Genomic DNA, 115343 nt, shown 5'->3' on the forward strand with positions numbered 1-115343 from the left:
GCGAAGCAATTTTCCCAGCAAAAAAAGCAACATCAGGCAGAATTTTTCTTTTCTGATGAATATGTACCAGACATCGACACTCATGGCACCGTAAGTTATGTCAAACCAGGTCACGATAGCTTTTTAGCAAAGCAACTTCGCCGTGGAGATTACCCACCTGATTTAACCCTTGATTTACATGGCCTAAATAAAGAATTAGCCAAAGATGAGTTGGCGGGTTTAATTCATGAGTGTAAAAAGCAGCATTACTATTGCGCTTGTGTTGTACATGGTATTGGTGAGCGCATACTTAAACACAAGGTACCGCAATATTTAGTTCAACACCCTGATGTGATTGCTATGCACCAAGCACCTCTTGAATTTGGAGGTAAAGGTGCGGTACTTATTTTAATTAATCTTCCACAAAGTGATGAGTTCAGACGCTAACGTCTTTTTATCATAAGGCCTAAAGTGCATATTTTTTCGATTATCTTTCCACTGATTTTTATCGTTTTAAGTGGTTACATCAGCTCGCGAAGCAAGTTTTTATCGAAAGAGCATATAGCAGGTTTAAGTAAGTTTACTTTTTATATCAGTGTGCCTGCTTTTCTATTTTTAAATATGGCCCAAGCCGATTTACAAAATAGTGTGTCTATTGCAGGCTTTTTGAGCTTTTACATTCCAGTATTGGCCATTTACGCCCTCGGCTATGTTCTTGACCGCTATCTCATTAGCAAGCAATCTGCGCCGTCACGTCATGCTGTATTTGCCCTTGGCAGTAGTTACTCAAATACAGTACTGGTAGGTTTACCTATTATTATTGCTGCACTTGGGCAACAGATGGTCGGCATTGTGTTTATGATCATCACTTTTCATAGTGCACTCTTGTTTACCCTCACCTTTTTGCTCAGCGCTAAGTCGCAGCAAACATTCTCTTGGCGATCATTTGCTAAAAACATGCTGCTGAATCCAGTCGTGTTAAGCATCAGTAGCGGCTTGGCTGTTAACCTACTTGGCTTTACACTTTTTGATAATTTAGCAAATGGCCTGAGTCTACTTGCCAAACCTGCCATTGCCTGTGCGTTATTTGTATTAGGGGCGAACCTTGCGTTTTATAAAGTGGCCGACAACTTACAAGCCTCACTCATTGCAACCATCATCAAGCTAGTTGTATTACCGTGCGGGGTCTACTTTTTTGCAGGCAGCGTATTCAACCTAGAGCAATCATTACTGAACGTGTTAGTACTTTTAAGCGCCTCTCCTTTAGGGGTCAACGCTTATCTAATCGCCAATCAAATTAAGCAACACCAAGCGACACTGGCAAGTAGCGTCGTGCTTTCAACTGTATTGAGTGTAGCGAGCTTTAGCATCTGGTTAAGTATTTTACTTTAGTTTTATAAGCCACCGGATACATCGATAAAACTGCCCGTTGTGAATGAGGCTTGCTCACTTGCCAAAAAGTAAATTGCTGAGGCAACCTCATCAGCTTCACCACCGCGCCCTAGCGGCAACTTAGATTTTAACCTATGAACTCGGTTTGCTTCACCGCCATCGCGGTGCATATCGGTATAAATAAGGCCTGGCCTTACCCCATTAACTCGAATACCTTTACTCGCCACTTCTTTAGCAAGGCCAATCGTGAAGGTATCAAGTGCTCCTTTGGATGCGGCATAATCTAAATATTCATTTGGCGAGCCTGTTCGCGACGCACCCGATGAAACATTCACAATACTACCTTTGCCCATACGCTTTATTGCTTCTCGCGCGCACATAAAGGCGCCAGTAACATTACAACTTAAAATAGCGTTGATACGCTTAGCATCCATCTCTAATAACGGCATTTGCGGCATCATCATCGCTGCGTTATTAACTAATACATCTAACCGCGAAACCTGAGCATCTAATTTAGCGAACATAGCGAGCACTTGCTTCTCATCGGCAATATCAGCTTGTAACAAATACGCATTCACGCCAAGCGCTTTTATCTCATCAGCGACCTGCTCTGCACTTGCGTGATCAGACTTATAATTAATACACACATCATAGCCATGTTTAGCAAATAGTTTTGCTGTTGCTGCACCTATACCGCGGCCGCCTCCGGTAATAAGAACCACAGGATTCGTGCTCATTCTGACTCCTTGTAAACTAACCTAAACTGCTCACACACCAACGGCATCTCAGGGTGACATTGATAGCCTGTATCTGCGAGCTCTCGCTGATAATAATCCCAATGCACACGCTGCCAGTACTCAAGGCTTTTGTCGCCCTCGCCTTCTAATGCGGCGTAATCGGCGCTTATTTGATTATATGGGGTAATAGTTACAGAGACGGTTTCAATTATACCGAGTGGCTGTCCCTGCCAATTGGTAAAAATGGCTAAGTCACCAACTTCAGGAAGGGCTTCATTATTGGCTTTAAACCAATAAAGTGAAGGGGTTGTTGCTTGTTTTACGCCATTTAAAACCAGCAATGCGCAGTCATTGGCATCTTGCTCATTGTCGCAAAAATGCCAATGTGGCAGTTCAATCACTTCGCGCCCTGATTGCTCATTAAAGCGAGCAATCATCTGCGCGATACGCTGCTCGTTACTTAACGGCTGCAACGACAGAAATCTCAACTAATAATGCATCGCGCGCCATTTTTGCCTCAACACAAGCGCGAGCTGGTGCATGACCCTGTGGCACCCATGCATCCCAAACAGCGTTCATCTGTGCAAAGTATTCCATGCTCTTCAGGTAAATTGTGGCACTTAGCATGTGCTCTTTGCTACTACCTGCTTCAATAAGTAGCGCTTCGACCTTATCAAGCATGGTTTGAGTTTGTTCGGTGATATCTTTTTCGGCATCAGCACAAACTTGGCCGCATAGGTATACTGTGCCGTTATGCTTAACGATACGGCTCATACGTGCACCGGTTTGTAAACGTTCGATTGTCATAGTAAGAACTTAAAAAATTAACAGTGGCGCTAATTTAGCAAATCCACTGTTAGATTTCGACGTTATTTGGCGAGTGAATACTGAGGTAGTGACTGCGCTGTTTGTGTTCATCATATTCGATAACAGCAACCGCACCTGTATTGAAGATTGGCATGTGACCAGGGCTCAACTGATCAACTAAGTAGCTAACAATTGGCATATGGGCAACGACCAACCAAGTATTGCAGTCTGGATGCATAGCAATCAAGGTTTCGAGGTAATCAGCAGCAATTTGCGGTACACCATCGGGGGTAATATCACTGCAGGTTTCGTTAAATTGTAACGAAATATGTTGCGTCGCATCCAAAGCAGTTTGTTGTGCGCGAATGTAAGGACTTACCAACAGAGCATCAGGTTTATGGTGTGTCGCTAACCACTGCCCCATTCGACTGGCTTCTTGGTGACCGGTCTCGGTCAGTTGTCTTGCTGCATCATCTGCTTGCATTGGCGTAGCTTCGCCATGGCGCATGATTAAGATTGTTTTCATAAAAAATCAACCGATTAAAGAATATAAAACAGTAGCCAGTTTGCTTGATTGTTCGCTATATTAGAATATCATCACTAGATACATTAAACATCCGCTTATGATATTCAGGTAGATTTTCGTAGCTCTGTCTTTTTTAGCTTTCCTGAAAATATCATCTGTTGTTAGGACATTAACGCACTCTTTCAGGAGCATCTTTTGAATATCAGCCGCAATGATAACAGAACATATCAACCCCTAACACTGGACAATGGTCTAAAAGTACTTTTAGTGCAAGACTTAGAGTCAACAAAATCAGCGGCTTCAATGGCTATTAACGCAGGCCATTTCGATGACCCCCTTGATAGGCAAGGTCTCGCGCACTTTTTAGAGCATATGCTTTTTTTAGGCACTGACCTGTACCCAGAATCGGGCGGATTTTCTAATTTTGTATCGCAATCTGGTGGCAACACGAATGCCTGGACTGGCACTGAGCACACTTGCTACTTCTTTGATATTAATAACCAACAGTTTGCTGAGGCACTGGCACAATTCAGTCGTTTTTTTATTGCCCCACTCTTAAATCCTAAAGAGACAACTAAAGAACGTAATGCTATAGACGCAGAATTTAAACTAAAAATAAAAGATGACGGCCGCCGTATTTATCAGGCTCATAAAGAAACGGTTAACCCAGCGCACCCTTTTGCAAAGTTTTCGGTCGGTAACCAGCAAACCCTCGCGGATCGTGAGGGCTGTATCAGTGATGAGCTACGTGCTTTTTTCGATAGCCACTATCAGGCTCAGTGGATGACACTGGTGATATGTAGCAATGAAGATATTGCGACCATGACCACCTGGGTAAAACAGTTATTTAGCGAAATTAAAGGTCAGCCAAAAAGTAAAGAGATCATAGAGCAGCCACTTTATCGTAAACAAGACTTGGGTAAGGTGCTGCATATTGAGCCACATAAACATATGCAAAAGCTCATTATTAGCTTTGCGATGCCAAATATTGATGACTTTTACCGTCACAAAACCGTTAGTTTTATCGCTCACTTACTTGGCTACGAAGGCAAAGGATCGCTGTACTCTATTTTAAAAGAGCAAGGCTGGATCAATGCCCTCTCAGCAGGTGGCGGCATTAATGGCAGTAACTTCAAAGATTTTAACGTAAGCATGGCGTTGACTGATGAAGGTATTGAATACTATGAAGATATCGTCGAAATGGTGTTTGAATATATCTGCTTAATTAACCAAAACTGCGATAAATTACCGCGTCTTTATCAAGACAAAAAGAACCTCTTGCAAATTGCCTTTGATAACCAAGAAAAAGCGCGCTTAATTGATTGGGTGAGTAACTTAAGCATTAATATGCAGCATTACGATGAAGCCAACTATGTGCAAGGCGATTATTTAATGGAAGGCTTTAACCGCTGCGCTCATGAAATTGCCATGCAATGGCTAACACCTGATAACATGCGCTTGGTACTCATTCATCCAGGTGTTGAGCCTGAGCACACTACAGCGTGGTACAACACCCCATATAAAGTAGAAGACATCTCAGCAAGTTGGTTAGAAGCGCTTAGTGAAATAAACACGCCATTACCACAGATGTGCTTACCAAGTGCTAACCCATACCTCACAAAAGATGTTGAACTATTACCATTAGACGAGCCAAATAAATCACCTGAGCTTTTAGTCACACGAGACGGCTTTGATTTTTGGTTTAAGCAAGACGCGACTTTCAGAGTAGCTAAAGGGCATTTTTACTTAGCAATGGATTCAACCTTTGCGATTAAAGATGTTAAACACATGGCCCTTACGCGCTTATTTGCAGACCTGTTTATGGACAGTGTTGCTGAGCAATTTTATCCAGCAGAATTGGCTGGTCTTAGTTATCACTTAACCTCGCACCAAGGTGGCTTAACCCTACATACTGCGGGTCTTTCATCGAGTCAGTTAGAGCTGGTTAATGAGTTACTTGAAGCACTCTTTAATGTTGAGATCTGCGCAAAACGCTTTGCTGAATATAAAAAGCAGCTCGTTAGACACTGGCGAAACAGCAATCAAAACAAACCTGTTAGTGAGCTATTTAGTATTTTGGGTGCGCAAATCATGCCTTGGAACCCAGAGCCTAATGCCTTAGCACAAGCTTTAAAAGATACGAGTTTCCACCAATTTAATTGCTTTAGAAATGAGTTTTTTAAAGCCTTGCACGTTGAGTCTTTTTTACATGGTAACTGGCAACGCTCTGATGCGCTTAAGTTCCAAAAGCAAGTGACTGAGCACCTAGCTGACAGCACAACAATTATTGATTTAACGCGACCGCTAAACGATATAACCGAAGTAGATCAACAGCGCTTCACGTTAAATTGCAGCGATCATGCGATGGTGCTTTACTATCAAGCACAAACGGATGACACCACCGAAAAGGTGCAAATGATGGTACTTAATCATTTAATAAACCAAGATTATTTTAATGAGTTAAGAACCAAGCAACAGCTCGGCTATTTAGTTGGTGCAGGCTATGCGCCTTTCAATACCCGTGCAGGTATTGCTTTTTACGTGCAGTCACCTATGCATAGTGCTGATGAGATACTTCAGCGTCACCAGCAATTTATTAATAATTATGTGGCACAAGTAAACAACATTTCTGAGCAGCAATGGCTCGATACCAAAGCCGGTCTTGTTACGCACATTGCTGAAAAAGACAAAAATTTACGCCTTCGCTCGCAGCGCCTATGGTTAGCTATTGGCAATCGCGATACTGAATTTAATATGCAGCAGCAGCTTTTAGAGGCGCTTGATAAGTTAACTCTTGAGCAGATGCAGCAATATATAACCGAAACGTTTAGTGATAACAGACCAAGAATAGAACTTTTAAGTGATCCAAAGGCCAAAAAACAGCCAAAAGCAACACTTTCTTCGCATTCTCTTTGACTCGAACGCGAGCTTAGATTAGATTAATTGGTGCGAATTACGGTAATGCATTAATGATAAAAATAATAAAAATGATTTCTGCTTTTTTAACAATAAGTATGGCTGGGATTTTTTCAGCATCTGCCAGCCCCATAGAGCTTGAACAGAGCACATTGCTGCTTATTCCAAGTGCTATTATGATGCTGTTGTTGCCGTACCTATTATTTATAATTTTCAAATTAAAGCGCTCTCGAAAGCAGCTACGTATTTCAGAACATCGCTTAAAAAGTACCGTGGAAGGCAGTGGCGACACTCTCTGGGATTGGAATATAAAAACCGGAGAAGTGCTACGAATAAATGATAAATACACCTCAGATACGGATAATAATACTGGCTTTCCCCCTAACCGCGAATTAATTCACCCTCACGACTTACAACACGTCGAAACAGCCCTAAAAAAACACTTTGCCGAACACACCGCCTTTTTTGAAGCAAGTTACCGGATTAAAGATAGCCTCGGTCGTTGGCATTGGGTGCTGGATCGCGGCAAGATCATCGAAAAAGACGCAAACCTAAGCCCTTTGCGTATGACAGGCACTGTAAGAGATATTTCTCAGCTTAAATCAACAGAAGCCCGTTTAAACCTATTCGCTAAATGCGTTGAGTCGCTAACTGACGCCATCGCCATTTTCGATAAAAACTTTAAGCTGGTTGACTTAAATCCAAGCTTCTTAACGCTATTTGGTGGTACCCGAGAGCAATATTTAAAGAAAGATTTTACCTTAAATGGCTATGACCAAAGCTATGTGGATGAAATTAAAGCCACTGTAAAAGCCACGGAGCATTGGCAGCAAGAGGTTAAACTTCGCAATGCGAAAAGGCAGCTGCTACCAATTGAAATTTCAATTGATGAAATCAAAAATGAGCACAACCAAATATGTAACTATGTCGTTGTGTTTTCAGATCAAACTGAGCGTAAAAAAGCCGAATCGCAATTACATAATTTATCGAATCGCGACCGCACAACAGGCTTACCTAACCGAAACTTATTTTTCACCAATCTAAAAAAGCTCGCTAAGCAAGATAACCATCACGCTTTATTAGTGTTTGACCTAGATAACTTTAAAAAGATTAATGACTCTCTGGGTCACCAACTTGGTGATAGCTTGCTATCTAAGCTTGCGATGCGCCTGAATAAGTTAACCCGTGAAAAAGATGTGTTTTATCGCCTAGGCGGCGATGAGTTTGCACTGGTAATGTCGGGTACCAACGATATACATACCATCACTCGCATGGCAAAACTCTTTTTAGCTGCAATTGCCACCCCTTTTAATATGGCAGGTCATGAACTGGTGATCACCTCAAGTGTCGGTATCGTGCTGTTCCCTGAAGATGGCAATACCCCTGAGCTATTACTTAAAAATGCGGATACTGCCATGTATCACGCCAAGAAAAAAGGCAATAGCTATCTGTTTTTCAACGACACTATGAACCGTGAAGCGGTTAAACGCTTACAAATCGAAAACTTAATGCGTTACGGCTTAAAAGAAGATCACTTTGAAGTGTATTACCAACCGAAGATGAATATTCGTACAGGTAAACTCGATGGTATGGAAGCTCTTGTGCGCTTTATTACCCCGAAAAAAGGTGTGATCAGCCCAGGAGTGTTTATTCCTATCGCTGAAGAAACTGGGCAAATTATCGAAATTGGTGAAGTTGTTTTAAACAAAGCATGCCGCGATGTAAAAGCATGGATAGATCAAGGCTTATTCAACGGTCGTGTTGCTGTGAACTTATCGGCTAAGCAGTTTAGCTTACCTGATTTAACCACTCGTATTGATGTGATTTTGCAAAAGAATGAACTGCCCTCTTACTTCCTTGAACTTGAGATCACCGAAGGTACGGTTATGGACGATCCTAACGAAGCAATTGCAGTAATGCGTTCACTCAGTGCTCGGGGTATTCACCTTGCGATGGATGACTTTGGCACGGGTTACTCATCTTTAGCCTATCTTAAACAGTTCCCGCTTAATACCTTGAAAGTTGATAAAGCCTTTATTGACGACATGCAATCAGAGCGTGGCCGTAATATGGTTGACTCAATTGTGACCATTGCCCATAACCTTGATTTGCATGTGGTTGCAGAAGGGGTTGAACAAGCCGAACAGGTTGTGATGTTAGAGCAGTTAAAATGTCAGACGGTTCAAGGCTACTATTACTCTAAGCCACTGTCTCAGCCAGAGTTTACCGCCTTCCTACAAAAACAACTCGATAAATCTGCACCGAGCCTGTTAAAAACAGCAAAAGTTTAAGGTCGCCAGCCACACGATTGGTGGCCAACATGGCGCACAAATGCGCGGCGGTAATGCACGTTAAACAAACACCAAGCGACAGGCCCAAGCACTCCACCTAACAGCATCCAACGCTTTACTGGCATCCCTTTAGACAGAGACTCTAAATACATCACCAAAATAAATACACAGCTCAAAAATACAAATAGCACACAGCACCTCATTAAAATCAGCGGCAGTGTACATAATTTCAGCAGGCTTTAAAACTTCACTCATGCTATACCCTCTATAAGGCTTAGTTATACTGACCTTTATGCTACTTAGCCTTACTTGCTAGGCTGTTGAAATGATGTACAAAAACCAATCTTTTTTGCTATTATCGGAACGTGCTATCAGCACAAAGGAATATACAAAAATAATTATGAGGAATCGTTATGTCTGAAGAATCAGCTAACATCTATGAAGCGCCAGAAGCTGAGCTTACTCAGCAAAATAATGGTGGTAATAAACCTATTTTAAACTTTGACCGCTTCTCTGCTTGGGGTGTGTTCTTTTTGAGTCTTATCACATTAGGTATTTACTCAATTTACTGGCTAGTAAGCCGCACAAACAAAGCAAACGCGCTTGCTAAACATCAAGTTAACCAAAACCTAGTTTATGGTTACATTGCCCTTTACGTAATCAACTTTGCGGTAGCGTTTACATCAATACCTGAAGTATTTTCTACTATTATTTCAATGATTACTCTTATTGTTGGTCTGGTATTCATTTTCTCGTTACGTACTTCATTAAAAGAGTTAATCAATGAAGGTAGCAATGAGCCTGTACATTTAAGTGGTATACTGACATTTTTCTTTTATGCTATTTATTTCCAATACAAAATTAACGAAGCTATTGATAATCAAAAATAATCGTTTCGTTATTTACCTAATAAAAAAGGCATTGAATTCAATGCCTTTTTTATTGCGGGTTGCTATCAGGGGGTATTACAATGCCCCGGAGTGCTTCACATTTAAATAGGTGTTAAGCACATGCGGTAGTAGCTGCTCAGGGTTACAATCTATGGCTATTACACCTTGTTTTTTCAGCTTAGCCATATTGGCTTTATGTGAATTTAATAACGCTAATGCTGCACAATAGCTGGTTGCATCTTCGTACTTTTCAATAGGCTCATCGAGCACCTCATTTACAGCACGGTTATTAATATTAATAAGTGCCACTAAGTGGTGTTTTTGTAATAGCTTAATTGCAGGCATTAACTCATCAATGCTTTGCTCATCAAGGGTGGTGACTAATAACACTAAAGAGCGCTTACTGCGCTTGGCGATTAACTGGTTTACAGCCACTAAATAGTCACTGCTGCTCTTATCTGGGTATAGATCATAAAAGTGATTCATTACCCGTGATACATTCTGCGCGCCTTTTACATCGGGTAACCAGCGCAGGTTTTGATTAAAGCTTTGCATGCTAAACCAATCACCTTGCTTTAAAACTGTGTGCGACAGTAGTAGCAATGCATTTAAAGCATGATCAAAGTGGCTGCCTTCATTGGCTTCTATGGCCATTTTTTTAGAAGCGTCTAGCATCACTATGACATGTTGATTTTGCTCTTCTTGATACTCACGAGAAATGAGTTTTCGACGCTTACTGGTCGCCTGCCAGTCTATCTGCCTAACACTATCACCTTGGCGATATTCGCGTAGTTGCTGAAATTCGATACCATCACCGCGCTTTTTAGTGAGCTTTAAGCCTGAAATAGGCTTATTCACTACGCCATTTAAATGCTGCTTTGAGGTAACACGGCTAAAGTCGGGATACACTTTTAATTGAATTGCTTGCTCAGCTAACCAGTTTGTTTGCCAAAGGCCAAATGGCGACCCTACCCTAAGTTCAATGGCACTGATCTGCGCATCACCTCGTTTGTGAGCGCGTAAGCTAAAGCTCTGCTTTGCTTGTTGCATTGCATCTATAAACACTGTTTGCTGTGGCTTTTGCAGCTCAATTGCATTACTTAAATGAATACTGACATCTAATATATTCGCATGCTTCGCTTTATTTTTAATCACTACCTGTAATTCTTGGCGGCGATACAAAGCCATGTTGAGATTCGTTTGTGCACTTACTTCAAGTAAAGGCTCTGACTTCGCTGCCATATAATCTATAAATGCGACCAATAAAGGCACTAAGAGCAAGGCCGTTAGTACTAAGCTGTCAACTGATGCAATGGCACAGACAAGCAACAATAACAGCAACAAAGCTGTTAATTGTACTAAGCGTTTTGCAGGTCTATGCTTAATGCGATTCATGAGCGTGGCGCTTCAACACTGGCTAAAATGGCATTGATCACTTCATCAAATGACACCCCTTCCAGCTCCAAATCAGCCGATAAAATTAATCGGTGTCTTAAAATATTCACAGACACTGACTTCACATCATCAGGAGTTACAAAGTCACGGCCATTCATTAATGCCATTACTTTTGCCGCTTTAATGATATTAATTGAGGCACGTAACCCTGCGCCGTGCAATACGCCTTGCCAAGTTCGTGAACTACGCACGATATCGACGGCATAATTCAGTATTTGTTCGTCTACTAAGATATCTGCACAAAGCTGTTTAATTTCCGCAATACGCTTAGCATCCAATACTGCCGGTAGCTGCTCTACTTTGGTTTCATTAGAGACAATTTGTGTATTTAGCTTCAACAGCTCAACTTCCGATTCATGAGAAGGAAAACCAAGTTCAACTTTCATCATAAAGCGGTCTAATTCAGCCTCAGGCAGTGGGTACGTCCCTTCTTGATCTAATGGGTTTTGAGTCGCTAATACCATAAACGGTGAATCAATAGATAATGACTCGCCATCAATGGTGATTTGTTGCTCTTGCATCACTTCAAGGAGGGCTGATTGCGTTTTAGCTGGTGCACGGTTGATTTCATCAGCCAGCAAAATATTAGTAAATGCTGGGCCTTTTTTGATATTAAATTCACCTGATTTCATATCATACAAACTATGGCCAACAACATCTGAAGGCATTAAATCCGGTGTAAACTGCACTCGCGAAAAGTCTACATTTAAGCTTTTTGCTAAGGCTCTAACCAGTAGCGTTTTACCAAGCCCTGGAACCCCTTCAAGTAACACATGACCACCCGCAAAGAGCACTGTAAGCACATCTTCAACAATGGCATCTTGACCAACTAACACTCGCGAAATGTTATGCTTTACTTGTTTTACTGCATCAGCTGCCTCAACTAAGCTCATGCGGTTAGTGTCTAATTCCGTGCTCATAAGGCATTCCTTAATTGTTTAAATCGTTTTATATATTCTGTTCGTTGTTCTTTGGACTCAGGCAACTTACTAGCAAGCAACTCAGCCACCTGTTGTTTTTCAAAATGAGTTAAATTAGCGATGATCTGCGCCTGCTTTTCAGCACTAAGCATCTTAAAGTTAGGCACTCGCGACTCTACTTTGGCGTAAAAATCTTTCTTGAGTGCAGTAAATAACACGGCTTCGTGACCATGCTCTGAATAAAAGTTTGCTACTGCTCGAATATGCTGATTAAAGCTGGTTTTTATATCGAAGTCAGGAGCATAAGAGCGGCCGATACGACTACTGATATGCCACACTGCAAGCACAATTAATAACAGCAGCGTCACCACAAATTGCCAGCTCCAGTGCCATAATTTAGCAAACCAGTTTGGGTAAGTCAGATAAGGTACATACGTTACTTTTTCAGCCCCTTTACTTAACCAAAGTAATAAACTGCCATGATCCAGATGGCGAAGTCGGTAATTGGTAAAAGGTAACAGCGATGGCATCACAATGACCCGACCTTGACCAAATGCAAAGTCACACATCAAGGTATCGCCGTTTTCATTATTGGTACTCACACCGGGGCAGTTTTCAATAAAAAAGGCACGGCTTAGCTCAAGGTCAAGCTGAGTGTTTTCATCAATTGATAAAGTACTATTTTTATTCCCTTCTTTGAGCATCGCAAAATCATATTCAAAAACATCTTCTTGGCTTTCTACATTGATGCCAAGCTGACTAAAAAATACTGTGCTATCAATCGCCAGCTCATCACGTTGCCTGTTTAATACATAAATTAAACGTCCGCCATCAGCGACCCAATCAGCAAGCTGTACATCTAACTGGTAAGAGTCAGCAAGCACCGCCTCATCCAAAATTAAGATACTTTGTGGGTCTATGTTTAACTCATCACTTTGTGCTTGCTCTGCCAAGCGTTTGTTTTTATTCCAATCGATACCATTGGCTTTAAGTAGCCGCTTAGCCATCGTAAAGTTATCTTTGGCCACATCACTATGAAAGCCAATTTCTATTTCTTTTTTCTGCCAATCTAAAGAAGCAATACCAGCAATAACAAATAAGCTAAAAACCACTAGCACCGCTATGAGCACAACCTTAAGCTTCATGGGCTTGCTCCTTAGTCTCTGTTGTCATTGCCGTAATTTGCTCTGTCAGCTCGATAAAGTCGATATCAGGGGTTTTATGGCCCCAAGCAACCGTAACCCACGCAGAAAATAAGCGGTCAAAAATTGCTTGCCCTTGATTTGGCACCCTAGCATCGATTGCACGTTTACATTCGCGCTCAGTCATCGAGCGGTGCAAACGAACTTCATGTTGTTGCTGCGCCCAACTCAGCGCATGATGAAGCAAATACGCCAGCGCCAAGCGGTGCTCACCTTGCTCAAAACACCGCTTTGCAGCGGCAATTAAATCTGCTGGTAAATCCTTACTTTTAATTTCTGCAAATAAGGTTGGTATAACTGGCTCCTCATTTACTTTACTGCGCTCAGGCAAGCTTAAGTTGGCAAAAAAGCCACGCTTTTGCATCAGGTAATAAACTAGCCAAATAACTAATAAACCGACCAATACCCAAACTAACACGCCAAACATTTCGCCAATGGCAGTAAACACATCGATAAGCCATGACCAGTCACTATCTGATGAACTCGCTTTTGCTTCGATATTTGGCACCCATGTGGTCTCAGTTTCAATGACATTAGGCTCATTATAAAGAGCAGTAACTTGCTCTTTTACCGCTTGCTTATCGATTTGCTCGGCATAGCTTGTTGATGGTTGCAGCGTAAACGTTGTCAGCATAAGTAGTGCTACAGCACTGACGACGCCTGCAAGACGGGTGCGAATATTTTTAAATGCCAGCTCGATATCCCAGCCCTCTAGTTCAACACGGCGGTGTAAATAAGCGAGGAAACCACCTGTTACAAATAACGGTGCGACTAACGAGATACTGATGATATAAATAAAGTTAAACGCTATCTCAACCCAGATTGGCGCTTCGAATATTTGGTACATGGCTTCTTGTGCTGAGAATGAATGAGGCACAAGTGCAATTGTCAGTGCCGATATTCCCATCAATAAGATAAACTCAAAATGTACACAGAACAGCATCCACAATGTCTGCTTAGGCTTAGTTGAAGCAAACAACACCTGCTTACGCTTAGTTTTGCGCTCACCTGATAGTCGTTCAAGTTGCTCTACGGGGGCTAAAAATGCTCTATTTGGGCTGAGCCTAAAAACCGTTAAATGCGCTAACATATCAGCGATTTTTAACTGCTTGAGTGACTTTAAGCTACTCATTATGTTGACTGGCTGATTGAAAACCGCTTTTGACATGTAATCGAGTAAAGGTCGCTCAAATACAGGTTTAAGCCACCAAACAACAAAGCCACCTATGCCCCAACTTAATAAAAAGCCGACAATCAAAAATACGGGTACTGCCATCATCAAATACAAAGAGACCAATGCCACAGCATGCTGCTTAACTAGCAACACTGTTAAATCAAAGGTTTCGTAAGCACTGCGCTTGCGAGGATTGAAGCTAAGACGATTAAGCTCCATAGCGCATTCCTCTGTATAAGCGAAAAATGACATAAGCCCAACAACCGCTGCCAACTAAATATTTAACTTCGTTAGCAATATCACGGGGTGACCAAAATGCTTCGATAAAAGCGGCAATGACTAACATCAAAAATGCGCCAACAATCAGTGGAAGCGCTTTTTGTGCAGCCTGTTTCATCGCATATGCACGGGTATACTGACCAGGGTTTAACAAGCCGTAACCTATTTGACACCCGGCCGCTGAGGCAATAATGATAGCGGTTAACTCAAACGAACCATGGGTTATTACAAACGAGAAGAATGGCCCTTCAAATCCAACATTCACAATGTGAGCTGCAACAGCACCAAAATAAAAACTATTGAACAATAGGAAAAAAGCAGCGCCAACACAGAACAGTACACCACCTGCAAACATCTGAAATGCGATACCAATGTTATTGTAGATATAGACCCCGAACATCATCAGATCTTGCGATGCGCCGCGCTCCGCCGATTGAACGCTACCACTAGGGTTATACATTTGTTCGATATTAAGTACTGTGCCTTGCCCTAAAAATGTATACGCAGCATCAGGGTCTATTGTCACCCAAATAAAAGCAATTAAGGCCAATCCCCAAAATGCCAATAAGTTAATACCAAGCATTAAACGATTTTCATACAGTGCACGCGGAAATGCCGTGCGGGCCACATGCCATATTTCAGAAAATTGATTGCTTCGAGATAAATAAAGGCGCTTTTGTCCTAACTGTACCAGCCTATTTATTTGCTCAATCAACACCGGGCTGTATTGACGACTTTGGGCAATGGCTAAATCATTACAGACTTTGCGATACAAGTTAGGGAAATTAACAGGTAAAGACTCTGCACTATTTTGTTCACAAAGCGCTTCAAACTCATCCCAACTGACGCTATTTGATTTTACAAATTGAGTTTGCTTCATTGCTTACCCTCCTGCTGCGGGTAATCGTTATCGTGTTGAACTTGACCTGCAAAGTGGCGTGCGTAACTAACAAGCTGCGCCTCAATTTCATGCTCTTCAGCAGAAAACGGTGCAGCTAAAATAGCTGCCAACTCACGGCGCCTTGCATCCGATAATTCATCATGACGCTCAGCAAAAGCAAGCACAGCTAATTGCTCTTCGGTGGTTAAGCTAATGGTAGGAATATGCACTTCACCTTGAGATAATTCAGGGCGCGTAGCTAACTCATCGTCGTAAATGACCATGGTGCCTGCAGCCCAATCACCAATGCGTTTAAAACGGTTGTTAAACAACATAACCACAAGGCCTAAGAAATAGCCTATAGGTAGCATATCGGCTGGGCGTAGTAAGTTGCGCACTACAATTTGCGAAAAGCTTGCCGGTAAACCATTGTCTTGCACAACACGGATTTTAAGGCGTTTTTTACCCGGCGTTTGGCCACTTTCCATTTCAAACAGGATGTTATAGCCCCATGAAATTAAAAAGTAAGCAATTAATATAAGTCCTTGCCCAGCATCGCCAAAAAAGGCAAATACAGTGCCTACAGCAAGTAAAACCAAACTACGGATAATAAAATCGATGATGTAGGCATAGCTTCGGGCAACAACGCCACCTGGAGTGATGGCGATATCAACGCCTTCGGGGAGTTTGATGTATTCTCTGTTTTCCAATCCGTGGTTCAACATTAATCTACTACTGGTATTTATTATTGTTTTCGTAAGCCAATAATAATGCGCGTTTTTCGTTCCTTTTTCAATGAATTTTGTTATAAGCGCGCTACAAACAAAACAAAAAAACCGGCTATAAGCCGGTTTTCAAAGGGGTTACAAAATTACTTTTCTGCGCGACCCATAAATTTATGCTCAACAGTGTTAATACGAATACGGTCGCCTGTTGAAATATGCTCAGGAACTTGAATCGTTAAACCCGTTGTTAAACGTGCAGGCTTTGAACGTGCACTTGCTGAAGCGCCCTTGATTGAAGGGTCAGTTTCTTCAACTACAAGCTCAACACTCGATGGTAAATCTAAGCCAACTGGCGAGCCATCAATCACAATAACGTGAAGACCTTGAGTTTCTTCATTAACGAATAAAATCTCTTCGCTGATTGCTTCTTTATTTAGGTTATATGGCGTGTAGTCTTCGTTATCCATGAAAACATACTCTTCACCGTCAATGTAAGAGAACATAGCTTCACGACGAATGAGATCAGCAAGCTTTAGCATGTCGCTGTCTTTAAATGTTTCATCAACTTTACCGCCTGTTACCACATCGTATAAACGCATACGGTATAAACTGCCACCAGCACGACCTTGTGGTACAGAACGTTGAATATCTTTAACTACTAAAACACGGCCGTTATGCTCGATAGCGGCGCCTTTTTTAACTTCACTTGCCTTAGGCATGGGTGTATTCCTATCGTTTTTTGATGACAGAAATTTACCACGTAATGGCTTTTGTTCAATAAAAATTTACAGTTTTGACTCGCAGCCGTTATTTATTCGATTTTTCAGCAAATTATGACAATAGTTGTCTCAAAACTACGAAAAAGCTGCTATCTTTATAACTACGAAAAATGACTTCAAGGATTGGATCATGAATCAACACACAGTACACGAGTATTTAATGAAAAAGCCATTGGTGATGATCACCCAACCATTTGGCCAAGATGTCGACGTTTACAAGGTGAATCATAAAATGTTTGCCACCCTTGCCGAGGGCAAAGAAGGCCAAACAGACGATGATGGAAACCTTGTATGGTGGCTAAATCTGAAATGCGATCCAGATGAAGCCCAAGCACTGCGTGATATTTTCCCGTCGGTGATCCCGGGTTATCACATGAACAAACGTTTATGGAATACGGTTATTTTAGACGGCACCGTACCACAAGGAGAGATTGAACGAATGATTGATAATTCGTTTGATTTAGTGGTTGCGAATATGCCAGAAAAAGACAGAAAAGCGATTGAGCTTCATCTGTAAAATTGCGCACTGATCACGCTCTGTGATCAGTGCAACTTAAATGAAAATGATGATCGGTATACAAAACACCGCCAATAGCATACGCATCTAGCTGCTTATCGACTAACTGAAAACCACATTTCTCAAGTACTTTTTCTGATCCGATATTACCCTCGGTGACAACCGCTTTAAATTCACGTATAGCATGTTCTGATTTGGCGTAATCAAGCACTGCTTGCAAAGACTCAGTGGCATAGCCACGACCATAAAAATTAGGCAGCAACAAATAACCGACTTCTTGACTATCTGGCACTGTTGATGAGGTAAACCCAGTTACCCCCACCTCTTTACCTGTACTGGTTTCAACAATAACTAAACAAAGTGGTGAATTCGAATTTGGCTGCCAAGGCTTTAAGCGTTCATTAAACTTAGCTCGCAGCTGCGACTCTGAGGGCTTATCGAAGCATTTAGCTATCACTTCAGCATCATTATGCAAAGTATAAAACAATGGCCAATCATCGGCATTTAACAGCCGTAATGTTAATCGCGCAGTGGTGAGAGTCATGGTGATTAATCGCTTTGTAAATAAACCTAGTTATAACAAACTGATTTCGTGAGTTAAATACCACTTATGGCCAATATAGAAGAAAAAAGCCCCGCTCAATGAGCAGGGCTTGTATATTAACTTGTTACCAACTAATAATGACTTTCCCTATTAGGTTGTCTTCAGGTAAAAACCCCCAATAGCGACTATCTAAGCTATTATCTCTTGAATCCCCCATAACAAAATAATGGCCTTGGGGTATTTCCCACTCACCATGTCTGCTACCGACTTGACTGAAATAATGACTTATTAGATCCATATGATTGTCATTCACTAAAATCTGATAGCTACTATCCTCATTCACTTCATGTAGAATTTTTAGCCCATTTCCATCTTGTGAAACTAGCGATTGTTCAATAAGACTATAATCGGGGCAGTTGTCTGTAGGCTGCTTACACGCCTTTTTGATGTAGAGTGTTTTATTTCGATATACAACTCTATCGCCAGCTAAACCGATGACTCGCTTCATCCAAATAGATTGAGGGTTTTGCGGATATTGAAATACAACAATATCTCCTCTGCTTACTTCAGCTGTCATCTCAGACTTTAAAACTTGTTGACCTAAATATTGATAATTACCATAACCTAGCTTGCTGACAATAACTTGACTGCCTTTTTCTAGCGTGGGTGCCATTGATGAAGCAGGTATAGTGAAAAATTCAAAAAAGAAAATCCTAACTAAAGTAAGGCAAGTATAAATAGTAGTAAAAAGTAACAAAGTAACCCACCAACGCGCGAACCAAGCCCTCTTTTGAGAGGCGTTATAATGTTGAGTTACCCAAAAAGCATGAATAGGACAAATAAGAATAAATAAACTTGTGAAGTAGATGCCTTGATACCAATCTGACTCTCCTGCATTTGCTTGTATCCTAATATCAAACAAATAACATATAACCATCAACACAAAGTATGTAATGAACAATCTGGCTTTATTAACGTACAAAAATACAAATGGTTGTAATAACACACCAAGAATTATTGCGATGAAACCTTTGGGTTTCCATGTAGTAGTCACTCTCATTTCCTTGTTTAACTTAAGCCATTGCACTTAATTGTCCAATGTTAAATATAAAATCACAGTGATGCCATAAAGCTTCTTACATTTTTTAAAAAGAAAAAAGCCCCGCTCAATGAGCAGGGCTTTTAAAATTAACTAATTTACAGAATTAGCTTTTAGTCGTTTCTGTATCGGCATCTTCTGACGCTTGCTCGTCTTCAACCACTTCTTTGGTTACTTCAACCGGATCGACAGGCTTAGCTTCAACTACTGCCGGCTCTTCGCTTTCTGCTTGGTAAAAACGACCCCCTTTTTCAGCCATTGCTTTTAACGTATCGCAAGGTGTGAAAATTGGGTTGTAGTTAGCAAAAGTCGCCATTTCTGAGCTCACTTGTGCTGCACCCAGTTTATCCATATAGCTAAATGGACCGCCTAAGAATGGTGGGAAACCGATACCAAAAATAGCACCAATATCACCGTCACGTGGGCTTGCAATAATACCATCATCTAAACAGCGCACCGCTTCGTTTAACATTTGCGCAACACAACGTTTAGCAATTTCGCTCTTGTTTAAACGAGGTGATGGCGTAACACCAAGTAGCTCGTAAACTGACTCATCCACTTTTTTATCTTTCTTTTCGTAAAGATAAAAACCACGGCCAGTCTTACGACCTAAACGCTTAGAATCGATTAAGCGATTAAAGGCGTCAGGTGCTTTAAAGCGCTCGCCCAATTCTTTTTCAAGGATTGGCGCAATTTTAGAACCGATATCAATCCCTACTTCATCAAGAAGCGCTAAAGGTCCTACCGGGAAACCAAACTCAACCAATGCTTGGTCAATCTTTTCAATTGGCTCACCTGCTAGCAGTAAATTAGCCGCTTCATTTACATAAGGCGCTAAGATACGGTTTACATAGAAACCAGCCATATCTTTAACCACAATTGGTGTTTTACCTTGCTTACGGGCAAAGTTAACAACTCGCGCGATAGTCTCTTCAGACGTACCTTCATGTGGAATGATCTCAACAAGTGGCATTTTCTCAACAGGTGAGAAGTAATGCAGACCAATTACATTTTCTGGGCGTGCTGCATCAGCAGCAATTTGTGCAATTGGTAATGATGAGGTATTACTTGCAAAAATCGTGTTGTCTTGGCACTCACGTTCTACATCAGCCACCATACCTTGCTTTAAAGCAAGATCTTCAAACACGGCTTCGATCACGATATCAATGTGTTTAAAGCCGCTGTAATCGGTGGTACCGGTAATGCGGTTCATGGTTTGTTGTAGATCAGCTTTAGATAAAATACGACGCTTTTGCTTTTTATCTAAAATCTTGTAACTGTAGTTCATTGCATTGCTGATGCCCTTTTCAGCCACATCTTTAATGCGCACTGGAACACCCGCTTTTACAGCACTAACATGGGCAATACCCGCGCCCATGAGGCCGCCACCTAATACAGCCGCTTTAGCGATTGCTGGGGCATCATCATTACGCCACTCTTTTTTCATTTCAGTGGTTGCAAAGAAAATACCGCGTAATGCTTTTGACTCATCACTCATTACCAGCGTGGCAAAGCCTTCAGCTTCAGTTTTGTATGCTTTTAACTGATCAAGTTCAACACTTGCACGAACGGCTTTAATAATGGCTAAAGGTGCCGGGTAGTGACCGCCTGTTTTCTTCAGCACGTTTTCTTGTGCTTTTTTGAAAATAATATTGCGACCAAATGGGTTTGACTCAAGTAATTGACTTAAACGGTCTAGCTTAGGTTTAGTAGCCTTCGCCTTACCTTTCAGAGCAAACTCTTTAGCAACGTCAAGTAATACACTGTGTGGTACACAGTCATTTACTAAGCCTGTTTTCTTCGCTTGCTTAGCACGCACTTGCTTACCTGTAAGCATCCACTCAAGTGCTTTTTGCAAGCCAACTAATTTAGGTAAACGCTGAGTACCGCCGCCACCAGGTAATAAGCCTAACTGTACTTCTGGCAAACCAAGCTTAGTGATATCGCTGTCTGAACACACGCGATAATCACAAGCTAAAGCAAACTCTAAACCGCCACCCAATGCAGCACCATGAATAGCACTTACTGTTGGGAAAGGCAGCTTTTTCATATCGAAAAAAGCTTGCTGACACATTTCGCTTAACGCTAATGCATCTTCACGGCTATTGGCGCTATCAAGCATTTTAATATCAGCGCCGGCGATAAAGTTATCGCTTTTACCACTAATAAATACCATGCCTTTTACTGCTTGCGCTTGTGCGTCTTTGAGTAAGGTTTTTAAATCTTCTGCAAAACTGCTGCGCAGGGTGTTCATTTTCTCACCCGGCACATCAATGGTTACAACGGCTACGCCGTCATCAGCCACTGATAAACTAAATACTGAATCTGTCATTACGCACTCTCCAATACAAAGGCTGCGCCTAAGCCACCCGCTGCACACGCAGTCGTAAGCGCTAAGCCGCCACCGCGACGATTAAGTTCATGTAAGCTTTGCGTGATCAGGCGCGCACCTGTTGCCGCAAATGGGTGACCGTATGCAAGTGAGCCACCTAATACATTGAACTTGTCCATGTTTATTTCGCCGATCGCCTTGCTGCGACCTAGCTTTTCTTGTGCAAATTTATCTGACGCAAACATCTTCATATTAGCCAGTGTTTGCGCTGCAAATGCTTCATGCATTTCGATTAAATCTAAATCAGCTAATGTGATACCTGCTCTATCTAGGGCAATTGGCGTTGAGTGCGCCGGACCCATTAGCATATCTTCATGTACACCAATTGCTGAGAAAGCAAAACTGCGTACATAACCTAGAATGTCGTAACCCAATGCTTTTGCTTTACTCTCGCTCATCATTAATACCGCAGCGGCACCATCAGTTAATGGCGTTGCGTTAGCTGCGGTAACAGAGCCGTGCTGACGGTCAAATACTGGTTTTAATTTCGCGTAGCCTTCAACCGTTGAGTTATGACGAATGTTATTGTCTTGCTCAATAAAGCTCTTATAAGGTGCAACATGGGCAGTCATTACTTCATCTTTAAGTTTACCATCAGCCCACGCCTTACTTGCAAGGGTGTGAGAACGATGAGCTAAGGCATCTTGATCTTCACGGCTAATGCTATGTGTTTTCGCCATTTGCTCTGCTGTTTGGCCCATAGATAAACCAGTAGAGTACTCAGCGACCGCTGGCGGTACAGGAAGTAAATCTTTTAAACGTAGTTTAGAGAAAATCTTTAATCGCTGACCAAGCGTACGTGCTTTGTTTAAATCAACAAGGCTACCCGCTAATTTTTTACTAACACCAATAGGTAATACAGACGATGAGTCAGCACCACCAGCGATACCTACTTGCACTGAGCCTGCCATAATTGACTCGGCTACGTTAGCAATGGCTTGGAAACTTGTCGCACACGCACGCGAAACAGAATAAGCATCAACAGACACAGGCATACCCGTACCTAATACGATTTCACGGGCAATGTTTGGCGCTTCTGGCATTTGCACTACTTGTCCAAATACAAGTTGGTCAATTTCAGATTTATCAAAGTTAAGTCGTTCAAGCATTTCGTTGACAACTAACTTACCCATATCAAGGGCTGGTACATGATGGAATGCTGTGGCTTGCTTTGCGAATGGCGTTCGCAGGCCGCTAACGATAGCGATACGATCGCCTTTTGCTGTTTTAAGTATATTTTGCTCAGACATTTATGCTCTCCCGCTGACAGGTCTGACCTGTTTGTTTTTCCTGATTCTAAAACAACCCGTGTACGAATGCCAATAGTAAGTTTTCAACCATAGGCTTTTTTCGGCCTATTTACAAAAAAACACCGTATTTATATGGTAGGCTAAAAATCCTTAAAAAATAACGAACTATTTGAGGATTTTGTGTCTAACACTTGTGTTATAACTTTTGAATCCTTATAACTTGTTAATAGCGCCCCACCACGGTACCGCGCAAAGAATTTATCGGTACTGAATATAACGCATTGGCGCATAACAAAAACAATTTTTGACTCACGCTTTTAGGACAGTCTTTTTATTATGGCAGTTAACGCATTTTCACAATTAAAATCATACCTAGACACGCAAATTATCGGCCAACCACAATTAACTCAAGCACTGTTAATCGCAATTTTGGCAGATGGCCACTTATTAGTTGAAGGCCCTCCGGGTCTTGCGAAAACGCGTGCAGTCAATGCCTTAGCGAAAGGCGTTGAAGGCAGTTTCCAACGTGTGCAATTTACCCCAGACTTATTACCTGCAGATGTAACTGGTACCGATATTTATCGCCAGCAAACCAGTGAGTTCGTATTTGAAAAGGGCCCATTATTTCATAACCTAATTTTGGCAGATGAAATAAACCGTGCTCCTGCTAAAGTGCAATCAGCCCTACTAGAAGCCATGGCTGAACGCCAAGTAACGGTTGGTAAAAACACCTATCCACTGTCTGATCTATTTATGGTTATGGCAACCCAAAACCCGCTAGAACAAGAAGGCACTTACCCACTACCAGAAGCTCAGCTTGACCGCTTCTTATTGCATTTGAGCATTGATTACCCGGGTGCTGAACACGAATTAGATATCCTACGCCTAACCCGTGGCGAGGCTATTTCTGATATGCAGGCAACGACACAACAAATTAGTCAAAGTGAGCTATTTGCTGCCCGTAAAGCGATATTAGGTTTGTATTTAGCTGAGCCGCTTGAGAAATACCTAGTACAGTTAATTGTTGCCACTCGTGAAGCAGCTGAGCTTGATGAGCAACTTGGCCGCTGGATTGAATATGGCGCAAGCCCGCGTGCAACCATTGCCCTTGATAAGTGTGCCCGCGCGCATGCTTGGCTTGAAGGTCGTGACTTTGTTGCCCCAGATGATATTCAAGCAGTGCTGCATAATGTATTGCGCCACCGTATTATCTTAAGTTACGAAGCACAGGCCGATGGCATTAGTAAAGACGATGTGATCAGCCGTATTTTAGAATTGGTGGCAGTGCCATAAGCTATGTCGAGCCAATTTGATACAGCGGCGTGGTTAGCAGCGAGTCATAGTCAAGGCGTCAATTTATCAATCAAAGAATTGATGTATTACAAAGCCAAAGCTCGCTTGCTAGAACTTGCGCCCAAAGTAAAAATCAAAAACAGCTTATCTGGACAATACCTTGCACCTCACAAAGGGCGTGGTATGGAGTTTGCCGAGGTGCGTCATTATCAAGCCGGTGATGACATACGCTCTATCGATTGGCGTGTTACTGCACGGACTGGCGAAACCCACACTAAGTTGTTTCAAGAAGAAAAAGAACGCCCTGTTTTCGTCTTTACCGACTTTTCTAACTCGATGCTGTTTGGCTCAAAGTTACTGTTAAAGTCAGTGCAAGCAGCGCACATTAGCGCATTGGTTGCTTGGTCGGCGTGTCAACGAGGTGATCGTATTGGTGGTTTGGTGTTTAATCAGCAAGGTCATCACGAATTAAAACCGACCTCTCGAGAAAAAGCAGTGTTAAAGCTTTGTCACAACTTATGTGATATTCACAGCCAAGCCCTGACTAATATCGATAAAACAGCCACCAGCTTATTTAGCGAAAACCTTAAACGTCTTAATCATTTAGCAAAACCAGGAAGCTTGGTTTATATCGTTTCTGATTTTAGTGCCCTTGATGAAGCCAGCTTCAAACAACTTGAAATGCTGAGCAGGCACTGTGAATTGATTGGCTGCCATATTAGTGATCCGTTCGAGCATCAATTACCAGCTTTCAAACAAACGGTGACTGTGTCGGCAAATGGCCAAGAGCTTGCTTTACCACTAATGGATAAGCAATTTCGCGAGCGCTTTGCCAAGTCAGCCGAAGAGTCGTTTTCTAACAGATTAAAACGCTTACAAAAATCTGGGCTTAGTTTAATTTCATTCAGTGCAGCCACTCCTCTTGAGCTGCAATTAGTGAGAAAGTAACAATGCAAAAAAATCCGCTAGATGGCTTACATGATGTCATTGCACCGACCGAGGTTGCATGGTGGCCACTTGCTCCAATTTGGTGGCTGATCATTGCCTTAGTTGGTTCGTTATTAATTATCGGCTTAGTGCTTTTATATAAAAACCAGCAATTTAAAAAAGCCAAAAAACAAGCGATTAAGTTAAGTAAAACCCTTAGTGATGATGACGCGCAAGAGCTACACATTATTTTAAAACGCTTAACTCGCCATTATTACAGCAGCCAGCTTGCTTCTCAGCCTTTAGCAAAATGGTCTGAAAGTTTATCGAAACTGAGTGGCGATAACTTTAGTTACGACGAGTTGATGCCGCTTTATCAACAACAAAGTAATAATGCTGAACTTGCAGCTAAATTACGCAATGCTATTAGCAACTTTAAACTCAAGGAGCCAATTAATGTTTGAGTTTAGTTGGCCATGGTGTTTTGTGCTTTTACCTCTGCCTTGGTTATTAAGCCGCTTTATGCCGTTAAAGCAGCAAGGGCAGTTACGTTTACGTATTCCTGGCTTTGCTAAGCTGGGCTTAAATAATCAAGCAGTGCAGCAACATAGCCGAAAAGTCTCATTGCTCGAGTGGCTAGTATGGGTTCTATTGGTTGTCGCTATTGCAAACCCAACTTGGCTTGATGAACCTATCACGCTGCCTAATGAAGGCCGCGATATTATGCTGGCGGTGGATTTATCTGGCTCGATGACAGAGCAAGATATGGCCTACCAGAATCAATATGTTGATAGGCTTACCATGGTAAAAGCTGTACTAAGTGACTTTATTGAACAGCGTCAAGGTGACCGCCTTGGTCTTATCTTATTTGGTGATACCGCATTTTTACAAACGCCTCTTACTCGTGATGTTAAAACCGTAAGCCAAATGCTCAGCGAAGCGCAAATCGGCCTAGTAGGTAGAGCAACAGCCATTGGTGATGCATTAGGTTTATCTGTAAAGCGTTTTGCTAATAAAGATGAAAGTAACCGTATCGTTGTACTATTAACCGATGGTCAAAACACCGCCGGTAACCTTGATCCAGAAGATGCCCTACTGTTAGCCCGCGAAGAAGGCATTAAGGTATATACCATAGGTGTTGGCTCTGATAACCCTCGTGGTTTCAGCATATTTAATGTGGGTGGGATGAGTGGCGGTAACTTAGATGAAAGCCTTCTCAAGCGTATTGCCGAGCAAACCGGCGGCTTATACTTTAGAGCAAAAGATGTGGCTGGTTTACAGCAAATTTATCAAGAGCTCGATAAGCTTGAGCCAATTAGTAGCGATGAACAAACGTTCCGCCCACAAATTTCATTGTTTTATATTCCACTGCTTGTGGCGCTGGGCTTAATAAGCTTAACAATGCTCGTCAGTTTTATTCGCCAATTTAAGCAGGAGAGCTAGTATGGATTTTGAATTTATTCGCCCTGCCCTACTTTGGTTATTAATTCCCGCGCTGATTATTTTTAGTGTGCTGTTGGTACGCAACAAAAAAAGCGCCCCTGCTGATTTAATTGCGCCCCATTTGGCGCAGTTTGTAATGAGCGACAATCATAAAAAACAAAGCCAACCGCTTTGGCTAGTTGCTGTATTTACTCTGTTAGCCATCGTTTTTGCAGCAGGCCCAAGCTTTGAAAAGAAACAAGTTCCGGTGTTTCAAGCAAAGAATGCGCGGGTCATTGTGATGGATATGTCGTACTCCATGTTCAGTACCGACATCGCACCAAGCCGATTAGTGCAGGCTCGATTTAAAGCACTTGATATGATTGAGCTTTTCAAAGAAGGTGATACGGCACTAGTGGCTTATGCAGGCTCTGCATTTACTATTTCGCCGCTAACCAATGACGCTAGCACTTTGGCTAACCTTATCCCAAGCCTAAGCCCTGATATCATGCCGAGCAAAGGTTCAAATGTTATTGAAGGCCTAGAAAAAGCCGACGATTTACTTAAACAAGCTGGCTATTTAGATGGTGATATTATTTTAGTCACCGATGGAGTTGATAGCCTAGATCAAGAAGATATTAGCCGCTTTACCGCTCAGTCTAATTATCGTTTAAATGTCTACGGCGTTGGCACAGAGCAAGGTGCGCCGATTAAGCTACCTGAAGGAGGCTTTTTAAAAGACATACAAGGGCAGATTGTGATTCCAACGCTTAATGTCAGCCGCTTAAGTTCGCTTGCGCGCAACAGCGGTGGCAAATTTGCACTGTATCAAACCAGTAATCAAGATATTCAAACATTTGCCCCCACTGCCAATGCTGAAGTACTCAAAGATGAGAAACAAAGCCAAGCGTTATGGCGAGTTGATGCAGGTATTTACGGCCTGATTATTTTATTGCCGCTAGCGCTCTTTTTAATTCGCCGTAGTAGCCTAGTAGTTGGCTTTTTGTTTGTTATGCTATTACCTCAGCAACAGGTATACGCCGCTGAATTACCTGAGGTGTTTAAGAACCAAGACCAACGGGCTCTTGATGCCTATCAGCAGAATCAATTTGAACAAGCCGCCCAAGCACAAAACACGCAATTAAAAGGCGCAGCTCTTTATCAGCAAGGTAATTACCAAGCGGCCATGGATGCGTTTAGTGAAGATAAATCTGCAACGGGTTTGTACAACTACGGTAATGCCCTTGCTAAGGCCGGTGAGCTAGAACAAGCCATAGAAGCGTATAAGCAAGCCCAACAGCTTAAAAATGACTTCACTGAGGCAAAAGAAAACCAAGCCCTCGTAGAACAGTTATTGCAGCAGCAAGAGCAACAACAGCAGCAACAAGATCAACAGCAAAACAATGATCAACAAAACTCTGATGGCCAGCAAGATAACCAGCAAAAGCAACAGGGTGAAAATTCACAGCAAGGCGAAAACTCTGAGCAGAGTGAGCAGCAAGATGGCCAACAACCTTCAGAGCAAGGTGAGCAATCAGATCAAAAAGGTGAGCAAAGCGAGTCTAATAGTAACCAGCAAAACAAACCTGAAATGGAATCACAAGCAGACACGTCGTCACAATCTGGAGAACAACAGCCAGAGCAAGCTCCTGAGCAACAACAGGCCCAGCCACAGCCATCGCAAAGCGACGAACAAGCTAAACAGCAAGCAGAGCAACAGGCTATGCAGGCGCAAGCTGCTGAACTGACTAATGAAGAGAAAGAAAAAGCCCAGCAACTTAACCAGTTGCTGCGTAAAGTTCCCGATGATCCAGCGATCTTATTAAGAAATAAAATGCAATTAGAAGCACAAAAACGAAACTACCAACGTCGTCCACGAGGAGCCGAAAAATCATGGTAATGCGATTATTATGTTGTTTATTGCTAATCGCGGCTGCGCCGCTTTGGGCTGCCACCCAGTTACAGGCAAGTGTTGATAAAAACCCTGTCCTTGCCGGTGAGTTCTTTGTTTTAACCATCTCAGCAGACGACTCTATTAACAGCGAACAACCAGACACTTCGGTGCTATTAAAAGACTTTGTTGTTGGGCCAACCAGTGTCAGCTCGCGCACCAATATTATTAATGGTGAAATAAGTAAGCAGACTAACTGGTCTGTAAAGCTGATGACCCGCAAAGAAGGCACTTATACCATCCCTGCATTTACTGTAGCTGGTGTCAGTTCAAAACCGATTGAGCTAACAGTGGCTAAACGCAGCCAAACCTCAGAGCAAAATAAAGAAGCCTTTATTAAAACAAGCATCAAGCCAAGTAGCTTATACGTGCAAGAAGCCGGTGTTTATACGGTTAAATTGTATTTAGACAACAACAAAGAATTGCTTGATGGCAACTTAACTACGCCAGAAATGGAAAACGCTGAGCTAACCCCAATTAACAAGCAATCTGAAGACTATGAGTTAATTGATGGCAAACGCTATTTAGTGATCACCCGTGAGTACTTAGTGCAGCCACAAAAAAGTGGCGTAAATACTATTACGGCACCTGTGTTCAATGGCCGTATTCGTCAAAACTATCGCCAAATGGCTGTGTCAGCAATGGGCGAAGATGTTGATGTTGAAATCAAGCCAATTCCAGATAACTACACAGGTGCATGGCTACCAAGTGAACTGGTTAACCTTGATGAGCAATGGCAACCAAAAGACGACACCGTTGAAGTTGGCACGCCAATCACTCGAACTATCACCTTAACTGCATTAGGGGTTACTAAAGAGCAACTTCCTGATATCGATATGCCGCAGGTGCAAGGTTTTAGAAGTTACCCTGATGAAAAAGAGAGTAACCACCTGGTACGTGATGGCCGCGTTATTTCACAGCAAACTGCTTCTTATGCTTTATTACCGCAAACACCGGGCACTTACACATTGCCTGAAATAAAGCTGCCTTGGTTTAATACGAAAATCAATCGTATTAGCTATGCGACCATACCTGCACGCACACTAACGGTAGTACCAAGTACAAATCCACTCACACCAACAGCCCCTGCTATCGCAGAGCCGCAAACCGCAAGCTCTAATGAGCCCAGTGATACGCCAACTAATGTACAAACCGTTACGCAAGTTACGACCCCTGTGTGGCTTATTATCGTGGCAATTGTCGGCTATGGACTTTGGTTAATCACCTTAGTGCTTTACATTAAAAAGCGCCCTCAACAGTCGATAGCGGAGCCATTACCTACCAGTGGTTCATCAGTATCGTTAAATGAGCTTAAGCAGTTTGCAAAGCAAAACAATGGCTCAGGGTTTTATAACGCATTGAACCTTTATGCAAAACAGCAGACAGGTAAAAATGCTGCAGCAATCGAGTGTTTACTAGCATCACTGAAAAATACACAACTTAATGATGAAATTGCTAAATTACGCACTAAACTTTATAGTTCAGCAGATGAACAGGTTGATTTAAGTTTAATCGTCAGTTTGCTAAGCCAAGCGGCAAAGCAAACGAAATCGACAAGTAATGCTACTGAATTAAAAAACCTTTACGATTAACTATTAACCTAATAGGTTGAATATAAACGGCTAATCTTGAATTAGCCGTTTTTTTAAGAAAAAAATAATAATCTCAGAAAGTTTTTTTCTGATAGGCAGGTCTTAGTTACTATGACAGAAAAACAAAAGCGATATGAAGCGCTGGTTCATGTCTACCACAGTGAGCTTTTTCGCTTTGCGTATTGGTTGTGTCGTGATCAGAACATTGCTGAAGACTTAGTGCAGGAAACCTTCCTGAGGGCTTGGCGTGCCTTGGATTCACTGCAAGATCAACAAGCAGTCAAACCTTGGCTGTTAACTATTTTGCGCCGTGAGAACGCACGCCGCTTTGAACGTAAACAATTTGATTACGCCGATGTTGAAAACGACACTCTTGTAGATGAACAAAGTACAACCCTTGATGCTGAAATGGAACAAACAGTGATTCAACGACAAATAGGAAAGTTATCACAAGAGTATCGAGAGCCATTGCTATTACAAGTAGTAATGGGTTGCTCTGGCGATGAAATTGCCCAGATCCTCGATTTAAATAAAAATACTGTCATGACACGACTTTTCCGTGCCAGAAATCAGCTTAAAGAGGCTTTAAGCAGTGATGATGATCAACTTAGAGGAGCATCAAATTAATGGATGAACTCGAGTTTCGCCGCCGCATCCTCGCCGAGCCAAGCACTATTGATAAGGAACTTGAAGCGTTTGCCGAGCAGGACACAGACAAACAGGCGTTTATTGATGATGTGCGCGCTTTAGATGATGAACTAAGTAATGCGCTCAACATCCCCGTGCCTGAAAATTTAGCAAAGCGAATTATTGATAATACCTATGCCGCAGAAGAAGCGCCTTCAGAGCAGCCGCTAGACACCATTATTGAGGCTAAATCGCGCTTTGCCTTTAATCGCTTGTATTTAGCCGCTGCAGCGTCGTTTTTAGTAGCAATTAGTGTGTTCTTTGTAACTAACAAACAACATACGTTATACAGCGTGGGTGAGCATGCCTTTGCGCACCTATACCATGAGATAGGCTCGCTAGATAAACATGAAGCGATAGACCTTGCCTATGTGAACGAAAAGTTTGCCACCATTGGCGGACACTTAGATGAGCTACCAGGTAAAGTAACCTATTTAATGTTTTGTGATTTTCAAGGCAAAAAAGGTCTGCACTTGGTATTTGAGTCTGATTTTGGCCCGATGACGGTATTCATTGTGCCTTCTGACGAGCAACCATTTGGCACCGGCTCTGATGATTTCAATGATGAGCGTTTCGCTGGTCACATCAACCGTGGTGAGCGAGCGGATACTATCTTAATAGCGAGTATTGGCGCTCCACTTGATAGCTACAACAGTATGATCAATGACGCTATTCGCTGGCTGCATTAATACCTACTCTCAGTAACACATATTACAGGCATAAAAAAACCGCAGCTACTGCGGTTTTTTTATCGCTATAAAGCAGGTTACTTACAAACGTCTGCTACTGCATTTGCAAAGTAATCAATGTTTGCATCACTGATACCAGCAACGTTTACACGGCTAGAACCAACAATGTAGATTGAGTACTCTTTTTGTAAGCGCTCGATTTGCTCTTTATTAATACCTAGGAATGAGAACATACCATTTTGACGGTCAATAAATGAGAAGTCTTGCTCAATGCCTTTCGCTGCTAAGCTTTCTTTAATTAGAGTACGTAAACCATTAATACGATTACGCATTTCATCAAGCTCGTCATGCCACATTTGCGTCAGCTCAGTGCTACCTAAAATCGTGCTAACAATATCAGCACCATGGGCAGGCGGCATTGAATAGATGCTACGTACAACGCTTAATAATACAGAGTTTGAGATATCAGCAGTCGCTGCATCTTTAGCAATGATTGAACATGCACCGATACGCTCGCGGTATAGACCGAAGTTTTTCGAACATGAAGAACAGATGATTAGCTCATCTACCGCTGCTGCTAATTTACGAAGACCCGCTGCGTCTTCTTCAAGGCTTGAACCAAAACCTTGGTAAGCAATATCAACCAGTGGCGTGAAACCAACTTCAACAGCAAGATCTGCAACTGTGCTCCATTGCTCAGCATTTAAATCCATACCGCTTGGGTTGTGACAACATGCGTGGAATAACACAACATCACCTTTAGGCACTTGCTTAAGGGTATTAATCATGTCATCAAATAAAAGGTCTTTATTTTCGTAATCGTAGTAAGGGTATTCTTTTACTGTTAAGCCCGCCGCTTCAAATAAGCTGATGTGGTTTGCCCACGTTGGCGTAGTTACCCATACCGTCGCATCTTTGTTGCAACGCTTGATGAATTCAGCTGCAACACGTAATGCACCTGTACCACCTGGTGCTTGTGCAGTGCGAACACGGTTAGCTAAAAGTGCTGGATGCTCACCCAGTAATAAGTTTTCCATTTTTTGACAGTAATCTAGGTTACCTGCCAAGCCAATGTACGATTTACTGGTTTCGTTTTCTAAACGAAACGCTTCCGCTTTTTTAACCGCTTTTAATACAGGCGTATTGCCTTGCTCATCCTTATAAACACCTACACCCAAATCGATTTTCTTTGGGTTTGTATCTTGTTTAAAGGCCGCCATTAGGCCAAGAATAGGATCTGTTGGTAATGGTTTTAATTCTGAGAACATTGACTATCTCTTTTTATAGGGGTTAGCGTTGCCACTAGCTTAACATAAAAACCCAGCCTGATTACTAGTTAAATTAGACCAAGAGTTGAGGAATTTTAATACAACAAGCCACAAGTAATGCAAGGGTTTGCTGATCAAAGAAATCATTATTAAATGCTTCTGCATCTATAATACCTAAGCATTCATTTTTGTCTGATAATAATGGTAAACAAGTCTCAGCTTTCACCTTCGGGTCGCAAGTATAATACTCACCACCTTGTGCGAGGTAATCGGCTACGTTATTGATCACACGCCCTTGCTTAGAAAGTGCAACTTGAACATTGTTACTACCTTTAGCAAATGCTTCAGTTAGCGGGAATAATGGACGGCTCGGTGCACCATGATAAACCAGCTTTAATAACTGAGAACCTTCATTAGTCTCTGTCGCTTGATAAATACCAAACCAATCAACTTGAGTTTGGGCAACAACAAAATCGATAATTTGTTGAAGCTTAGCCAGTTTTTCAGTATTGGTAGCATCATCGGCAACATAATCATTTAATTTGAATGGTTCATCTTGTAAGTAGCCAAACAAGCTACACGCACCCCCCTCGCCTAGCTCAGGAATTTGATACTCCCAACGCACTGCTGGTAAAGCTGACTCTGCAAGATAATGTTCAAGGTTTGATAATTGCTCAGCAACCAAATTTTCTGGTAATTCAAGCTGAGCTGTCGATAAGTAGTTAGAAATCATTTAGCCATCCAAACATCTATAATGCCAGAATGATAACATGCGATTTTAGTGTGAGCTAGTACTGCTTGCTGTTAATTGATAATAAATTTCGACTTGGTTGCCTGCACTATTGAAGGTCACTTTTGAAGCTACTTCCCCAAGCAAGCACAAGCCTCTACCATGCTCTCTTGCAAGGCTTTGTTGACTTGCCTGTTCTTTACTAAAACCATTTCCTGAGTCGCAAACAGTAAAATATAAAGCAAGTTCTTCTGGACAATAACGAATATCAATAATGATTAAGGCATCGGTTAAATTTGCGAGGGCCTCTTCACGTTGTTGATAATAAATTAAAAAGCCATCTTCCTGATTTTTGACCTCTGAGTCGAGGCCTAACACCCCGTGGTCTAAGGCATTATTGTAGGCCTCTGAGAGTATCAAAAAGATATTAGCGCGATGTGCATTTAACCCTGCTACTTTGCTTATTACATCAACGACTTCCAGCACCGGATCGGTGCTTTTGATTTGCTTTGAATTTAGGCTCAATGAAAAGTTAAAAGGTAATGCGGATAGCGGCTCTGATTTTTGCTCAGGCTCGCGCATTGGTAAGCAATTTAATAATACGAGGCTCAAGTCGTCTTGTTGTTTATTACCACGGGCAAATTTATTGACTCGTTCAAGTACTTGCTCAGTAGAAATAGCAGGTTTTGAGGCTAGCACTTTTTTAAAGCGATGCTCACCAAAGTACTCGTCATGTGGACTAGTCGTTTCAATGATACCATCGGTTGCCATGACAATACGGCATGTGTCTTCTACTTCAATATGAATAAGTGCACGTTCGAATTCATCTTCTTCTAAAATACCCAGTGCCATGTGTTGAGATTCAAGGGTACGAATAACTTCACCGCTTTGGTTGATGATATAGGTATCGGGTAAGCCCCCCAGCCATGCCGAGATACTTTTTCCGGTACTGCTAAGCTCTATGATGGTTGCAGCACAAAACATGTGGCCTGGTAATAACTTACCTAATACTGAATTGATTTCTGCGGCAATATCACTCACCGACATGCCCTTACTCACCATGGTATAAAATACTCTTGAAGCAGGGAGAGCTCCGACTGCAGCGGCTAAACCATGACCAGTAAAATCACCAAGCATGCAATATAAGCTACCTAATGGGCTTTGTGCGACCAAAAACATATCGCCATTAAACATAGCCGCAGGCGATAAATGAAAATCTAAATGCTTAGGAAAAGATTGTTGGTTCTCAAGAGCATTATTAAAAATATGTTCGACAATTTCATGTTCGCGTTCGACTTGATTTTGATGATATTCAAGTTGTAGATTTTGCTCTCTTGCCTTTTGGCTTAAATTACGGATCCGGCTATGCGCTTTAATTTTCGCGTTAAGAATCACTTCTTGAAACGGCTTATGCAAAAAGTCATCACCACCAACCGATAAGCAACGCTCAAAGCTCGCTTCGTCTTCTAATGAGGTAATAAAAATAATCGGTAAGTAAACTTGGCTAAAGCGCTCTTTGATAATCGCTGCGGTTTCAAAGCCGTCCATCACAGGCATAATGACATCGAGTAACACAATATCAATGGTGTGTTCTTCGAGCAGATTTAAAGCAACAAGACCGTTCTCAGCAGTATAAACACGGTAGCCCTGCTGCTCTAACATCACGGTTAATAAGCGACGATTTAAGGCAAGATCGTCTACAACCAGAATATTAAGCATCAATCAATATCGAACTTTTTATCAAAACGTGAGATTTGCAGGATTTTTTTCAGTTGCGGTTGGCAGTTACTAATTTGAATTGTTTCAACTTTGCCTGTTAGGTTTTTTTTCATGTTCAGCAACATGCCTAACGCTGAGCTGTCCATGTAATCTGTTTCTCTAAGGTCTATAACCACTTTATCGATATTGTCGTTGAGATCGGCATACGCCTGACGAAAAGATTGCACCAAATTAAAATCAAATTTTCCTTTGATTTGTACAGTTAATATAGCGCCATCAGCAGAAGTGCTGCGCGTTAAACTCATAATAAACTCCTAATAAACAAATCTTTCCTGATACTTAACTAAATATAACCGCTTAAAACAAATAAGCCAAAAATTAAAACACTTAGGATGAAATTTGTTATCATTTAGCCAAGCTTCTATAACGAGATCTACCATGAGCGATAACAATCTAGTTTATTCAACTGCAACGGGTCGCATTGAGCAACCTAAAGAAAGTAAACCAAGCCAAGGTAAAGTTTTTAAAGACGGCTTTTTACGCATTGAACGTCAAACCAAAGGACGCAAAGGTAAGGGCGTGATGTTAGTTGTTGGTATCGACAGCGAGCAGCACGACTTAAAAAAATTAGCCAAAACCATTAAAAGTAAAATGGGCCAAGGTGGTGCAGTAAAAGACGGTATCATCGAAGTTCAAGGTGATGACAGAGATAAGCTAAAAGCGATTCTTGAAGGACTAAAGTTTAAAGTTAAAATTGCAGGGGGCTAATCACCCCCTTTTTTGCGTTCTGTATTTTATGAATTCAACGAGTTGAGCTGTTCATAAAGTGCAGGCAACTCATCTTCAGGGATAGGCTTACTATAGTAGTAACCTTGCACAATATAACAGTTGTTGTTTTGTAAAAACTCAATCTGCTCGATGGTTTCTACCCCTTCGGCAACAACATTAAGCTTCAGCTTTTGTGCCATAGCAATGATTGCAGCGGTAATTTCCATATCATTACTGTCTTGTGGAATATCTTTCACAAACGAGCGATCAACTTTCAAGATATCCACAGGGAAACGTTTTAGGTAACTCAGTGAAGAGTACCCAGTACCAAAGTCGTCGATTGAAATTGATACACCCAAAGCTTTTAGCTGATGTAGTTGTAAGATGGCTGCTTCAACATGCCCCATCAGCATACTTTCTGTTAGCTCAAGGTGTAAGCGTTTAGGCTCAACACCTGTTTGTTTGATGATCTTATCCAGTGTCGACACCAAGTTCGCATCTTTAAATTGACGTGCCGACAGGTTGATTGAAATATTATTCTTTAAATCTTGACTAGCTAAACGTGCCGCAAACTCACACGCTTCTTGCAAGATCCACGCACCTAGCTCAACTATTAAGCCGGTTGCTTCAGCAATAGGAATAAACTTAGTTGGTGGGATCATCCCTTCATTTGGGTGGAACCAACGAATAAGCGCTTCATAACCAACCACTTGGTTATTTCTACAATCAACTTGTGGCTGATAATAAACCCTAAACTGCCCTTCGCGAATACCTGTACGAAGCTCATTTTCAATGAATAAGCGCTCGTTTGCTGCAGCATTTAGCTCTTGGCTATAGAAGTGGAAAGTATTACGCCCTTTCGCTTTTGCTTCATACATCGCAAGATCAGCATGTTTAAGTAACTGATCTTCCTCTTGGCTATCAAACGGTGCCATTGTGATACCAATACTGGCACTGATGATCACTTCATTGTTACCTAATTTGATTGGCTCATTAAGTGTGCGCTGAATCGTATTCGCCACTTCCATGGCATGTGTTTGATGCTCAATACCGCTTAATAATACTGCGAATTCATCACCGCCTAAACGCGCTATTGTATCTTCGGTACGCAAACGCTTTTTCAAACGGTTAGCCACTTCAACTAATAACTGATCCCCTGCATCATGCCCTAGTGTATCGTTGATACGTTTAAATTCATCTAAGTCAAAATAGAATAAGGCAAATGCATAATGACCACGTTCAGCCAGTGCCATTGATTTACGCAGCTGCATTCTGAAGAAAGTACGGTTAGCAAGCCCCGTTAAGGTATCAAAGTAAGCCAATTGCTCCATCTTACGCTGGCTTTCTTTTACAAACGAAATATCTTGAGCTGATGCCACGTAACTGGTGATCTCACCACCATCTTCACGAATTGGTGAAATACTTAACGAAACCCAAACTGATTGGCGCTCATTCCCTTGTAATAAGGTATCCCCGCGCCAATAATTACGGCTTCGCAAATCGATATCAATATCATCGACTAAAATCGCCATTTCTTGTGAAATGATATTCAGCAGCGGCGAGCCAATAAAGTGACGCTCCTCAAAACCGGTCATTTCAACCATTTTCGGATTCACGTATTTGATCTCAAAGTCTTGATTGGTGATCACCACACCGGTACCAGAGAAAGCCACAGCTTTAGATAAACGATTCGCCGCTTTTTCCGCTATTTCTTTTTCACTAATGCGCTGGTTTAAGCCATCGATCAACTTACGAATTTCAATAGCCATGTCTCTAAACGAGCCATTTAGCGTGCCAATTTCATCTTTATTAGCCTTTGGAAACTCAGTTTGTAATTGCCCTTTGCCAAAACTAACTACCGCATTAACCAACGAATGAATGCGACGCAGTACTAGTTGATAAAGTGCTTGATGCAATAACAAGGCAACTAAAATAGCGTACAAGATAAACAAGCCAAAGAATTTTACTTTTAACTCTTCAAGCGCAGAAAGTGCCGACGAACGTTTTTTATAAATTCCAATATACCAATTTAGATTCTCGACTTTACGAATATTGATAATGTGAGTTTCGCCATCTTGTACGAATGAATTTGCCGACTCAGGTAGCTTTAAACGAATGGTTTCAGACACTAGTTTTTGCAGATCAGGGTTTACAAAATCTTCGGTGAGTAATTTTTTACCTTCACGACCATATTGCTCAAGCGTGGTTTTATCTAAATCAGGGTGAGCTAATAGCTGACCTTTAGCATCAAACACCAATAAATGTTGTTCACGGTCGCCAATAGGTAGTTGTGCCAATAAGGTTTCAAGCGCGATATCACTGCCCGTGACACCAAAAAAATCGTTATCAAGGTAGATTGGCACAAGCACACTCACCACCCACTTATGCCAAATAGTATCGTAATACACTTTTGACCACACCGCTTCTCGGCTTGGGTTAGTTGCAGCCTGAGCGTAATTGAAGGTTTCGCCTTTAGTAAAATCAAAGTCACCAGGTACATTGAGTGCCCAGTTTGGTGGCGCGATTCGAATAAAGTTATCTTTGGTGACAAGGTAAAAATTAAAGAAATCTTGAATTAAGGTCGGTGAAACGATTTTCCATAGCGATTCAGAATCGTTTATAAGCTGTTTATAAAATTCAGAATATTTATCTTGAGGGAGAAACGCAGCCGATAAGCCATCTTCTGAGGTACTACGGATACTGCCATCGAGGGCAAATTTGACTTCTGCGCTGCGTTTACTTTGTAAATGCGATTCGTTGTGAAGGAGTTGGCTGCTTACGACGTTATTCGCCTGCTCAGCAATATTGATTTTGGTTTTGATCAAGCGGTTAAATTGACGACTCAAGCGTTCACTAGAGTGCTTTAAAAGTTCGTGCTCTTCAAACACAAGCTGTTTTTCTTCAGATTTAAGCATTAAAGCCGCAGCACATATACCTGCAATCAAACAAATCGCAGAGATCAGCAGCGACAATTTCATACTTAATGAATTCACACCAAAACGTGATGGCGGTCGTCGATACACCACAGGACTACCTTATTAATAATTGTTATTATTTATTGTGCAAAAACAAATATACCAGATTCATTTTTATATTTATAAATTTTTTATAAATATAAATGAATTTTCTGAGTAAACACCGATGTTTTCTAAATTAGCTGCGATAGGCGGTTGACTTTACATACAAGTGTTTTTACATTAGTTCAATGAAACAAATTATCTCTCGCACTTATTTTTCGTTTTTTAGCTTCTTTAGATAGAGGAGGCTTAACTGTTTGCGAGATAAATTCACCGAATAGCTAAAGCCTCCCACTTGGGAGGCTTTTTTGTTTGTGCACTGTTTTGGAATGAGGAAACCAACATGAGCATTGATACATTAAATGCGTTACGACACGATATTAATGAAATAGATTCCGACTTATTGGTGTTACTGGCTAAAAGACGCCGTATTAGCCACAGCGTAGTTGAATATAAAATTGCCAATAACAAACCAATTCGCGATGAAGCCCGCGAACAAGCATTACTCGAAAAGCTTATTAATTATGGTAAGTCGCTAGGTCTAGATGCGTACTACATCAATAATGTGTTCCAAACTATTCTTGAAGATTCTGTTTTGAATCAACAAGCAATGCTACAAAAGAATCTAAACCCTGAAGCAATGAGCGAAAGTCATCGTGTTGCATATTTAGGTGGTCAAGGCTCTTATAGCCAATTAGCCTGTCATAAATATTTTAGCCGTCGCCCAGGTAAGCTGATTGAGATGGGCTGTTCGAGCTTTGATCAAATCACTGGTAAAGTTGAAAGTGGCCAAGCTGATTTCGGCTTACTGCCAATTGAAAACACCAGCTCAGGTAGTATCAATGAAGTGTTCGATTTATTACAACATGCACAAGTATCAATTGTCGGTGAGGTCACTCACAGCGTTGAGCACTGTTTATTAGCAACGCCAGGTACTGAGCTTTCTCACATTAATAAAATCTTTGCTCACCCACAGCCTTTTGCTCAATGTAGCCGCTTCATTCAGGGTTTAGGTGATATTCAACATGAAACCTGTGACTCAACCTTCCATGCATTACAATCAGCGGTTGAAACTACAAACAGCGCCGCTATCGGCTCAGCACAAGCAGGTAAAAATGTAGGTTTAGAAGTCGTTAAATCAGGCCTAGCAAACCAAAGCGAAAACCATAGCCGCTTCATTGTCGTCGCGCGTAACCCGTTGCAAGTATCTAAGCAAATTCCAACAAAAACCAGTTTGATTATGGCGACCAAACAACAAGCGGGTTCATTGGCTGATGCCTTGATGATTTTTAAACAACATCAAATTAACCTAGTAAAATTGGAATCTCGTCCAGTACCAGGAAACCCATGGGAAGAGGTGTTTTATGTTGACCTTGAAGCAAACCTTGATGACTTACATGTTAAGCAAGCGCTTGAAGAGCTAAAAGAACACACCCAATACACCCGTGTATTAGGCTGCTATCAAAGTGAGTCTTTGCAAGCTGTTAGTGTGTAACAGCCAGCCTAGATATGATTAATAAAGAGGAGCCAGTCGGCTCCTTTTTCGTATAATTTCATCTTAGATACTTGCACCCACAGCCCTGTCTAAGCATAATCTTGAAAACAATTTGAAATTGGAACTTTCATGAATTGGTTAGCAGAATTAGCAACTAAAAGAACACCTTGGTTATTATTAGCCGTTATTTCCCTCGCATTTGAAATCACTGCGTTATTTTTTCAATACAACATGGGCCTTGAGCCATGCATCATGTGTATATATCAACGTACCGCTGTTTTAGGCTTACTTGCAGCGGGTGTGATTGGTGCAATTAACCCACAAAATATGGTTGTTCGCTTAGTCGCATTTGCCACTTGGGGTGTCTCTGCAATTTGGGGTTACTTTATTGCCAAAGAACACATTGCAATGCAAAACAATACTGACCCTTTTGCATTTAGCTGTGCATTTGAACCTAACTTCCCAAGTTTTATGCCTTTGCATGAATGGATCCCTAGCTTCTTTGCCGCTACTGGCGATTGCGGAAATATCGATTGGCAGTTTGCTTCTATGAGTATGCCAGCATGGATGGAAGTGATTTTTGCAGCATTTTCAGTGGTATTTGTGGCTGTTTTAGTTAGCCGATTAGTGAGCAAAAAGTCGCTATAATGATTTATTTTTTTACTAGCCAAATCCCTGCTTTAAAAAGCTTTAAAGTAAGGCAACGCCAGCAAATTATAGCCCTTGCTTTGGCTCATTTAAGCCCGAGCAAAAAGATCATTTTATCAGTGTGTAAGCTTGCCTTTTTAGCGCCATTATTTTTAGGCTTGGCCTACTTTGAAGGCTGGATGCTTATTCCTTGGTTGTTGTTAGCGGGCTTAAGTTACCCACTCATCACAACACCTATCGAAAACATGTTCGCATTAGCGCATTTAGACAAAGCTATCGATGAATTTAAACAGGGCGAATAACGCCCTGTTTAGGTGTATAGCCCGCTATTTATAATGTAATTTTTCCCTCAAGTTTAGCAAATAGCTTATCGCCAATTCCTTTTACTTCTTTTAATTGCTCTACCGACTTAAACAGACCTTGCTTTTTACGGTGCTCAACAATCGCTTTAGCTTTTGACTCTCCAATACCCGGTAATTGAGTAAGTTGATCTATGCTGGCTTTGTTTATACTGAGCTTTTGCATTTTAACTTGTGTTGCTTCGGTTGGTTTAACGGCGAATGCCGATGTAGCAGGTAGTAACGCAATGCTTGTGGCAAGTAAAATACTTGATAATAATTTCATAATTTCCTCCATGATGTCCATCTTGGACAGGTAGTTAGCTATTACCCAACACTCACTCCATCGCTTGTGTTTAACTTTGGGTAACAATTTAAATAAAGCTAATGTCCCTATTATTGTCAAATTTGCTGAATAAAATTTTTCTCAAGTTACTTGCAAAGTAAGCCCCGAAGCATTACTGTATATAAAAACAGTAATCAAGGTGGCGATATTACGCTGCAAATGCCACGCTTAAATGCAGGAGAAATCATGGCTGTTGTTGTTAAATATGTTGTAGAAAGAAACGGAGTCGAGCGCATGACGTTTACTACTAAGAAAGAAGCTGATGCGTATGACAAAATGCTCGACATTGCTGAGTCATTAGAACTAATGCTTGAAAAAGTTGATGTACCATTAAGCGAGCAACAAATTGAGTCACTGGCGCTTGAAATGGCAAAAGAAAAAGACCAATTTATGGCGGTACTTAAAGGTGCAAAAGACGCCCCAGCTAAGCCTAAAAAAGCAAAGTCAGGCGACAACGTTGCTGATATAAAAGAAAAAGCGGCAAGCTAAACGCAAATTTAGATCATAAAAAAGGGCAACAGATGTTGCCCTTTTTTGTGTTTAATCAAAAACTACAGTGACGACTCAACTTCATCAAATAAGTCTGTAATTTCTTTTTTCGGCTCAGCAGTTGTAAGGCTAACAACAACAATAGCAATTGTTGATAAAATAAAGCCTGGGACAATCTCATAAATAATTGCACTTAATGCTTGGCCATCAATTGTAATTGGCGCGTAAATCCAAAACAGCACTGTTGCAGCACCAACAACCATACCACTAATAGCACCTTGTAAGTTCATACGCTTCCAGTAAAGGCTCAGTAATACGAGTGGACCAAATGCAGCACCAAAACCTGCCCATGCATTACTCACTAAATCTAAGATAGAGCTATCGCGGTCATAGGCTAAGTAAATAGCAAATAGAGCCACCAAAATAACACTAATACGACCAACTAAAACCAGCTCTTTTTGAGATGCACTACGGTTTAAGTAAATCTTATAAAAATCTTCGGTTAGTGAGCTTGAACAAACTAATAACTGTGATGAAATAGTACTCATAATCGCCGCTAAAATAGCTGCCAATAAGAAGCCGGCAATTAAAGGGTGGAAGATAAGCTCAGACAAAACTAGGAAAACCGTTTCTTTATCATCAATTGGCATTTGGTTTTCAAGCATATATGCAGCACCAAATAGGCCTGTTAGCACAGCACCAATAGCTGAAAGCGTCATCCACGACATACCCACACGGCGCATAGTCGGCATATCTTTCACAGAGCGCACAGACATAAAACGCACAATAATATGTGGTTGACCAAAATAACCAAGGCCCCATGCCATTGCAGAAATAATCGCTATCGTTGAACCACCTGCAAACCAATCCATCATATTAAGTGCATGAATTTCTGATTCTTTTGGTGAGCTTAATAATAAGTCATAGCGTGCATTTGCAAGTGTTTCCATAACTGGCTGATCAAGCATGGTAAACGTTGCAATTGGCACAGCCAGCAACGAGATAAACATGATACAGCCTTGTACAAAGTCAGTCAGGCTCACTGCTAAGAAGCCACCAAACAAGGTATATAACACGACGACACCGGTTGTGATGTACAGACCCATTTCGTAGCTCATATTAAATGAGTTTTCGAACAACTTGCCGCCTGCAACAACACCTGATGAGGTATACAAGGTGAAGAAAACAATGATTACAATCGCAGATATAACACGCAGAATATTTTTATTATCATCAAAGCGGTTCGCGAAGTAATCTGGAATGGTGATTGAGTCATTCGCCTTTTCTGTGTAAACACGTAAACGAGGCGCGACTAGGAAGTAGTTAGCCCAAGCACCGAGCACTAGACCTATGGCAATCCAAACCTTGCTTAAACCAAACAAATACATTGCACCCGGTAGACCCATTAGCAGCCAACCACTCATGTCTGATGCGCCAGCTGAAAGCGCAGCAACACTTGGTGATAAATTACGACCACCTAGCATATAGCCTGATACATCGTCGGTAGATTGCTTATAAGCATACAGCCCAATCCCCAGCATGACGATGAAGTACATTGCTAACGAAATTATCATTCCTGTTTCCAAATTAGCCTCCAAAAGTTGTTTAATGTTGGCTTTTAATCCGAATAATGACTCGCAAGTTATTTAATTTTAAGACATTATTGGGGTAAAAACCGATATCACTCATGACTATAACATGCTTCCCCCCTTCAACTCCAATCAAGCAGCTCAATGACAGGGTTTACAATTTCAACCTTTTCATAACAAAAATATGATATTTAATCGCAAGTTATAGAATTCAATTGCAATTTATCCTAGTCTTAAGATCAGAATAAAATCAGTATTTATCCTCAAATACTCGCATTTAATTAATGCTATTTCAGGCACAATGACATATATTGCTGATGGATAAATGAATTAACCGAAGTGGACATGCCAGGACTATGTATTTTTACGCTGCACGCCAACCTATTTTAGATAAGGAAAAGAAACTTGTCGGCTACGAACTCCTGTTTAGGGATGGCGTAGATAACGTGTTTCCAGATATTGATGGCGATGAAGCAACATCACGACTCATTGAAGGTAGTCAGTTCAATTTTGGTTTAGAAGATTTAACGGATAACAAACCAGCTTACATTAATTTCACTTTAGAGACACTCCAAAAAGGCTACCCTTTATTACTGGGTAAAGAACAAGTCGTTGTCGAAATTCTTGAAACTATTCAACCAGGTAAACGTTTACTTGCTCTGGTTAAAGATTTAAAAGAGCGTGGTTACACACTGGCCCTTGATGATTACATTCATCAACCTGTGTGGCGTCATTTTTATCCGTATATCGATATGATCAAAATTGACTTTTTAACCACAGACAAAGAGTCGATTGAAGCGGTTATTGAAGCGATAAAACCTCACCCGCACATCAAGTTGCTTGCCGAAAAAGTCGAAACTTACGAGAAGTACCAACTTGCTCTAGAAATGGGCTTTAGTTACTTTCAAGGCTTCTTCTTTTCAAAACCTGAGATGGTTCAAAGCAAAACCTTACCGCCCTCAGAGATGGCCCTTGCCGAGCTATTGTATGAAACGTCAAGCATGGATTTAAACCTCAAAAAAATCACTGAGGTATTCGAGCGTGATGTTAACTTATCTTACAAACTGCTTCGCTACTCTAATTCAGCTGCTTTTAAACGTCGCGCCGAAATCAGCACGATTAAACAAGCACTTATTGTTTTAGGTAGTGAAGAAATCAAACGTTTCTTGTCGCTGTTATTTGCAGCTCAAGTATCTGCAGATAAACCTGCTGAACTGATCCGCCTGTCGCTAACCCGAGCTCGTTTTGCTGAATTACTGGCAATTAGTCATGGTAAATTACGCGATACAGGTATGGCTTTCTTAACAGGCATGATGTCATTAATGGATGCTATCTTAGATGAAGATATGCCAAGCGTTATGAATAAGTTACCGCTGACCAACGAAATTAAAGACGCTCTTCTTAAAGATGAAGGCTTACTCGCTACCTATCTAAACCTTGTAAAATTCTATGAGCAAGCAAATTGGGAAAAAGCGAAAGAAATCCAACAACAGTTGGGCCTTAAGCCAGAAGAAGTACCAGACGCTTACCACGACGCATTAAGTTGGTCTAATGACCAAATGAGTGTGTTTGGAGACTGATGAGTATTAATCTATTAATGATATAAAAAATGCCAGCAATTGCTGGCATTTTTTATGATTTAAAGATTCTCTAAAAAGTCTTCGTCAAAATCATCCGTTTCTTTTTCAACTGGCGGATTACCATCATGTAGTTCATATAATTGACGCTGGAAGTAAATATCCTTCATGAAGATATAAGGGTCTAGCGACTCATTTAATAGGCTCTCTTGTGGCATTAATGAAGCACGGGCTTCAACCGCTTTCAGCGCAAACACCAAAATAGTCTGCGGTGTTGTTAACGTGATTTCAGGTAACACAAAGTTATCTACCACATCACCTGTTAGGTTTCGTGCTGTACTTGGCCCCATACCTGGGATCATCAAATAAGCACCATCTCCTACACCCCATACACCTAAGGTTTGACCAAAGTCTTCATCGACAATTTCTAAACCCAGCGATGAAGCGACATCAAAAAAGCCGAGTAAACCTACCGTAGAGTTCACTAAAAAGCGCGCTAGGCTAATACCCATATTACCAGGTTTACCTTGCAGGCCAGCATTGACCATATCCGTTGGTGCAGTGATGTTATCGGTAAAATTAACAATGCTACGTCTTACCGGTGTTGGCGTTACTGTAACGTAGCCAACGGCTGCTGGGCGAAGAATATAAGCATCAAGCACGTCCATATTAAAATCATACATAGGACGATTAAACGACTGTAATGGGTCTCGCTCATCCGCTTTTTCTTCAGGTATTTGTGCGCATCCTGCAAGCACTACAAAAAAGATAAAAAATATACTGTGCCTAAACATCGGCTATCCTTAAGGTATTAACTCATTAATTAGCAACGAATATTCTTTTACGTTTGCACGCTCTAAAACATCCGACTTGCCTTCCAACTCGCCGCTAGAAGTTACCACAGTTGCATCTTTTGATAAACGCGCAGTTAAAATAATTTTATCGACACTTGATAGGTTCAAGCCTTCTACCATGGCATTGCTATCACTCAACGTCACGGTTAGCGGAAAGCTATATTCGGTCATTTTTACCACAGCTAATGGCATTTGTGGACCACTGGCTGCTTTTGCAAAAACAAATAACGTGCCGTTTTGTGGCTGCGAGTCTGCAAGTGCTGAGTCTAAATCAACCGTGATGCTAATTTCACTGTTTGAAGCTTCTGCGAGTTTTGTATTTGTAACTTGCTGCTCATTATTTAAATGGGCATCAATTTCAGCAATTCGCTCTGCAATCATGCTATAACGCGGGTCGTTTTGCTCCATACTTGCAAGCAGTACTTCAAACGCCGTTTTTGCTTGCAGCCAATCTTTACGCTCATAAGCAATCAAGGCTAGCAATGAGATAGCATCAATATTGGTCGGCTCTGCTTTTAACACTCGCGATAACATAGTCGCCGCACGAGACATATTCGCATCACTGCCTTCCATTAGCAGGACTTGCGAGTAGCTGATCAGCACTTGCTTGTTATCTGGGTTCATTTTAAGAACCTTATCAAATGACTGCATTGCCATATCAAATTCATTTAATGACATAGCAACACGACCTAGCAGCATCCACGCCACTTCATCATCACCACTTTGATCAAGCTTGGTACGCAATGCTAAAGCAAATGCTTGCAGCTCATTCGGTGTTAACGGCTCACCATCTTGCATTACGGCACGTTCACCATACGACTTAAGGTTTGCCATCGCGTCATGCCAGCCTTTTATTTGCTGCTGACTGCCCGTATAACCATAAAAAATAGCCGTTAAAACAATTAAAAAGCCAGCGCCAGTAAGCGCAAAAATACGGTTGTTACCTTTACTATTTAGCGCTTTTTCCGGAGACAGCTCATTGAGTAAACGGCGCTTTTGTTCGATAACTGACTCATCGTGCATTTGTGCATCAATACGCTGGTTATCTAAGTCAGCTTTAAGCTCGTTTAAACGTTGATGATAAATTCGGATTAACTCCGAGTTTGCATTGTGATCAAGGCGTTGAATACGTTCGCGTTTAAAAAACGGAACGACAACAAATAGCAATGCAACCAGTGTGAGTAAAACAAAAGAAGCCCACATTAATGCCATCTAGCTTTGCTCCTGACGTTGATTTTGTTCAATTAACTTTGCAAGTAGTGCCTCGTCTTGCTCTGTCCATGTTTGTTTTACAGATGCCTTACGTTGGCGTAAAACAATAAAGCCAAAGCCAAGTACCACAATTAATACTGGCAATACCCATAACACTAAGGTTGCTGGTGTTACGGGTGGATCGTAATGTACGAAGTAACCGTAACGGTCAATCATATAATCGATGACTTCATCTTTGCTTTTGCCATCTTTTACCAGCGTTAACACTTTGTCACGTAAGTCTTTGGCTACAACGGCGTCTGAGTCAGCAATGTTCTGGTTTTGACATTTAGGGCAACGCAGCTCTTTGGTAAGTTCACTAAAGCGCACAGCCTGCTCTTTATCATCAAATTGATATTTGTCTTGCTCTGCAAATGCGCTGTACGTGATAAGCAAACTTGCTAAAAAAATCACGAGTCTCATTACTGTAACTCCTGCATTAACGGTGCGAATTTGGCTCGCCACACACGTGGATTAATATCGCCGGTATGGTGCAGCAAAATAGTGCCTTGTTTATCTACTAAGAAGGTTTCTGGCGCGCCAGACACACCTAAATCAAGGGCTAATGTGCGTTTTAAATCTAAGATATTAAATTGATATGGGTCGCCAGCACGATTAAGCATGCTAGTGACGTCATCGCGTAATGCGTTAATATCAAACTGACCATCAAAGTCAGGGTCGTAGCCTTGCTCGTAGTATAAGCCAACAATCTTAACGCCCTGCTCTCTAAGCTCAGTTAAATAGCCTAATTCAGCTAAACAGGTCGGGCACCATGTGCCCCATACATTAAGTAGGTAAACTTCACCTTTTAAATCTGCATCAGTCCAACGCTTTGACTCATCCATCAAATCTGGCAGGTTAAAAGCTGGCATAGCCTGCCCAATACGCCCTGTTTGCAGCTCACGTGGGTTAGCAAACAAACCTTGATATAAAAATACACACAGTAAAACGAAAACCAGTAAAGGTGCTAGTGCGAGTAGTTTACGGTTCATGCTGAAGCCTCCTGCTTAGTCGATTTTTGGCGGTAGCGTTTATCACCAAGTACTAAAAAGCCTGCCAGTGAAATCAAGATACCACCGAGCCACATCCAACGAACATAAGGCTTATGGTAAATACGTAACGACCACGCACCTTGGCTTAATTGCTCACCTAGCGCTAGATATAAGTCACGTGTGAAGCCTGCATCAACAGCCGCTTCAGTCATAAACTGCATACCGATGTCATAACGGCGTTTTTCAGCATGTAAAACGGTTACTTGTTTATCGTTTTTCAGCACAGTGACAACCCCAGCATGACCGCTATAGTTTGCGCCGCGAATAGACTTAACACCATCAAAACGATACTGGTATTCATTTAACGCCACAGTGTCACCCGGCTTCATTGATACATCACGCTCTACTGAGTAAGCAGAGGTTAGCGTTACACCTGCAATCACAAATGCTAAACCAACGTGACCTAAAACCATCGCCCAATAACTTAGCCCTAAACGTTTAAAGCCTTCGCCTAAGGTTTTGTGAATAGTTACTTTTGCTGCTAAATCAACAACTGTAGTAACAACAATCCATACCGCTAGCGTAGTTGCAATAAAGGTAATTGGCGCAATTACGTCATAGCTTGAATATAACCACGCTGCCGTAGCCACGAGACTAACTACAGCCGATAGTGCAAACTTGTTTTGTAACATCGACCATTTATTTTGTTTCCAACGTAACAGCGGACCCATCCCCATTAGAATGGCAAACGGTACCAGTAAAATAGCAAACATCTTGTTGAAGAACGGCTCACCAATCGAAATGCTGCCTAAGCCAAGTTCTTTGTGGATCATTGGCAGTAATGTACCTAGCAATACAATCAGCGTTGCCACAACTAAGAAAATATTATTTAACCAAAGCGCTACTTCACGTGATGCAAACTTATAACGGCCCTCACTTTTCACCTGCGAAACACGCAGTGCATAAAGCGATAAACCACCACCAACTACAATGGCTAAGAAAGCTAAAATAAACATACCGCGGTTAGGATCTGAGGCAAAAGCATGCACAGATACAATGATACCCGAGCGAACAATAAAGGTACCCAGTAAGCTTAACGAGAATGCTGCAATAGCCAACAATACGGTCCACGACTTAAATACACCACGCTTTTCGGTGGTTGATAATGAGTGCAGCAATGCGGTTGCCACAAGCCATGGCATTAATGATGCGTTTTCAACTGGATCCCAGAACCACCAGCCACCCCAGCCAAGTTCTGAGTATGCCCACCAACTACCAATGGTAATACCAAGTGTTAAAAAGCCCCATGCTGTCATAGTCCAAGGACGAGACCACTTAGCCCAGGTATTATCAAGCTTTCCTGTAAGTAATGCTGCAATCGCAAATGAGAACGACACAGATAAACCCACATAGCCCATGTAAAGCAATGGCGGGTGAATAATCATACCAGGGTCTTGCAATAACGGATTTAAATCGCGACCTTCAACAGGGAAATAAGGCAATAAGCGCTCAAATGGGCTCGACATTAACAAGGTGTAAAGCATAAAGCCAACACCTAAAAAGCCTAGTACACCAAGTACACGAGCACGTAATACCCAAGGTAATGATTGCGAACGCATAGCAACAACGCCAGTCCAACCCGCTTGCATTACTAACCAGAGTAAAATTGCCCCTTCATGGCCACCCCATGTCGAGGTTATTTTGTAGTACCAAGGTAAGGTGCTACTTGAGTGATAAGCAACATACGAAACAGTAAAGTCGTCGGTTAAACTGGCATAAACAAGTGCAGCAAAAGACAAAAGTACAAATACGAATTGTCCAATTGCCAGTGATGGGGCTGCACGCATTAAACGTAAATTGCCGGTATGCGCGCCCCACAAAGGAAAAATACACAATAGAACACTGAGCACCATGGCCAGTGTTAAAGAAAAATAACCGAGTTCTGGGATCATATTAATTGCCGTTATCTAAGTTATACGTCGGTTTTTCGTGCTTGATACCCTTCACAGCTTCAGCAACTTCTGCAGGCATGTACTCTTCATCATGCTTTGCAAGTACTTCAAAGGCATCAATTTCATTGGCTTTAACTAACACGCCCTGCGCCACAATCCCTTGGCCTTCACGGAATAAGTCCGGCAAAATCCCTTGATAATTAATTGTCACCATAGGGCCTTTATCGATCAGTTTAAAGCTTACCTTTAAGCTTGATTCGTCACGAACAACTGAGCCAGGTACAACCATGCCGCCAATACGTAGCTTCTGACCAATATGCGGTTTTTCTTTGTTTGGTCCTTTACCCTCAACAAGTTCACTTGGGGTATAGAATAAATTGATGTTTTCTTGCAGTGCGTACAGCACTAAACCAATCGTTGCACCCACACCAAAAATAATGGCTACAACAGCTAATAAACGTTTTTTACGTCTTGGATTCATTGCCCTGCCTCTTGCTTCGCTTTCTTAATGCGCTCTTCACGTTGTGCTTGCTGCTTTACTGAAGAGAAAATACGTTTTGTATCGTTTAACGAACTAAATAAAATACCGAGTAAAATTAATGCACAGCTACCAAAAGACAACCATACATAAAAGCCATAGCCACCCATGGCAATAAAATCTGCAAAAGAATCAAACTGCATGATTAACCTCGCTCAACCATATCACGCACCCAAGGGCGATGCTTTTCACGTTGGAGAATTTCGTTTTTAAGACGAATTAACGTCACCACACCAACAAAACCTGCAAACGCAACAATGTTAACCATTAATGGCCAAAACATGCTTGGATCAATAGCTTTAGTATCAAACTTTGTAATGGTTGCACCTTGATGCAAGGTATTCCACCACTCCACCGAGAAGTGAATAATCGGTAAGTTGATAACCCCAACAATGGCTAAGATACAAGCAGCACGCCCCGCTGCTTTTTTATCTTCAAAAGCATGATAAAGCGATAACACACCAAGGTATAAAAATAACAGAATTAACTCAGAGGTAAGACGTGCATCCCACACCCACCATGCGCCCCACATAGGTTTACCCCATGCTGCACCGGTAATTAATGCTATCGCTGTCACACATGCCCCGACAGGTGCAATTGCAATCACTGCAAGTTCTGCATTACGTAATTGCCATACTAGTGCGATCACTGCTGCAATCGCCATAGAAGAGTAAGCGCCCATAGATAAAATAGCTGAAGGCACATGGATAAAAATAATTCGGTAGCTGTCTTTTTGTTGGTAATCGGCTGGGGCATAAGCAAGCCCCCAGACCCATCCAACAATCATACAAACCACCGTAACGACGGCGAAATAAGGCAGTAAGGTGTTACACAATTGGTAAGCACGATCTGCTTTTGCGTAGGGATGTAACCACTTCCACATATTAACTTACACTCACTTTCAATGCTGACGATATGGCAATTGGCGCCGCTATAATCGCTACGATTAGCATGGCACCAAGGATTGCAAGCTGTCCGCTATAGGCAAGCTCCATAGAGCTGGTATCAATAGCCGAGGTTGCAAAAATTAGTACAGGGATATACAAAGGCAAAACAAGTAAACTCATTAAAATGCCGCCTTTTTGTAGTCCCACAGTAAGTCCAGCGCCAATTGCGCCAATGAAGCTAAGCAATGGCGTACCTAACAATAAGGTCAGAACGGTTGCTAAAAGCGCTGAACTTTCTAAATTCAATAACAAAGCAAATACCGGGGTCATTAACACTAAAGGCAGCCCCGTGATCACCCAATGCGCTGCCACTTTTGCAAGGACAGTTAACGGTAATGGGTATGATGAAGCAATTAATTGCTCTAACGTTCCATCGTGATAATCATCACGAAATAGCTTATCTAGGCCTAACATGGTCGAGAGTAACGCAGCGACCCAAATAATGCCCGGCGCCATACGAGCAAGTAGACCGGGTTCAGGGCCAATTGCTAACGGAAAAAGTGTAATAACAATAAGAAAAAATAAGATAGGGTTAACGATTTCAGCACGCTGACGAAACGCTAATTTAAGATCTTTAGAAAAAACCGCAGAGAATAATTGCCAATACGAATGCTGTTTTACCATCAGTGGCGATACTCCAAAGTCACTGTTTGTAGGTCACTAAAATGTGTCGTTAAATCTTGGTGGGTAGTTAAAAGAATCGCGCCACCAGCATTTAGGTGCTCAACAAAGCGTTCTTGTAAAAATGCAACGCCGCTTTTATCAAGGGCCGTAAATGGCTCATCAAGGATCCATAGTTTTGCACTATTTAACCACAGCCTAACTAAAGCGACACGGCGCTGTTGCCCTGCTGACAACATACGAACAGGCACATCTTCAAGACCCACTAAGCCAATTTTAGCTAGGATCGGATACAAGTCTTGTTTACTATCGTAGCCATTAATTTTTAGCCAAAATGCGACATTCTCAAGGGCAGTAAGTTGTGTGTTTACCCCTGTTTTATGGCCGATGAATAATAACTCTTGTGCATATTCATCATAGTATTTTGTAATCGAGCGCTCTTGGAACAAAACATCGCCTTCATCCGCTATAGCGAAACCCGCGATAATACGCAATAATGATGTTTTGCCAGCCCCATTCGGACCAGCTAACTGCATAATTTGTCCCGATTTCAAGCTGAAATTAAGATCCGCAAACAAACAACGATCTTGCTTGATGCAGGTGACGGCCTTAATGTGTAACAAGATGACGATTCTCTATACCCAAAATTAGGCGTTAGTCTACCATAATGATAGGGTAATACGAATATTGCTTTAAAACGATTAACTTATATTTGATCTAAAATAATGAATAAACAAAGCCAGTTGACTCTCAGCACTCAGCTTAATCTAGACCCAAAAGCAATCAGCAGTGCATCACAGCAATCCCCTAATGATGCCTTAAAATTGCTGGCTGAGCAGAGCTTAACTGCCCGAAATATCGTGATTGGTAAGCAAAGCGTGCAAATGGACGTGCTAATCAATAACTCATGGCAAACACTGCGCTTATCAACAGAGCAAGAAAACCTCAAAACTGAGCGCTTTTTAGCGGCCAATATTCAATTAAGTAGTGATGGCAAACAGCTGACTATCACACCAGCACCGCTGACCATTACACTAGGTAAAAGCCAGCAGTTACAAGCACTACTGAACTTGCTAACGCAAGGGAGCGCAAATACAAATATGCCGCACCCAGCTCAGATTGCGCCAAGTAAACCTTTACTACAACTACCAGCATTAAAAGCTGAGTTTGCTCTTAACAATAGCCTGGTTGCTCTTTTAAAAGCTGAAACACCGCTTAAAGCCATTTTGCTGCCTGCTACCAACCAACAAAATAGCTTTAATTTAAACATTATTAATCGTTTTGGGGATTCACTCCATCAGCAAAGTGTTAGCCAACAAAAAGTAGCCGAGTTGGTGGCTAAGCTAACCCCTGAAATGAATTTAAAATTAGCTGGGCAACAAGTACAGTTAAGCGTTGCAAACAAGCAAAGTAATGAATTAACTTTACCGCTACCTACAATATCGCCAAAACAAGCTAAGCAAATTCAAGCGCAGTGGCAATTTCATCCTCATGCATTAAAACTAATCCCCCAGCAAGTTAAAAATACTATTGAACTTATAAATAAAGCACCTGTGCAACAAATACTGTTAAAGAACTCGCTATCAGAGACATTCAATCAAGCATTAAAAAGCCAAGCTGTTGAACCTAAGAGTACGTTGATAGCGCCATCGAGCAGCTCACATTCACCCATCAGCTCTTGGCTAAAAGACAGTTTTGCTGATTTAAAAACGCGAATTAGTGATGCAGTGCGCTATTTTGAAAAGCTCCCTGCTACCACCAAAGCGGCTGTTAACCAGTCAACGCATCCGCTGATTGAAAGCAAAAACACGATTAGCCAACTGGGCTTTAATGCTAATAAAATCAATATAGTAAAGTTTGCCACTATTCAACAAAGCGCGCCACAACAAACCGCCCCCCAAGCATCGCAAAAAACCAGTGGGCCAGTTACAGCTAATACGCCATTACCTGCGACTAAAAAGACAATGCCATTAACCGAAAGTCAGTCTACAAAGCAAATTAGCTTACCCTTGAGTTATAACAAGGCGGCACCATTAATACAGTTACTGCAACGGATAAAAGTCAGTTTAGAGCCGCTTGTTAGTGCACAAACTCAGGCGAGTCAAACAGCAACAAACAGTAGCAAAACACAACCACCGTTGCTGAGCACAGATAACACTTTGCAACAGGCACCTGCAGACAACAAAGCGGTTAGCGGCGCAGTTCCTGCCATGAAATCTGACAAACCAGCCACAGAGCAGCTCGCCCAAGCTAAAAGTAACCTTGCTAATTCAATAGTTAAAAACCCGAGTGAGCAGGTTACACAAACTAAACAAGCGACATTAAACTCAGCCCAAAATTCTACTGCTCAAAATGTAAAGCCAGATTTAAAAGGAGCACCTGCCCCTTTGCAACAACAAGCTGAGCAAGCTGTAAAAACAGTAGCTAAAAATCTTCTAGCAGCGCCTAATGAACAAATAAAACAAAATAATCTAGCGGCTCGAGCACCAGCTGAGCAAACAGCAGGGTTACAAAAAGTTGCCCTGCAGCAAACTAAATTACACGCTCCCTTTTTAGCAACAAAAGAACCAAACTTAGCTCAACCCTTATTGCCGATAAGGCCGATTGAGGCCACGCTGATTGCGAAGCTATTACCGCTTCCTGAAAGTAAATCTTTAGCAAGCACACCTCTACCGGTGCAATTAACAGAAAAACTTACAGCTCTGAGTGAGCAAAACACATCGTCTTCGGTAGATTTGAATCGACTCGTAAATCAAGCATTTAATCGCATGATCTCGAGTCAAAACATGCATCCTACTACGATTGAACGAGAGCTTTTAAGTATCCTCAGGCCAACAGCATTACCCAGCCAGACTCAGCAAGCGAGCTTTAGCCAAGGGTTAGAACAATTAGCTGTGGCTTCACTTGCCGCGCCAATTATTAATCAAGCACCAACCAACCTTAGTTTTAATAATCAAACAGGTCTTGATGCCTTACTGCAAGTGTTAGTGCCCAACTTTAAAGCCGTTAACGGTAATAAATTACTCGAGCAGCTACAGCAGCCTGCGATGCAAGCCATGGCGGCTGAAGCTTCACAACTAAAAAGCACTTTGACTCAGGTGCAAACAACACCTATCAATCAGCAACAAGATAACAGTGCTTTAGCGCAATTTTTCTTGCCGATGAAATTACCTCCTGAAACAGGGCAAACAGAAATCAGCTTAGGACAGTATAAAAAGCCAAGTAAAAATAAACTCGAAGCGAAAAATGTCTGGTTTGTGCGCTTGAATTTTGATTATGCACAGCTTGGCAAGTTACAAATTACCGCAGAGGTGATGGATAAAGCAGTTGATTGCCAGTTGCTCGCGTCTTCACAAGAAGTGACAGCGCTTGCTCACCCGCATTTAGAAACGCTGCGCCATAAACTAGCAGACCATGGTTTGAATGTAGGTGAGTTAAACTTGCAACAAGGGACATCAAGCCACCAAGCTTTTTATAAGTCCCATGCGATTATTAACATTAAGGTGTAATTTTTATGAGTGAACAAGCGATGCATAAATCAGCAATTGGCTTACTCTACGAAGCTGGTAGCTCGCCACGAGTAACCAGTAAAGGCTTTGGTGAATTGGCTGAAGAAATCGTCAAACTTGCTGAGCAAAAGGGTATTTTGATACACCAAGATGCTGACTTAGCACAAACCTTATCGCATCTTGAGTTAGGTGAAGAAATCCCGAAAGAGCTCTATTATGTCATTGCCGAGTTAATTGCTTTTTCGTACGTATTGCGGGGTAAATTTCCACCAGGTTGGCAAGACTTTCAAGGTAAGCTCAACATTCAAGCCTAGTGCTCAAATGCACTCAAATAAAAAAGCGCCTTATTGGGCGCCTTTTTGTTTATGAAGTGACATGAGTAGTTCAGCTTCGGCTCTGGGTAATTCGCATTCACGAATTATTTCTTCTAAATCAGCGCCTAGCTCAACCATTTTAACCGCTCGCGAATAAATTTTCGCATTCGGATCATCATATTTTTGTGCATCTTGTAGCTGTTCAAGCTCTTTACTTTTTTCTTCAACAGCAACAACACGTTTGCCAATACTCAGCATGCCAGCACGCATTTCAGCTACTTCACTGCGCAAAATACTCAACTGCTGTTGAGCTTCTTGCAGCTGCTTTTGCTTGGCTTGAACCGCCGCCGCTTGCTTATTGTTATTGACAAAAATAAGCCCCAAACACACTAATACAAGTAAGATTGAGGCACCAAACAAAGAGTATAACAGCATATAATTTCCAAACGCTTATAGTGCGCTTAGCTCGTCCCACTCTTCGTCATTTAATAATTTATTAAGATCAACCAAGATCAATAACTCACCATCACGGTTAGATACACCTTGGATAAACTTAGCACTTTCTTCTGTACCAATATTTGGCGCACTGTCAATTTCAGAGCTGCGTAGGTAAACCACTTCAGCAACACTGTCGACTAAAATACCGATCACTTGCTTTTCAGCTTCAATGATAACGATACGAGAATTATCAGTGACCTCAGCACCCATTAAGCCAAAACGTGCACGAGTGTCGATAACAGTAACAACATTACCACGTAGGTTAATAATACCTAACACATAAGAAGGCGCACCTGGTACAGGAGCAATTTCGGTATAGCGAAGTACTTCTTGTACTTGCATTACGTTAATGCCGTACGTTTCTTCTTCAAGTTTAAAGGTTACCCACTGTAACACTTCATCGTTGCTATCAGCGTTTTTATTTGCTGACAGTAGTCTTTCTTCACTCATGCTATTACTCCGTAAAAATAGTTACTGCTCACGGCTGTCTAAGCCCTGCTCTAGCAATTGATTTAAATTTTCAACGTCAATCAAGGCGCACATTTTCTCTTTGATAACACCTGCAAGCCAAGGCCGCTTACCTGATTTTGCTCGCCATTTTACATCTTCTTTACGAAGCGTAATATTATTGACAAGCTTTTCAGCCAATAATCCCCATTGACTGTCACCTAAGGTGATTAAATACTGATAATCTAATGATTGTTCTAATTTTTCATCATACTTTTCTGGCATAACCCAACGTGCAGTATCAACAACATTTAGTTTTTCTTCACGGTTTAGCATTACACCTTTAAACCATTTAGGTTTACCAAATAATTGGTTAACCTCTGCCAGTTGATGAATTCCCCCTAATGCTTTTAACGGTACAGCAAGCGTTAACCCTGCAACCTCAAAGAATAATGCCTGAAATTCACCATCAAAATAGTCTTCTTGACGATCCGACGAGGTTTTTGCAACCAGTTCAGCTTTAGGTTCTGCGACTATATCTTTGATATTAGCTTGGTTCTCGGTTTTCTCAAGCTCTTTAGTCGGTTCAGGGGGTGGTAAAACAGGTTCTGGAGTAGGCTGAACGTCTGTCAGCTTTTCTTCTGTCTTAGTTTCAGGCTCTTTAACCTGCTCCAGCAGCTTTGCGACTGGCTCAAGATTTTGGTCTGTAGGCTCATCTTCACACAACAAAGCGCCCAAATATTGGGTCATCACTTTTTCATTGGCAAATAAATGCTTACTCATCTTTAACCTTGTGCAACTAAGTAATCAAGCAGGGCACGATAGGCAAAAACGCCTCGCGAACGCGGGCAAAATTGAATCGGCACTTGCTGTGCTAAACTAGCATCTCTAAACTTTGTATCGACAGGAACCACACCTGACCATACTTTATCTTTGTAATTATCCTGCAGAGTCTTGTAAGCTTCAAGTGATGCTTTAGTACGTTTATCGTACATTGTAGGAATAATTGTATATTGGTAATGTTTTGCTTGCGATGTTTGCATCAGCTCCATCGTACGCATCATACGATCAAGCCCTTTTAAGGCCAAAAATTCTGTTTGTACGGGCACTAAAATTCGCTCACTGGCTGCGAGAGCATTAACCATCAAAACACCCAAGACAGGCGGGCAATCAATAATTGCATAATCATAATGGTCGCTAATTTTGGCCAGTGCTTTTTTAAGTATTAAGCCCATGCCATTTTTATTGCCCATGCTTCTATCAAGCGTCGCGATTGCCATAGTCGCAGGTAAGATATCAAGGTTTTCAAGTGTTGATGGACATAGAGCCTGTAAAATTTCTTCACTGGCCATGTTATTGCCGCGCGCAAAGATATCGTACACGCTAACTTCTAAGTCTTCTGAATCGATACCAAAATAATAAGTCAATGACGCATGCGGATCGGTGTCAATAAGTAACACGCGTTTTCCTTGTAAAGCGAGAATACCAGCAAGGCTAACGGCTGTTGTTGTTTTCCCTACCCCACCTTTTTGATTCGCTACGGTCCAAACTTTCACATCACACCTTATTATTGTTCATTGCGCGTGGTAATCCTAATGCCACCATGTGGTAATTGAATCACTTTAATGCTGTTATCATCGCTTGGCAACTCAATTTCTGTCGTCTGTTGCGGTTGGTTTTGTGACTCTTGTTCAGTATTTTCTGGCTCTTTTGGCGGTAAACCATATTTAGACAATGCAACAACCACTTTGCGGTTTTCTGCGCGGCCTTGCTCAGTGTCATTACTTGCGAAGGGCGAATACTGCCCGTAGCCTTCAATAGCCATACGCGCAGGGTTAATGCCCAAGCTCTCAAGCTCAACCAGTACGGATGTAGCCCGCGCTACAGATAGCTCCCAGTTTGAGCGAAACATCTCATTACGAATACCTTCATTATCGGTATAACCACGCACGCGAATGTAATTATCAACCGGCGCGATAATGTCTTTCACTAAACCAACAACTTGCTTGGCACGCTGCTGTGCAACAGCACTGCCCGATGAAAACAACATACCTGAACTTAATTCGATGATAAGCCAATCTTGGTGAAGCTCTAAACTCGCTTCGCCATCACGAATTTCATCAATCAGTGCAGACTGTAATTTAGTCAGTAAGCTGTCGAGAGGCTTGCCAAGATGCTTTTTCTCAATATTGCTGGTTTCGCTTTGTCCATCGAGTAATTCAGGGCCCTGCTCATCTTTACGAATGCTCTCACCGTATAGAATGTCGTTCTCAGGACTAACTCTGTCAGTTAATATGCCTGTGCCGTTAACCCCAGTGCCAACCTGTTGTTGCTGACGAGCTGATTTTTCGAACACCTGCTCCAGTGAGTCTGAGAGAATTTGAAAGTCTTCATTTTTACTAATTGCGATAGCATACATGACCACAAAAAAAGCAAACATGATGGTCATGTAATCGGCATAAGAGACAAGCCAGCGCTCAGTATGTTGGTTTTTTGACGTGTTATGACGCAGACGACGGCGCATCATAATAAATTACTCGTCAACTAAGCTTGGGCGCTCTACACGGTACGCCTCAAGTTTTAGTTCGATATTAAGTGGGCTTTCACCTTGCGAAATAGCAATAATGCCTTCAGCAAGTAGTTCATGATACAGCATTTTTTGCTCAACTTGCTGCTTAAGTTTATTCGCCATTGGCAAGAATAATAAGTTAGCTAAACCAACACCGTAAATAGTAGCGATAAACGCAGTAGCGACACCGGCACCCAGTTTTTCAGGATCGGTGATAAATTGCATAGCCTGAATCAATCCGAGTACCGCACCTAGAATACCAATTGTAGGGCTATAACCGCCCATGGCTTCGTAAACTCGGCTTACCTCGAGTAAGCGCTCGCGTTCAAGCATTAAATCAATTTCAAGGGTATCTCTGAGCTTTTGCTCATCAATCCCATCAACAAGTAGACTCAAGCCCTTTGCCGCATACGGGTCTGAATGCGACAGCGCTTCAGACTCAAGGGCTAAGTAGCCTTCTTGGCGTGCTTTGTGTGACCAACGCTTTACTTGTTCAATGGCTGCATCAATATCGTGATATGGCGGAAAAAACACCCAATGACTGATCTTTAGAGTTTTAGTAAAAACACTTGCAGGGGTCTGAAGCATCACAGCCCCAAGCGTACCACCGAGTACGATGATAAGCGCAGGACCATTAAACAGTGCAGAAACAACCCCGCCCTCTAATGCATAGCCAAAGGCGATGGCACTTATCGCGACAATTAAGCCAAGAAAAGATAGCTTATCCACAGCCAGTCTCACGCGTTAGGCGAGCTGCAACATCAGTGAGTGCTAAGCTCTCGCTCGCCAGCCCCGCATTTGCAACAGCTTGTGGCATGCCATATACCACACTGGTTTTTTCATCTTGCGCCCAAATAGTAGCACCAACTTGCTTAAGCATACGCGCACCATCACGGCCATCAGCGCCCATGCCCGTTAATACTACAGCTAGCACATCACCACCAAAGGTTTTTGCAGCACTAGCAAAGGTCACGTCAACACTCGGTTTGTAAGTAATACGTGGACTGTCGTCTTCAAACACACGCAATGTGCGAGAGCCGCCTCGTCCTTCTATTAGCATTTGTTGACCACCTGGCGCTAAATAAGCGGTACCAGGCATTAAACGGTCACCATTTTGCGCTTCTTTCACATTGATTCTGCATAAGCCATTAAGGCGTGCAGCAAAAGCAGGTGTAAACGCAGCTGGCATATGCTGAATAAGCAAAATTGGATGCGGAAAGTTAGCTGGCAGCTGAGTTAAAATTGTTTGTAGCGCTACAGGTCCACCGGTTGATGTGCCAATAGCAACCAACTGATATTGCTTGCCCGAAGCTCGAATGTTACTCGTATTCGAAGACGATGCTGCAGGCGAGCTAGCTGGAGCTGGACGGCTAAAGCTGCGATCAGGCTGAACAATACCGCTACTCGTATTTGTAGTGCTACAGCTCCTTGGTGCAGGAGTCGGAGTTGGTCGCGAAATAGGTGCTGGGCGCGAAAAACGAGAAAGGCGACGGCGACCAATTTCTTTTACTTTATTTTGTAAAAGCGCGATTGCATCTTCATTGTTGCGCGCAATGTCTTCGAACTTTTTCGGTAAAAAATCTAACGCCCCAGCATCAAGTGCGTCTAGGGTTGCAGTTGCACCATCACGGGTGAGTGATGAGAACATTAAGATAGGAGTTGGTGTTGCTGCCATTATTTCTTTCACGGCACTAATGCCATCAAGAACCGGCATTTCAACATCCATAGTAATTACATCAGGTTTTAATTCACGGGCTTTATCGACCGCTTCACGACCGTTTACGGCAAAACCAATCACTTGAATATTGCTGTCTTGCTCTAAAATTTCGCTTACACGGCGACGAAAAAAGCTTGAATCATCAACAACTAATACTTTGACTGCCATTGGCACTCTCTTGTTTTATATCATTCAAAGTGCAGCTAAATGCTGCACTTTATTATTTATTATTAGCCAACGTAGTGTTTAAGCATGCTAGGTACGTCGAGGATCAGTGCAATCCCACCATCAGAAGTAATTGTCGCACCTGCCATACCTGGTGTACCTTGTAATAAGGCATCCAAAGGCTTAATAACAACTTCCTCTTGACCAATTAACGAGTCAACAACAAAGCCCACTTGTTTAGTGCCTATTTGCACAATAACCACGTGACCTTCTGCTTTACGTTCTTGGCGATTGGCACCTTTTACTAACCAGTGCTGTAAATAGAAAAGCGGGATCGCTTTTTCACGTACAATAATTGTTAGTTGACCATCAACTACGTTAGTTTTAGTTAAATCAAGGTGGAAAATTTCGCTAACACCAGCAAGTGGTAATGCAAAAGTTTGCTCACCCACAACAACCATTAAGGTCGGTAAGATAGCAAGTGTTAATGGCACCTTGATTTCAAGTACAGTACCTACTCCCAGCTCCGACTGAATATTAACTGAGCCATTTAACTGAGTGATTTTAGTTTTAACAACGTCCATGCCGACACCACGGCCTGAAATGTCAGAGATTTCTTCTTTGGTTGAGAAACCTGGTGCAAAGATAAGATTGTATGCTTCGGTATCCGACAAGCGACTTGCTTGGTCGTGATCAATCACCCCTTTGCTTATTGCGATTTTTTTCAGCTTCTCAGCATCCATACCTGCACCATCATCACGAATGGTTAGTAGGATGTGATCACCTTCTTGTGATGCCGAAAGTGTCACGGTACCTGTACGCGGTTTACCTGCGGCTTCACGCACATCTGGCATTTCAATACCATGGTCAACAGAGTTACGCACTAAGTGCACCAATGGATCAGCAAGTGCTTCAACAAGGTTTTTATCTAAATCGGTATCTTCACCAACTAGCTGTAAATTAATATCCTTTTTCAGGCTTCTCGCTAAGTCACGAACAACCCGAGGGAAACGGCCAAATACTTTCTTAATTGGCTGCATACGGGTTTTCATAACCGCGCCTTGCAAGTCTGCGGTTACCACATCTAGATTAGAGATGGCTTTACCCATTGACTCGCTATTACTGTTATTGGCAAGGCTCACCAAGCGGTTTCGGACCAATACCAACTCACCCACCATGTTCATGATTTCATCTAAGCGTTTAGTATCAACACGTACCGTTGTTTCAGCCTGTGGTGGTGGCGCTTTTTTCGGTGCTGCAGAAGCTGCTGGCGATTTTTCAGGTGCTTTTGCAGGGGCTGGAGCCGGTTTAGGCGCTGCGGCAGCAGGCTTAGGCGCAGGTGCCGGTTTTGATACTGCAGGTTGTGCTGGTTTTGCAGGTTCTGCTTTAGGTGATTCTGTCGCTTTTTCTGGCGCAGCCGTTTCTAAAGACTGAGGAGCAGTACCTTTACCATGTAATTCATCAAGTAGCGCCTCGAACTCGTCATCGCTAATTTCATCGTCTGAGTCACTGCTTGCAGGTTCTGCTACAGGCGCCTGAGGAGCTGGCTGTGCAGGTTTTGCTGCTTCAGGCTGAGCAGGAGTATCTTGTTTTACTTCACCAAAGTTACCAACGCCATGCAGTTCGTCTAATAAGCTGTCAAATTCATCATCGGTAATATCGTCACTGTCATTGCTTACAGTATCTGCAGCAGGTGCTGCAGGGCCTTGACCTTTGCCATGCAGTTCATCTAGTAGACTTTCAAATTCGTCTTCAGTGATTTCGTCAATATTTTGAGACTCAGCGCTGCTATCTGCAAGACCGCCGCCATCAAATAACATATCAAACGCAAACGGGTCATCTTCATCGATATTGTCTGTTGCTGTATCTGCTGTGACTTCAGGCGTATCAACAGCAGGCTCTTCAACTGCAGGTTCTTCAGGTGCAACTGCAACATCCTCTGCTACAGATAAATCTTCACCTGCAAGCTCTTCTGCGGTTGGTGGCTGACTTAACTTATGAAGGACTTCTAATAGGGCTGGATCTGCAGGCTCTGGCTGTTCGCGATTTTGAATCGTTGCGAACATTTCATTGATAGTATCAAGTGCTTGTAATATTACGTCCATCAGCTCAGGTGTAACACTGCGCAGACCTTGGCGTAATAAATCGAAAACATTCTCAGCACCATGACAAGCGTCAACAAGCTCTGTCATGCTTAAGAAGCCTGCACCACCTTTAACGGTATGGAAGCCTCTAAAAATGGCGTTTAATAGATCTTTGTCTTCTGGATTGTTTTCAAGCTCAACTAATTGCTCTGACAAAAGCTCTAAGATTTCTCCTGCTTCAACAAGGAAATCCTGTAATATATCTTCATCGACTTCAAAGCTCATGCAGCTACTCTCCTCTTAGAAGCCCAGACTTGATAATAGATCATCGACTTCATCTTGTCCTGAGACAACATCATCGCGAGACTCTTTATCAATAATTGGCCCTTCAGGACCTGCTAGTGTGTCACTTGTTGCAGGTTCGTTTTCTATGGCCTGTTTTTCTTGTTGTTGATGACCATCTTCTTGACTGCCAAACACAGTTAAGAGATTAATTAAACTGTCTTCTACCTCTCGCACTAACTCAATAACACGGCGAATCACTTGCCCGGTTAAATCCTGATAATCCTGCGCCATCAGTACATTAGTCATCAAACCTTGAAGCTCATCGGTTTTAGTATGCGAGTTATTCATGAACTTATCTAAGCTATGACATAACGCTTTAAATTCACCGAGTTCAATTTCTCGGTTCATTAAACGATCCCACGTAGGTTTGATTGCGGCAATTTCATCAGCAAGTTGTTGAGCTATTGGTAAACTTGCTTCAACCGCATCCATGGTTTTATTTGCGGCGCTTTCTGTCATTTCCATAACATAATTTAAGCGCTGCTTAGCGTCTGGGATCGCGTCGGTAGTTAAATCAGTGAGACGAGTATCTAGGTCAAAGTTTTTTAACGCTTCATGAAGCTGACGCGTCAATTTGCCAACTTCAGCAAACAACTCTGATTGTTCTTTTGATGCAGCGTCAAGAATTAGCTTATCCGCTTTTTCTTGTTCACCATTTTCAAGATACTCAACAAGTTGACGAGCTTGCTCTAAACTTATTTGAGGCGCAGCAAGTGCTGACATAAGCCTCTCCCCTTAGATTAACCTAAACGTTCAAACACTTTTTCCAATTTGGTTTTAAGTGTCGCAGCAGTGAATGGTTTAACGATATAGCCATTAACACCTGCTTGAGCAGCAGCAACAATTTGTTCTTTTTTCGCTTCAGCTGTCACCATTAATACAGGAATATGCTTAAGGCTATCATCAGCACGAATTGCACGTAACAAATCAATACCTTGCATACCAGGCATGTTCCAATCAGTTACAACAAAATCAAACTCTTGATTTTGTAGCATTGGCAATGCTGTTGAACCGTCGTCAGCTTCCTGCACATTGGTAAAACCTAAATCCCTTAATAGATTTTTAATGATACGTCTCATTGTAGAAAAATCATCAACAACAAGAATTTTCATGTTTTTATCCAAAACATCCTCCGGTGAGGTTTGAACCTTTATTTACTTACTACTAATTAATCCAGTCATTGATTTTTGCTTTGAGCTTAATCATCGCCTGACCATGTATTTGACTCACACGCGACTCGCTAACATCGAGTATGTGTCCTATTTCTTTTAAGTTCATTTCGTCGTTGTAGTACAAAGACAAAACGAGAGCATCTCTTTCTGGTAACGATTGGATAGCCGTTAATAGAGACTGGTTAAACCGCTCATTTTTAACGTTATTAAACGGTTTGTCTAGTCCTAAATCCTGACCTACTGGTGTGATGACGTCTTCATCTACACCTAAATCTTCAATACCTAATACTTTACTCGAATTCACATCATGTAGAATATGATGGTACTCATCTAGCGTAATATCAAGTTTTTCAGCGACTTCAGTATCTTTGGGCTCACGATTTAAGGTGCTTTCTAATTCGGAAATGGTTTCAGCCACAAGGCGGGCATTTCGGTGAACTGAGCGTGGCGCCCAGTCACCTCTACGAATTTCGTCTAACATCGCACCACGAATACGAATTCCAGCGAAGGTTTCGAAACTAGCACCTTTGCTAGCATCAAAGTTTTTTGACGCTTCAATTAAGCCTATCATGCCTGATTGAATTAAATCATCGAGTTGCACACTGGCAGGTAAACGAGCAATTAGATGGCACGCCACTTTTTTGACTAAAGAGGCATGTTTTTCGACAATCGCATTTAAATTCTGTGCTGATTGATATCCCATCGCTTTATTCACCGATGTTGTCATAGTTAGCCGTTTACTAGTTTTTCAATAAAAAATTCTAAATGGCCAGACGGTTGATTAGGGATCGGCCACTTAACTGCTTTTGTTGCTAATGTTTTAAACGCCACCGCTGCCGGTGAGTTCGGGAATAATTCAACAATCACCTTTTGACGTCGCGTAGATTTACGCATGTTCTCGTCATAAGGAATGGTTGCTACCAACTCCATTGAAACATCTAAAAAACGATCCGTTACTTTTGAAAGTTTAGCAAATAATTCTTGCCCTTCACGCAAACTGCGCACCATATTGGCAACAATTTTAAATTTATATACGCCATGCTCACGGCTAAGCACTTTAATAAGTGCGTAAGCATCGGTAATTGAGGTAGGTTCATCACATACAACCACGACAACGTCTTGGGCTGCACGAGAAAAGCTTAATACCATGTCAGAAATACCTGCGGCGGTATCGACAATTAAAATATCAAACTCGGTGTCTAACTCGCTAAAAGCGCGAATAAGGCCTGCATGCTCAGATGGGGTTAATTCAACCATGCTTTGTGAACCAGACGTTGCTGGTACAATTTTGATGCCCGCAGGGCCTTCAACAAGAATTTCGTCAAGCTCACACTCGCCTGACAAAACATGAGATAAATTACGTTCAACACGAAGGCCAAGCATTACGTCACAGTTTGCCAAACCTAAATCGGCATCTAATACTAATACACGATTTCCTTGCTGACCTAATGCGATTGCGGTATTGAGTGAAACGTTGGTTTTACCCACTCCACCTTTACCGCCAGTAACAGCGATAACTTTAACGCCACTATTATTATTTTGATTCATTTTGCGCAGGCCGCTTGCTTGATCTAATACTGTGTTAATCATACATCCCTACTGTGTCCGACGCTACTGCTTGGCGTCTTGAATGTTGTGCTTTTGCTCGTTTTAAATACAATTGTTCAGCTTTTTTCACTAGTTTTTCAGCATTCGCTACGCGAATATCCTCAGGAACGCGCTGACCGTTAGTAAGATACCCTATTGGCAGGCGATTTTGAATCGCTATGCTAATAATCTCACCTAAACTTAAAGATTCATCCAATTTAGTGAAGATACAGCCACTTAGGTGAACCTTTTTAAAGTGTCTTACGGTTTCTTGCAACACATTTATCTGTGCTGTAGCACTTAATACTAAATAACTACGAATATCAACACGCTGATTACGCATTAGGGTATTTAACTGCTCTGTTAAACGTAAATCACGTTGGCTCATACCCGCTGTGTCTATTAATACTAGACGCTTATTACGTAAATGGTATAACACTTCAGCTAATTCATTCGCATCTTTTACCTGCTTAACACCACAGCCAATAATACGACCATAAGTAGCCAATTGTTCGTAGGCACCAATTCTGTATGTATCAGTGGTGATCAACGCCACTTTATCAGCACCATATTTTTGAGCACCCAGTGCAGCTAATTTTGCAACTGTGGTTGTTTTACCAACGCCTGTTGGACCCACTAATGCGAATACACCACCTTGACGCAGGATTTCGTTATTCGTTGTATGCATTTGGTTTTCAACCATTTGCAGCAGTGCTTGCCACGCTTGTTGACGTGATACGTCGTCAGGAATAAAACAAGCCATTTGCTCTGCAACATCACGTTCAATGCCCATACCTGCTAAGCGGTCAATCATACATGCACGAGTCGGATCGCGGCGCGCCATATCTTGTTGCATTAAGCCAGATACTTGGTGTTCAAGTAATTGACGAATGGCATTCATTTCTTCGCGCATGGTTGTCATTTCTGATTGATTCGCAGGTGCTGAGTTTTTATGCTCAGCTGGTGAATCTAAATCATCAAAACCAGAATCTAAGTCGTCATCAAAGCCTAAGCTATGTGCTTGAGTTTGTACACGAGGTTCTGCTTGCTGTTGATAACGAGGAGCTTGCTTGTATTGTGGCTGTTGCTGTTGCTGTTGCTGCTCAAAGCTTGGCTCTTTTGGTTGATAGTGTTCACTCGTATCAATACCAGATTGACTAAACATTGACGCAAGCTCTGGCGAACGTGGGCGTGGGGCTTGACGCTCAAGTAACGCTTGTAGGCTATCAGCAACTTTCGCTTGCGGCTCAGGTTTAGCACGCATTGGCTCAGGCTTAACAAAGTTATGCTCTGGTGCAGGTGCTGATTGTGACACTGCTGGTTTAGGTTCGGCTTTCGGGGCTGCTTTGTCGTAATCCACGGCTGCAACGATTTCAACGCCGTTAGCAAGCTTTTTGTTCGACATAATAACCGCATCAACACCTAACTCATCTTTCACTTCTTTCAGTGCTGTGCGCATATCTTTAGCAAAAAAACGTTTAATTTTCATGGTTCAACCCCTTTACTATCCTATTGTTGGCCTACTGAGCTGACAATCTTAATCTGTCTTTCGTCTGGTACCTCTTGGTAAGACATCACCCTTAAACCTGGGATGGTGTACTTAACGAAGCGAGATAACACAGTTCTTAACATTCCTGACGTTAAAAGTATCGAAGGTTCACCGGCCATTTCTTGGTTTTGATGCGCTTCATTCAATGATTGTTGAAGTCGCTCAGCAAGGCTTGGCTCTATTCCGGCACCTTCGTCACCTGCATTCTGAAGTGACTGATGCAACATCTGTTCCAACTCAGGCGCCAAGGTTATGACAGGGATCTCAGAAGACATACCAACAGCATCTTGAACGATCAATCTGCGCAGTGAAATTCGCACTGCAGCCGTTAGTACATCAGGGTCTTGGCTACGTGGGCCATACTCAACAAGGGTTTGAACAATCGAGCGCATATCGCGAATTGCCACCCCTTCATTGAGTAAGTTTTGTAGCACTTTTACGATAGTAGTAAGTGGTAATACGTCAGGAACCAGTCCTTCAACAAGACGTGGATGACTCTTCGCTAACATATCTAGTAAGTTTTGAACTTCTTCATGACCAAGTAGTAAAGCAGCACTGTTAGTAAGTAACTGGCTGATATGAGTTGCAACCACAGTTGCAGAATCAACCACGGTATAGCCAAGTGATTGTGCTTCATCTTTTTGATCAGGTTTGATCCAAACCGCATCTAATCCAAATGCAGGGTCTGTAGTGGCAATCCCTTTGATTGGACCAAATACTTGTCCTGGATTAATCGCTAACTCATCACCATGCTTAAGCTCACCCTCACCGCTTGAAACACCCATCATAGTAATTCTGTAAGCGTTAGGGTCGAGCTCTAAGTTATCGCGAATGTGCACAGGAGGTACTAAGAAGCCAAGCTCCTGAGACAGTTTTTTACGCACACCTTTAATACGATTTAACAGTTCACCACCTTGAGATTGGTCAACAAGTGGAATCAATCGATACCCCACTTCTAAGCCAATAACATCAACTTGCTGAACGTCATCCCAACCCAGTTCTTTTTGTTCTTGTTTATTGGCAACACCTGTACCTGGTGCACCACCATTTGCCTCTTGCTCTGCTTTTTCGGCTTCTGCTTTGGCTTTTTGTTGCTGTGTGAAATAAGCAAGGTAACCGAGTAATGCACCTAAGCTTAAAAATGCGATGTGCGGCATCCCCGGCACAATACCCATGATGATCAAAATACCTGATGCGATATAAAGTGATTTTTCGTTACCCAGCTGAGTCTTAACTTGGTCGCCCATATTGTGCGATTCATTTTGACGGGTAACAACGATTGCGGTACCGATAGACAGTAATAGTGAAGGAAGCTGTGCAACTAGACCATCACCAATGGTTAGTAAAGTATACACTTCCATCGCACGGCTAAACGATAAATCATGTTGGATCATACCAACAAATAAACCACCAACGATGTTAATCACTAGAATAACGATACCCGCTATCGCATCGCCTTTTACGAACTTACTCGCACCATCCATTGAACCATAGAAATCAGCTTCGCGGGTGACTTCTTCACGACGTTCACGGGCTTGCTCTGCACTGATGAAACCGGCATTTAAGTCTGCGTCAATCGCCATTTGTTTACCTGGCATTGCATCAAGAGTAAAGCGAGCTGATACTTCAGAAATACGGCCAGCACCTTTGGTGATAACCACAAAGTTAATAATGATTAAAATCAGGAAGACCACTAAACCAACTGCATAGTTACCGCCGATAACTACCGAGCCAAAGGCCTCGATAACTTTACCGGCCGCATCTCCACCGTTATGACCTTCTAGCAATACCACACGGGTACTGGCGACATTCAGTGCTAAGCGCATGATGGTTGCAATTAGTAGAACCGCAGGGAACATACCAAATTCAAGTGGTTTCATGGTGTAAACAGTAACTAGTAACACCACAAGTGCTAACGCGATATTAAACGAAAATAGAATATCTAAAAGAAATGGCGGCAGGGGTAAAATCACCATGCCCAGCGCAGCAAGTACCATTAACGGCGTGCCGATACCCTTCGCATATTCTTTTTTATCTCTGTTAAGTTGTTGTAATACCGCTTTAAATTCCATAATTCAACAATTTCAAAAAATTGACACTACACGGAATTTGCAATAACTATTCCAAGTTATATAACTACTTTCTAATATTTGTAAGCATCGGGTATTGGTAGTTTTTTGTTAAGTGGTACAGGGCGTTTACCGCGCCCTTTTTGGAAGCGTTTTAACTGGAAGACATAAGCCAGAACTTGCGCAACGGCAGTGAATAGCTGATCGGGTATTTGATTACCCACATCGGTAGTGTGATACAGCGCACGTGTAAGCATTGGTGATTCAACAATTGGCACGTCATTACCCTTGCCCACTTTACGAATTTGCATAGCAAGCTCGTCCACGCCTTTGGCAAGAACAATAGGCGCACCCGCTTTAGCTGTATCGTATTTTAGTGCTACAGAATAATGGGTCGGGTTGGTTACGATCACATCGGCATCAGGCACGTCTTGCATCATACGCCTTTGCGACATTTCACGCTGAGTACGGCGAATGCGCGCTTTTATTTGCGGATCACCCTCAGAGTTTTTGTATTCGTCTTTCACCTCTTGTAGGGTCATTTTTAACTGTTTATGGTGCTTATGACTCTGATAAGGGGCATCAATTGCAGCAATGAGTATTAAAGTACAGGTTAAACCTAAGAACATCCAAGAGAGGATTTCGAGTGCATGGATAAAATTTCCGGGCGCGCTTTCAATGCTTAGATGCAGTATTTCATCAAAGAAAGTATTAATTAAGAACACCGCAAAACCTGCAACCACTACAAATTTTAAAATAGACTTAACTAGCTCTACTCCTGCTTGAGGGCCAAGCATACGCTTAATACCTTTAGCCGGCGACATCTTACTAGCTTTTGGTGCTGCCGCTTGCCAACTAAAGTTATAGCCCCCCAGTAAAGTATTCCCAACAAAAGCGGCTATCACGATGATCAACACAAACATAGCCATAGGGAATAACAACGCATCCGCAACAATTCCCCACACTGAAAACATTTTAGTGGTGTCGTAGGTTTCATTACGATTAAGGCTTAATAATCGCCCCATCACATTATAAAGACCTTTGCCAATTTCAGGTCCATAAAGTAATAGTGATACTGCCGAGAAGATAAGCACAAACATGGTGCCTAGCTCTTTAGAACGGGCAACCTGGCCCTTTTTCTTGGCGTCGTCTATTTTCTTCCCGGTGGGTTCTTCGGTTTTTTCTTGACCAGAATCTTCAGCCATGGCGTGCTCCTAAGGTGTACAACCAACAAGGCTGCACATTAACTCAACCATTTTTAACCACTGAAACTCAAATTGAGTCATGAAGTTACCTAGCGTTGCCCAAATAATCACGAGCCCAGCGACTAAGGTAAACGGAAAACCTATCGAAAAAATATTTAACTGCGGTGCAGCACGGGTCATTACACCAAACGACATATTAATAACCAACATGGCTGTCAGTGGCGCTAAAGCAAGTACCAAGGCTGTGGTGAACATCCACCCCCCCCAAGTAACGATATCCCAGTAATGATCAACCGCCCACCAATTGCCATCAATTGGCAGTACTTCAAAGCTATGAATGACCATTTGAATCATCATTAAATGACCATTAAAAACGAAAAATAGTAAGGTAGCCAGAATCAAATAAAACTGACCAACTGCGGGAACGTTTAAGCCATTTGACGGATCAACAACGGACGCAAAACCAAGACCTGTTTGCATCGCGAGTATTTGCCCTGCAAGGACAAATGTATTAAGTAGTAAGGTTGAAGCAAAGCCTATCGCCACACCAATAAGCATTTGTTGAATGACTACGAGAATCATTTCAAAGGAGAATAGGTTATTAAAAGTCGCAGGGGGCAGCATAGGCACAGCAACAAAGGTTACCACAATCGCTAAACCTAGCTTGATTCGGGTTGGTACGTTTCTCGCGCCAAGACCTGCCATGATCATAATCATTGAGCTAATACGCACCAATGGCAGCAAAAAGTCGCTGAGCCATTGAATAATGACCGCAAATGGAAATTCCATTTAGCCTGCTATCTCCGGTATAGACATCACTAAACGGGTAAAATAGTCCATAAGCTCTTGCGTGAACCAATGGCCACCGACAATAAGTGCGCTTATGGTAATTAGCAAACGAGGTAAAAAGCTTAAGGTTTGCTCATTGATTGATGTTGCCGCTTGGAAAACAGCCACTACAAGACCAACTAATAAGCCAGGCACTACGATTGCAGACACTAACTTTATAACTAAAAATAGCGCGTCACTGAGTATATCGACAAAAATTTCTGGTTCCATTTTGTCTCTCCTACCTAATTATGTGTCTTGAATTGCATTGTTACACCCCGAGCCCAAAGCTCTTCGCCAGCGTGCCCATCACAAGGCTCCAACCATCTACTAATACAAACAGCATAATCTTAAACGGCAAAGATACAATCATCGGCGAAAGCATCATCATACCCATGGCCATTAATACGGAGGCCACTACTAAATCCACAATCAAAAATGGGATGAAAAACATAAAACCAATGATAAAGGCCGTTTGCAATTCGCTGGTAACAAACGCTGGGATCAATACAATCAAAGGCGTGTCTTCTGGCGAGTCTAATTGCTCATAACCAGCTATTTTCGCAAAGGTCTCTAAATCTTTTATACGAACTTGCGAGAGCATAAACGCTTTCATTGGCTCTTTGGCAAGTTCTAATGCTTGCACTGAGGTAACTTGTTCATTCAAGTACGGCTCAATGGCACGCTCATTCACCTGCTGATAAATTGGCGCCATAATAAAAATACTTAAAAACAGCGACATGCCTAACAAAATTTGATTCGATGGTGTTTGTTGTAAGCCTATTGCTTGGCGTAATATCGCCAGAACCACAATAATACGGGTAAATGAGGTCATCATAATGACCGCTGCTGGAATAAAACTCAGCGCCGTCATAATCGCTAACACTTGTAGCGTCACGGAGTAATCTTGAGAGCCATCTGGGTTGGTGGTAATGGTCAGTGCTTCTATGCCTTCAGCGTTAACCGACGGCAAAAACAACACACTTGCTAAAATAAGTATCCACTTGATCATAGCGTTAATTCTTTTTATTTGAAGGTGATTGTGGGTTCAGCAACTTACCAAATTTTTTGGCAAGTTCTGGCAGTTCTTTTTCTTGTAATGGTGTTTCTAGTTTATGCAGGTAGTTAATACTATGCGGGGTCACACCAATTAAGTGCTGAGCGTTATCGATTTCAATGACCATCAAGCGCTCACGAGAGCCCAAAGGCAAACTGCGCACTACTTTAAATTCATCACTATTAGCAAGATTTGGATTTAGTTTTTTAACCAAAAAAGCCAAAGCAATAATAACCACCAGCACTAAAAGCAAAGACATCACCATAGACAGTAAATCTGCCGTCGGTGATGCCGTAGGAAATGCAGTGCTCGACGCACTTGTTAAAGCAACTAAAGCATTCATCGTAACTTTTTAATACGCTCAACTTGGCTGATAACGTCAGTTAAACGAATACCGAACTTATCGTTGACAACAACCACCTCACCATGCGCAATCAGGGTGCCATTAACCAATACATCAAGTGGCTCACCAGCGACTCGGTCTAGTTCTACCACTGAACCTTGGTTAAGCTGTAATAAGTTACGAATGTTGATTTTTGAACGACCCACTTCCATCGAAATGGTAACTGGAATGTCCAAGATAGTATCAAGTTTACGTTTTTCGTCGCCAGACAGCTCATGTCTTTCATCTTTTAACTCATCAAGCTCAGCTACAGCAGCATCACCTGAGCCACCCTCAGCTTCTTCAGCTTCGGCTAGTGCCGCAGCCCATTCGTCCATTGTATCTTGATCATCACTCATTATGTTTAACCTTATAAATCGACTACCAGTCTAAATCTACACCTTCAGATAGATGTAGATCTTCTTCTAGTTCTGCTAATTCTGCATCTGAATCCAGTTTTTTGCCACCTTTTGTGAACACATGTAGTTCTGACTTAACTGATTCAGGGCGTTTAATTTTTTCGCTAATTTGTAGTGCCACATTGTCACGAGAGCGGCCCATTTTCGCTCTGAAGGTCGGCAATTCTTCTACAAATACGGTGATATGTTCTGGCATTTCAACAGGGATAATATCGCCAGCTTTAAGCTCCATAATCTGTTGTAGCGTTAAATCAACCTCAAGCAATTGAGTCGATAAATCGACCTCAACATCCATGATCTCATCACGTAATGCTTTACTCCAACGTAAGTCAGTGTCTTCGGTGTCAGATTGCACACCCGCATCGAGTAATTCACGGATTGGCTCAAGCATTGAATACGGTAATGCGATATGGAAATCACCACCACCACCATCAAGCTCAATATGGAAAGAGCTAATAACAACCACTTCAGTTGGACTTACGATGTTAGCCATCGCTGGGTTAACTTCTGAGTCAAGGTACTCAAAAGACACATCCATTACCGGCGCCCATGCTTCTTTATAATCTTCGAAGATGATTTTAAGCAGCATTTGAACAATACGGCGTTCTGTTGGAGTAAACTCTCGGCCTTCTATTTTTGCATGATAGCGGCCATCTCCACCAAAAAAATTATCCACTAAAATGAATACTAATCGGGCTTCCATGGTAATCAGGCCAGTGCCCTTCAACGGACGAAAACGTACCATGTTCAAACTAGTTGGCACGAATAAGGTGTGAATATATTCGCCAAATTTAATCATTTGTACGCCGTTAATCGACACCTCAGCGGTGCGGCGCATCATGTTAAATAGGCTAATTCGCATATGACGGGCAAAACGTTCATTCACGATCTCCAAGGTCGGCATACGACCCCGAACAATACGATCTTGTGATGAGAAGTCATACTGTAAGGTATTACTGTCTAAGTCATCACCTTCGTGAATATCTTCCTCTTCGACTTCATCAACGCCATGTAAGAGCGCATCAATTTCGTCTTGAGATAATAAATCGCTCACGCTGACCCCTTATTGCATCACAAAGCCGGTAAATAATACCCGCTCTATCACTTTGCTACCTTCAACATCACTTAATGCTGATTGTACTTTTTCAAGTGCAGCAACACGTACTGACTCTTTACCTTCACTGGTACCTAATTCATCTGCGGTCGTTGTTGAAAGAACGCCAAGTAAAGTACTTTCGATAAGTGGAATATGCTTTTTGGCAGTTTCTTCGTTCACTTCACCGCGAACAAGTAGCTGAACTTTTATTTGTACAATACGGTCGCGACTAGCACCGGGTACATTAAATACAAATGGGCGTGGCATTGCGACATACAGAGCCGAACCAATCTGTGCAGAGCTCGATGGTGCAGCAGCCTCTGTCACTGTGGTTTCATCTGCTAGGCTTTCTTCAGGGGCATCATCGCCCATAAATAAAAAGTAACCCGCAGCAGCACCAGCAATCAACACTACAGCTGCAATGATGATAATCAGCTTCTTTTTGCCTTTACCCGTATCTTCTATTTCTAAATTTGTTTCTTCGGCCATTGTCACTTCCCTCAAAGTTACAGCAAGCTGTTTATCGCGCTGTAACTATTTTATTTCTTATAATAGCAGGACTTATGCATAGTAATCTATTGATGATGAAGATTGTTGTCGAGAAGTTTCTGCGCTTTGTGCTGTTACTTCTGGCTGCTGCTCCTCAGCTTGTTGATTTCCAGCAAGCTGCCCTTGCCCAGACTGCTCTTGTTGTTGCTCAGGGTTACCCTGCTGAATACTACTTTCACCAAGCTCAATACCTTGCTGTGCAAGCATTTCTCGTAAGCGTGGCATTGATTGCTCTAAAGCTTCTTTAGCCTGCTGATTTTGAACAACAAAATTAATTTGTGCTTGTTCAGCATCACTACGTATACGAATTTGCATACTGCCCATTTCTGGCGGATCTAAGCGAATTTCAGCTTCTTTATTATTAATATTTAGTAACGCGCTAACTCGCTCTTGAAGCATTTTTGCAGCATCACTTTTTATGATATTAATCGCTTGCATGACACCTGGGTCAACATTCACCGATTTAGATTGAGTATGAGTTTGCGCAGTTGTTTGTGTATGCATTGTTTGTACGTCTAGTGCTTGCTCATATTGCTGATGAGCCATTTCATAGGCACCTGGTTGTGTTGTTGCATTTGCTTGAGTCGTTAGCTGAGTAAATAATTGAGCTACACGCACAGTAACAGTTTCCTGTGTACGTTCTGTATTAATTTTTGTATCAAGCTCTGTGGTTACTTCTTCACTAGCAACTACTTTTGTCACATCGGCTGTAATTTGCGCGGTATTATTTTGTTTCGCTTTATTATTTTCAACATTAACTGTTGCTGCGGTTACTGGCATCGCAGTACTGGCTGTTGCAGGGGCATTAATAGCCTCTGTCAGCACAGTTTGAGCTGCAGCTAATTTTTCGTACTGAGCAGTGCCCGGCGTTAACGTTTGCAGCTGAGTGTTCACTTTGTTTAACAGTGCTTGCTGTTCATCCTTAGTCAGCGCCGTGATTTGCTTTTCTACGCCTGTAGGTAATTTGTTATCGAGAGCCTTATTGTCAGCTAATTTAGCATCTTGTTTAGCCTGGCTTTCTTCAGCAATGTCTTGTTCTACAGCAAGTTGTGATACAGGACTCTGTGCAGTTTGCGTTGTAGGCTTACTACGCATCACATCAGTCAATAGCGACTTGATCGTTGCCACCTCATCAGCACCGAGCTTATTATCAGCTTTAAGTTGATTTATTTGTTGCTCAAGTTGCTTTTGTTGATCTGAGGTTAGCGACAAACCTTTAGCGAACTCACTTACAGCCTGCCCGTCGCCACTTTGTACTTTGGCCAGCAAGCTAACGATTGACTTATCTGTTACTGGTTTATCTGACTCTGGCTTTTCTGTTACGGCTAGATCAACTTTGGTTGCTGCGTCAGTTGGTTTATCTGCCACTTTTGCCGCGCCAGCTTCAATGTTTTTAGCAATGCTTTGCTCAGCACTGAAATTTGCTGCAGTTTTGTCAGTGTAGCTTTGTGTTTGTTTTGAATTAACTTCAGCTGTTTTTGTATCTACTTGAGCATCGCTATTTAAATCTGCAACCACCTTATTTAAAACAGTTTTACTTGTCTCATTTACGCCAAGTTCTTTGCCTTCAGATGTTTTTGCAGCGTCTGAATTCACAGTCTGTTTTTGAGCGCTACTTAACAGAGCGTCTACATCAACTGTGGTTTCTTTGTTGTCAGTTGCTTGTGTTGCACTGGCAAAGTTAGCTACCTGAGGTTTTGTATCAGGTGTATTAACAGCTGAAACCCCCTGCTTTTCTTTGTCTGTTAATGGACCATCAACAATAGGGGTCACACTATCTTTTGGTGGTAAATCGCCAATCGCTTTTAGCTGGCTATCTACCGCAGTCGCAACTTTAGACTTATGTAATAAGCTTGCTATTGAATTGTCGCCTTCCGCGTCGGCTTTTGAGTCATCGGTTTGTGCAACGTCTGTCATCGGTGAAGGTATAACAGGTGTGATGGTATCGATTGGGGTTGGTTTTTTATCAACAACTACAGGGCTAAAATCATTATTTTCAATCAATTTATTAACACGCGTACTCATAGCTTGAGCCGCATTAATTTGCGAAAGCAGTGAGTTTTCTTCATCTTCTACAAGAGCAAGTTCATCGCTTTGCTCTTTAGTTACAGCTTCATTACGAATATCTGGACTTGTTTTAGATTGCTGCTGTGTAGACGTGGTAGCAGTTGCAACTTTAGCATCAGCAGTTGTGTTCTCATCACCTAATTTGGCATCTGATTTAGGCTCTTCAGAAATACTGACAGCTTTAGTTTCATCAACAGAATGAGTATCTGCATCACTGTTTGTTTGAGGGGTGGTATTTGCTTGCGCGTTTGCCGCTTCACTTGCTTCTGTAAGTGAAGTTAAAAAACTTAAGCCCGATGCTTTGTCGCTAGACTCTGAGTCTTTGCCTGAAAAACCAGTACTTTGCTCAGTTTTAACCTGCAAATTGATATCACTGATCGCCATAATTCACCTAAAACTAAAGAGGCAATTTGCCGCCGCAAGTGCCAAAATTAATGCTACTGGTTAGGTAAATGCAATTAACATGCCTAAAAAAGAGAGTATTTTAGAGAAGTGCGTTTTTAAGTTGACGTTGATAAAACTGATTTGAAGCAAATTCATCCAGCATTTTTTGCTCCGCTTTAGCTACTTTCATCGCTTGTTTTTCGGCTTGCTTTTCGATTAACTTCGCTACTGCTTTTGCTTTCACTTGCTGTTTTAACCACAATGCTTTGCGCTGCGTAACAACTTGTTTTGCAGTATTCACTGTGCTGGCTTGCTGGCGTATCGCCTCTTCAATTTTTGCGATAAAAGCATGATATTGACTAAACCCAGCACTAGACAAACCAGAGCGACCTTTCAAATGCAACTGCTGAGAATACTCCATGCGAAAGTTATTCAGCCCTTGCAGTTTTTGTTGATTACTTTGTAAGTGCTGCTGGGCTTTTAAATAATCCATGCGTAAAGATTCTTCTTTATCGCTTTCAAGCTTTAACAATAAATCAAGTTTACTTTGAGCCATTAACCTTGTCCTAATAACTGCGCAAGACCTTGTAGACCATCATCATAACTGATCACATCTTTCATGCCTTGCTGAAGGAATTGATTCACACGTGGCATCATATTAATTGCTTGGTCAAGCATAGGGTCGGTGCCTTTTTGGTACGCACCTAGTGTGATCATATCTTTGTTCTGTTGATACATTGAATACACTTGTTTTAGCACTCGAGCTTGTTGCATATGCGCTTCAGATACAACTTGTGGCATAACACGAGAAATCGATTTTTCGATATCAATAGCCGGATAATGACCACTGTCAGCTAAATCTCGAGATAAAACAATGTGGCCGTCTAATATAGCGCGAGCAGAGTCAGCAATTGGATCTTGCATATCATCCCCTTCACTAAGCACAGTGAAAAACGCGGTGATCGCACCTTGCCCTTCACCACCATTACCAGCACGCTCCACCAGCGCAGGTAATTTAGCAAATACTGATGGCGGATAACCCTTAGTCGCTGGAGGCTCACCAACCGCTAAGGCAATTTCACGTTGCGCCATGGCATAACGGGTAACAGAGTCAAGTAATAACAAAACATTAAGACCTTGGTCGCGGAAGTATTCCGCAATGGTCACTGCACTTTCACAGCCTTTTAAACGCATTAATGGTGAAGCATCCGCAGGAGCTGCAACCACCACTGAGCGCTTACGCCCTTCAACACCTAAAATTTCTTCAATGAACTCTTTTACCTCACGACCACGTTCACCCACAAGACCTACCACAATTACATCTGCTTCAGAGCCGCGAGTCATCATACCCAGTAATACTGATTTACCGACACCAGAGCCCGCAAACAGACCCATACGCTGTCCTTGACCTACGGTAATAACGGAGTTGATGGCTCGTACACCTACGTCCATAGGTTGACTGATTGGTCGTCTTGCAAGAGGGTTAATTGAGTTTTGCGCAAACTTTAAGTGATGCTCAGCATTAATGGCACCTAAGCCATCAAGTGGCCGACCAAGGCCATCCACTACACGGCCAAGTAAACTCATACCGACAGGCAACCCTGTTTCATTTAGCTTTGGGATAACTCGTGCACCAGGCAGTACGCCAGAGATGTGATCATTTGGCATCAAGTAAAGTGTTTGGTCATTAAAACCAACGACTTCAGCATCAACAAAGCCGTTAATGGTTTCAATTTTACATTGACTGCCAACAGGTGCTCTAAGCCCTTTTGCTTCTAGCGTTAAACCAACGACACGCGTCAGAATACCGGCAACAGCTGGTTTTGGGGCCTTGATATTTTTTTCATAGCGCTGTAAGCGTTCGCTTAGAGTCATTGATTGAGCACTCATAATGAGCCTAAAAAGTATTAGATACCACTGCTATGCAAAAAGTTTTCCAACGTTTCTTTGACGCGGGTTTTTATTGTCATGTCGAGGGATGATTGCGGGGTTTTAATTTCGCAGCCACCACGCTCTAAAGTCGGCTCTGCAACTAACTGCCAATGGTTATCTGCGATAGTTTGTTCGCCATAACTTTCGGTAATTAAAGTAATATCATCAGGATGTAAGTGAATACGTACTTTCGCTTGCTCTTCACCTAACGCATCAATAGCTTGCTTCAAAGCATGCAAAATGACTTCAGGTGAGGTTTTAATTTCTTGGTAAACTAAAACTTCAGTTAACATCACAGCTAACTGCACTAACTGCTTTTCGGCACTTTCATCGACTTTAGATAATGGTTGAGAAAGGCTATCAAGTAGGCCTCTTAAGTTGGTCAGCTGCTCTTCTAAAATTGGCTTTATTTCTTCTTGACCTTGCTCCTTACCAAGCTCAACACCTTCTTTAAAGCCAGCTTCTTTTCCCTCATGTGCGCCTTTTTCAAAACCATCTATATAGCCTTGCTCATGACCTTGCTTTAGCCCTTCTTCATAGGCATCTTGACGGATCTTTTCAAGCTCAGCCATGGTCAATGACGGAATTTCAGGCTCTTCTGGCTGCTCTTCGGCCTGCTGCTTTTGCTGCTCTTTACGATATAAGTCCGCTAAAGGCGTGCCATACGCCGTTGAACGTCCGGCGAGTTTTGTTGTATCTTGCGTCACTTCAGGAATTGGCCAGTTTTCCAATAATTCATCGGCAGCTTCACTGGCATGCACTGGATGTCCTGTATGAAATGAAGACTTACTCATGGCTTACAGGAACTCCTCACCACCACCGCCACCAAGCATAATTTCGCCTGAGTCAGCTAAACGACGTGCCGTAGAAAGAATTTCTTTCTGCGCTGCTTCTACTTCACTAATACGAACAGGGCCCATTGCCTCAAGATCATCAGCGAGTAATTCAGCAGCACGTTTTGACATATTGCCCAAAATCTTCTCTTTTAATGCTTCGTCAGTACCTTTAATTGCTTTCATTAATACATCTTGCTGTACTTCACGAAGGATCGCTTGAATACCACGGTCTTCAACATCCATTAAGTTCTCAAAGACAAACATAAGGTCTTGGATTTGCTGTGACATCTCTTCATCGTGTTCACGGATTGAATCCATTAACTGACCTTCAACATTGGTATCTAGGTAGTTCATGATATCAGCAGCCGCTTTCAAGCCACCCATTTTCGCAGCTTGCGCACCAGCTTGACCTGCGAACTGTTTCTCCATGATTTCATTCAACTCTTGCAATGCTGCTGGTTGAACTTCTTCAAGGTTAGCAATACGCATGGTTAAATCTAAGCGCACTTTTTCTGGGAATTGCGACAAGATTTCCGCTGATTGCTCTGGTTCTAAATACGATAAAACAATGGTTTGAATTTGCGGGTGCTCGTTGCGAATGATATTCGCCACTTGCTTTGAATCCATCCACTTCAATGAATCAAGACCTTTCGCCCCTGAGCCCATAACAATTTGGTCAATAAGGCTGGCTGCCTTGTCTTCACCAAGCGCTGCTGTAAGAGCTTTTTTGATAAAGTCTTCAGACTGGAAGCCAATGGTACTGAAGCTTTGAATTTGCTCAATAAACAAATTATGGACTGCGCTAATTTTCGCTTGCGATAAATCATCTAGCGCAGCCATTGCCATACCCACTTTTTGCACTTGCTTTGGCTCTAAGTGCTTAAGGATTTGCGCAGCATCTTCTTCTGATAAGCTCAGCAATAAGATTGCCGCCTTATCCACACCGTCTAGTTTATCAACATCAAACGCCGGTGGTAGTTGTTTTTGTTCTTGATCAGTCATCTTCTGTTAACCACGCTTTCACTACTTGAGAAGACAGTTCTGGTTCATTTGCAACCAATGCACGAACTGCTTTGAGTAAATCTTCATCGCCATGTAAGTCTGGCAGCTGTAGTGTACCATCACTTGAGAATCCTACAGCAGCAGAGTCAAAGTCTTTATTTAGCATATCTAGCGTGCTATCACCAATATCTACACCTGCACTTAATGCATCTTCATCATATTCTTCTAGTGTATCGTCTGGGTAAATTAGACGTTTCAGCATAGGTCTTACTACAAAGACAATCAGTACGATGATAACCAGTGCACCTAATGCTAAGCGTAGCATCTTCATGAACCAATCTTGCTCCCAAAGCGGAACTTCAATCGCTTCACCTACATCTTCTCGAACAAATGGCACTGTAACAACTTCGAGTGCATCACCACGCTGCATATCAAAACCAACACCACCTTGTAATAAGCGACGAATATTTGACAATGCTTCTACAGAGCGAGGAACCATGGTTGTTTCACCGTTTTCACCCACTTGTGGTACATAATCTACAGCAACTGAGACACTGATACGACGAATAACACCGGTTTGCTGACGCTTATGCGAAATAGTTGTATCAAGCTCGTAGTTACGTGTTGCTTCTTTATGCGAACGACTTGGGTTCGTTGCTGAGCCTGCTCCACCTTGGCCTGCAATTTCTGGAATATTAGAGTTAACTGGCGGCTGATTCGTTAGCGCACCAGGAATGCCCACAGCAAGTCCACCGATGTTGTTTTCTTCGAACGTGGTTTCACTGCGCACAGCGGGTAAGTCTGGGTTATAACGTTTTTGTGTTTCTTCGACTGCACTAAAATCCATGTTTAAATCGACTTGCGCGGTATAGTTACCTAAGCCTACAACTGGAATAAGGATGCTATCGATTTTATTTAAGTACTCTTCTTCACGCTTACGTTCAATCTCATACTCTTTACGAGAGCGAGCAGCAAGTGAGTTTTGTGAACCTGAATTAAGTAAGCGACCATTTTGATCGGTAACAGTAACACGCTCTGGCGATAAACCTTGGACTGCTGAGGCAACAATATCAACTACTGAGTCAACTTCTTCACCGTCAAGTGTACGACCGCGTTTTAAGGTAAGCACTACCGTCGCTGAAGGTTGTTTTTCACGACGAGCAAATACGTTTTCTTTTGGAATAGCTAAAAGTACTTTGGCGCGAGTAACATTTTTTAGCTCTTCGATGGTACGTGCAAGCTGTTGCTCACGACCATGTTTTAAACGTTCACGTTCAAGGCGCTGGCTAACACCAAACCCCATGTCTTGCATGATGATGTCAGTACCTGAGCTTGGCGCTTGCTCTAGGCCTTCACGAGCCATCAATAATTTGATGTTTTGGTATTCACCTTCTTCAACAGAGATGACGTTACCATCAAGTTCGTAATCAATCTTTTGAGCGTCTAAAAAGTCCAGCGTTTGAATAAGCTCTTCCGTTGGCATTTTGCCAAGCGGACGCATATCTGGTTGACGAGCCCAAATAATAATAAAAATTGCGATAGCCAAACAGATTGCCAAAGCAATCACTAAAGTAACCTGGCGTAAAACATCTACACCATTTAAGGCACTTAAGTAGCCTGACTTTTGCTCTTGTTGATCATCAGTATCGGTTGAGTCGATACCGCCGCCTGCTAAGGCTAGATCAGTTGATTGATTAGATTGCGCCACAATAATTCTCCACTACCTAGTTACACAGGCATGTTCATGATTTCTTTATAAGCTTCAACAAGTTTATTTCGAACTTGCACCGTAGCTTCAAAAGCGACTGATGATTTTTGCGAAGCAATCATTACGTCTGCTAGAGAAACACTGCGGTCGCCCATTTCCATTGCTGTTACTTTTTGCTTAGCGTCTTGTTGTAAGCCATTCACTGTATCAAGTGCATTGGTAAGTAAATCACCAAACTGTGCCGACGATGTTGGCTGAGTTTGTGTTGGTAAATTATTAATTGAGTTACTACGGCCCACTTCTGAAGCCATAGCTTGCATTTCTTGAAATAATGCGCTGTTTTGAACTTTCATAATACTCTCTGACAATGCAGTTTACTTATGCACTGATAAAGCACAAACCGTGCCACAAAATAAATCATTTAGATTCAATGGCTTGAATCATTAATTTGCATGTCAGAGTTTTGACAGCAAACAAGCTCACAAAAATGTGAGCTTGTTTGAGTAACTTTTTGGAAGGAGTTTATGCAGGTAAGGCTATACCCAGGTCTCGCATTTGCGCCAGTTTATAACGTAACGTGCGCGGACTAATACCTAAGGTTTCTGCAACCTCTTTGCGCTTACCATTACAGCGCGCTAAGGTTTCTAAAATAATACGATGCTCTTTGTCTTTCAGCTCGTCTTTGTAATTACCTTGCTCACTCACTTGTGGCACGGTATCTAAATTAACTTCAACAGGCTGTTCTTGATATACCGGTGCGTTGTGTGGCGGCGTAGCGACTGGCTTTATATCAACCGTAAGCAACTCTTCAATAAAGACATCGTCTTGATGAATACTATTACCATCGCATAATATCAACGCCCGTTGAATAACGTTATCAAGCTCTCGTACGTTACCTGGCCAAGCATGAGATAGTAGCTTTTGTTTCGCACCCTCACTTAGTTGAGCGATAGGCTCTTTACTTTTCAGGCAATGACGCTCTATTAAATGCTCAGCCAATACAATAATGTCGCCAGGACGCTCGGCTAATGGTTTCCACATTAGCGGGAATACATTTAAGCGATAATATAAATCTTCTCTAAATAGATTTTCGCTCACTGCTTCTTTTAAATCTCGGTTACTTGTAGCTAGAACGCGAACATCAAGCTCTATCGTTTTACGACCGCCTAAGCGCTCTACTTCGCGCTCTTGAAGTACACGCAGTAATTTAGCTTGTAAGCCTAAATCCATCTCAGTGATTTCATCAAGTAAGATGGTACCACCTTGAGCTTGCTCAAATTTACCCGGACAGGCTTGAATAGCGCCGGTAAACGCCCCTTTTTCGTAACCGAATAAGGTTGCTTCAAGCATGTTTTCAGGAATAGCAGCACAGTTAATAGCCACAAAGGGAGCATCGCTACGATTTGATTTATCGTGGATAAAACGAGCCAAGACTTCTTTACCCGAGCCACTTGGGCCGAGTACCATGACACTGGCATCTGAGCGGGCAACTTTGCTCGCGAGCTCTAATAGCTTAATACTTGATGGATCGGCAACGATTGGGCCATCGGTTTCTTTTTCCTTTTCAGGCAAATAACGACTCACCATATTAAGGAGTACTTCTGGAGCAAACGGTTTTGCCATATAATCAATCGCGCCTAAACGCATTGCTTCTACAGCATCATCAATGGTGGCATAGGCTGTCATCATTAATACCGGCAGCTCAGGATAATTAAGTTTAATGCTACGTAATAGGTCAAGGCCACTCATGGCGCCCATTTGCACATCACTAACAACCAATGAATAGCTATTTTGCTTAAGCAAGATCATCGCTTGTTCAGCGCTATCTGCAGCAACGCAATCAATACCCGACATTTCAAGGGTATCAATCAGTGCTTCTCGTAAGCCTGCGTCGTCTTCCACGACTAAAATAGAGTTAGTATTCATTTTGCCTCCGCTGACATTGGTTCTGCACTAATTGGCAAGATCAAACTAAAACATGCTCCCCCATGAGCATTATTAGTCACTTCAACCCGTCCTTGGTGCGCATTGGCGACTGAACTTACAACAGCAAGTCCAAGCCCCGTGCCTTGGCTTTTGGTAGTGTAAAAAGGTTCGAATAATTTGTTGGTATGACGTAAATCAACACCTGGGCCATTATCACTGACACTGATGCGAACACAGTTTTCGCTAGTTTCGTCACGTTCGGCACTCAGGGTTACCACAGCCTCAGAGCCAATAATTTGAATACTGTTGTGGATCAGGTTTTGAATAGCACTCGCCAGAGCCGTTTTATTACCCATAATTTCAATATCTGGCTCAGGCAAGTTCACGCTAAGTTCACTGTTATTTTGTGCAACCATAGCATCAGCACCGGCTTTTACTTCATTAAGTAACTGTTGCATTGAAACGCTTTCGACAACTTGTTGCTCACCACTTTTGGCAAATAACAGCATATCGTTCACTTGGGTTTCTAAATCTTTTAAACGCGACATTAACTTTGTATGAAAGTTGCCACGCGAGCTTTCTGGCAATCGCTTTGAGCCTAAATTTGCGGCATACAGCATGGCCGCTGATAACGGTGTTCTGACTTGATGAGCAAGCGAAGCAACCATTTTGCCAAGCGCACTTAAGCGCTGCATATGTGCAACTCGCTTTTGTAAGCGTCTGGTTTCAGTTAAATCTGTCATTAAAATTAACTGCCCTGGCTCTGGAGCAAGCGCAGTAATATCAAGCTTTATTAAACGGCCATCCTTAAGTGATACTTCATGTCCATCGTCTTGCTGTGGTCGAAATGAGCGTTGAATTACGCTAAACCACTTTTCACCTTCAAGGGGTTCACCTAGCATATCAATGGCAATTTGATTGGCTTTTGCGATCATGCCTCGGCCATCTAAAACCACCACACCCGCAGGCATGGTATCAACCAAATGACCTAACCAACTAGCTTGTTGGCGCAGCTCACTCAATTCACCCACATACTCTTCTTGCTGTAAGCATGGGTTATATTGTTTGGCTGTGATAAATTGTGGTTTTAGGACATTTGCTAAGGCCATAATTAATACTCAAAAAATCGTGTCTACCTAGTTAAATGCACAATCCGTACCAAATTTATTTTTGTTTTATTTCAATAAATTAAAGACAAAACAACACTGACAAAAAAATGACAATCGCGAGGGAATAATGCAAAAAGAACACCATTGTCGTTGCCCATGGCTCGATACCAGCAAAGAAGATTATGTGGCCTATCATGACCAAGAATGGGGGGTGCCATTATATGATGATCACCGCTTATTTGAATTTATAACCTTAGAGTCAGCACAAGCGGGACTGAGCTGGTATACCATACTTAAAAAGCGTGATGGCTATCGCAGAGCCTTCAAAAACTTTGTTGTCGAAGAGGTTGCCAAAATGACTGAAGACGACGTCGAACGATTAATGCAGTTTGAAGGTATTATTCGTAATCGCGCTAAAATCGCTGCCACTATCAATAACGCGCAACGTTTTATTGAGATTCAAAAAGAGTTTGGCAGTTTCTCAAATTATCAATGGCAGTTTGTTGGTGGCAAGCCATTGGTAAACAATCTTGATAAATTAGAGGATTACCCTGCTATTACTGAAGCCTCTACAGCATTCGCCAAAGATTTAAAAAAGCGCGGCTTTAAGTTTTTAGGCCCGACTACGGTGTATGCCCACATGCAGGCCTGTGGCATGGTAAATGACCATAGCAATGATTGCTTTAGAAAAGCTGAGATAATTAGTGAATATTAAATAGATAAAACCGAGGAAGACACCTAACGCGGCTTAGTCACGCGTTAGGTTGTATTTCTTCATTTTTTCGACCAGTGTGGTGCGGCGAACACCTAAAATTTCTGCTGCACGTGCAACAACATAATCATAGCGCTCTAATGCTTGGCTGATTAAGCTGATTTCTAGCTCAGCAAGATACTCTTTGAGCTCAATCCCTTCATCAGGGAGTAAACCTGAGTCAACCGTTGTTGCTGGTACATCAGGTTCTTCATCATCATAATCACTAAAGCCAGTACTGAAAATATCGTTGAAAGCATCTCGCTCCATCAACTCTTCTGGGTACTCAGGCTCATAAGCCTCAACTTCAATATAACGATATTTAGCTGGAAGGTCTGGCACATCAACCACTTTATCAGGAAACATGATTACCATGCGCTCAACTAAGTTAGCAAGCTCACGAATATTCCCCGGCCACGCATGCTCTTTTAAGCTTTGAATCGCACGCTCAGTAAATTTGGCCGTTGTGCCACTTTGCTCGTTCACACGACGCATTAGCTCTTTTAAAAGTAGAGGAATGTCGTCGGCACGTTCACTAAGCGAAGGGTTTTCAATTGGAAATACGTTTAAACGATAAAAAAGGTCTTCACGGAAGTCGCCCTGTTCAATCATCTCTTCAAGGTTACGATGAGTTGCAGCAATAATTCTTACATCCGCTTGAATAGGCTTAGTACCCCCTACTCGTTCATAGCTACGCTCTTGCAACACACGCAGTAGTTTAACCTGCATTTGTAAAGGCATATCACCAATTTCATCTAGAAACAGCGTGCCGCCTTGCGCTAATTCAAAACGCCCTTTTCGTGCAGAAATAGCGCCCGTAAAAGCACCCTTTTCATGGCCAAATAGCTCACTTTCAAGAAGCTCGCCTGGGATAGCACCGCAGTTTACCGGCACAAATGGCCCAGTATTGCGTTTAGAGAGTAAATGAACGTTACGTGCAACAACTTCTTTACCTGTGCCTGACTCACCTAAGATCAGTACATTTGCATCGGTTTTTGCTACTTGTTCAATTAAAAAGCGCACATCTTTTACAGCTTCGGTTTCACCGACTAAACCATCAAATGATTTGTTAGGTTTAGCTTGCTTATGGTCACCCGGTAGCATGCGCTGATATTGCTGACAATCATGCAATAGCTGAGTAGTTACATCATGGTTAAACGGCTCACAAATTAAACCAACGACATTAGCAATGCTTAGTAACGGTTTAAGTGTTTCACCAATTAATAAAAACGGAATGGCTGGAAACTGTTTGATCACAGCCTCGTGATTTAGCTGCTGTAAAGCACCAAGAATGACCATGCATTCTTGCTGTTGATGTTTTTCACAAAAAGACTGTAATGAAGTCTCATCAACTAATTGTGCAGTTTCACCAATGAAGGTAAGTGCTGCATGTAAACCTATCGCACGATTATTATTATTGTCTAAAATTAAGATCATTATTGGCGAACCACAGTTACCACGAGGTTAGTTAATTTCTAAATTGTAAGCGAGTTTAGGAGGGATGCAAGCGCTAAGCGGCAATTTATTGACATCAACGCCAAAAAATAGTCACTTAGCACTAAAATTTAATACTAAAGAATTAAAGTAAACCTAATATAGATTCGGCTGAACGATTTGCCTGACCACGTAAGGCAATAGATGCTTGCGATAAAATATCATTAGCTACTTGATCAGACACAGCTTTTGCATAGTCAGTATCTTCTATTCGGCTTTGGCTCGCAGCAAGATTCTCTCGCTGGTTACCTAAACCTTTTATCGTACTCGCCAAGGTGTTTTGAAAAGCGCCTAGCTCAGCTCTTTGCGTGTTAATTTCTTCAGCTGCTTGGTCGCTAATATCAATCGCAGCTTGAGCTCCTGCCTGGGTTGAAATATCGATTCCTGCAATAACTGAAGCAATACTGCCATCAGATGGCGTCACCGATTGTGTGGTGTTGGCATCAGGACCAACTTGAAACGACACTTGCTCACCATCAAATAAAGGTTTACCACCGAATGTCGCATTTTCAAACGTTTCTGATATTTGCGTTTGTAATTGCGACACTTCTTCTTGAAGTGCTGATCTGTCATTATCTGTGAGCGCACCATTACCCGCTTGAATAGACAGCTCTCGAATGCGAGAAACAGCATCATTCACACCAGATAGACTTGACTCTGTCACTTGTGAGTAAGAAATGCCATCGTACGCATTGTTAATTGCTTGACTGTAGCCATCTTGCTGCGATGTTAATCGATCAATAATTTGCAGTGCAGCGGCATCATCTGCCGCTGAGTTTACTTTTTTACCTGATGCTAGTTGCTCATCAAGCTTATTACCCGTTTGCTGAGTTTGGTTTAAAAACCCGGTATTGGGTGATTGAATTTTCATGGCGGCCTCCGACAAACCGATTGCTTAAATTATAGCTTAATTTGCCAAATTTTGTACTTTGTACCATGGTTTAGATAAATTAACTTGGCATCTGACTTGCTAGTGTATTAGTTAATAGTTAAATTACTGAGAATTGTGTCAAAATTCTCACTTTGCGTATCAAACGCCAATGAAAAATAACTCGGGTAACACTATGTTCGACAATAAAACAATTTTAATTACCGGTGGTACCGGTTCATTCGGTAAAAAATACGTCAAAACGCTTCTAGAACGCTATAAGCCAAAAAAGATCATTATCTTTTCGCGTGACGAACTCAAACAGTTTGAAATGCAGCAAGAGTTTGACCAACCGTGTATGCGGTATTTTATTGGTGATGTACGCGATAAAGAAAGGCTTCGCCGTGCTATGCGCGGCGTGAACTATGTGATTCACGCAGCAGCATTAAAACAAGTACCAGCCGCTGAATACAACCCAATGGAGTGCATCAAAACTAATATCAATGGCGCAGAGAATGTAATTGACGCCGCCCTTGATAATAACGTAGAAAAAGTCATTGCACTGTCGACTGATAAAGCCGCGAATCCAATCAACTTATATGGTGCGACAAAACTTGCATCAGACAAGTTATTTGTTGCTGCTAATAATATTGCTGGCGGCCATAAAACAACTTTTTCAGTAGTAAGATACGGTAACGTAGTGTGTTCGCGTGGCTCTGTTGTGCCTATTTTCCAAAAGTTTATCGACCAAGGCCGCGACCATATACCAATTACTCATGAAGAAATGACTCGCTTTTGGATTAGCCTGCAACAAGGTGTTGATTTTGTTTTAACTAACTTTGAGCGTATGTTAGGTGGCGAAATTTTCGTTCCGAAGATCCCTTCAATTCGTATTACTGACCTTGCTAAAGCAATGGCACCTGACTTACCAATTAAGGTTATAGGTATTCGCCCAGGTGAAAAGTTACATGAGGTCATGTGCCCGGCCGACTTATGCTTTGAAACGTACGAATATAGCGACCACTTTGTTATCGCTCCGGGTATAAAATTCAGTAGTCGTAGCAATGATTTTACTGTGAATGCTATTGGTGAAAAAGGCAAAAAAGTTACCCAAGGTTTCGAGTATAACTCGCTTGATAACCCTGAATATATGAGTATTGAAGAAATTAAAAACTTCAATGTTCAAGCATTATTGTAAAATTTATTATGACGAATAAGGTAATTCCTTACGGCAAACAAAGTATTTCGCAAGAAGACATCAATGCCGTAATTGATGTTTTGAAATCTGACTGGTTAACACAGGGCCCTGCTGTTCCAGCATTTGAAAGTGCCATTGCAGAATATTGTAGTGCTCACTATGCCTGTGCCACTAACAGTGCGACTTCAGCGTTACATATTGCTTGCCTTGCTTTAGGCGTAGGTAAAGGTGACATTGTGTGGACGTCGCCAATCTCCTTTGTCGCATCGAGTAACTGCGCCCTGTATTGTGGCGCAGACATCGATTTTGTTGATATCGACCTTGAAACAGGCAATATGTCTGTTGCAGCGCTTCAAGAAAAGCTAACGTTAGCCAAACAAAGCCAGCAACTTCCTAAAGTCGTGATCCCTGTTCATTTAGCTGGTCAGTCATGCGATATGGCAGCAATCAATGCACTTGCCAAAGAGTATGGTTTTAAGGTTATTGAAGATGCCTCGCATGCTATTGGCGCGAAGTACAAAGATAAGCCTGTTGGCAGCTGTATTTATTCAGATATTACTGTGTTTAGCTTTCATCCAGTCAAGATAATTACATCTGCTGAAGGGGGGATGGCGGTTACCAACTGTGCTGAGCTCAACAAAAAAATGAGCCGCTTGCGAAGCCATGGTATTACTAATATTCCTGAAGAAATGACCGAGCCAAGTCACGGCCCTTGGTATTATCAACAGTTAGAGCTTGGTTTTAATTATAGAATGACTGATATGCAAGCCGCTTTAGGACTGAGTCAGTTAAAGCAGCTAGACAACTTTGTATCAGTGAGAAACGACATTGCAACAACATATAACCATGCGTTTGCAAATTCAACGCTAGCTCATTTAACACAATCGGATGAGTGTTACTCTAGCTACCATTTATATATTGTTCGTTTAACCCAATGTAACGTAGAAAAGCACAAGTCAGTCATTACAGGTATGCGCGAGCAAGGAGTTATTGCTCACTTGCATTATATACCGATCCATTTACAGCCTTATTATCAAGCTTTAGGCTTTTCGGACGGTGATTATCCAAATGCAGAAACTTACTACAAACAGGCTGTTACCATTCCTCTGCACCCAACTATGACAGCAAATGAGCAGCAATTCGTTATCAAAACACTGATTGATTTATTATGAAGCTCGCTTTAGGCACAGTGCAATTTGGCTTGAATTACGGTGTGAGTAACCGTTCAGGGAAAACTAAGACCGATGAAGTTAAGCGGATCTTAAAGCTAGCAAAAAGTGCTTCGTTAAATACAATTGATACTGCTGCAGCCTACGGTGATGCTGAAGCTGTTTTAGGCAATTGCGCTATTGATGATTTCAACATCGTGAGTAAAGTAAAACCTTTACCTAATTCATGTAATGAAGAAGAGTGGGTTCACTCTTGCCTTGAGCATACACTTTCCGACTTACATTTAAACGCTATTTATGGGCTACTTTTACATAACGCTGACGATTTAAAGAAATACCCAAGCCTTTTAAATGTTTTATACAATCTTAAAGCTGACAATAAAGTAGCCAAAGTAGGCTTATCGGTTTATTCACCTAACCAGATTAGCGAACCTATTTTAGAGCAAATTGATTTAATCCAGTTACCTGCAAATATATTTGATCAACGTTTTTTAACAGCAGATTTATTGAAAAAGTTTAAAAAAAATAAAGTTGAAGTTCACACTCGTTCAGCTTTTTTGCAAGGCTTACTATTGATGTCTGAAGGTGAGTGGCCTGAATATTTTAACCCAATAAAACAGTCCCTTGAGATTTTTCATCATATGGCTAAGCGTTTGGACATGACACCTTTAGCACTGGCTATTAACTACGTTGTTGGTATTGAATCAATTGATAAAGTTGTCATAGGTGTTAACAGCGAAGCCCAGCTGGAAGAGATTTTACAAGCGTTAGACAGCAAGTTAGAACCAAATGTATTTTTTAACGAACTTGCTATCGAAGACGAAAGTTTTATAAATCCTGCCAAATGGCAGCTCAGTTAGTAAAAATCACTGTAGTGAAGCGCTTGCTTTGTAGAGTTTTTGATTAGCTCTGCAGTCTTATTTGGGCCGACATTAAACAAACTATCAATCGCGCTTAAATGCGACTCAAAACTACCATTTCTTTGAATGTATTCAGGGTGCTCAAAGTTTTGATAGTAAACATCTATATTATTTTTTACCAGTTGCCCACCAGGCGTAAATTCTTCAATATAATTTTTTGCTCCCATCGGCGACAAGTAAACGTTACAGTCTAATATGTTACATAAGGAAACTAACCGGCTATCTTTTACGCCTTCAACATTAGATAGTTTTGAAGATATGTAAGTTGGCGTGCTAATACCGATATAATCCATTAGAGCCTTAATAAGAGCTATATTAAACTGAGCTACAGTATTTAAGTTATCTTTTTCAAACACCGATGAAAGGATTGGGAATAGCTCTTCAAAATAGTCAGTTTTATTATAGTTTTCATAAATACTTTTTAAGTGCTTTTTCTTCCAAACTGTTTCTTTTACAAATGAGGTGTTTTCAATAGTGGCAGCTGATCTCCCATTCGGTGTTGATACATGACAACTAAGCATCAGGGGTTGATTTTTAGCCTTTATTCTATTTCTGATATGCCAATCACTTTTCTCTAATTTTACATCATCAAGAAATACAAACTTATCTGCGCTTTGTATCAATGCAAAGTAACCTAGCCATGGTAAATAAGTCGGCTGCATTACACTTAAAATCATACACTGAAGCCCTCTTTGTATAGGCTCAAAGTAAACTCGTAAGGATACCCACCAATTTTTGTGACATAGTCATGCTTTAAATTCACAAAGGGAGTCATTTCTTGCTTGCACATGTCAAAAATAACCATGGGATCTATATAAAATAAAGTAGGATCTTCATACTCTACATAAGTTGATAACGCATTAAAAATAATGGACTTTTCACATGCAGCAAAACTTTTAGTAAGAGCGCTTTTCATAAACGAAAAATTATCAGTTGTTTTGTTATTAAAAACACCACTGATTAAAACGTGATCATAGCCAAGTGGCATAGCATCACTGTAGATATCAAACAGTTTAAATTTAGACTTTCTATCGTCCGAAAATTTTTTTTCGGCAGAATGAATAAACTCCGGGACAAAGTCTAAACCCAAATAATCCCCTGTAAATCCATTATCACGGAAAAATGCCAACATATCTCCAAGTCCACAACCTAGATCAACAACCCGGCTTTTGTTTGATATTTGCTCAAGAAAAATTTTAAACCTAACATTTTGAGCTTCTTTAGAAACATGCTGAACAGATTGGTGACTATTCCCAAATTTAGCATATAAACCTTGATAATAACTTTTTAGGCTTTCACTCTTACCTGTAGTCATTTATAAATCTCACCATGTTAGTTAATTGAGTTTTAGGCGTAGCAGGCTGAACAAACAAATTTACAATTTTATTTCCGATTTCTTCCGCATTCGGGTAATAACCTTGAGTTTGCAGAAGGCCTAAAGAGCGGTAGTGGCTAGTGAACAATATGTTTTGTTGTTTGGCTGCATTTAAAAATCGCTCTCTATTTTCAATAAATAAAGGGTATCGCCAATACGTTATTTCAGGATTGTACTTAAGCCTTTTAAATTTTTCATTAGAAACAGTTTGCTCTATAAAAGCAATGTTCGACTTTCTGATGGCTGTTAATTTATCTAGCTTTTTTAAACCTTCTAATGCATGAGTTATTTGGATAAGATCAGAAAATTGAGCCATTTTATTATCATCTAAGAAGTCTCTAGCCCTATCAGCAAAAGTCTGACAATTTGTCATTAATGCTCCACCATAGTTTTGGCTAATAGGCTTATCATAGCCAAAACTAATTACTGAGAAATCACCAAAGCTCCCTATTGGACGGCCTTTAAATTTGCCGCCATACGCAAGGCAAGCATCTTCAATTAAAATGACACCTTTTCGCTTAGCATAATCAGTAATTTCATCAATTGCGCAAAAGTGGCCATACCCATGAACAGCAAGAATGGCCGAAATATCATCATCCATTACTGATTCAATTTGTTCAACTTCCATAGAAAGAGAGTTTAGTGAAACATCAGCTAGCACAACTGAATAACCAGCCATTTGAATAGAGAATAAAACGATAGGACAACAACTTGCAGGCATGACTACCTTACTACCTTGCTCTAAACCTGCGCATTTAAGAGCTGTGATAATTGCAAAACTGCCTGAGCGGGTTAAGATGGCATGATTTCGAACAAAGTAACCCGCTAACTCTTTTTCTAACTCGTCTAAACCCAAATTCTAATATCCTTTCGGTATGTAGCAAGCACGAAGGTTTCTGGCTGAGTCAATACTTCTACTTTTGTTGTATATGCTGCTAAATCATCGATTAATTTTTTAAAGTTATAAAAGCGCCACTGCGAATAACGGTGTATCAGAGGTATCGTTTTTTCATATTCTAAGTCACTATTTCCTTTAATTTCTGACTCAAAGTTCGCATCAAGAATATCTCCTAATAGAATCAAGCCGCCAGGCTTTGTCACTCGAATCATTTCTAATATCACTTCTAGAGCATAGTCATATGAAGGAAAGTAGTGAAAAATGCTGTAGCAAAGCACTCTATCAAAATAATTATTCTTGAATCTTAAACTATTTGCTTCTGACTGAGTGAATGCTCCATCTGGCAACAACATTTTTGCTTTGTCTACCATAGATTCAGAGTAATCAACCCCCACTAATTCGTTAAAATTATTAGCTATCTTAGAGAGCAACAAACCATTACCACAGCCTACATCCAAAACATTACCTTTAGAGGCTGAGTTTAACTCTAGCTTACTTAATACATCTGCACTCAGTGCAAGCCAAGCACTATCTTCGAATGGGCGTCCAACCTGTTCTTTGAAGTCAGCACTTGCATTTGCTATTGAATCCCATTCAGCTTGTTTCGATTCAAATTCGTTCATTTCAAACCTTCATAATTTCAAGTGCTAAGTTTCGCGTTGAATAAGTATTATAAGTTTCAACAAATGAATTTACTTGTTTTGTTTTTTGCTTGATGAAACTGGTTATCCCTTGATTTAACTTATCAACACTTGCATCTTCAGCCAGACCTAAATCGTAAGTTAAATTATTTTTGGCTAATTCTAAAGTATCTTGATGTTGTTCGCGTGTTTGCGAAATAGAACAATTAGGTATTAAACAAAATCCAGCTTCATATTTAGTTAACCCTCCACCACTAATGATTAAATCACTATCAGCAAAGTAACTCGAAATATCTTCAGTAAACCCTACTATTTCTACCTTATTATTTTCAACATTGAGTTGCGGCTTTTGTTTATCTATAAGAGTAAAGTCGATACCAGTAAAAACTTGGTCCAAAGCCGCAATAACTTTTACACCAACACCAAAAGCGTCGTAACCCCCTATAAAAATTAGCACTTTTTCAATTTCATTTTTATATGGTAATGCTAATTTTTCTCCCCTTAAGGCAACTAGCTCGGGTGAAAATGAAAAATAGTTCACACCTAAGCAGCTAGGATTAGTAGTTTGATAAAATGAATCAGCATTCAAACGAAAATTTATAAGAAGGTTAACAAAATCAAAGTTGTATTGATTAAAGTCATCAATAACACATAACTTAAAACCAGCACGCTTTAAATTGAGCAGATGTTGTTGAGAAAAATCGTAGCTATCACAAATAATAGTTGTGTTTTCAGCATCGCGCAGTTCCTTTAGTACTTTAAAAGAGTAAAAACTAATTTTTTGCTCAGCAAATAAGTCGTAGTTACCATAAAAATAAACTTTAGGGCTGTTCGATAGAACACTTATTTGTCTGGCAATGTTTAGACTCCTTGATAAATGCCCTAAACCAGTACTTTTCGATGCGTTGCAATAAAAAATATACTTAGCTTTAGTTCGCATAGTTATTGATATCTTCATATGCAAACCTAAGAACGTCATGTAAAAGCCAACAACGCCCGCTAAACCTACCAGAAACAAGTATATTACTGTATGCAGACGTTAGAGTCTGATAATTAACTTCAGTCGCTTCTGCAAATTCCTTTGTAGGTACAGGGAAAGTATTTTCAATTTGCTGGACAAAGCCACTTTCTATAGAAGCATCTTCAGCAACCAACCCCATATTCCTTAGATCTTCTACACCTTCATTTAAAGTAAACTCAGCTTCACTTTTATCTCTAAGCACCTCAGCAGATACAGAGTGAGTTTTCTCTGTTCGTAAATTATCATAAAGAGTGATTCTAAAAATTTCAGAGCTTGGATCCCAGTTCCATAAATAGTGAGATTTATTATTATTGAGGGGTTTATCAAATGTTGCATGCAAGATATAAGCAGTTCGGAACGTAGGCCGATAGCTATGAATAGGTAATTCTCCCGCATGTAATGCAAAAACTGGAGGTGCGCTCCAAAAAACAAGTTCAGTGTTAATTACATCACTGTTACTTAGTTCTACAGAGTCGATTTTACCATTTGATTCAAATATTTTTTTTACTTGAGTGTTAGTGATAATTTCAACGCCTAAAGCCTGTGCTTTATTCACGAGCTCTGATATCCATAACTGAACTCCATCAGTATTTGGATAAAAGTAATATGGCATCGAAAAATTATTTTCTTTTAAATATGTGTCATATTCACTACTTTTATGAAAGCCTAACTTTTTATCTATTTCAGGATGTTGTTTTAATATTCTCGTTAAGTTTTCATCAAATGCTTTTATCCTATTAGCACCAAAGTAGTTGATACTAGTGCTCGTGGATAAACGTTTTTTATCGACATCCTTTCCGTACAACTTATTGATAACTGGCACCGCCAAGTTTTCATAAAACGTTGGCCCTAGAGTTTCTTCCAAATATGTTTCTATATCTATTGCAGAACTTGGCAGAACAGAAGATAAAAACTCACCAATACCTATGTGATAAACATCTTTATTTAACTTTCTGGCATCAATAGTTTGTGTTTCTAAGTCCCAAGAACCAGCGAAATAGTTTCCTGTTTCAAGGCGTTGAAATTGATGCCACTGTATTTCATTATTCTCAAAGTTAAAGAGAATATCATCAACCTCCTGTATTCCAGTTGTAACTGGAATATGAGTTCCCTGGTCATAAATATTACCTTTGTCATCTTTGACTGAACTTAGCAAACCTCCGACTGCAGTACCTTGCTCAACCAACAAAACTCGATCATATCTTTTTTTTAGTAATATACTCGCGGTGAGGCCACAGACGCCACCACCTACAACAATACATGTTTTCATAACTAATCACCGATATTATCTAGTACATCAAAGCTTACACGGTCACCAATTTCGACTTTTCTACTAATTTGTTTACCAATAACTTGATCGTAATATTTAGTATGAAGCCCAAACCCTGGCCTAACTGACTTTATGTCATCAGCAGTAATAACATCACCTTCGTCAAGTGGTTTAGCAAAGTACAAAGAACGTCGAGCTAAAATATTTTTTTGTGCTGACTCAGTTATTGAATAATCAACATTACCAAGCGCCTTCTCAGCATCTCTTACAGCACATACCAATTGACTAAATTCATTTTTATCTAACGAGAAAAAGGCATCTACTGAATCATCACTTTTATCTAAAATGAAGTGCTTTTCGATGATTTTAGCCCCAAGAGTTACACTCACAACAGGAGAGATTATCCCTTGTGTATGATCAGAAAGTCCTGCAAGGCAATTAAAGCGATCCTTTATATCTGCAATTGTCGCTAAATTACACTCATCTAAAGGCGTAGGGTAAGCTGTAGTACACTTTAAGATTGCGAGCTCTTTACAACCATTCTCCCTCAACACTTCAACTGCAAGTTCAATATCTTCAAGATTTGCTATTCCTGTTGATAAAATTACTGGCTTTCCAGTTTTTGCGACATATTGTAAAAGAGGGATATCTGTAATTTCTGGAGAGGCTATTTTATAAACAGGTGCACCTAATTCTTCTAGAAGATCAACTGCAGAAAAGTCAAAGGGTGAAGAAAAAATATCAATATTACAACGCTTTGCTTCAGCAAATAACTCTTTATGCCACTCCCAAGGCGTATATGCTTTTTGATATAGAGAATGCAATGAAACATGCGATTGCCATGGATTATCGCTAGGTAAGCAGAAATCAGGTTTATCGCAATCAAGAGTGATTGTATCTGCTGTATAGGTCTGCAGCTTAATAGCATCTGCGCCAGATTGTTTGGCTTCTCTTATTATTTCTTTTGCTTTTTCTAAACTTCCGCCGTGGTTCGCCGACATTTCAGCAATAATATAACAAGGACTAGTGGAATCTATTTTTTTTCCATTAATTTTCATATTATTCTCTATCTTGTTGTTCGTTTTTAAGGGAAATTAGAAGCCCCTCATTACGAACTATTTGAGCATTGATGGCTTTCACTTCAGGGTGGCTGTCTAGAAATGCTTTTATCTGTTGATAGGTTACATTTAGAGTATCATCATTCGCATCAGCAATCGCATTTATAACTTGCCAATCTTCTGGTGTATCTAAAGTAAACCGATAATGACTATCATCAGTGTCATTATTCAATTCAATAACTCGATATTGCTGTTCTTTATTTTCATAGAGATGCAAGGTGACATGTTCTAATTCAGATGGCCTCAGTGCTTCTAAAACAAGCCCTTTTAACGCCTTTGTTTCTACAACTTCACAGTCAACGCCTTCTGCAAACATTTCACTTAAAAAACCATACTGAGCATTTTCATCTATTACTTTAGTACACAACCGCTCACAAATATCAGCATCAACAAAAGGCGTATCACCTGTAATACGAATTACGAATTCACAGGGGTAAAGCTCGGTCGCGAGCTGAAACCTTTGTAATACGTTCTCTTCTGGCCCTCTAAAGTATTTAATCCCATGCTCTTTAGCAACAAGGCATAATTCATCGTTCTCTTGATTAGTCGATGTAAGTAAAACAGTATCATCAATACAAGAAGCCTTTTTTAGCCGCTCAACAACTTGAACGATCACAGGCCTACCATTAATATTTTTAAGAACCTTGTTTGGTAGTCTCGAAGACCCCATTCGAGCTTGTATGAATGCTATTACTTTAGCCATCTAATTTAACCTTTGAAAACCACTATGGCAAACAGGTCCATCTATTAAGCTGGCAATATCTTGGTTACTATCAAGTGCACCTTGCAATAGGTTAAAAACTTCAGAGATAGCAGAAATATACTTTTCACATATCTCTTCACCATGGGCAATAGAAAGATAAATTACATTACTGGCTAAGAAGCCTCTTTTTAGCATCTCTTGAGTGAACAAAGTTTTAAGTGCTAATGCTTGATCTGTCGGAAAAATAAATATCGGCACGCTATCAATACCAATAATTTTTAAATCAAAACCAGCTTTAGCTGATGCATCTAATATTTGTTTTTTGAGTTTTTTACCAATTTCATTAAGCTTAAGAGGTACATTGTCACGTTTAAAAATTTCCAATGTTTTAAGCGCAGCAACAAAACCAACTCTTTCAGTCCAGTAAGAGCTACTAATAAAAGATTGCTGTGCAGCATCCATTACTTCTGAGCGACCTATAATTGCCCCAATAGGGTGCCCGTTACCTAGCGCTTTACCTAGTACACAAATATCTGGTTCTACCTCAGTTAAGAGGTGTGATGCGCCTGTATTTAATCTAAATCCTGAAGAAATTTCGTCGAAAACAACCACTATATTATTTTCATGTGCAATTGCTTTAACTTCTTTTAAAAATTCAACATTTGGTTGGCCATGCCTGAACACTTCCATCATCACAACACCTAATCTATCACGATGCTTTTCGACAATAGCTTTGAAACCTTCAATATCACCTTCTTTAAAAGGAATAGCAGTGTTGTGTAATTGCTTTGGCACACCTGCAGGTTTTAGTCCTGGTAATAGTTGCTCATCTAAATTTTCACTATCACTAATATTTGTAGCTAAATACCAATCATGCCAACCATGGTAACCACAAAATGCCACGGTTTCTTTCTTACTAAAAGCACGAGCGATTCGAATTGCTAAAGTACAAGACTCACCACCAGTACGTGTGAAGCGAACAGCTCCTGACCAAGGATGCAGGTCAATCAATTGCCTTGCTAGTTCAACTTCTTCAAAACAGTTTAAACTACTCATCGAACCATCTTGAATAGCAGAAATAACAGCGTCATTAATCTCATCGTTAGCATAGCCAAGAGAGCTAGTTCCAATTCCCATAATAGAAAAATCGTAGTAATGATTGTTGTCTAAATCCCAAACTTCACAACCTTTTGATTTTTTATAGTAAGCAGGCCATTGCTCCGGGAGAAACATTTCAGCGCGCTTTGATAATAGCTGATTACCTCCAGGGATAATTTTTTTTGCTTGTTGCCAAAGCTTTGCACCAGAGTTATTTTTTAAGGTCATGAAATACCCCTAGAAGAATATGATTAGATAATATCGATTTGTTTAGGAATATTATAGAGATAATAAATTCCCATATATAGGTTATCGGCAAGGTATCTACAAAATAAAGTAGTAATTTATGAAAGCAACCAACGCATGTAAATACCTTGATCTTTCTTATCAAAAGTACGAAAACCTAATTTTTCATAACTCTTGATCGCGGGAATATTGTTAGCATCAACACCTAAAATGATTTCACTAATAGATAGCTGTTCCATCAAGCAGCGTGCAGTTGCAGTTATGACTTCAGCTGCAACTCCTTTACCTCGCCAAGCTGGCTCACCGATTAGTATCCCCATTGTGGCTTGTCCACTTTTTTGGTCTATTGGCTCGTATTTAATATTACCGATATGATTGCCCTCAAAAAATATCCCCCAAAGAATACAATCAGAAGCCGTATTTTTTGAGTTTATATACTCTCTTAATGAGCTTATTGAGGAAGATGAGTAAGCAATGTATTGCTTACTCATCTTGTCTTCAAACCAACTTAAGTAGCGTTCAGATGCATCTGATTCATTTAACAATCTCAAATTGAAGCGGTTGGTAGAGATTGATGTATTCATTAAACTGAAGGCTTAGAGTAGTCGAAGCTATAGTCACTCAATACATTCCATCTTGTTCTGTATTGATTAGGGGCTTCAAGAATGAAGTCTTTCCACAGTTCCTTGGCTTCTTGATAATAAGGGATAATTTCTTTGTCATCACCGAAGTTGTAAAGTAATGAAATTAATACCGAAGTTACATACAAAGACTCACCTTCTAAAAGAAGGTAAAGGTGAGTAAAGCGAGGGTGGTTTTTAAATGAAAATAAGTAACGCAGGCTCTTTAATAATTGTTGTAATGCATCTGCTCGATTATTAATTTCAGAGTCTAAGATTTCAGCCATAACATTACATAACTGTTCAAACTCATCGAAGTCTAGGAACTCTTCTAGATTAATATTCTGCTCTAGTGATTTGAACGGTTCTGCTTTGATAAAACTTATAACCTCATGCTTACTGACGTTCGTAGACTCAATAAAGATGTCTTCTGATAATAATGGCATACTTCCTTTTATGGCAGTACCATCACTACAGTTATAGCAATTTAAACCTGTTCCTAACTTTGACTCTAAAAAACGCTCCATTTGAACTTTACCGGTGTGCATAAAATGATCAGTAATAACTTCACCACCAAAATTACCAGGAACGACCAACTCTCCACCCATTTTTAATGGAGCATGAATCGTTTTACCTTCTCCAGAATAGTAATAACTCCCTTTTGAATGGTGATGGTTAGGATCTTTATAACCATTATCTGCACCAAAAAGATAAATGTTCTTAAACTCCATGCTGCCAAAAAAGCTTAACGCAGTGTTACCAACAAGCGGGTTACTAAATCCTATCGTTGTTGTTATGCGGTTATTTTTTAAATATTCAGTAATATGAAACAACGATGTACCAGCTTCGTTCCCTTTTAAAGCTACGCCACACCAACCAAAAAGATCCAAAACACCTGGGTACATTACATTTAAAACAAGTAAGTTTATTTCTTGTCGAGTTTGTTCAGGCACAAATGCGACTAAAAAGTCTTCTGTTGCTTTTGTTCTTTCAAGAGCAACGTGAAAATCAGGAACAATACCGTGATTTAGTAAAGAAGTGGTCGCTGAATTACATGCAACAACAATGACATCTTTTTGATATTTTTTTATCACCTCAATGTCTTTATCAAGAGAAGGCCCGTTCGCAACTATAAAGATAGGAAATTGATTAAAATCAGGTGATATTTTATTTTCTGGCTTTAATAAGTTAACAGGCTTGTGACTGTTTTCAACGGTATGAGCAATACTTAACAAGGCATCATCAAAAAAGCCCCACCCCATAAAAAACTGATGAAAGTTTCCTTTAAATTCAGCTATGAGTCTATTAACAGCTTCTGAGGGATAATGTTGAAAGAAAAGTGCAGAGGCAACACTAAACGCACCTATCTGGTTTGCTCTATCATGTAACGCTTCGTACATTTCACTTTCAGATACTCCAATAGCAAAATACAGAAAGCTGCCTGAGTCATCGACTTTTTGTAGAAATGACTGCCAATCAAAGGTGAATAAACTTGCGAAAAAATAGTCTTCATTTGGCTCAAAAATACTGATGTAATCAGCAATAAACTTGTCAAAAAAGTTATTTAGATAATAGCCTAAGCCAACACCAAATATAATTGCGCTAGGCACTCGCTCATCAACAGCCTTATTTTCTCCTAAATTTTGGCTAGCATTGTTGTAAACTCGTCCTATAGATTTCATTAAATCAATATGAACAAAGTTTGTTTCATTCTTTAAAAACTCAACTCGGCTATGATCGACTTTTCCCATAATAGGATTTTTAAACATTTGCTCAATTTGGGATTTGGACTGTGCTAAAGGATCTTCACCGTAAAGAGGTACACCAGTGTCATAATCAACAAAGTTAGCAGTACCATTTTCATTAAGAAATAAATTAAACTTCTCTGAAGGTTGATGTGATAAGAATTTCGTTGCGATCTCTGGAAAATACTTTTTGAAGGCATTTATATTATTTTCAAATCTTTTATTTGCTTCTTCTGCAAAAAGTGCATCTCTTTTATCTTTTTCTGAAATGCCTTTTAGCTGCGCTTCAATTTCTTCAATTTGTTGCTGTTGAGATGGTTCAGACATTTTGGTACTTCTTCAAGTTTTTCTGATTTTTTTGGAACTGAGCTAACTGCTTAACAGTTGATTTTTTTTTAGCAATAACTTGCTCGATTAGTGCTTTATGTTGCTCTACTACATTTAAAATATCTTCATCACTTTTGAAGTGCTCTCTATCTATAGAGTTAGAAAATAAAGTTTTTATCTCTTCATCTATCTTAAGTGATTTTTCAACCTCGTTTGATTCAATTGCAGAAGCAAAATCAGAGAACAACTTTTCAAAATCAGCCGACATTGGCATCAACACCATTTTCGTTTAATGTTTGTTCTCTTATATCATGTGGGATTGCGTCCCAAGCTGACTTGATCTCTTTTAGCAAGTTAGAAACTTCTATCACTATTTCAGGATCATTTTTAATACTTGCGTCTAGTAAACGGTCAATCATATAAGAATACAATGCATAAAGATTTTCAGTGACTTCACCGCCAACTTCAAAATCTAAACACCCTCTTAATGCCTCTAAAATAGCTGACGCTTTTGATAAATGCTCACTTTTAGCTTCAAGGTGCTTTTTTTCAATAGCCACTTTCGCAAGCACCATTTTTTCTATGGCACCAGCCATTAACATTTGAATGATTTCGTAACGGTCAGCACCAGCTACTCGGGTTTTAAGAGCCTCTTTTTGATAATTCTTAACTTTAGCGTTGTACATACTTTCTACCTTTTTATCGCTGAAAATTAACTGCTAGACTTAGTGAAACCAGGTAAACTAGCAAGTTGCGAACTCAGATAAGTTTGCGTTGATTGCATTTGCGCAAGCAAAACATCTAACCCTGAATATTGCTGCCTTAATCGAGTTTCGAGCTCTTCCATTCTATATTGGTGATTTAAAACATCATCTTCTAGCTCATCTAATTGGCCATTCAAGCTCTCTTCACGCTGCTTTATGATACCATCAGAGTCTACGTAATTATTAAGTAAGGCCTCGAACTGTTTAGCAACGCCGTTTTCACCTGCAAAAGCTTTGCCAATGTTGTCAAAGTTATCATCCATCGCTTCATTTAAACTACGAACTAAGCTCGACTTTTCAAGGTAACCTTCTTTATCAACACCTAAACCTATATCAAAAATACTGGTAAATGGGCCTGCATCAGACAAATTAGTTGAGAGTGTATTTACTAATTGTGAACTTAAAGACCTGATTGTAGCATCGCTATTTAAAGGTTTACCTACTCTTGATTGAAAACCTAGTTGACCTACTACATTGTTGTAATTTGCAATTAACTCATCAACCAGTGTAGTTATACTCTCCCTGTCATACTCGACAGACAATTTGGCAGTTTCACCGTCAACACTTTGGCGTTTAGCCGTAATTGTCATATCTTGAACAGCATCTTTGAATGTGTTGGTGTCATTGGTGATAGTGATACCATCAACCTTTATTGTCGCGTCTTTGGCTTCATTACCAGAAGCGATAGCTATCCCGCCAGCACTAACACCATCGTTTGCTAAAGTAGAAACATTATCTAGCTCAGCATTGTCGTTAGTAATAACTAGATCATTACCAGTGCCTGTTACACTCGAAGTAAAAACAAGCTTAGACTCTGTGCCTGTATTAATAATATTAGCAGTAACACCAAAGTTAAGATCAGAATCGTTAATAGCATCACGTAAGTCAGCAAGAGTTGCACCAGCATCAAGTGTTATATCAAAGCTCTTATCACCAGCAGCAAAAGATAAAGTACCGCCAGAAGCTGTGACAACATCATCTGTTGAGGTAAATAGACCATCATTGGAAGTTGCGCGACTACCCTGTGCAAGCTCAACAACTTCTATGTTGAAGTCCCCTGGGGTAATATCTGAAGTTGGAGTTACCGAGATTAAATCACCATCATCACTAGTAGGCTGCTTGATGTTAGCAATTCGTTTATCAAAGTTATCAGGGTCAGCAAGCTTCTCGACTGTGTCTTGCAGTTTCGATAACGCTGATTTCACTTCACCTAAAGCCGATAACTCAACCTGAAGCGATTCTTCTTTTTTAACAAAAGCATTCATTTTTGGAGTATTTTCAGCTGATAGTGTCGCACTGATGATGCTTTCTAGATCAAGACCAGAGCCTACTCCTGCAGATGTAATTGATGCCATTATAATACTCCTAAATGCTAACTTTATGCGGTTCTATCGAACAACAAACCTCTATTGCTTAATTTATCGGCAAACTCTTCTAAAGCTTTAGCCACTTCTCGAAACTCTTCGGTTGGAATTTCTCGAATTACCTCATCATTTTCTTTATCAAGAACTTTGATAATAGGCGGTTCCCCCATCTCATCAAATTCAAAAATTAAATTTGTTGATGTGACTGGGATATAGCTATTAAGCTTTTCTAAGTTTTGTTTTACTTCAGCAATTAGATCGTTTTTATCTCTCTGCTCATTCTGTTTAGAAACTTGCTCAATATCCACAGGCTCCCTACTAGCAATTTCTGTGCCTTTACTTGCTTTAATATCATCAATTTCAGCTTTTAAATTTGCAGAATTTCCACTAGTAGTAAGGTTATCATTAGACCTTTGCGTTGAATTAAGATCTATCATAGTAATACCTCTTAATATCTTACTTATTAAGTATAAGCCACTTCAGAGTAAATTTCCTAGCAACCCAAAGTGGCTTATAAAACAAATATTAGCCTAGTAGTGAAAGCGCTACTTGAGGACGTTGATTTGCTTGGCTAAGAATTGAGCTACTTGCTTGTTGCAAGATTTGCATCTTAGTTAAATTAGCTGTTTCAGTTGCGAAATCTGTATCTTGTATACGCGAACGTGCAGCAGATAAGTTTTCAGCAATATTTGATTGGTTACGAATAGTAGATTGGAAACGGTTTTGAACCGCACCAAGCTCCGCACGCTTTTTATCAACTACTGCAATAAGTGAATCCATACCAGCTAAAGTCACTTGTGCGTTTACTTGGCTTGATACACTTATTGCTGTCGCGATGTATGCTGCAGCAAATGTATCTGTCGTTAATGCTGCACCACCAATATCTGACGCACCTTCAGCTAGGCCAGATAAACGGTCACCAGTTACTGCACTTGCGATACCCGCAATACCAGAAAGAGTGAAGCCAGCATTCGCAGAAAGAGAACCAGTTGCAGAACCACCAACGTTTTGCATACTAAAGCCGATTGTTTGAACTGCATCAGCACCGACTTGGAAATTAGCATCAAAAGAACCGTCAAGAAGGTTTTGACCACCGAAAGTAGTATCTTCGGCGACACGATTCACTTCAGACATTAATGAACGAATCTCTTCTTGAAGGGCTAAACGGTCTTCATCAGTATTCGAACCATTAGATGCTTGTTGAGCAAGAGTTCTCACTCGTTGGAACATCGAAGTAACTTCGTCTAGTGCACCCTCAGCTGTTTGTGCTAAAGAGATACCGTCATTCGCATTTCGGTTACCTTGATTTAAACCATTAACTTGACCAGTTAAACGGTTAGAAATTTGCATACCTGCCGCATCGTCTTTTGCGCTGTTAATGCGTAAACCTGACGAAAGGCGCTGAAATGAAGTGTCTAAAGAGTTGCCAGATTTCATTAGCTGGCGCTGTGCGTTCAAAGAACTCACATTAGTATTTACATAGATAGCCATAATAGCCTCCGCTTTATCATTTTATAGCTAAACAGCGGGATACCCCTACCCTGCTATTTAACCGACTTAGAGTCCTAGATTTATAGTTCTCTAAATCAGTTATCGTCTGATAAAGCGAAAGCTTTAGCTTTATTTGTAAATTTTTTAACTAATTTTTAAATTTTATCCTTGTAATAAGCTTAGAGCCGCTTGAGGTCGTTGATTTGCTTGACCTAAAATTGTTTGGCTTGCTTGTTGTAAAATTTGGTTCTTAGTTAATGCAGCCGTTTCTGCAGCGAAATCAGCATCTTTAATTCGTGATTTTGCAGCTGATAAGTTTTCTGAGATGTTCGCCTGGTTTCGAATCGTAGATTGAAAGCGGTTTTGCACAGCACCTAACTCTGCACGCTTTTTATCTACAACAGCGATTAGCGCGTCCATTCCAGCAAAAACCAATTGAGCATTTACTTGAGTTGAAACAGAAACTGAAGAGGCTCTAAAAACAGCGTCAAAGCTATCAGTCGCTAATGCTGCGCCACCAATATCTGATGCACCTTCAGCTAAAGCTGAAAGCTGCTGCCCTCCAACGGCACTTGCAATACCTGCAATACCTGAAAGAGTGAAGCCTCCATCAGCTGATAAACTATTTATTGCAGCAGTTCCACCTACACTTTGCATACTAAAGCCAATGGTTTGAACTGCATCCGCACCAATTTGGAAACTAGCAGAATAACTACCATCTAATAAGTTTTGACCACCAAATGTTGTATCTGTAGCTATGCGATTTACTTCATCTGATAATTGACGGATCTCTTCTTGGATTGCTAAGCGGTCTTCATCAGTATTCGAGCCGTTTGCAGCCTGTTGAGATAGTGTTCTAATACGTTGGAATGTTGATGTAATTTCATCCATCGCACCTTCAGCAGTTTGCGCAAGTGAAATACCATCATTAGCATTTCGATTTCCCTGATTAAGACCTAGAATTTGCGATTGTAAACGGTCAGATATTTGTAAACCGGCAGCATCATCAGCTGCACTATTAATACGTAGACCTGATGATAAACGTTTAAATGAATTATCTAGATCTGTACCTGTTCTATCCAACTGTCTTTGTGCATTTAATGCACTAACATTAGTATTTACATATAAAGCCATAATAAACTCTCTTCTTATCTGTCAAAGTAAAGTCACTTTTAAAAAGTGAATTTGACAAAGTGACCCTTATAGCGGCAAATCTAAGTCGCCTGGGGCAAAATACTGCCACTTTGCTTATTAGTTAATTAACTTGAAGTAAACAGAGCAATTAATAGGCCAACAATTAATTTAGTTTAAAAAAGGAATGAAAAAAGGCTCCATTTAGTAGGAGCCTTAAGAGAGATAAGTTTAAGAGTGGGTTTAATAACACAAATTATGGCATAATCTGTGCTTTATATTTTATGTTCTTACAAATGTTAGAACACTACTGTCAGGATTTTGAGCGCCTCCGCTTTATAATCCTATCTTAGCGCCTTTGTTAATACCCCATTAGACAAAGGCGCTTTTCTTTTAAGTCAAAGTTTTGACTTCACCTTAACTTAAATCCCTCAACTATTAACCTAGTAGGCTTAACGCCGCTTGAGGTCGTTGGTTAGCTTGACTCAAGATTGTTTGGCTAGCTTGTTGTAAGATTTGCATCTTAGTTAAGTTAGCTGTTTCTTGAGCAAAGTCAGTGTCTTTGATACGTGACTTAGCTGCACTTAAGTTTTCAGAGATATTCGATTGGTTACGAATAGTAGATTGGAAACGGTTTTGTACCGCACCAAGCTCAGCACGTTTTTTATCAACTACTGCGATAAGCGCGTCCATACCTGCTAAAGTCACTTGCGCATTTACTTGGCTTGATACACTTATAGCTGTTGCAATATAAGCAGCAGCAAATGTATCTGTTGCTAATGCTGCACCACCAATATCTGATGCACCTTCAGCTAGTCCAGATAAACGGTCGCCAGTTACTGCACTTGCGATACCCGCAATGCCTGAAAGAGTAAAGCCACCATTTGCAGACATAGAACCCGTAGCTGAACCGCCTACATTTTGCATACTGAAACCAATTGTTTGTACAGCATCTGCACCCACTTGGAACTCTGCGTCGTATGAACCGTCAAGAAGATTTTGACCACCAAAAGTTGTATCTTCAGCAACACGATTCACCTCAGACATCAGTGAACGAATCTCTTCTTGAATCGCTAAGCGGTCTTCATCGGTATTTGAACCATTTGCTGCTTGTTGAGAAAGCGTACGTACACGTTGGAACATTGCTGTTACTTCGTCTAGCGCACCTTCAGCTGTTTGCGCTAAAGAGATACCGTCGTTCGCATTACGGTTACCTTGGTTAAGACCGTTAATTTGCGATGTTAAACGGTCAGAAATTTGTAGACCAGCCGCATCGTCAGCTGCGCTGTTGATACGAAGACCTGATGATAAACGCTTGAATGAAGTGTCAAGTGAGTTACCAGAATTCATTAATTGTCTTTGAGCGTTTAATGAACTAACATTTGTATTTACATAAAGTGCCATGATATTTCTCCCGAAGTAAACTTATCATTTACTCTCAAACTTACTCTAATTAAGCGGTAACTGTCATTTGTTACTCTGCTTGGTTAATTAAGTTATCGGTCCGCTCAAAAAATCCTTTAGTGAATTTTTAAACAATTTTTAAATTTTCACTTAACATGCTATTTTTAAAGGAAAAATAATTTAAAATTTTAGCTGAACATGGCTTCTGGTTACCTTGTAAGCCGCTATCACGATGTGTTAACGAGGGTAAAAACACAATAAAGAGTGAGCTAAAAGCGCTTTTAAAGTAGGAAGCTTAAGGCAGGTTTTATAGGTTAAGCTCTTAAAATGAGCTTAACCTATAAAAATTATAAGTAATCAAATAATGATAGGTTAGCCAAACGGCCAAATGTTGCTTGGGCAGCTTGCAGTGATGTTTCTTGTTTGGTGAGTTCAGTAATCGCTTCAGCCATATCAAGCTCAACAAGCTCAGCTTTTGCTGCTTTATTACTGGTATCTAAATCACTATTAGACTGTTCGATTTTCTTGGCCGTATTTAAGCGACCACCTAAGCCAGCCTGAACAAGAGAAACCTGATTTTTGGCATTATCGAGTTGTACAATGGCATCCGCTAAAACTTGATCAAACTCTGCTTGAGTTAAATCAGGATTGGTTAGTCCTGCTATCAGATCGTCCAAGGTATTTAAGGCATTCTCTTTTTGTGGTGCTTCAAGGTCAACATCAACTTGGCCATTTGCAACAGGTGAAACAGAAATTGACATCCCTTGATACTGAATTTTTCCATCTTCAAAATTACCACTATCAATAGTTACACCTGCTTGCTGCACAACAAATGTATTAGGTGTGCCTGTGGTAGTAATAAAGCTTAGTGTATTGGCATTTGCCGCTGCAGCAGGATCAGCATTGTAGTTAGCCTGATGGAATTTATCGAAATCAGCTTGCTCAGTAACATAAATTTTTGAGCTTGTGATACCGCCTGACACAGTGCCGTCGTTTGATGCCACATTTAGTCGAGCATTTACTTTTTCGAATGTATCAAAACCATTGTCACTTGATTTGATTTCTACACCTTCAGCTACTTTGATCTTGTGTTGCCCCTGATCGCCACCATATTCATAGCGTCCAGAAGTACTATTAAAGGTGTAAGACGGAGTATTATCTTGATAACCCGAAAAGATAAATTTACCGTCTTCAGTCTTTGCATTCATCAAATCAAGTACCGTACTTTGCAATGCTTTAACTTCTTCAGCAATACCTTCACGGTCGATATCACTATAGGCACCGTTACCAGCTTGAATAGATAAAGTATAAGCAGACTCAAGTGCGCCTTTAATATTTTGCAGCACACTTTCTTCTGTCGTTAGGCGGCTATTCAGCATAGTAATGTTTTTTGTGAACTGTTCATTACCCTGAATGCGATCGTTATAAAGTAACGCGCGAGCCGTTGCGGAAGGATCGTCAGCAGCAGTTAATACACGCTTTTGGGTATTAACCTGCTCTTGCGCTTTGTTTACATTTTGTTGTGAGTTAAGAATAGAATTAAGGTTATTCTTATACATCATGTTATTTGAAATACGCATAATTACCTCGCCGCACTTAATAAGGTGTCAAAAATAGTACGTGCTGTTGAAAGGACCTGTGCCGATGCTGCATATGATTGTTGAAAGCGCAGTAAGTTTGCCGCTTCTTCATCAAGGTTTACACCTGATAGTGATTCATACCAAGCTTCTGATTGATCGGCTAGTGCTGTAAAGGCCGCACCATTCGTTTGGGCTTGACTAGTCACTACACCAATATCAGTGACAATACCTGAATAGGCTTGATTAAACGTTTTATGATTATCGGCTGTACTACTTGCTTCAACATTTTGACGCACTAGCTCACCATTTTGTAAATCGGCCAATAGCAAACCATTACGGTTATCATCAAAACCTCCAGTGTTAAACTCTACTGTGAAGGTGTCACCTGTTGCAGGTGATCCTTCAATATTAAAGTCAAAGCCGTAGGTATCGTAAGGCGCTCCTGCTTGAGCAAGAATATTCTCAGCAGGTGGTGTAATGGTAAACGTCGATGTACCGTTACCATCTGTAATTTGATACTCGTTAGCATTCGCCGTTTTCACTAACGTGATATCGCCATTCGCCAAACTCGGTGGAGGACCCACGGTAATACCCGTTGAGTTGTCAATATCGGATACTGTGCCAGCAGAAATACTTGCATCACTGGAATTATTGATATCGTTCGCAGTTCGAATAGGTGATGCTAACGCTAAATCTTCAGGACGTTCAGTTGCAAGCTCTAAGCTAGTTGCAGCCTGAGAGTTCAACTTAACCATAAATTGGTCACCAGTATTTGCAGCACCTGATACGTTGAGTTGTAAACCAAACGCTTCACCACCCGTAATAGTTGATGAGTCAATCACACCGGCAGTCACATTTGCTGTAGATGCGGTGCCAATGGGTTCACCTTTATTATCGATTGCCTGAATCTCAACAGTGGTTGCGCTTGTATAGGTCACAATAAAATCACTTGCTGGCAATTCGCTGCCTTTACCAGGCTCAAGGGTTGCCGTCATTGTTGATGTGCCCGTATTGGCTTGATAACCAAACGCATCTACCGTTGGAATAGCAAAAATATCGCCGCCAATTTCACCATTAGCGTCCATACCTAAGCTATTTTGTTGGTTAAAGGCATCGGCTAATGCTAAGCCCATTTGACCCAATTGGTTTTGCGCTGGCACTAAAATATCGTCACGAAATGCCAGTAAGCCACCAATTTTGCCTTTCAATTTACTCACATCAACTTCAAGCGGCACAGCTTTGCCACCGTTTACATCAAGTTTTAATTCTTTAAAGTTCGGATCAGGATCGCCACTGAATGAAAACAGGTTAAATGTGCCACTTTGCATGACAAGTGCTTGACCAGAGCCTAAGTACACTTGTTTTTCGCCGTTATTACCATCGAGTGTTTCAATATCAATCAGCTCTGATAAGTCACGAATTGCTTTATCACGTTCATTATATAAACCACTTGATACTGACTCACGATCAGTACCATGAACTGAAGCAATCTTGGTATTTAAATCACTGATATTTTGGATCAGGTTATTAGCTTCATCTGAAAAGATTTCTAGCTGCTCATTTACCACTGCTTTTTGGTCAACAACAATGCTCGACAACCTGTCCATTTGATCAATCAAATTTTGTGCATCCGTCATGACCAGTGAACGAGCTACTGTTGATGACGGTTGGTTTAAGCTTTCTTGTACATTATTAAAAAACGAATTGACGCTCGTTGATAAGCTGTTTGACTCTTCTGAAAACAAGCTATCTACACGACTTGCTTCAGTTACAAACTGATCAAAGAACGCTTTATTAGAGGTATCTCTATTTAATTGCTTTTGTGCAAATTCATTTAGTAAGCGATACGTTTCACCACGGCCGACTTGGTTATCGATCATGGTTGTGAACTCAGTACGCTCACGCACATAGCCCTCGGTATTAACGTTGGCGATGTTTTTACTGGTGGTTTGTAAAAGCTCAGAGTTAGCTCTTACACCGGCATTTGCTATGTCATATAAGCTAAATGACATGAGGGTCTACTCCTTAACGTACCAATGAAGCAGCGACGCTTTGAAGCTCAACGCGCTTCAATACCTGCTTAATTTTATCGGCATAATTTGGATCAGTTGCATAGCCTGCTTTTTGTAACGAATCTAAAAAGGCTGCAGGCTCTGCGGTATTATTAAGTGCTTCTTGATAACGAGGGTTTTCATTTAAGAAATCCACAAAGTCGTTCACACTGTCTTTAATCGATTGATAAGAGCGAAAACTTGCTTGCTTTTTAACTGGCACACCTTGTTCAAACTCAAGCGTGACTTTGCTTGCTTTATCACCTTGCCAGCTCCTATCCGATTTAATATTGAATAAGTTGTTACTACTTGTGCCATCAGCTTTACTGATGATGTGTTTACCCCAGCCCGTTTCAAGTGCTGCTTGAGCAACCATCACAGCTGGGTTTAAGCCAATTTTCTCAGCAGCATTTTTAGCGTGCTCCCAAACAGAGCTAATGAAAGACTCAGCATCTTCAAAGCGATTTTCTGATTGCTCGTTCGCTGATGTATCCTCGACAGCTTGTGGTTTAGCCTTAGCCTCAGTAGTGCTATCAACAGCACCGCTTGCGCGTTTATCACTATCAAAGTCAGCCGTCGTTCTAAGTACAGAACCTGGTGTAAACTCTTTACCGTCTGGCGAGAGCTGCTGAACAATCAAGTCAGCTAGACCCAACGAGCCATTTGATGAAAGCTCAACCGACATTTGTTGGTCATGCATCTCTTCAAAAAATTTAACGCCGCTTGAATTAAATGGGCTGTCTTTATCTTCAAACGCTTCATTTGCTTTACGCATACTTTTAAGCAGCATCTGAGTGAAGATAGATTCAAATTGTGCCGCCGCTTTTTTCAGCGCCTCTTTTGACGCATCGCTAGAGGCATCACTTTTTAAGGCATTTTGACGTAACGAGTCTAAGTTGCCTAAATCAAAAAAGTTTTGCTTGTCGAGATGATTAGTATCCATCAGCTTTTTGACACAATAGTTAATAATGAAAATTAAAATGCAAAAATTGCGCCAATAAAAAACTTTATAAATGAATGGCTAATAACTGATACAGGAATGGAGTAACTTCAGAGCCAAGATTTTGGCTGATGTTTATACACTCAAGGGTTAAAAGTTATAGAAACAAAAAACGCG

At 41.1% G+C, this 115343-nt stretch carries 112 protein-coding genes and 1 pseudogene (1 of these 113 only partly in view); 26 read left to right on the forward strand and 87 right to left on the reverse strand.

The genetic code is table 11. The annotated features are described in order from the left end of the window. Together smrB and MTF66_RS18300 are read left to right on the forward strand one after the other, a co-directional pair. Nucleotides 1–426, forward strand: partial view of an endonuclease SmrB gene (smrB, locus tag MTF66_RS18295; RefSeq protein WP_054562116.1) — the 3' portion only. Its footprint begins 132 nt before the window's first position; only the last 426 of its 558 coding nucleotides appear in the window; the start codon falls outside the window, past its left edge; its stop codon occupies nt 424–426. A 24-nt stretch (nt 427–450) separates the two neighbouring features. Further along, nucleotides 451–1371: an AEC family transporter gene (locus tag MTF66_RS18300; protein WP_248527772.1), complete on the forward strand. Its 921-nt coding sequence runs from the start codon at nt 451–453 to the stop codon at nt 1369–1371. 2 nt (nt 1372–1373) lie between these two features. On the opposite strand, the gene MTF66_RS18305 is transcribed toward MTF66_RS18300, so the two are convergent. The 4 genes from MTF66_RS18305 to sixA are packed head-to-tail and all read right to left on the reverse strand — an operon-like array spanning nt 1374 to nt 3441. Beyond that, nucleotides 1374–2108 (reverse strand): SDR family oxidoreductase, encoded by a 735-nt coding sequence (locus tag MTF66_RS18305; protein WP_248527774.1) that lies wholly within the window; start codon nt 2106–2108, stop codon nt 1374–1376. Next, complete coding sequence (locus MTF66_RS18310) at nt 2105–2581, reverse strand: ASCH domain-containing protein (protein WP_248527776.1); 477 nt, start codon at nt 2579–2581, stop codon at nt 2105–2107. Before MTF66_RS18310 ends, MTF66_RS18305 begins: the two co-directional genes overlap by 4 nt. After that, nucleotides 2565–2915, reverse strand: a complete 351-nt coding sequence (locus MTF66_RS18315) for a RidA family protein (protein ID WP_054562122.1) — start codon at nt 2913–2915, stop codon at nt 2565–2567. The genes MTF66_RS18310 and MTF66_RS18315 overlap by 17 nt, the downstream gene beginning before the upstream one ends. 49 nt (nt 2916–2964) lie before the next feature. Beyond that, on the reverse strand, nt 2965–3441 hold the full coding sequence (gene sixA, locus MTF66_RS18320) for a phosphohistidine phosphatase SixA (RefSeq protein ID WP_058586339.1): 477 nt from the start codon (nt 3439–3441) through the stop codon (nt 2965–2967). Nucleotides 3442–3636: 195 nt separating this feature from the next. On the opposite strand from sixA, the gene MTF66_RS18325 reads away from it, so the two are divergent. Both MTF66_RS18325 and MTF66_RS18330 read left to right on the forward strand, forming a co-directional pair. Beyond that, complete coding sequence (locus tag MTF66_RS18325; protein ID WP_248527777.1) at nt 3637–6357, forward strand: insulinase family protein; 2721 nt, start codon at nt 3637–3639, stop codon at nt 6355–6357. A gap of 176 nt (nt 6358–6533) precedes the next feature. Next, nucleotides 6534–8648: an EAL domain-containing protein gene (locus MTF66_RS18330; RefSeq protein WP_374237568.1), complete on the forward strand. Its 2115-nt coding sequence runs from the start codon at nt 6534–6536 to the stop codon at nt 8646–8648. On the opposite strand, the gene MTF66_RS18335 is transcribed toward MTF66_RS18330, so the two are convergent. Then, nucleotides 8645–8839, reverse strand: a complete 195-nt coding sequence (locus tag MTF66_RS18335; RefSeq protein ID WP_248527780.1) for a hypothetical protein — start codon at nt 8837–8839, stop codon at nt 8645–8647. The genes MTF66_RS18330 and MTF66_RS18335 overlap by 4 nt on opposite strands. 222 nt (nt 8840–9061) lie before the next feature. On the opposite strand from MTF66_RS18335, the gene MTF66_RS18340 reads away from it, so the two are divergent. Then, nucleotides 9062–9538, forward strand: coding sequence for a DUF4234 domain-containing protein (locus MTF66_RS18340; RefSeq protein ID WP_058586343.1), 477 nt, complete (start codon nt 9062–9064; stop codon nt 9536–9538). A 75-nt stretch (nt 9539–9613) separates the two neighbouring features. Here MTF66_RS18340 and MTF66_RS18345 read toward each other — a convergent pair whose 3' ends face one another. The 7 genes from MTF66_RS18345 to yeiP form a co-directional block, all read right to left on the reverse strand. Further along, entirely contained in the window at nt 9614–10933 is a 1320-nt protein-coding gene (locus MTF66_RS18345) for a DUF58 domain-containing protein (RefSeq protein WP_248527782.1), read from the reverse strand. Next, complete coding sequence (locus tag MTF66_RS18350; RefSeq protein ID WP_054553208.1) at nt 10930–11913, reverse strand: MoxR family ATPase; 984 nt, start codon at nt 11911–11913, stop codon at nt 10930–10932. Before MTF66_RS18350 ends, MTF66_RS18345 begins: the two co-directional genes overlap by 4 nt. Further along, nucleotides 11910–13058 (reverse strand): DUF4350 domain-containing protein, encoded by a 1149-nt coding sequence (locus MTF66_RS18355; protein ID WP_248527785.1) that lies wholly within the window; start codon nt 13056–13058, stop codon nt 11910–11912. Before MTF66_RS18355 ends, MTF66_RS18350 begins: the two co-directional genes overlap by 4 nt. Beyond that, a complete protein-coding gene (locus MTF66_RS18360; RefSeq protein ID WP_248527788.1) occupies nt 13048–14508 on the reverse strand; it encodes a hypothetical protein in 1461 nt (486 codons plus the stop codon). The genes MTF66_RS18355 and MTF66_RS18360 overlap by 11 nt, the downstream gene beginning before the upstream one ends. Further along, nucleotides 14498–15448, reverse strand: a complete 951-nt coding sequence (locus tag MTF66_RS18365; protein ID WP_130166670.1) for a stage II sporulation protein M — start codon at nt 15446–15448, stop codon at nt 14498–14500. The genes MTF66_RS18360 and MTF66_RS18365 overlap by 11 nt, the downstream gene beginning before the upstream one ends. Next, nucleotides 15445–16173, reverse strand: a complete 729-nt coding sequence (locus MTF66_RS18370; RefSeq protein ID WP_248527791.1) for an RDD family protein — start codon at nt 16171–16173, stop codon at nt 15445–15447. The genes MTF66_RS18365 and MTF66_RS18370 overlap by 4 nt, the downstream gene beginning before the upstream one ends. A gap of 146 nt (nt 16174–16319) precedes the next feature. Next, the gene (yeiP, locus tag MTF66_RS18375) at nt 16320–16892 is read right to left on the reverse strand and encodes an elongation factor P-like protein YeiP (RefSeq protein ID WP_055020721.1); all 573 of its coding nucleotides are present in this window, start codon (nt 16890–16892) and stop codon (nt 16320–16322) included. 190 nt (nt 16893–17082) lie between these two features. Between yeiP and MTF66_RS18380 the strand changes: the two genes are divergently transcribed. Further along, nucleotides 17083–17469, forward strand: coding sequence for an MmcQ/YjbR family DNA-binding protein (locus tag MTF66_RS18380; RefSeq protein WP_058586350.1), 387 nt, complete (start codon nt 17083–17085; stop codon nt 17467–17469). Between the two features lie 13 nt (nt 17470–17482). Here the strand turns inward: MTF66_RS18380 and MTF66_RS18385 are convergent, their stop codons facing one another. From MTF66_RS18385 to fadI, 4 genes are all read right to left on the reverse strand, one after another. Then, on the reverse strand, nt 17483–18013 hold the full coding sequence (locus MTF66_RS18385; RefSeq protein WP_248527794.1) for a GNAT family N-acetyltransferase: 531 nt from the start codon (nt 18011–18013) through the stop codon (nt 17483–17485). Between the two features lie 124 nt (nt 18014–18137). Next, nucleotides 18138–19067: a signal peptidase I gene (lepB, locus tag MTF66_RS18390; RefSeq protein ID WP_248527797.1), complete on the reverse strand. Its 930-nt coding sequence runs from the start codon at nt 19065–19067 to the stop codon at nt 18138–18140. Nucleotides 19068–19218: 151 nt separating this feature from the next. After that, entirely contained in the window at nt 19219–21444 is a 2226-nt protein-coding gene (fadJ, locus tag MTF66_RS18395) for a fatty acid oxidation complex subunit alpha FadJ (protein WP_248527800.1), read from the reverse strand. Then, nucleotides 21444–22754, reverse strand: a complete 1311-nt coding sequence (gene fadI, locus MTF66_RS18400; protein WP_248527802.1) for an acetyl-CoA C-acyltransferase FadI — start codon at nt 22752–22754, stop codon at nt 21444–21446. The genes fadJ and fadI overlap by 1 nt, the downstream gene beginning before the upstream one ends. 336 nt (nt 22755–23090) lie before the next feature. On the opposite strand from fadI, the gene MTF66_RS18405 reads away from it, so the two are divergent. From MTF66_RS18405 to MTF66_RS18440, 8 genes and pseudogenes are all read left to right on the forward strand, one after another. Continuing rightward, complete coding sequence (locus MTF66_RS18405) at nt 23091–24047, forward strand: MoxR family ATPase (protein ID WP_055020720.1); 957 nt, start codon at nt 23091–23093, stop codon at nt 24045–24047. A gap of 3 nt (nt 24048–24050) precedes the next feature. Beyond that, nucleotides 24051–24995, forward strand: coding sequence for a DUF58 domain-containing protein (locus MTF66_RS18410; protein WP_248527804.1), 945 nt, complete (start codon nt 24051–24053; stop codon nt 24993–24995). 2 nt (nt 24996–24997) lie between these two features. After that, nucleotides 24998–25438, forward strand: a complete 441-nt coding sequence (locus MTF66_RS18415) for a DUF4381 domain-containing protein (RefSeq protein ID WP_235377537.1) — start codon at nt 24998–25000, stop codon at nt 25436–25438. Then, a complete protein-coding gene (locus MTF66_RS18420) occupies nt 25431–26417 on the forward strand; it encodes a VWA domain-containing protein (protein ID WP_248527806.1) in 987 nt (328 codons plus the stop codon). Before MTF66_RS18415 ends, MTF66_RS18420 begins: the two co-directional genes overlap by 8 nt. A gap of 1 nt (nt 26418) precedes the next feature. Continuing rightward, nucleotides 26419–28296: a VWA domain-containing protein gene (locus MTF66_RS18425; RefSeq protein WP_248527808.1), complete on the forward strand. Its 1878-nt coding sequence runs from the start codon at nt 26419–26421 to the stop codon at nt 28294–28296. Continuing rightward, the gene (locus MTF66_RS18430) at nt 28290–29939 is read left to right on the forward strand and encodes a BatD family protein (protein WP_248527810.1); all 1650 of its coding nucleotides are present in this window, start codon (nt 28290–28292) and stop codon (nt 29937–29939) included. Before MTF66_RS18425 ends, MTF66_RS18430 begins: the two co-directional genes overlap by 7 nt. Nucleotides 29940–30017: 78 nt before the next feature. Continuing rightward, a pseudogene (locus tag MTF66_RS18435) lies at nt 30018–30566 on the forward strand (sigma-70 family RNA polymerase sigma factor); the annotation flags it as partial. Further along, complete coding sequence (locus MTF66_RS18440; protein ID WP_055197974.1) at nt 30566–31315, forward strand: DUF3379 family protein; 750 nt, start codon at nt 30566–30568, stop codon at nt 31313–31315. The pseudogene MTF66_RS18435 and the gene MTF66_RS18440, both read left to right, overlap by 1 nt. Before the next feature lie 77 nt (nt 31316–31392). On the opposite strand, the gene MTF66_RS18445 is transcribed toward MTF66_RS18440, so the two are convergent. The 4 genes from MTF66_RS18445 to MTF66_RS18460 form a co-directional block, all read right to left on the reverse strand. Continuing rightward, nucleotides 31393–32583, reverse strand: a complete 1191-nt coding sequence (locus MTF66_RS18445) for an amino acid aminotransferase (protein ID WP_054553227.1) — start codon at nt 32581–32583, stop codon at nt 31393–31395. A gap of 73 nt (nt 32584–32656) precedes the next feature. Next, complete coding sequence (locus MTF66_RS18450; RefSeq protein ID WP_058586367.1) at nt 32657–33316, reverse strand: GAF domain-containing protein; 660 nt, start codon at nt 33314–33316, stop codon at nt 32657–32659. 45 nt (nt 33317–33361) lie between these two features. Then, nucleotides 33362–35032, reverse strand: coding sequence for a fused response regulator/phosphatase (locus MTF66_RS18455; RefSeq protein ID WP_248527812.1), 1671 nt, complete (start codon nt 35030–35032; stop codon nt 33362–33364). After that, nucleotides 35032–35337 (reverse strand): STAS domain-containing protein, encoded by a 306-nt coding sequence (locus MTF66_RS18460; protein WP_054562148.1) that lies wholly within the window; start codon nt 35335–35337, stop codon nt 35032–35034. Before MTF66_RS18460 ends, MTF66_RS18455 begins: the two co-directional genes overlap by 1 nt. Nucleotides 35338–35470: 133 nt before the next feature. Here MTF66_RS18460 and MTF66_RS18465 point away from each other — a divergent pair, with 133 nt between their 5' ends. Beyond that, nucleotides 35471–35800, forward strand: coding sequence for a translation initiation factor (locus tag MTF66_RS18465; protein WP_058586369.1), 330 nt, complete (start codon nt 35471–35473; stop codon nt 35798–35800). Nucleotides 35801–35826: 26 nt separating this feature from the next. Here MTF66_RS18465 and MTF66_RS18470 read toward each other — a convergent pair whose 3' ends face one another. After that, nucleotides 35827–38826 (reverse strand): EAL domain-containing protein, encoded by a 3000-nt coding sequence (locus MTF66_RS18470; protein ID WP_248527815.1) that lies wholly within the window; start codon nt 38824–38826, stop codon nt 35827–35829. Nucleotides 38827–39160: 334 nt separating this feature from the next. Between MTF66_RS18470 and MTF66_RS18475 the strand changes: the two genes are divergently transcribed. From MTF66_RS18475 to MTF66_RS18485, 3 genes are all read left to right on the forward strand, one after another. Further along, nucleotides 39161–40312: a chorismate mutase gene (locus MTF66_RS18475; protein ID WP_248527817.1), complete on the forward strand. Its 1152-nt coding sequence runs from the start codon at nt 39161–39163 to the stop codon at nt 40310–40312. Nucleotides 40313–40441: 129 nt separating this feature from the next. Beyond that, complete coding sequence (gene dsbB / locus MTF66_RS18480) at nt 40442–40960, forward strand: disulfide bond formation protein DsbB (RefSeq protein ID WP_054562151.1); 519 nt, start codon at nt 40442–40444, stop codon at nt 40958–40960. Next, nucleotides 40960–41262: a DUF6170 family protein gene (locus tag MTF66_RS18485; RefSeq protein ID WP_055197970.1), complete on the forward strand. Its 303-nt coding sequence runs from the start codon at nt 40960–40962 to the stop codon at nt 41260–41262. Before dsbB ends, MTF66_RS18485 begins: the two co-directional genes overlap by 1 nt. A 28-nt stretch (nt 41263–41290) precedes the next feature. Here MTF66_RS18485 and MTF66_RS18490 read toward each other — a convergent pair whose 3' ends face one another. Further along, a complete protein-coding gene (locus MTF66_RS18490; RefSeq protein WP_248527820.1) occupies nt 41291–41584 on the reverse strand; it encodes a helix-hairpin-helix domain-containing protein in 294 nt (97 codons plus the stop codon). 246 nt (nt 41585–41830) lie between these two features. Between MTF66_RS18490 and MTF66_RS18495 the strand changes: the two genes are divergently transcribed. Further along, a complete protein-coding gene (locus tag MTF66_RS18495; RefSeq protein ID WP_058586530.1) occupies nt 41831–42133 on the forward strand; it encodes a YebG family protein in 303 nt (100 codons plus the stop codon). Nucleotides 42134–42195: 62 nt separating this feature from the next. Here the strand turns inward: MTF66_RS18495 and putP are convergent, their stop codons facing one another. Beyond that, the gene (gene putP / locus MTF66_RS18500; RefSeq protein WP_248527822.1) at nt 42196–43707 is read right to left on the reverse strand and encodes a sodium/proline symporter PutP; all 1512 of its coding nucleotides are present in this window, start codon (nt 43705–43707) and stop codon (nt 42196–42198) included. Nucleotides 43708–44078: 371 nt separating this feature from the next. On the opposite strand from putP, the gene MTF66_RS18505 reads away from it, so the two are divergent. After that, entirely contained in the window at nt 44079–45302 is a 1224-nt protein-coding gene (locus tag MTF66_RS18505; protein ID WP_248527825.1) for an EAL and HDOD domain-containing protein, read from the forward strand. Nucleotides 45303–45361: 59 nt separating this feature from the next. On the opposite strand, the gene MTF66_RS18510 is transcribed toward MTF66_RS18505, so the two are convergent. Genes MTF66_RS18510 through ccmA form a run of 10 tightly spaced genes read right to left on the reverse strand, consistent with a single transcriptional unit; the run spans nt 45362 to nt 53077 of the window. After that, nucleotides 45362–46093 (reverse strand): VacJ family lipoprotein, encoded by a 732-nt coding sequence (locus tag MTF66_RS18510; RefSeq protein ID WP_248527827.1) that lies wholly within the window; start codon nt 46091–46093, stop codon nt 45362–45364. Between the two features lie 9 nt (nt 46094–46102). Beyond that, nucleotides 46103–47365, reverse strand: a complete 1263-nt coding sequence (ccmI, locus tag MTF66_RS18515; RefSeq protein ID WP_248527829.1) for a c-type cytochrome biogenesis protein CcmI — start codon at nt 47363–47365, stop codon at nt 46103–46105. Next, nucleotides 47366–47827 (reverse strand): cytochrome c-type biogenesis protein, encoded by a 462-nt coding sequence (locus tag MTF66_RS18520; RefSeq protein WP_248527831.1) that lies wholly within the window; start codon nt 47825–47827, stop codon nt 47366–47368. It abuts the gene before it with no gap. Beyond that, on the reverse strand, nt 47827–48396 hold the full coding sequence (locus MTF66_RS18525) for a DsbE family thiol:disulfide interchange protein (protein ID WP_248527833.1): 570 nt from the start codon (nt 48394–48396) through the stop codon (nt 47827–47829). The genes MTF66_RS18520 and MTF66_RS18525 overlap by 1 nt, the downstream gene beginning before the upstream one ends. Further along, nucleotides 48393–50348 (reverse strand): heme lyase CcmF/NrfE family subunit, encoded by a 1956-nt coding sequence (locus MTF66_RS18530; protein ID WP_248527835.1) that lies wholly within the window; start codon nt 50346–50348, stop codon nt 48393–48395. Before MTF66_RS18530 ends, MTF66_RS18525 begins: the two co-directional genes overlap by 4 nt. A gap of 1 nt (nt 50349) precedes the next feature. Continuing rightward, on the reverse strand, nt 50350–50829 hold the full coding sequence (ccmE, locus tag MTF66_RS18535; RefSeq protein WP_054562161.1) for a cytochrome c maturation protein CcmE: 480 nt from the start codon (nt 50827–50829) through the stop codon (nt 50350–50352). Then, on the reverse strand, nt 50826–51029 hold the full coding sequence (ccmD, locus tag MTF66_RS18540; RefSeq protein WP_054553244.1) for a heme exporter protein CcmD: 204 nt from the start codon (nt 51027–51029) through the stop codon (nt 50826–50828). The genes ccmE and ccmD overlap by 4 nt, the downstream gene beginning before the upstream one ends. 2 nt (nt 51030–51031) lie before the next feature. Next, a complete protein-coding gene (locus MTF66_RS18545) occupies nt 51032–51769 on the reverse strand; it encodes a heme ABC transporter permease (protein ID WP_054553245.1) in 738 nt (245 codons plus the stop codon). A 1-nt stretch (nt 51770) separates the two neighbouring features. Continuing rightward, nucleotides 51771–52457, reverse strand: a complete 687-nt coding sequence (gene ccmB, locus MTF66_RS18550; protein WP_054553246.1) for a heme exporter protein CcmB — start codon at nt 52455–52457, stop codon at nt 51771–51773. Continuing rightward, nucleotides 52457–53077, reverse strand: coding sequence for a cytochrome c biogenesis heme-transporting ATPase CcmA (gene ccmA, locus MTF66_RS18555; RefSeq protein ID WP_248527836.1), 621 nt, complete (start codon nt 53075–53077; stop codon nt 52457–52459). Before ccmA ends, ccmB begins: the two co-directional genes overlap by 1 nt. A 102-nt stretch (nt 53078–53179) precedes the next feature. Between ccmA and MTF66_RS18560 the strand changes: the two genes are divergently transcribed. Together MTF66_RS18560 and MTF66_RS18565 are read left to right on the forward strand one after the other, a co-directional pair. Beyond that, nucleotides 53180–55963 carry a flagellar hook-length control protein FliK gene (locus MTF66_RS18560; protein WP_248527838.1) on the forward strand — a complete coding sequence of 928 codons (2784 nt, stop codon included), beginning with the start codon at nt 53180–53182 and terminating at the stop codon, nt 55961–55963. 5 nt (nt 55964–55968) lie between these two features. Further along, the gene (locus MTF66_RS18565; protein ID WP_058586377.1) at nt 55969–56277 is read left to right on the forward strand and encodes an EscU/YscU/HrcU family type III secretion system export apparatus switch protein; all 309 of its coding nucleotides are present in this window, start codon (nt 55969–55971) and stop codon (nt 56275–56277) included. Between the two features lie 30 nt (nt 56278–56307). On the opposite strand, the gene MTF66_RS18570 is transcribed toward MTF66_RS18565, so the two are convergent. The 31 genes from MTF66_RS18570 to MTF66_RS18720 form a co-directional block, all read right to left on the reverse strand. Beyond that, nucleotides 56308–56712, reverse strand: coding sequence for a DUF2802 domain-containing protein (locus MTF66_RS18570; RefSeq protein WP_248527840.1), 405 nt, complete (start codon nt 56710–56712; stop codon nt 56308–56310). A 15-nt stretch (nt 56713–56727) separates the two neighbouring features. Then, the gene (locus tag MTF66_RS18575) at nt 56728–57225 is read right to left on the reverse strand and encodes a chemotaxis protein CheW (RefSeq protein ID WP_058586379.1); all 498 of its coding nucleotides are present in this window, start codon (nt 57223–57225) and stop codon (nt 56728–56730) included. Nucleotides 57226–57246: 21 nt separating this feature from the next. Continuing rightward, complete coding sequence (locus tag MTF66_RS18580; protein WP_055020708.1) at nt 57247–58005, reverse strand: chemotaxis protein CheW; 759 nt, start codon at nt 58003–58005, stop codon at nt 57247–57249. A gap of 2 nt (nt 58006–58007) precedes the next feature. Further along, the gene (locus MTF66_RS18585; protein ID WP_248527844.1) at nt 58008–58778 is read right to left on the reverse strand and encodes a ParA family protein; all 771 of its coding nucleotides are present in this window, start codon (nt 58776–58778) and stop codon (nt 58008–58010) included. An 11-nt stretch (nt 58779–58789) separates the two neighbouring features. Then, nucleotides 58790–59749, reverse strand: coding sequence for a flagellar motor protein MotB (locus MTF66_RS18590; RefSeq protein WP_054562169.1), 960 nt, complete (start codon nt 59747–59749; stop codon nt 58790–58792). A gap of 6 nt (nt 59750–59755) precedes the next feature. Further along, a complete protein-coding gene (locus tag MTF66_RS18595) occupies nt 59756–60520 on the reverse strand; it encodes a flagellar motor protein (RefSeq protein ID WP_054562170.1) in 765 nt (254 codons plus the stop codon). Then, complete coding sequence (locus tag MTF66_RS18600; RefSeq protein WP_248527846.1) at nt 60513–61676, reverse strand: chemotaxis response regulator protein-glutamate methylesterase; 1164 nt, start codon at nt 61674–61676, stop codon at nt 60513–60515. The genes MTF66_RS18595 and MTF66_RS18600 overlap by 8 nt, the downstream gene beginning before the upstream one ends. Before the next feature lie 62 nt (nt 61677–61738). Next, a complete protein-coding gene (locus MTF66_RS18605) occupies nt 61739–64042 on the reverse strand; it encodes a chemotaxis protein CheA (RefSeq protein WP_248527849.1) in 2304 nt (767 codons plus the stop codon). 15 nt (nt 64043–64057) lie between these two features. Next, nucleotides 64058–64825, reverse strand: a complete 768-nt coding sequence (locus MTF66_RS18610; RefSeq protein WP_248527853.1) for a protein phosphatase CheZ — start codon at nt 64823–64825, stop codon at nt 64058–64060. Between the two features lie 17 nt (nt 64826–64842). Further along, entirely contained in the window at nt 64843–65226 is a 384-nt protein-coding gene (gene cheY / locus MTF66_RS18615) for a chemotaxis response regulator CheY (protein WP_016708035.1), read from the reverse strand. A 40-nt stretch (nt 65227–65266) separates the two neighbouring features. Continuing rightward, nucleotides 65267–65977, reverse strand: coding sequence for an RNA polymerase sigma factor FliA (locus MTF66_RS18620; RefSeq protein WP_054562345.1), 711 nt, complete (start codon nt 65975–65977; stop codon nt 65267–65269). A gap of 26 nt (nt 65978–66003) precedes the next feature. Continuing rightward, nucleotides 66004–66864, reverse strand: a complete 861-nt coding sequence (locus MTF66_RS18625; protein WP_248527855.1) for a MinD/ParA family protein — start codon at nt 66862–66864, stop codon at nt 66004–66006. Further along, entirely contained in the window at nt 66857–68350 is a 1494-nt protein-coding gene (gene flhF, locus MTF66_RS18630; protein ID WP_248527857.1) for a flagellar biosynthesis protein FlhF, read from the reverse strand. Before flhF ends, MTF66_RS18625 begins: the two co-directional genes overlap by 8 nt. Nucleotides 68351–68370: 20 nt before the next feature. Further along, the gene (gene flhA / locus MTF66_RS18635) at nt 68371–70482 is read right to left on the reverse strand and encodes a flagellar biosynthesis protein FlhA (RefSeq protein ID WP_248527861.1); all 2112 of its coding nucleotides are present in this window, start codon (nt 70480–70482) and stop codon (nt 68371–68373) included. Nucleotides 70483–70553: 71 nt separating this feature from the next. Beyond that, complete coding sequence (flhB, locus tag MTF66_RS18640) at nt 70554–71684, reverse strand: flagellar biosynthesis protein FlhB (protein ID WP_058586386.1); 1131 nt, start codon at nt 71682–71684, stop codon at nt 70554–70556. A gap of 9 nt (nt 71685–71693) precedes the next feature. Beyond that, nucleotides 71694–72473, reverse strand: a complete 780-nt coding sequence (gene fliR / locus MTF66_RS18645) for a flagellar biosynthetic protein FliR (protein ID WP_058586387.1) — start codon at nt 72471–72473, stop codon at nt 71694–71696. Then, entirely contained in the window at nt 72474–72743 is a 270-nt protein-coding gene (gene fliQ / locus MTF66_RS18650; RefSeq protein WP_058586388.1) for a flagellar biosynthesis protein FliQ, read from the reverse strand. A 40-nt stretch (nt 72744–72783) separates the two neighbouring features. Further along, complete coding sequence (gene fliP, locus MTF66_RS18655) at nt 72784–73524, reverse strand: flagellar type III secretion system pore protein FliP (RefSeq protein WP_054553265.1); 741 nt, start codon at nt 73522–73524, stop codon at nt 72784–72786. Between the two features lie 4 nt (nt 73525–73528). After that, a complete protein-coding gene (gene fliO, locus MTF66_RS18660) occupies nt 73529–73912 on the reverse strand; it encodes a flagellar biosynthetic protein FliO (RefSeq protein ID WP_054553266.1) in 384 nt (127 codons plus the stop codon). Continuing rightward, nucleotides 73909–74310 (reverse strand): flagellar motor switch protein FliN, encoded by a 402-nt coding sequence (fliN, locus tag MTF66_RS18665; protein WP_054553267.1) that lies wholly within the window; start codon nt 74308–74310, stop codon nt 73909–73911. Before fliN ends, fliO begins: the two co-directional genes overlap by 4 nt. Nucleotides 74311–74332: 22 nt before the next feature. Then, on the reverse strand, nt 74333–75424 hold the full coding sequence (gene fliM, locus MTF66_RS18670) for a flagellar motor switch protein FliM (protein ID WP_054553268.1): 1092 nt from the start codon (nt 75422–75424) through the stop codon (nt 74333–74335). A gap of 9 nt (nt 75425–75433) precedes the next feature. After that, the gene (gene fliL, locus MTF66_RS18675) at nt 75434–75955 is read right to left on the reverse strand and encodes a flagellar basal body-associated protein FliL (RefSeq protein WP_248527863.1); all 522 of its coding nucleotides are present in this window, start codon (nt 75953–75955) and stop codon (nt 75434–75436) included. A gap of 72 nt (nt 75956–76027) precedes the next feature. Then, nucleotides 76028–78466 (reverse strand): flagellar hook-length control protein FliK, encoded by a 2439-nt coding sequence (locus MTF66_RS18680; RefSeq protein ID WP_248527866.1) that lies wholly within the window; start codon nt 78464–78466, stop codon nt 76028–76030. Between the two features lie 100 nt (nt 78467–78566). Then, nucleotides 78567–79022: a flagellar export protein FliJ gene (fliJ, locus tag MTF66_RS18685; RefSeq protein ID WP_055020703.1), complete on the reverse strand. Its 456-nt coding sequence runs from the start codon at nt 79020–79022 to the stop codon at nt 78567–78569. Then, a complete protein-coding gene (gene fliI, locus MTF66_RS18690) occupies nt 79022–80356 on the reverse strand; it encodes a flagellar protein export ATPase FliI (protein WP_248527870.1) in 1335 nt (444 codons plus the stop codon). The genes fliJ and fliI overlap by 1 nt, the downstream gene beginning before the upstream one ends. A 17-nt stretch (nt 80357–80373) precedes the next feature. Further along, complete coding sequence (gene fliH, locus MTF66_RS18695; protein ID WP_248527873.1) at nt 80374–81192, reverse strand: flagellar assembly protein FliH; 819 nt, start codon at nt 81190–81192, stop codon at nt 80374–80376. A 3-nt stretch (nt 81193–81195) separates the two neighbouring features. Continuing rightward, entirely contained in the window at nt 81196–82236 is a 1041-nt protein-coding gene (fliG, locus tag MTF66_RS18700; RefSeq protein ID WP_054553274.1) for a flagellar motor switch protein FliG, read from the reverse strand. Continuing rightward, nucleotides 82229–83944 (reverse strand): flagellar basal-body MS-ring/collar protein FliF, encoded by a 1716-nt coding sequence (fliF, locus tag MTF66_RS18705; RefSeq protein ID WP_175080830.1) that lies wholly within the window; start codon nt 83942–83944, stop codon nt 82229–82231. The genes fliG and fliF overlap by 8 nt, the downstream gene beginning before the upstream one ends. Nucleotides 83945–83964: 20 nt before the next feature. Further along, complete coding sequence (gene fliE, locus MTF66_RS18710; protein WP_054562183.1) at nt 83965–84297, reverse strand: flagellar hook-basal body complex protein FliE; 333 nt, start codon at nt 84295–84297, stop codon at nt 83965–83967. A 169-nt stretch (nt 84298–84466) separates the two neighbouring features. After that, nucleotides 84467–85870: a sigma-54 dependent transcriptional regulator gene (locus tag MTF66_RS18715; protein ID WP_054562184.1), complete on the reverse strand. Its 1404-nt coding sequence runs from the start codon at nt 85868–85870 to the stop codon at nt 84467–84469. After that, complete coding sequence (locus MTF66_RS18720; protein ID WP_248527876.1) at nt 85867–86979, reverse strand: PAS domain-containing sensor histidine kinase; 1113 nt, start codon at nt 86977–86979, stop codon at nt 85867–85869. The genes MTF66_RS18715 and MTF66_RS18720 overlap by 4 nt, the downstream gene beginning before the upstream one ends. Nucleotides 86980–87106: 127 nt before the next feature. Here MTF66_RS18720 and MTF66_RS18725 point away from each other — a divergent pair, with 127 nt between their 5' ends. After that, nucleotides 87107–87694, forward strand: coding sequence for a DNA-3-methyladenine glycosylase I (locus MTF66_RS18725; RefSeq protein WP_248527878.1), 588 nt, complete (start codon nt 87107–87109; stop codon nt 87692–87694). Nucleotides 87695–87727: 33 nt separating this feature from the next. Here MTF66_RS18725 and MTF66_RS18730 read toward each other — a convergent pair whose 3' ends face one another. After that, a complete protein-coding gene (locus tag MTF66_RS18730) occupies nt 87728–89167 on the reverse strand; it encodes a sigma-54 dependent transcriptional regulator (RefSeq protein WP_248527880.1) in 1440 nt (479 codons plus the stop codon). Nucleotides 89168–89309: 142 nt separating this feature from the next. Next, nucleotides 89310–90095 (reverse strand): flagellin, encoded by a 786-nt coding sequence (locus MTF66_RS18735; protein WP_248527882.1) that lies wholly within the window; start codon nt 90093–90095, stop codon nt 89310–89312. A 193-nt stretch (nt 90096–90288) separates the two neighbouring features. Between MTF66_RS18735 and pseB the strand changes: the two genes are divergently transcribed. From pseB to MTF66_RS18750, 3 genes are read left to right on the forward strand one after another with little or no spacing between them, the layout of a single operon-like run. Continuing rightward, nucleotides 90289–91290, forward strand: a complete 1002-nt coding sequence (gene pseB, locus MTF66_RS18740; RefSeq protein WP_058586397.1) for a UDP-N-acetylglucosamine 4,6-dehydratase (inverting) — start codon at nt 90289–90291, stop codon at nt 91288–91290. A gap of 8 nt (nt 91291–91298) precedes the next feature. Then, on the forward strand, nt 91299–92462 hold the full coding sequence (pseC, locus tag MTF66_RS18745; RefSeq protein WP_248527885.1) for a UDP-4-amino-4,6-dideoxy-N-acetyl-beta-L-altrosamine transaminase: 1164 nt from the start codon (nt 91299–91301) through the stop codon (nt 92460–92462). Then, the gene (locus tag MTF66_RS18750) at nt 92459–93319 is read left to right on the forward strand and encodes an aldo/keto reductase (RefSeq protein WP_248527888.1); all 861 of its coding nucleotides are present in this window, start codon (nt 92459–92461) and stop codon (nt 93317–93319) included. The genes pseC and MTF66_RS18750 overlap by 4 nt, the downstream gene beginning before the upstream one ends. On the opposite strand, the gene MTF66_RS18755 is transcribed toward MTF66_RS18750, so the two are convergent. From MTF66_RS18755 to flgJ, 21 genes are all read right to left on the reverse strand, one after another. After that, nucleotides 93316–94056, reverse strand: coding sequence for a WbqC family protein (locus MTF66_RS18755; protein WP_175082346.1), 741 nt, complete (start codon nt 94054–94056; stop codon nt 93316–93318). The two genes, MTF66_RS18750 and MTF66_RS18755, sit on opposite strands and share 4 nt — an antisense overlap. Continuing rightward, nucleotides 94053–94694, reverse strand: coding sequence for a class I SAM-dependent methyltransferase (locus MTF66_RS18760; protein ID WP_152996549.1), 642 nt, complete (start codon nt 94692–94694; stop codon nt 94053–94055). Before MTF66_RS18760 ends, MTF66_RS18755 begins: the two co-directional genes overlap by 4 nt. Then, complete coding sequence (locus MTF66_RS18765; protein ID WP_248527891.1) at nt 94681–95610, reverse strand: DegT/DnrJ/EryC1/StrS family aminotransferase; 930 nt, start codon at nt 95608–95610, stop codon at nt 94681–94683. The genes MTF66_RS18760 and MTF66_RS18765 overlap by 14 nt, the downstream gene beginning before the upstream one ends. Then, nucleotides 95601–96275 (reverse strand): class I SAM-dependent methyltransferase, encoded by a 675-nt coding sequence (locus MTF66_RS18770; RefSeq protein WP_058586402.1) that lies wholly within the window; start codon nt 96273–96275, stop codon nt 95601–95603. The genes MTF66_RS18765 and MTF66_RS18770 overlap by 10 nt, the downstream gene beginning before the upstream one ends. A gap of 1 nt (nt 96276) precedes the next feature. Then, complete coding sequence (locus tag MTF66_RS18775) at nt 96277–97251, reverse strand: glycosyl transferase (protein ID WP_248527895.1); 975 nt, start codon at nt 97249–97251, stop codon at nt 96277–96279. After that, nucleotides 97223–98584 carry an NAD(P)-binding protein gene (locus MTF66_RS18780; RefSeq protein ID WP_248527898.1) on the reverse strand — a complete coding sequence of 454 codons (1362 nt, stop codon included), beginning with the start codon at nt 98582–98584 and terminating at the stop codon, nt 97223–97225. The genes MTF66_RS18775 and MTF66_RS18780 overlap by 29 nt, the downstream gene beginning before the upstream one ends. A gap of 2 nt (nt 98585–98586) precedes the next feature. Next, complete coding sequence (gene pseI / locus MTF66_RS18785; RefSeq protein WP_248527901.1) at nt 98587–99642, reverse strand: pseudaminic acid synthase; 1056 nt, start codon at nt 99640–99642, stop codon at nt 98587–98589. 1 nt (nt 99643) lies between these two features. Further along, the gene (locus MTF66_RS18790; protein ID WP_248527904.1) at nt 99644–100405 is read right to left on the reverse strand and encodes a cytidylyltransferase domain-containing protein; all 762 of its coding nucleotides are present in this window, start codon (nt 100403–100405) and stop codon (nt 99644–99646) included. Continuing rightward, nucleotides 100406–101731 carry an aminotransferase class III-fold pyridoxal phosphate-dependent enzyme gene (locus MTF66_RS18795; protein WP_248527906.1) on the reverse strand — a complete coding sequence of 442 codons (1326 nt, stop codon included), beginning with the start codon at nt 101729–101731 and terminating at the stop codon, nt 100406–100408. A 116-nt stretch (nt 101732–101847) separates the two neighbouring features. Further along, nucleotides 101848–102333: a GNAT family N-acetyltransferase gene (locus tag MTF66_RS18800; protein WP_058586408.1), complete on the reverse strand. Its 486-nt coding sequence runs from the start codon at nt 102331–102333 to the stop codon at nt 101848–101850. Further along, a complete protein-coding gene (locus tag MTF66_RS18805) occupies nt 102333–104441 on the reverse strand; it encodes a 6-hydroxymethylpterin diphosphokinase MptE-like protein (RefSeq protein WP_058586409.1) in 2109 nt (702 codons plus the stop codon). The genes MTF66_RS18800 and MTF66_RS18805 overlap by 1 nt, the downstream gene beginning before the upstream one ends. Beyond that, the gene (locus tag MTF66_RS18810; RefSeq protein ID WP_058586410.1) at nt 104434–104709 is read right to left on the reverse strand and encodes a hypothetical protein; all 276 of its coding nucleotides are present in this window, start codon (nt 104707–104709) and stop codon (nt 104434–104436) included. Before MTF66_RS18810 ends, MTF66_RS18805 begins: the two co-directional genes overlap by 8 nt. After that, nucleotides 104699–105127: a flagellar export chaperone FliS gene (gene fliS, locus MTF66_RS18815; protein WP_058586411.1), complete on the reverse strand. Its 429-nt coding sequence runs from the start codon at nt 105125–105127 to the stop codon at nt 104699–104701. Before fliS ends, MTF66_RS18810 begins: the two co-directional genes overlap by 11 nt. 26 nt (nt 105128–105153) lie before the next feature. Further along, nucleotides 105154–106560, reverse strand: a complete 1407-nt coding sequence (gene fliD / locus MTF66_RS18820; protein ID WP_248527911.1) for a flagellar filament capping protein FliD — start codon at nt 106558–106560, stop codon at nt 105154–105156. 23 nt (nt 106561–106583) lie between these two features. Continuing rightward, the gene (locus MTF66_RS18825) at nt 106584–107006 is read right to left on the reverse strand and encodes a flagellar protein FlaG (protein WP_248527914.1); all 423 of its coding nucleotides are present in this window, start codon (nt 107004–107006) and stop codon (nt 106584–106586) included. Between the two features lie 88 nt (nt 107007–107094). Then, complete coding sequence (locus MTF66_RS18830) at nt 107095–108060, reverse strand: flagellin (protein ID WP_058586414.1); 966 nt, start codon at nt 108058–108060, stop codon at nt 107095–107097. Between the two features lie 162 nt (nt 108061–108222). Next, a complete protein-coding gene (locus MTF66_RS18835; protein WP_058586415.1) occupies nt 108223–109194 on the reverse strand; it encodes a flagellin in 972 nt (323 codons plus the stop codon). 435 nt (nt 109195–109629) lie between these two features. Beyond that, the gene (locus tag MTF66_RS18840) at nt 109630–110595 is read right to left on the reverse strand and encodes a flagellin (protein ID WP_058586416.1); all 966 of its coding nucleotides are present in this window, start codon (nt 110593–110595) and stop codon (nt 109630–109632) included. 347 nt (nt 110596–110942) lie between these two features. Further along, nucleotides 110943–112175 carry a flagellar hook-associated protein FlgL gene (gene flgL / locus MTF66_RS18845; RefSeq protein ID WP_248527916.1) on the reverse strand — a complete coding sequence of 411 codons (1233 nt, stop codon included), beginning with the start codon at nt 112173–112175 and terminating at the stop codon, nt 110943–110945. A gap of 2 nt (nt 112176–112177) precedes the next feature. Continuing rightward, on the reverse strand, nt 112178–114187 hold the full coding sequence (gene flgK / locus MTF66_RS18850) for a flagellar hook-associated protein FlgK (protein WP_248527919.1): 2010 nt from the start codon (nt 114185–114187) through the stop codon (nt 112178–112180). Between the two features lie 13 nt (nt 114188–114200). Then, nucleotides 114201–115169: a flagellar assembly peptidoglycan hydrolase FlgJ gene (gene flgJ / locus MTF66_RS18855; protein WP_248527922.1), complete on the reverse strand. Its 969-nt coding sequence runs from the start codon at nt 115167–115169 to the stop codon at nt 114201–114203. Nucleotides 115170–115343: the final 174 nt, after the last annotated feature.

The sequence above is a fragment of the Pseudoalteromonas sp. 2CM39R genome, from assembly GCF_023161845.1.

Coding starts and splice junctions, on each gene's coding strand:
- MTF66_RS18305 (WP_248527774.1), bottom strand. CDS start 2,108: ATGAGCACGAATCCTGTGGTTCTTATTACCGGAGGCGGCCGCGGTATA.
- MTF66_RS18315 (WP_054562122.1), bottom strand. CDS start 2,915: ATGACAATCGAACGTTTACAAACCGGTGCACGTATGAGCCGTATCGTT.
- sixA (WP_058586339.1), bottom strand. CDS start 3,441: ATGAAAACAATCTTAATCATGCGCCATGGCGAAGCTACGCCAATGCAA.
- MTF66_RS18330 (WP_374237568.1), top strand. CDS start 6,534: ATGATGCTGTTGTTGCCGTACCTATTATTTATAATTTTCAAATTAAAG.
- MTF66_RS18340 (WP_058586343.1), top strand. CDS start 9,062: ATGTCTGAAGAATCAGCTAACATCTATGAAGCGCCAGAAGCTGAGCTT.
- MTF66_RS18345 (WP_248527782.1), bottom strand. CDS start 10,933: ATGAATCGCATTAAGCATAGACCTGCAAAACGCTTAGTACAATTAACA.
- MTF66_RS18350 (WP_054553208.1), bottom strand. CDS start 11,913: ATGAGCACGGAATTAGACACTAACCGCATGAGCTTAGTTGAGGCAGCT.
- MTF66_RS18355 (WP_248527785.1), bottom strand. CDS start 13,058: ATGAAGCTTAAGGTTGTGCTCATAGCGGTGCTAGTGGTTTTTAGCTTA.
- MTF66_RS18360 (WP_248527788.1), bottom strand. CDS start 14,508: ATGGAGCTTAATCGTCTTAGCTTCAATCCTCGCAAGCGCAGTGCTTAC.
- MTF66_RS18365 (WP_130166670.1), bottom strand. CDS start 15,448: ATGAAGCAAACTCAATTTGTAAAATCAAATAGCGTCAGTTGGGATGAG.
- MTF66_RS18370 (WP_248527791.1), bottom strand. CDS start 16,173: ATGTTGAACCACGGATTGGAAAACAGAGAATACATCAAACTCCCCGAA.
- yeiP (WP_055020721.1), bottom strand. CDS start 16,892: ATGCCTAAGGCAAGTGAAGTTAAAAAAGGCGCCGCTATCGAGCATAAC.
- MTF66_RS18380 (WP_058586350.1), top strand. CDS start 17,083: ATGAATCAACACACAGTACACGAGTATTTAATGAAAAAGCCATTGGTG.
- MTF66_RS18385 (WP_248527794.1), bottom strand. CDS start 18,013: ATGACTCTCACCACTGCGCGATTAACATTACGGCTGTTAAATGCCGAT.
- fadJ (WP_248527800.1), bottom strand. CDS start 21,444: ATGACAGATTCAGTATTTAGTTTATCAGTGGCTGATGACGGCGTAGCC.
- fadI (WP_248527802.1), bottom strand. CDS start 22,754: ATGTCTGAGCAAAATATACTTAAAACAGCAAAAGGCGATCGTATCGCT.
- MTF66_RS18405 (WP_055020720.1), top strand. CDS start 23,091: ATGGCAGTTAACGCATTTTCACAATTAAAATCATACCTAGACACGCAA.
- MTF66_RS18410 (WP_248527804.1), top strand. CDS start 24,051: ATGTCGAGCCAATTTGATACAGCGGCGTGGTTAGCAGCGAGTCATAGT.
- MTF66_RS18415 (WP_235377537.1), top strand. CDS start 24,998: ATGCAAAAAAATCCGCTAGATGGCTTACATGATGTCATTGCACCGACC.
- MTF66_RS18420 (WP_248527806.1), top strand. CDS start 25,431: ATGTTTGAGTTTAGTTGGCCATGGTGTTTTGTGCTTTTACCTCTGCCT.
- MTF66_RS18425 (WP_248527808.1), top strand. CDS start 26,419: ATGGATTTTGAATTTATTCGCCCTGCCCTACTTTGGTTATTAATTCCC.
- MTF66_RS18430 (WP_248527810.1), top strand. CDS start 28,290: ATGGTAATGCGATTATTATGTTGTTTATTGCTAATCGCGGCTGCGCCG.
- MTF66_RS18440 (WP_055197974.1), top strand. CDS start 30,566: ATGGATGAACTCGAGTTTCGCCGCCGCATCCTCGCCGAGCCAAGCACT.
- MTF66_RS18445 (WP_054553227.1), bottom strand. CDS start 32,583: ATGTTCTCAGAATTAAAACCATTACCAACAGATCCTATTCTTGGCCTA.
- MTF66_RS18450 (WP_058586367.1), bottom strand. CDS start 33,316: ATGATTTCTAACTACTTATCGACAGCTCAGCTTGAATTACCAGAAAAT.
- MTF66_RS18455 (WP_248527812.1), bottom strand. CDS start 35,032: ATGCTTAATATTCTGGTTGTAGACGATCTTGCCTTAAATCGTCGCTTA.
- MTF66_RS18460 (WP_054562148.1), bottom strand. CDS start 35,337: ATGAGTTTAACGCGCAGCACTTCTGCTGATGGCGCTATATTAACTGTA.
- MTF66_RS18465 (WP_058586369.1), top strand. CDS start 35,471: ATGAGCGATAACAATCTAGTTTATTCAACTGCAACGGGTCGCATTGAG.
- MTF66_RS18475 (WP_248527817.1), top strand. CDS start 39,161: ATGAGCATTGATACATTAAATGCGTTACGACACGATATTAATGAAATA.
- dsbB (WP_054562151.1), top strand. CDS start 40,442: ATGAATTGGTTAGCAGAATTAGCAACTAAAAGAACACCTTGGTTATTA.
- MTF66_RS18485 (WP_055197970.1), top strand. CDS start 40,960: ATGATTTATTTTTTTACTAGCCAAATCCCTGCTTTAAAAAGCTTTAAA.
- MTF66_RS18490 (WP_248527820.1), bottom strand. CDS start 41,584: ATGAAATTATTATCAAGTATTTTACTTGCCACAAGCATTGCGTTACTA.
- MTF66_RS18495 (WP_058586530.1), top strand. CDS start 41,831: ATGGCTGTTGTTGTTAAATATGTTGTAGAAAGAAACGGAGTCGAGCGC.
- putP (WP_248527822.1), bottom strand. CDS start 43,707: ATGATAATTTCGTTAGCAATGTACTTCATCGTCATGCTGGGGATTGGG.
- MTF66_RS18505 (WP_248527825.1), top strand. CDS start 44,079: ATGTATTTTTACGCTGCACGCCAACCTATTTTAGATAAGGAAAAGAAA.
- MTF66_RS18510 (WP_248527827.1), bottom strand. CDS start 46,093: ATGTTTAGGCACAGTATATTTTTTATCTTTTTTGTAGTGCTTGCAGGA.
- ccmI (WP_248527829.1), bottom strand. CDS start 47,365: ATGGCATTAATGTGGGCTTCTTTTGTTTTACTCACACTGGTTGCATTG.
- MTF66_RS18520 (WP_248527831.1), bottom strand. CDS start 47,827: ATGAGACTCGTGATTTTTTTAGCAAGTTTGCTTATCACGTACAGCGCA.
- MTF66_RS18525 (WP_248527833.1), bottom strand. CDS start 48,396: ATGAACCGTAAACTACTCGCACTAGCACCTTTACTGGTTTTCGTTTTA.
- MTF66_RS18530 (WP_248527835.1), bottom strand. CDS start 50,348: ATGATCCCAGAACTCGGTTATTTTTCTTTAACACTGGCCATGGTGCTC.
- ccmE (WP_054562161.1), bottom strand. CDS start 50,829: ATGAATCCAAGACGTAAAAAACGTTTATTAGCTGTTGTAGCCATTATT.
- ccmD (WP_054553244.1), bottom strand. CDS start 51,029: ATGCAGTTTGATTCTTTTGCAGATTTTATTGCCATGGGTGGCTATGGC.
- MTF66_RS18545 (WP_054553245.1), bottom strand. CDS start 51,769: ATGTGGAAGTGGTTACATCCCTACGCAAAAGCAGATCGTGCTTACCAA.
- ccmB (WP_054553246.1), bottom strand. CDS start 52,457: ATGGTAAAACAGCATTCGTATTGGCAATTATTCTCTGCGGTTTTTTCT.
- MTF66_RS18560 (WP_248527838.1), top strand. CDS start 53,180: ATGAATAAACAAAGCCAGTTGACTCTCAGCACTCAGCTTAATCTAGAC.
- MTF66_RS18565 (WP_058586377.1), top strand. CDS start 55,969: ATGAGTGAACAAGCGATGCATAAATCAGCAATTGGCTTACTCTACGAA.
- MTF66_RS18570 (WP_248527840.1), bottom strand. CDS start 56,712: ATGCTGTTATACTCTTTGTTTGGTGCCTCAATCTTACTTGTATTAGTG.
- MTF66_RS18575 (WP_058586379.1), bottom strand. CDS start 57,225: ATGAGTGAAGAAAGACTACTGTCAGCAAATAAAAACGCTGATAGCAAC.
- MTF66_RS18580 (WP_055020708.1), bottom strand. CDS start 58,005: ATGAGTAAGCATTTATTTGCCAATGAAAAAGTGATGACCCAATATTTG.
- MTF66_RS18590 (WP_054562169.1), bottom strand. CDS start 59,749: ATGATGCGCCGTCGTCTGCGTCATAACACGTCAAAAAACCAACATACT.
- MTF66_RS18600 (WP_248527846.1), bottom strand. CDS start 61,676: ATGGCAGTCAAAGTATTAGTTGTTGATGATTCAAGCTTTTTTCGTCGC.
- MTF66_RS18605 (WP_248527849.1), bottom strand. CDS start 64,042: ATGAGCTTTGAAGTCGATGAAGATATATTACAGGATTTCCTTGTTGAA.
- MTF66_RS18610 (WP_248527853.1), bottom strand. CDS start 64,825: ATGTCAGCACTTGCTGCGCCTCAAATAAGTTTAGAGCAAGCTCGTCAA.
- MTF66_RS18620 (WP_054562345.1), bottom strand. CDS start 65,977: ATGGGATATCAATCAGCACAGAATTTAAATGCGATTGTCGAAAAACAT.
- MTF66_RS18625 (WP_248527855.1), bottom strand. CDS start 66,864: ATGATTAACACAGTATTAGATCAAGCAAGCGGCCTGCGCAAAATGAAT.
- flhF (WP_248527857.1), bottom strand. CDS start 68,350: ATGAAAATTAAACGTTTTTTTGCTAAAGATATGCGCACAGCACTGAAA.
- flhA (WP_248527861.1), bottom strand. CDS start 70,482: ATGGAATTTAAAGCGGTATTACAACAACTTAACAGAGATAAAAAAGAA.
- flhB (WP_058586386.1), bottom strand. CDS start 71,684: ATGGCTGAAGATTCTGGTCAAGAAAAAACCGAAGAACCCACCGGGAAG.
- fliR (WP_058586387.1), bottom strand. CDS start 72,473: ATGGAATTTCCATTTGCGGTCATTATTCAATGGCTCAGCGACTTTTTG.
- fliQ (WP_058586388.1), bottom strand. CDS start 72,743: ATGGAACCAGAAATTTTTGTCGATATACTCAGTGACGCGCTATTTTTA.
- fliP (WP_054553265.1), bottom strand. CDS start 73,524: ATGATCAAGTGGATACTTATTTTAGCAAGTGTGTTGTTTTTGCCGTCG.
- fliO (WP_054553266.1), bottom strand. CDS start 73,912: ATGAATGCTTTAGTTGCTTTAACAAGTGCGTCGAGCACTGCATTTCCT.
- fliN (WP_054553267.1), bottom strand. CDS start 74,310: ATGAGTGATGATCAAGATACAATGGACGAATGGGCTGCGGCACTAGCC.
- fliL (WP_248527863.1), bottom strand. CDS start 75,955: ATGGCCGAAGAAACAAATTTAGAAATAGAAGATACGGGTAAAGGCAAA.
- MTF66_RS18680 (WP_248527866.1), bottom strand. CDS start 78,466: ATGGCGATCAGTGATATCAATTTGCAGGTTAAAACTGAGCAAAGTACT.
- fliJ (WP_055020703.1), bottom strand. CDS start 79,022: ATGGCTCAAAGTAAACTTGATTTATTGTTAAAGCTTGAAAGCGATAAA.
- fliI (WP_248527870.1), bottom strand. CDS start 80,356: ATGAGTGCTCAATCAATGACTCTAAGCGAACGCTTACAGCGCTATGAA.
- fliH (WP_248527873.1), bottom strand. CDS start 81,192: ATGAGTAAGTCTTCATTTCATACAGGACATCCAGTGCATGCCAGTGAA.
- fliG (WP_054553274.1), bottom strand. CDS start 82,236: ATGACTGATCAAGAACAAAAACAACTACCACCGGCGTTTGATGTTGAT.
- fliE (WP_054562183.1), bottom strand. CDS start 84,297: ATGAAAGTTCAAAACAGCGCATTATTTCAAGAAATGCAAGCTATGGCT.
- MTF66_RS18715 (WP_054562184.1), bottom strand. CDS start 85,870: ATGAATACTAACTCTATTTTAGTCGTGGAAGACGACGCAGGCTTACGA.
- MTF66_RS18720 (WP_248527876.1), bottom strand. CDS start 86,979: ATGGCCTTAGCAAATGTCCTAAAACCACAATTTATCACAGCCAAACAA.
- MTF66_RS18725 (WP_248527878.1), top strand. CDS start 87,107: ATGCAAAAAGAACACCATTGTCGTTGCCCATGGCTCGATACCAGCAAA.
- MTF66_RS18730 (WP_248527880.1), bottom strand. CDS start 89,167: ATGATCTTAATTTTAGACAATAATAATAATCGTGCGATAGGTTTACAT.
- MTF66_RS18735 (WP_248527882.1), bottom strand. CDS start 90,095: ATGAAAATTCAATCACCCAATACCGGGTTTTTAAACCAAACTCAGCAA.
- pseB (WP_058586397.1), top strand. CDS start 90,289: ATGTTCGACAATAAAACAATTTTAATTACCGGTGGTACCGGTTCATTC.
- pseC (WP_248527885.1), top strand. CDS start 91,299: ATGACGAATAAGGTAATTCCTTACGGCAAACAAAGTATTTCGCAAGAA.
- MTF66_RS18750 (WP_248527888.1), top strand. CDS start 92,459: ATGAAGCTCGCTTTAGGCACAGTGCAATTTGGCTTGAATTACGGTGTG.
- MTF66_RS18755 (WP_175082346.1), bottom strand. CDS start 94,056: ATGATTTTAAGTGTAATGCAGCCGACTTATTTACCATGGCTAGGTTAC.
- MTF66_RS18760 (WP_152996549.1), bottom strand. CDS start 94,694: ATGACTACAGGTAAGAGTGAAAGCCTAAAAAGTTATTATCAAGGTTTA.
- MTF66_RS18770 (WP_058586402.1), bottom strand. CDS start 96,275: ATGAACGAATTTGAATCGAAACAAGCTGAATGGGATTCAATAGCAAAT.
- MTF66_RS18775 (WP_248527895.1), bottom strand. CDS start 97,251: ATGAAGATATCAATAACTATGCGAACTAAAGCTAAGTATATTTTTTAT.
- MTF66_RS18780 (WP_248527898.1), bottom strand. CDS start 98,584: ATGAAAACATGTATTGTTGTAGGTGGTGGCGTCTGTGGCCTCACCGCG.
- pseI (WP_248527901.1), bottom strand. CDS start 99,642: ATGAAAATTAATGGAAAAAAAATAGATTCCACTAGTCCTTGTTATATT.
- MTF66_RS18790 (WP_248527904.1), bottom strand. CDS start 100,405: ATGGCTAAAGTAATAGCATTCATACAAGCTCGAATGGGGTCTTCGAGA.
- MTF66_RS18795 (WP_248527906.1), bottom strand. CDS start 101,731: ATGACCTTAAAAAATAACTCTGGTGCAAAGCTTTGGCAACAAGCAAAA.
- MTF66_RS18800 (WP_058586408.1), bottom strand. CDS start 102,333: ATGAATACATCAATCTCTACCAACCGCTTCAATTTGAGATTGTTAAAT.
- MTF66_RS18805 (WP_058586409.1), bottom strand. CDS start 104,441: ATGTCTGAACCATCTCAACAGCAACAAATTGAAGAAATTGAAGCGCAG.
- MTF66_RS18810 (WP_058586410.1), bottom strand. CDS start 104,709: ATGTCGGCTGATTTTGAAAAGTTGTTCTCTGATTTTGCTTCTGCAATT.
- fliS (WP_058586411.1), bottom strand. CDS start 105,127: ATGTACAACGCTAAAGTTAAGAATTATCAAAAAGAGGCTCTTAAAACC.
- fliD (WP_248527911.1), bottom strand. CDS start 106,560: ATGGCATCAATTACATCTGCAGGAGTAGGCTCTGGTCTTGATCTAGAA.
- MTF66_RS18825 (WP_248527914.1), bottom strand. CDS start 107,006: ATGATAGATCTTAATTCAACGCAAAGGTCTAATGATAACCTTACTACT.
- MTF66_RS18830 (WP_058586414.1), bottom strand. CDS start 108,060: ATGGCTATCTATGTAAATACTAATGTGAGTTCTTTGAACGCACAGCGC.
- MTF66_RS18835 (WP_058586415.1), bottom strand. CDS start 109,194: ATGGCTTTATATGTAAATACTAATGTTAGTGCATTAAATGCACAAAGA.
- MTF66_RS18840 (WP_058586416.1), bottom strand. CDS start 110,595: ATGGCACTTTATGTAAATACAAATGTTAGTTCATTAAACGCTCAAAGA.
- flgL (WP_248527916.1), bottom strand. CDS start 112,175: ATGCGTATTTCAAATAACATGATGTATAAGAATAACCTTAATTCTATT.
- flgK (WP_248527919.1), bottom strand. CDS start 114,187: ATGTCATTTAGCTTATATGACATAGCAAATGCCGGTGTAAGAGCTAAC.
- flgJ (WP_248527922.1), bottom strand. CDS start 115,169: ATGGATACTAATCATCTCGACAAGCAAAACTTTTTTGATTTAGGCAAC.